Annotated in this window: 106 protein-coding genes, 1 other RNA gene and 1 pseudogene (2 of these 108 running past the window's edge); 63 read left to right on the top strand and 45 right to left on the bottom strand. The window is 62.0% G+C overall.

The genetic code is table 11. The features are described 5' to 3' along the window. Nucleotides 1–1,213, bottom strand: partial view of a methyl-accepting chemotaxis protein gene (locus EFQ99_RS20985; protein ID WP_126923139.1) — the 5' portion only. 1,103 nt of this gene lie to the left of the window's left edge; 1,213 of the gene's 2,316 nt are visible here — the first part of the coding sequence; the start codon lies at nt 1,211–1,213; its stop codon lies beyond the left edge, outside the window. Nucleotides 1,214–1,393: 180 nt separating this feature from the next. Here EFQ99_RS20985 and ruvC point away from each other — a divergent pair, with 180 nt between their 5' ends. The 8 genes and pseudogenes from ruvC to EFQ99_RS20945 all read left to right on the top strand — a co-directional run bounded on the left by ruvC (nt 1,394) and on the right by EFQ99_RS20945 (nt 6,406). Further along, the gene (ruvC, locus tag EFQ99_RS20980) at nt 1,394–1,903 is read left to right on the top strand and encodes a crossover junction endodeoxyribonuclease RuvC (protein ID WP_126923138.1); all 510 of its coding nucleotides are present in this window, start codon (nt 1,394–1,396) and stop codon (nt 1,901–1,903) included. A gap of 61 nt (nt 1,904–1,964) precedes the next feature. Then, nucleotides 1,965–2,216: an AbrB/MazE/SpoVT family DNA-binding domain-containing protein gene (locus EFQ99_RS20975; RefSeq protein WP_126923137.1), complete on the top strand. Its 252-nt coding sequence runs from the start codon at nt 1,965–1,967 to the stop codon at nt 2,214–2,216. Nucleotides 2,217–2,218: 2 nt separating this feature from the next. Beyond that, a complete protein-coding gene (locus tag EFQ99_RS20970; protein WP_126923136.1) occupies nt 2,219–2,632 on the top strand; it encodes a type II toxin-antitoxin system VapC family toxin in 414 nt (137 codons plus the stop codon). A gap of 13 nt (nt 2,633–2,645) precedes the next feature. After that, nucleotides 2,646–3,260, top strand: a complete 615-nt coding sequence (ruvA, locus tag EFQ99_RS20965) for a Holliday junction branch migration protein RuvA (RefSeq protein ID WP_126923135.1) — start codon at nt 2,646–2,648, stop codon at nt 3,258–3,260. Between the two features lie 82 nt (nt 3,261–3,342). After that, nucleotides 3,343–4,383 carry a Holliday junction branch migration DNA helicase RuvB gene (ruvB, locus tag EFQ99_RS20960; protein WP_126923134.1) on the top strand — a complete coding sequence of 347 codons (1,041 nt, stop codon included), beginning with the start codon at nt 3,343–3,345 and terminating at the stop codon, nt 4,381–4,383. Then, nucleotides 4,384–5,286 carry a metallophosphoesterase gene (locus EFQ99_RS20955; RefSeq protein WP_126923133.1) on the top strand — a complete coding sequence of 301 codons (903 nt, stop codon included), beginning with the start codon at nt 4,384–4,386 and terminating at the stop codon, nt 5,284–5,286. 7 nt (nt 5,287–5,293) lie between these two features. After that, nucleotides 5,294–5,813, top strand: a pseudogene (locus EFQ99_RS20950) (NUDIX hydrolase). Nucleotides 5,814–5,842: 29 nt separating this feature from the next. Continuing rightward, a complete protein-coding gene (locus tag EFQ99_RS20945; protein ID WP_126923132.1) occupies nt 5,843–6,406 on the top strand; it encodes a DinB family protein in 564 nt (187 codons plus the stop codon). Nucleotides 6,407–6,566: 160 nt separating this feature from the next. Here EFQ99_RS20945 and EFQ99_RS20940 read toward each other — a convergent pair whose 3' ends face one another. The 5 genes from EFQ99_RS20940 to EFQ99_RS20920 form a co-directional block, all read right to left on the bottom strand. After that, a complete protein-coding gene (locus tag EFQ99_RS20940) occupies nt 6,567–7,949 on the bottom strand; it encodes a virulence factor family protein (protein WP_126923131.1) in 1,383 nt (460 codons plus the stop codon). Beyond that, the gene (mprF, locus tag EFQ99_RS20935; protein ID WP_126923130.1) at nt 7,946–10,549 is read right to left on the bottom strand and encodes a bifunctional lysylphosphatidylglycerol flippase/synthetase MprF; all 2,604 of its coding nucleotides are present in this window, start codon (nt 10,547–10,549) and stop codon (nt 7,946–7,948) included. The genes EFQ99_RS20940 and mprF overlap by 4 nt, the downstream gene beginning before the upstream one ends. Nucleotides 10,550–10,802: 253 nt before the next feature. Beyond that, on the bottom strand, nt 10,803–12,917 hold the full coding sequence (locus EFQ99_RS20930; RefSeq protein ID WP_126923129.1) for a mechanosensitive ion channel family protein: 2,115 nt from the start codon (nt 12,915–12,917) through the stop codon (nt 10,803–10,805). Nucleotides 12,918–13,153: 236 nt separating this feature from the next. Further along, a complete protein-coding gene (gene gnd, locus EFQ99_RS20925) occupies nt 13,154–14,185 on the bottom strand; it encodes a phosphogluconate dehydrogenase (NAD(+)-dependent, decarboxylating) (RefSeq protein ID WP_126923128.1) in 1,032 nt (343 codons plus the stop codon). A 114-nt stretch (nt 14,186–14,299) separates the two neighbouring features. Next, entirely contained in the window at nt 14,300–14,782 is a 483-nt protein-coding gene (locus EFQ99_RS20920) for an SRPBCC domain-containing protein (RefSeq protein ID WP_126923127.1), read from the bottom strand. 55 nt (nt 14,783–14,837) lie between these two features. Here EFQ99_RS20920 and EFQ99_RS20915 point away from each other — a divergent pair, with 55 nt between their 5' ends. The 4 genes from EFQ99_RS20915 (at nt 14,838) to EFQ99_RS20900 (ending at nt 18,580) form a co-directional block, all read left to right on the top strand. Beyond that, nucleotides 14,838–15,170 (top strand): ArsR/SmtB family transcription factor, encoded by a 333-nt coding sequence (locus EFQ99_RS20915; protein ID WP_126923126.1) that lies wholly within the window; start codon nt 14,838–14,840, stop codon nt 15,168–15,170. Between the two features lie 65 nt (nt 15,171–15,235). Then, on the top strand, nt 15,236–15,772 hold the full coding sequence (locus tag EFQ99_RS20910) for a helix-turn-helix transcriptional regulator (RefSeq protein WP_126923125.1): 537 nt from the start codon (nt 15,236–15,238) through the stop codon (nt 15,770–15,772). Between the two features lie 97 nt (nt 15,773–15,869). After that, on the top strand, nt 15,870–16,853 hold the full coding sequence (locus tag EFQ99_RS20905; RefSeq protein WP_126923124.1) for an NAD-dependent epimerase/dehydratase family protein: 984 nt from the start codon (nt 15,870–15,872) through the stop codon (nt 16,851–16,853). A gap of 239 nt (nt 16,854–17,092) precedes the next feature. Next, the gene (locus EFQ99_RS20900; RefSeq protein WP_126923123.1) at nt 17,093–18,580 is read left to right on the top strand and encodes an esterase-like activity of phytase family protein; all 1,488 of its coding nucleotides are present in this window, start codon (nt 17,093–17,095) and stop codon (nt 18,578–18,580) included. An 80-nt stretch (nt 18,581–18,660) separates the two neighbouring features. On the opposite strand, the gene ssrS is transcribed toward EFQ99_RS20900, so the two are convergent. The 3 genes from ssrS to EFQ99_RS20885 form a co-directional block, all read right to left on the bottom strand. Next, nucleotides 18,661–18,819, bottom strand: a non-coding RNA gene (gene ssrS / locus EFQ99_RS20895) — 6S RNA. A 69-nt stretch (nt 18,820–18,888) separates the two neighbouring features. After that, nucleotides 18,889–19,266, bottom strand: coding sequence for a cell division protein ZapA (locus EFQ99_RS20890; protein WP_126923122.1), 378 nt, complete (start codon nt 19,264–19,266; stop codon nt 18,889–18,891). Between the two features lie 15 nt (nt 19,267–19,281). Beyond that, nucleotides 19,282–19,557 carry a DUF4164 domain-containing protein gene (locus EFQ99_RS20885; RefSeq protein WP_004673381.1) on the bottom strand — a complete coding sequence of 92 codons (276 nt, stop codon included), beginning with the start codon at nt 19,555–19,557 and terminating at the stop codon, nt 19,282–19,284. A gap of 333 nt (nt 19,558–19,890) precedes the next feature. On the opposite strand from EFQ99_RS20885, the gene tkt reads away from it, so the two are divergent. The 8 genes from tkt to EFQ99_RS20845 all read left to right on the top strand — a co-directional run bounded on the left by tkt (nt 19,891) and on the right by EFQ99_RS20845 (nt 29,664). Further along, on the top strand, nt 19,891–21,864 hold the full coding sequence (gene tkt / locus EFQ99_RS20880; protein WP_126923121.1) for a transketolase: 1,974 nt from the start codon (nt 19,891–19,893) through the stop codon (nt 21,862–21,864). 82 nt (nt 21,865–21,946) lie between these two features. Further along, nucleotides 21,947–22,957: a type I glyceraldehyde-3-phosphate dehydrogenase gene (gene gap, locus EFQ99_RS20875; RefSeq protein WP_126923120.1), complete on the top strand. Its 1,011-nt coding sequence runs from the start codon at nt 21,947–21,949 to the stop codon at nt 22,955–22,957. 130 nt (nt 22,958–23,087) lie between these two features. Further along, complete coding sequence (locus EFQ99_RS20870; protein WP_126923119.1) at nt 23,088–23,402, top strand: hypothetical protein; 315 nt, start codon at nt 23,088–23,090, stop codon at nt 23,400–23,402. 167 nt (nt 23,403–23,569) lie between these two features. Then, entirely contained in the window at nt 23,570–23,749 is a 180-nt protein-coding gene (locus EFQ99_RS20865; protein ID WP_126923118.1) for a hypothetical protein, read from the top strand. Between the two features lie 448 nt (nt 23,750–24,197). Further along, nucleotides 24,198–26,072, top strand: coding sequence for a potassium/proton antiporter (locus EFQ99_RS20860; RefSeq protein WP_126923117.1), 1,875 nt, complete (start codon nt 24,198–24,200; stop codon nt 26,070–26,072). Nucleotides 26,073–26,142: 70 nt separating this feature from the next. Then, entirely contained in the window at nt 26,143–27,345 is a 1,203-nt protein-coding gene (locus EFQ99_RS20855; RefSeq protein WP_208722796.1) for a phosphoglycerate kinase, read from the top strand. 224 nt (nt 27,346–27,569) lie between these two features. Then, the gene (locus EFQ99_RS20850; RefSeq protein WP_126923115.1) at nt 27,570–28,595 is read left to right on the top strand and encodes a class I fructose-bisphosphate aldolase; all 1,026 of its coding nucleotides are present in this window, start codon (nt 27,570–27,572) and stop codon (nt 28,593–28,595) included. Between the two features lie 145 nt (nt 28,596–28,740). Beyond that, the gene (locus EFQ99_RS20845) at nt 28,741–29,664 is read left to right on the top strand and encodes a PhzF family phenazine biosynthesis protein (protein WP_126923114.1); all 924 of its coding nucleotides are present in this window, start codon (nt 28,741–28,743) and stop codon (nt 29,662–29,664) included. Nucleotides 29,665–29,689: 25 nt separating this feature from the next. Here EFQ99_RS20845 and EFQ99_RS35110 read toward each other — a convergent pair whose 3' ends face one another. Next, on the bottom strand, nt 29,690–29,854 hold the full coding sequence (locus EFQ99_RS35110) for a hypothetical protein (RefSeq protein WP_089152717.1): 165 nt from the start codon (nt 29,852–29,854) through the stop codon (nt 29,690–29,692). 174 nt (nt 29,855–30,028) lie between these two features. Between EFQ99_RS35110 and EFQ99_RS20840 the strand changes: the two genes are divergently transcribed. The 3 genes from EFQ99_RS20840 to rcdA all read left to right on the top strand — a co-directional run bounded on the left by EFQ99_RS20840 (nt 30,029) and on the right by rcdA (nt 32,717). Further along, nucleotides 30,029–31,327, top strand: a complete 1,299-nt coding sequence (locus EFQ99_RS20840; RefSeq protein ID WP_126923113.1) for an MFS transporter — start codon at nt 30,029–30,031, stop codon at nt 31,325–31,327. A 291-nt stretch (nt 31,328–31,618) separates the two neighbouring features. After that, nucleotides 31,619–31,810 carry a DUF1192 domain-containing protein gene (locus EFQ99_RS20825; protein ID WP_008533098.1) on the top strand — a complete coding sequence of 64 codons (192 nt, stop codon included), beginning with the start codon at nt 31,619–31,621 and terminating at the stop codon, nt 31,808–31,810. 391 nt (nt 31,811–32,201) lie between these two features. Beyond that, complete coding sequence (rcdA, locus tag EFQ99_RS20820) at nt 32,202–32,717, top strand: protease adaptor protein RcdA (RefSeq protein WP_003542804.1); 516 nt, start codon at nt 32,202–32,204, stop codon at nt 32,715–32,717. A gap of 144 nt (nt 32,718–32,861) precedes the next feature. On the opposite strand, the gene rpmE is transcribed toward rcdA, so the two are convergent. Next, complete coding sequence (gene rpmE, locus EFQ99_RS20815) at nt 32,862–33,083, bottom strand: 50S ribosomal protein L31 (protein ID WP_008533100.1); 222 nt, start codon at nt 33,081–33,083, stop codon at nt 32,862–32,864. A gap of 192 nt (nt 33,084–33,275) precedes the next feature. Here rpmE and EFQ99_RS20810 point away from each other — a divergent pair, with 192 nt between their 5' ends. The 5 genes from EFQ99_RS20810 (at nt 33,276) to EFQ99_RS20790 (ending at nt 38,422) form a co-directional block, all read left to right on the top strand. Beyond that, nucleotides 33,276–35,078 carry an ABC transporter transmembrane domain-containing protein gene (locus tag EFQ99_RS20810; protein ID WP_126923112.1) on the top strand — a complete coding sequence of 601 codons (1,803 nt, stop codon included), beginning with the start codon at nt 33,276–33,278 and terminating at the stop codon, nt 35,076–35,078. A 143-nt stretch (nt 35,079–35,221) separates the two neighbouring features. Beyond that, nucleotides 35,222–36,214 carry a Bug family tripartite tricarboxylate transporter substrate binding protein gene (locus EFQ99_RS20805; protein ID WP_126923111.1) on the top strand — a complete coding sequence of 331 codons (993 nt, stop codon included), beginning with the start codon at nt 35,222–35,224 and terminating at the stop codon, nt 36,212–36,214. 156 nt (nt 36,215–36,370) lie between these two features. Further along, a complete protein-coding gene (locus EFQ99_RS20800) occupies nt 36,371–36,559 on the top strand; it encodes a YegP family protein (protein ID WP_027683183.1) in 189 nt (62 codons plus the stop codon). Between the two features lie 266 nt (nt 36,560–36,825). Continuing rightward, nucleotides 36,826–37,164 carry a YciI family protein gene (locus EFQ99_RS20795; RefSeq protein WP_126827002.1) on the top strand — a complete coding sequence of 113 codons (339 nt, stop codon included), beginning with the start codon at nt 36,826–36,828 and terminating at the stop codon, nt 37,162–37,164. Between the two features lie 7 nt (nt 37,165–37,171). Then, nucleotides 37,172–38,422, top strand: a complete 1,251-nt coding sequence (locus tag EFQ99_RS20790) for an RNA polymerase sigma factor (protein WP_126923110.1) — start codon at nt 37,172–37,174, stop codon at nt 38,420–38,422. Here EFQ99_RS20790 and EFQ99_RS20785 read toward each other — a convergent pair whose 3' ends face one another. The 13 genes from EFQ99_RS20785 to EFQ99_RS20720 form a co-directional block, all read right to left on the bottom strand. Further along, nucleotides 38,423–39,454 (bottom strand): peptidoglycan -binding protein, encoded by a 1,032-nt coding sequence (locus EFQ99_RS20785; protein ID WP_126923109.1) that lies wholly within the window; start codon nt 39,452–39,454, stop codon nt 38,423–38,425. It lies immediately after the preceding gene. A gap of 3 nt (nt 39,455–39,457) precedes the next feature. Continuing rightward, nucleotides 39,458–40,558: a flagellar motor protein MotA gene (locus tag EFQ99_RS20780; protein ID WP_126923108.1), complete on the bottom strand. Its 1,101-nt coding sequence runs from the start codon at nt 40,556–40,558 to the stop codon at nt 39,458–39,460. A 112-nt stretch (nt 40,559–40,670) separates the two neighbouring features. Further along, nucleotides 40,671–41,471: an inositol monophosphatase family protein gene (locus EFQ99_RS20775; protein ID WP_126923107.1), complete on the bottom strand. Its 801-nt coding sequence runs from the start codon at nt 41,469–41,471 to the stop codon at nt 40,671–40,673. 194 nt (nt 41,472–41,665) lie between these two features. After that, nucleotides 41,666–42,763, bottom strand: a complete 1,098-nt coding sequence (locus EFQ99_RS20765) for a protein-glutamate methylesterase/protein-glutamine glutaminase (RefSeq protein WP_126923106.1) — start codon at nt 42,761–42,763, stop codon at nt 41,666–41,668. A gap of 102 nt (nt 42,764–42,865) precedes the next feature. After that, complete coding sequence (locus EFQ99_RS20760; protein WP_126923105.1) at nt 42,866–43,720, bottom strand: CheR family methyltransferase; 855 nt, start codon at nt 43,718–43,720, stop codon at nt 42,866–42,868. Between the two features lie 30 nt (nt 43,721–43,750). Continuing rightward, nucleotides 43,751–44,227 (bottom strand): chemotaxis protein CheW, encoded by a 477-nt coding sequence (locus EFQ99_RS20755; RefSeq protein WP_037174433.1) that lies wholly within the window; start codon nt 44,225–44,227, stop codon nt 43,751–43,753. Nucleotides 44,228–44,229: 2 nt separating this feature from the next. After that, the gene (locus EFQ99_RS20750; RefSeq protein ID WP_126923104.1) at nt 44,230–46,047 is read right to left on the bottom strand and encodes a methyl-accepting chemotaxis protein; all 1,818 of its coding nucleotides are present in this window, start codon (nt 46,045–46,047) and stop codon (nt 44,230–44,232) included. 167 nt (nt 46,048–46,214) lie between these two features. Continuing rightward, nucleotides 46,215–48,275 (bottom strand): HAMP domain-containing methyl-accepting chemotaxis protein, encoded by a 2,061-nt coding sequence (locus tag EFQ99_RS20745; RefSeq protein ID WP_126923103.1) that lies wholly within the window; start codon nt 48,273–48,275, stop codon nt 46,215–46,217. A gap of 304 nt (nt 48,276–48,579) precedes the next feature. Continuing rightward, nucleotides 48,580–50,289, bottom strand: a complete 1,710-nt coding sequence (locus EFQ99_RS20740) for a methyl-accepting chemotaxis protein (RefSeq protein ID WP_126923102.1) — start codon at nt 50,287–50,289, stop codon at nt 48,580–48,582. Between the two features lie 30 nt (nt 50,290–50,319). Continuing rightward, nucleotides 50,320–50,832, bottom strand: a complete 513-nt coding sequence (locus EFQ99_RS20735) for a chemotaxis protein CheW (protein ID WP_126923101.1) — start codon at nt 50,830–50,832, stop codon at nt 50,320–50,322. Further along, complete coding sequence (locus EFQ99_RS20730) at nt 50,829–52,877, bottom strand: chemotaxis protein CheA (RefSeq protein ID WP_126923100.1); 2,049 nt, start codon at nt 52,875–52,877, stop codon at nt 50,829–50,831. The genes EFQ99_RS20735 and EFQ99_RS20730 overlap by 4 nt, the downstream gene beginning before the upstream one ends. Further along, entirely contained in the window at nt 52,874–53,242 is a 369-nt protein-coding gene (locus EFQ99_RS20725) for a response regulator (RefSeq protein ID WP_008533128.1), read from the bottom strand. Before EFQ99_RS20725 ends, EFQ99_RS20730 begins: the two co-directional genes overlap by 4 nt. Beyond that, the gene (locus EFQ99_RS20720; RefSeq protein ID WP_126923099.1) at nt 53,239–53,568 is read right to left on the bottom strand and encodes an STAS domain-containing protein; all 330 of its coding nucleotides are present in this window, start codon (nt 53,566–53,568) and stop codon (nt 53,239–53,241) included. The genes EFQ99_RS20725 and EFQ99_RS20720 overlap by 4 nt, the downstream gene beginning before the upstream one ends. Before the next feature lie 341 nt (nt 53,569–53,909). On the opposite strand from EFQ99_RS20720, the gene EFQ99_RS20715 reads away from it, so the two are divergent. After that, nucleotides 53,910–55,652, top strand: coding sequence for a chemotaxis protein (locus tag EFQ99_RS20715; RefSeq protein ID WP_126923098.1), 1,743 nt, complete (start codon nt 53,910–53,912; stop codon nt 55,650–55,652). An 8-nt stretch (nt 55,653–55,660) separates the two neighbouring features. On the opposite strand, the gene EFQ99_RS20710 is transcribed toward EFQ99_RS20715, so the two are convergent. The 3 genes from EFQ99_RS20710 to EFQ99_RS20700 form a co-directional block, all read right to left on the bottom strand. After that, nucleotides 55,661–57,352, bottom strand: a complete 1,692-nt coding sequence (locus EFQ99_RS20710; RefSeq protein WP_126923097.1) for an ABC transporter ATP-binding protein — start codon at nt 57,350–57,352, stop codon at nt 55,661–55,663. Nucleotides 57,353–57,615: 263 nt separating this feature from the next. Further along, a complete protein-coding gene (locus EFQ99_RS20705) occupies nt 57,616–58,698 on the bottom strand; it encodes a tetratricopeptide repeat protein (RefSeq protein WP_126923096.1) in 1,083 nt (360 codons plus the stop codon). A gap of 10 nt (nt 58,699–58,708) precedes the next feature. Next, a complete protein-coding gene (locus EFQ99_RS20700) occupies nt 58,709–59,362 on the bottom strand; it encodes a thiamine phosphate synthase (protein WP_126923095.1) in 654 nt (217 codons plus the stop codon). Between the two features lie 107 nt (nt 59,363–59,469). Between EFQ99_RS20700 and EFQ99_RS20695 the strand changes: the two genes are divergently transcribed. Both EFQ99_RS20695 and EFQ99_RS20690 read left to right on the top strand, forming a co-directional pair. Next, nucleotides 59,470–60,234 carry a sulfite exporter TauE/SafE family protein gene (locus tag EFQ99_RS20695; RefSeq protein WP_126923094.1) on the top strand — a complete coding sequence of 255 codons (765 nt, stop codon included), beginning with the start codon at nt 59,470–59,472 and terminating at the stop codon, nt 60,232–60,234. 70 nt (nt 60,235–60,304) lie between these two features. After that, a complete protein-coding gene (locus EFQ99_RS20690) occupies nt 60,305–60,565 on the top strand; it encodes an ArsR/SmtB family transcription factor (RefSeq protein ID WP_008533138.1) in 261 nt (86 codons plus the stop codon). 200 nt (nt 60,566–60,765) lie between these two features. On the opposite strand, the gene EFQ99_RS20685 is transcribed toward EFQ99_RS20690, so the two are convergent. After that, entirely contained in the window at nt 60,766–60,939 is a 174-nt protein-coding gene (locus EFQ99_RS20685) for a YdcH family protein (RefSeq protein ID WP_126923093.1), read from the bottom strand. 228 nt (nt 60,940–61,167) lie between these two features. Between EFQ99_RS20685 and EFQ99_RS20680 the strand changes: the two genes are divergently transcribed. From EFQ99_RS20680 to EFQ99_RS20645, 8 genes are all read left to right on the top strand, one after another. Continuing rightward, a complete protein-coding gene (locus tag EFQ99_RS20680; RefSeq protein ID WP_008533140.1) occupies nt 61,168–61,371 on the top strand; it encodes a YdcH family protein in 204 nt (67 codons plus the stop codon). A gap of 17 nt (nt 61,372–61,388) precedes the next feature. After that, complete coding sequence (gene purE, locus EFQ99_RS20675) at nt 61,389–61,883, top strand: 5-(carboxyamino)imidazole ribonucleotide mutase (RefSeq protein WP_126923092.1); 495 nt, start codon at nt 61,389–61,391, stop codon at nt 61,881–61,883. Then, entirely contained in the window at nt 61,880–62,956 is a 1,077-nt protein-coding gene (locus EFQ99_RS20670) for a 5-(carboxyamino)imidazole ribonucleotide synthase (RefSeq protein ID WP_126923091.1), read from the top strand. Before purE ends, EFQ99_RS20670 begins: the two co-directional genes overlap by 4 nt. A 165-nt stretch (nt 62,957–63,121) precedes the next feature. Beyond that, nucleotides 63,122–63,247 carry a type B 50S ribosomal protein L36 gene (ykgO, locus tag EFQ99_RS20665; protein ID WP_003582204.1) on the top strand — a complete coding sequence of 42 codons (126 nt, stop codon included), beginning with the start codon at nt 63,122–63,124 and terminating at the stop codon, nt 63,245–63,247. Between the two features lie 111 nt (nt 63,248–63,358). Next, nucleotides 63,359–63,973 carry a tetratricopeptide repeat protein gene (locus EFQ99_RS20660; RefSeq protein WP_126923090.1) on the top strand — a complete coding sequence of 205 codons (615 nt, stop codon included), beginning with the start codon at nt 63,359–63,361 and terminating at the stop codon, nt 63,971–63,973. A 104-nt stretch (nt 63,974–64,077) separates the two neighbouring features. After that, nucleotides 64,078–65,133, top strand: coding sequence for an alpha/beta fold hydrolase (locus EFQ99_RS20655; protein ID WP_126923089.1), 1,056 nt, complete (start codon nt 64,078–64,080; stop codon nt 65,131–65,133). 116 nt (nt 65,134–65,249) lie between these two features. Next, nucleotides 65,250–66,986, top strand: a complete 1,737-nt coding sequence (gene ggt, locus EFQ99_RS20650; RefSeq protein ID WP_126923088.1) for a gamma-glutamyltransferase — start codon at nt 65,250–65,252, stop codon at nt 66,984–66,986. 122 nt (nt 66,987–67,108) lie between these two features. Further along, nucleotides 67,109–68,083 (top strand): threonine ammonia-lyase, encoded by a 975-nt coding sequence (locus EFQ99_RS20645; protein ID WP_126923087.1) that lies wholly within the window; start codon nt 67,109–67,111, stop codon nt 68,081–68,083. A gap of 20 nt (nt 68,084–68,103) precedes the next feature. On the opposite strand, the gene EFQ99_RS20640 is transcribed toward EFQ99_RS20645, so the two are convergent. Further along, the gene (locus EFQ99_RS20640; protein WP_126923086.1) at nt 68,104–68,901 is read right to left on the bottom strand and encodes an SDR family NAD(P)-dependent oxidoreductase; all 798 of its coding nucleotides are present in this window, start codon (nt 68,899–68,901) and stop codon (nt 68,104–68,106) included. Nucleotides 68,902–69,017: 116 nt separating this feature from the next. Here EFQ99_RS20640 and EFQ99_RS20635 point away from each other — a divergent pair, with 116 nt between their 5' ends. Continuing rightward, nucleotides 69,018–69,962: a GlxA family transcriptional regulator gene (locus EFQ99_RS20635; protein WP_126923085.1), complete on the top strand. Its 945-nt coding sequence runs from the start codon at nt 69,018–69,020 to the stop codon at nt 69,960–69,962. 140 nt (nt 69,963–70,102) lie between these two features. Here EFQ99_RS20635 and EFQ99_RS20630 read toward each other — a convergent pair whose 3' ends face one another. Further along, complete coding sequence (locus EFQ99_RS20630; RefSeq protein WP_126923084.1) at nt 70,103–70,909, bottom strand: phytanoyl-CoA dioxygenase family protein; 807 nt, start codon at nt 70,907–70,909, stop codon at nt 70,103–70,105. A gap of 226 nt (nt 70,910–71,135) precedes the next feature. Then, complete coding sequence (locus EFQ99_RS20625; RefSeq protein WP_126923216.1) at nt 71,136–72,023, bottom strand: LysR substrate-binding domain-containing protein; 888 nt, start codon at nt 72,021–72,023, stop codon at nt 71,136–71,138. A 115-nt stretch (nt 72,024–72,138) separates the two neighbouring features. Here EFQ99_RS20625 and EFQ99_RS20620 point away from each other — a divergent pair, with 115 nt between their 5' ends. From EFQ99_RS20620 to EFQ99_RS20610, 3 genes are read left to right on the top strand one after another with little or no spacing between them, the layout of a single operon-like run. Further along, on the top strand, nt 72,139–72,558 hold the full coding sequence (locus EFQ99_RS20620) for a tautomerase family protein (protein ID WP_126923083.1): 420 nt from the start codon (nt 72,139–72,141) through the stop codon (nt 72,556–72,558). After that, on the top strand, nt 72,555–72,956 hold the full coding sequence (locus EFQ99_RS20615; protein ID WP_126923082.1) for a cupin domain-containing protein: 402 nt from the start codon (nt 72,555–72,557) through the stop codon (nt 72,954–72,956). Before EFQ99_RS20620 ends, EFQ99_RS20615 begins: the two co-directional genes overlap by 4 nt. After that, complete coding sequence (locus tag EFQ99_RS20610; RefSeq protein ID WP_126923081.1) at nt 72,953–73,504, top strand: DUF4865 family protein; 552 nt, start codon at nt 72,953–72,955, stop codon at nt 73,502–73,504. Before EFQ99_RS20615 ends, EFQ99_RS20610 begins: the two co-directional genes overlap by 4 nt. A gap of 8 nt (nt 73,505–73,512) precedes the next feature. On the opposite strand, the gene EFQ99_RS20605 is transcribed toward EFQ99_RS20610, so the two are convergent. The 3 genes from EFQ99_RS20605 to EFQ99_RS20595 form a co-directional block, all read right to left on the bottom strand. Next, on the bottom strand, nt 73,513–74,148 hold the full coding sequence (locus EFQ99_RS20605) for a LysE family translocator (protein ID WP_126923080.1): 636 nt from the start codon (nt 74,146–74,148) through the stop codon (nt 73,513–73,515). 124 nt (nt 74,149–74,272) lie between these two features. Then, a complete protein-coding gene (gene pyk, locus EFQ99_RS20600; RefSeq protein ID WP_126923079.1) occupies nt 74,273–75,712 on the bottom strand; it encodes a pyruvate kinase in 1,440 nt (479 codons plus the stop codon). After that, nucleotides 75,712–76,197, bottom strand: a complete 486-nt coding sequence (locus tag EFQ99_RS20595) for a DUF1036 domain-containing protein (protein ID WP_088683157.1) — start codon at nt 76,195–76,197, stop codon at nt 75,712–75,714. The genes pyk and EFQ99_RS20595 overlap by 1 nt, the downstream gene beginning before the upstream one ends. A 203-nt stretch (nt 76,198–76,400) precedes the next feature. Here EFQ99_RS20595 and EFQ99_RS20590 point away from each other — a divergent pair, with 203 nt between their 5' ends. The 3 genes from EFQ99_RS20590 to EFQ99_RS20580 all read left to right on the top strand — a co-directional run bounded on the left by EFQ99_RS20590 (nt 76,401) and on the right by EFQ99_RS20580 (nt 77,865). Further along, complete coding sequence (locus EFQ99_RS20590) at nt 76,401–77,189, top strand: N-formylglutamate amidohydrolase (RefSeq protein WP_126923215.1); 789 nt, start codon at nt 76,401–76,403, stop codon at nt 77,187–77,189. A gap of 18 nt (nt 77,190–77,207) precedes the next feature. Beyond that, nucleotides 77,208–77,513 (top strand): DUF1244 domain-containing protein, encoded by a 306-nt coding sequence (locus EFQ99_RS20585; RefSeq protein ID WP_126923078.1) that lies wholly within the window; start codon nt 77,208–77,210, stop codon nt 77,511–77,513. 88 nt (nt 77,514–77,601) lie between these two features. After that, nucleotides 77,602–77,865, top strand: coding sequence for a DUF2312 domain-containing protein (locus EFQ99_RS20580; protein WP_008533181.1), 264 nt, complete (start codon nt 77,602–77,604; stop codon nt 77,863–77,865). Between the two features lie 56 nt (nt 77,866–77,921). Here the strand turns inward: EFQ99_RS20580 and EFQ99_RS20575 are convergent, their stop codons facing one another. From EFQ99_RS20575 to EFQ99_RS20565, 3 genes are all read right to left on the bottom strand, one after another. Beyond that, nucleotides 77,922–78,470: a GNAT family N-acetyltransferase gene (locus EFQ99_RS20575; RefSeq protein WP_245441548.1), complete on the bottom strand. Its 549-nt coding sequence runs from the start codon at nt 78,468–78,470 to the stop codon at nt 77,922–77,924. A 178-nt stretch (nt 78,471–78,648) separates the two neighbouring features. After that, nucleotides 78,649–80,493: a peptidoglycan L,D-endopeptidase MepK gene (locus EFQ99_RS20570; RefSeq protein WP_126923077.1), complete on the bottom strand. Its 1,845-nt coding sequence runs from the start codon at nt 80,491–80,493 to the stop codon at nt 78,649–78,651. Between the two features lie 178 nt (nt 80,494–80,671). Continuing rightward, nucleotides 80,672–82,216: a sigma-54-dependent transcriptional regulator gene (locus EFQ99_RS20565; protein WP_126923076.1), complete on the bottom strand. Its 1,545-nt coding sequence runs from the start codon at nt 82,214–82,216 to the stop codon at nt 80,672–80,674. 301 nt (nt 82,217–82,517) lie between these two features. Here EFQ99_RS20565 and EFQ99_RS20555 point away from each other — a divergent pair, with 301 nt between their 5' ends. The 11 genes from EFQ99_RS20555 (at nt 82,518) to EFQ99_RS20505 (ending at nt 94,010) form a co-directional block, all read left to right on the top strand. Next, on the top strand, nt 82,518–84,371 hold the full coding sequence (locus EFQ99_RS20555) for a M3 family oligoendopeptidase (protein WP_126923075.1): 1,854 nt from the start codon (nt 82,518–82,520) through the stop codon (nt 84,369–84,371). A 177-nt stretch (nt 84,372–84,548) separates the two neighbouring features. Then, on the top strand, nt 84,549–85,655 hold the full coding sequence (locus EFQ99_RS20550; RefSeq protein ID WP_245441550.1) for an aminodeoxychorismate synthase component I: 1,107 nt from the start codon (nt 84,549–84,551) through the stop codon (nt 85,653–85,655). Continuing rightward, the gene (locus EFQ99_RS20545; protein ID WP_126923073.1) at nt 85,652–86,281 is read left to right on the top strand and encodes an aminotransferase class IV family protein; all 630 of its coding nucleotides are present in this window, start codon (nt 85,652–85,654) and stop codon (nt 86,279–86,281) included. Before EFQ99_RS20550 ends, EFQ99_RS20545 begins: the two co-directional genes overlap by 4 nt. Nucleotides 86,282–86,283: 2 nt before the next feature. Beyond that, nucleotides 86,284–86,568 carry a YciI family protein gene (locus EFQ99_RS20540; RefSeq protein WP_126923072.1) on the top strand — a complete coding sequence of 95 codons (285 nt, stop codon included), beginning with the start codon at nt 86,284–86,286 and terminating at the stop codon, nt 86,566–86,568. 168 nt (nt 86,569–86,736) lie between these two features. Beyond that, nucleotides 86,737–88,188, top strand: a complete 1,452-nt coding sequence (locus EFQ99_RS20535; protein WP_126923071.1) for a homospermidine synthase — start codon at nt 86,737–86,739, stop codon at nt 88,186–88,188. Between the two features lie 171 nt (nt 88,189–88,359). Continuing rightward, entirely contained in the window at nt 88,360–88,728 is a 369-nt protein-coding gene (gene omp10, locus EFQ99_RS20530) for an outer membrane lipoprotein Omp10 (protein WP_126923070.1), read from the top strand. Nucleotides 88,729–88,765: 37 nt separating this feature from the next. Continuing rightward, nucleotides 88,766–89,086, top strand: a complete 321-nt coding sequence (locus EFQ99_RS20525) for a hypothetical protein (RefSeq protein ID WP_126923213.1) — start codon at nt 88,766–88,768, stop codon at nt 89,084–89,086. A 172-nt stretch (nt 89,087–89,258) separates the two neighbouring features. After that, entirely contained in the window at nt 89,259–91,178 is a 1,920-nt protein-coding gene (locus EFQ99_RS20520) for a bifunctional metallophosphatase/5'-nucleotidase (protein ID WP_126923069.1), read from the top strand. Nucleotides 91,179–91,301: 123 nt separating this feature from the next. After that, on the top strand, nt 91,302–92,336 hold the full coding sequence (gene hemH / locus EFQ99_RS20515) for a ferrochelatase (RefSeq protein WP_126923068.1): 1,035 nt from the start codon (nt 91,302–91,304) through the stop codon (nt 92,334–92,336). 183 nt (nt 92,337–92,519) lie between these two features. Next, nucleotides 92,520–93,551, top strand: a complete 1,032-nt coding sequence (locus EFQ99_RS20510) for an SPFH domain-containing protein (protein WP_126923212.1) — start codon at nt 92,520–92,522, stop codon at nt 93,549–93,551. A 3-nt stretch (nt 93,552–93,554) separates the two neighbouring features. Next, nucleotides 93,555–94,010, top strand: a complete 456-nt coding sequence (locus tag EFQ99_RS20505; protein ID WP_126923067.1) for an NfeD family protein — start codon at nt 93,555–93,557, stop codon at nt 94,008–94,010. A gap of 11 nt (nt 94,011–94,021) precedes the next feature. On the opposite strand, the gene EFQ99_RS20500 is transcribed toward EFQ99_RS20505, so the two are convergent. Next, nucleotides 94,022–95,017: a KpsF/GutQ family sugar-phosphate isomerase gene (locus EFQ99_RS20500; RefSeq protein WP_126923066.1), complete on the bottom strand. Its 996-nt coding sequence runs from the start codon at nt 95,015–95,017 to the stop codon at nt 94,022–94,024. A 143-nt stretch (nt 95,018–95,160) separates the two neighbouring features. Between EFQ99_RS20500 and EFQ99_RS20495 the strand changes: the two genes are divergently transcribed. Next, entirely contained in the window at nt 95,161–96,705 is a 1,545-nt protein-coding gene (locus EFQ99_RS20495; protein WP_126923065.1) for an outer membrane beta-barrel protein, read from the top strand. A gap of 56 nt (nt 96,706–96,761) precedes the next feature. Here EFQ99_RS20495 and galU read toward each other — a convergent pair whose 3' ends face one another. Beyond that, nucleotides 96,762–97,649, bottom strand: a complete 888-nt coding sequence (gene galU / locus EFQ99_RS20490) for a UTP--glucose-1-phosphate uridylyltransferase GalU (protein ID WP_126923064.1) — start codon at nt 97,647–97,649, stop codon at nt 96,762–96,764. A 203-nt stretch (nt 97,650–97,852) separates the two neighbouring features. On the opposite strand from galU, the gene EFQ99_RS20485 reads away from it, so the two are divergent. After that, a complete protein-coding gene (locus EFQ99_RS20485) occupies nt 97,853–99,076 on the top strand; it encodes a lytic murein transglycosylase (RefSeq protein WP_126923063.1) in 1,224 nt (407 codons plus the stop codon). 173 nt (nt 99,077–99,249) lie between these two features. After that, nucleotides 99,250–100,491, top strand: a complete 1,242-nt coding sequence (locus EFQ99_RS20480; protein WP_208722795.1) for an SGNH/GDSL hydrolase family protein — start codon at nt 99,250–99,252, stop codon at nt 100,489–100,491. Nucleotides 100,492–100,526: 35 nt separating this feature from the next. On the opposite strand, the gene EFQ99_RS20475 is transcribed toward EFQ99_RS20480, so the two are convergent. The 4 genes from EFQ99_RS20475 to EFQ99_RS20460 all read right to left on the bottom strand — a co-directional run bounded on the left by EFQ99_RS20475 (nt 100,527) and on the right by EFQ99_RS20460 (nt 108,394). Beyond that, entirely contained in the window at nt 100,527–101,150 is a 624-nt protein-coding gene (locus tag EFQ99_RS20475) for a hypothetical protein (RefSeq protein ID WP_126923061.1), read from the bottom strand. Nucleotides 101,151–101,447: 297 nt separating this feature from the next. Then, the gene (locus tag EFQ99_RS20470) at nt 101,448–102,902 is read right to left on the bottom strand and encodes a glutamate synthase subunit beta (RefSeq protein ID WP_126923060.1); all 1,455 of its coding nucleotides are present in this window, start codon (nt 102,900–102,902) and stop codon (nt 101,448–101,450) included. A 227-nt stretch (nt 102,903–103,129) separates the two neighbouring features. Beyond that, complete coding sequence (gltB, locus tag EFQ99_RS20465) at nt 103,130–107,851, bottom strand: glutamate synthase large subunit (protein WP_126923059.1); 4,722 nt, start codon at nt 107,849–107,851, stop codon at nt 103,130–103,132. A gap of 348 nt (nt 107,852–108,199) precedes the next feature. Continuing rightward, a complete protein-coding gene (locus tag EFQ99_RS20460) occupies nt 108,200–108,394 on the bottom strand; it encodes a hypothetical protein (protein WP_126923058.1) in 195 nt (64 codons plus the stop codon). Here EFQ99_RS20460 and EFQ99_RS20455 point away from each other — a divergent pair. Then, nucleotides 108,393–109,445 (top strand): threonine aldolase family protein, encoded by a 1,053-nt coding sequence (locus tag EFQ99_RS20455; protein WP_126923057.1) that lies wholly within the window; start codon nt 108,393–108,395, stop codon nt 109,443–109,445. The two genes, EFQ99_RS20460 and EFQ99_RS20455, sit on opposite strands and share 2 nt — an antisense overlap. A 36-nt stretch (nt 109,446–109,481) precedes the next feature. On the opposite strand, the gene EFQ99_RS20450 is transcribed toward EFQ99_RS20455, so the two are convergent. Then, nucleotides 109,482–110,336, bottom strand: a complete 855-nt coding sequence (locus EFQ99_RS20450) for a LysR family transcriptional regulator (RefSeq protein ID WP_126923056.1) — start codon at nt 110,334–110,336, stop codon at nt 109,482–109,484. Between the two features lie 92 nt (nt 110,337–110,428). Here EFQ99_RS20450 and EFQ99_RS20445 point away from each other — a divergent pair, with 92 nt between their 5' ends. Further along, the gene (locus tag EFQ99_RS20445; protein WP_126923055.1) at nt 110,429–111,433 is read left to right on the top strand and encodes a bile acid:sodium symporter family protein; all 1,005 of its coding nucleotides are present in this window, start codon (nt 110,429–110,431) and stop codon (nt 111,431–111,433) included. Nucleotides 111,434–111,495: 62 nt separating this feature from the next. Here the strand turns inward: EFQ99_RS20445 and EFQ99_RS20440 are convergent, their stop codons facing one another. Continuing rightward, a complete protein-coding gene (locus EFQ99_RS20440; RefSeq protein ID WP_126923054.1) occupies nt 111,496–111,966 on the bottom strand; it encodes an Hsp20 family protein in 471 nt (156 codons plus the stop codon). Between the two features lie 440 nt (nt 111,967–112,406). Between EFQ99_RS20440 and EFQ99_RS20435 the strand changes: the two genes are divergently transcribed. Then, a protein-coding gene (locus EFQ99_RS20435; protein ID WP_126923053.1) for an alpha/beta fold hydrolase crosses the window boundary here: on the top strand, nt 112,407–112,919 show its 5' portion. 462 nt of this gene lie beyond the right edge of the window; 513 of the gene's 975 nt are visible here — the first part of the coding sequence; it begins with the start codon at nt 112,407–112,409; its stop codon lies beyond the right edge, outside the window.

Below are 112,919 nucleotides of genomic sequence, written 5' to 3'. Positions count from 1 at the left end.
TTTCGTCCTTGCGGTTCAGGCTGCCGATCTCGCTGTCGAGCTTGCCGTCGGCGACATCCCGGGTGACGCCGGCAAGGCGTGCCAGCGGCGAAAACAGGAAATTGGTGACGAGCCCGGTGGTGATCGCCATGACCACGAGCACGCCGATGCCGATCATCGTCAGCAGCGTGGCGATCTCGATCGAGCCGGCGTTGAGCTCGCTCAGCAGCACACTCTCGACCACCAGAAAGCGTTCGCCGCGATAGTCGATGCCGCGGACATAGGCGCGAGCCGCGCCGTCCGCCCGGTTGAAATCGGCAACCGTCATTGTCGAACTGGCAAGCGCGCCCTTGATGAAAGTGAAGGGTGCCGCATCGAGCATCGAAAGCTTGCCGCTTCCGTCCAAACCGACGGCGGATCCATCCGCGGAAACGATCGCCGCCTGCGCCGTGTTGCCCTGGACGATACCCTTGGAAAGAATGCCGGTGACGATATCGTCACGCACCTTGAAGAGGATGATGCCCTTGGCCGCTCCGAGTTTGACGATCGGCACAGCATAGAAGATCGCCGACTTGCCGCTGGCGGCATCGACGCGAAGGCCGGAAAAGCCTGTCGGAGCCGCGTCATCGGTCGCCTTGGCGGTATTCTCGATCGCCTTGGCAAAAGCAATACCGGCGCCGGTCGCCTTCCAGGCGTCCGATTTCAGGTTCTCGGCGAAATCGTCTTCCTTCTTGTAGGAATAGAGCACGGTACCGTCGAGATCGGCGATCAGCAGGTCGCTGAAGGCAGTATCCTCGAGGTCGCGGGCGACTTCGCCCTGCGTCTTTTCATGGTTCGAATAATAGAAGCCGCTCGGTCCTTGCGGCTTCATCAGTTTCTCGCGCTGGTCCGCGGGATTGGGATTACTGGTGATGAAAACCTTCTTCAACTCGGCGCGGGCATCGCCCGAAGTCTTCTCGATGGTTTTCCAGCCGCTCTTCAGGCTGGTGATCGACATCTGCAGCGCCTCGATGCGCGCGATGGAATTGGCCTGGTTTTCAAGCTGCGTCAGCTGGTCCTGCAGCATATCGCCGCGGAAGATCAGCACGCTTTCCTTGGCTTTCAGCGCCTGCTCGTCGGAGATGCGGCTGCTGGCAAAATAGGCGAGCACGTCGATGACCGCTATCGACAGCACAGTCATCAGGATGAATGTGGCAATAACCTTGAAGGACAGGGACTGAAATCTCTGAGCCATATGCAACGAACCCTTCTGAACGGCGTCTGCCAGCCCCGGCATGTGGCGCATGCCTGGTCGACCGAGCTAGAATTCGAACATCTGTTTTAATTCGCAGTAAATGGCGCGCCTAAAACTTAGATGTTTTTGTTTTGTTCACATATCGATGGCAATTATTTCGCAATCGCTATAGGTTGAACCATGCAAAATACGATTCGCATCATCGGCATCGATCCAGGTCTTCGCCGCACCGGCTGGGGAATCATCGACACGCTGGGCAATTCCCTGCGCTTCGTGGCATCGGGAACGGTGACTTCGGACGGCGACATGGACCTCGCCTCGCGCCTTTGCCAGCTGCATGACGGCCTGGCGGAAATCGTTCACAGCTACAAGCCGGATGAAGCCGCCGTCGAGCAGACCTTCGTCAACAAGGATGCGGTCGCCACCCTGAAGCTCGGCCAGGCCCGCGGCATCGCCATGCTGGTGCCGGCGCGCGCCGGGCTGCCGGTCTCCGAATATGCTCCGAACGCCGTCAAGAAGGCCGTCATCGGCGTCGGCCACGGCGAAAAGCAGCAGATCCACATGATGCTGAAGATCCTGATGCCGAAGGTCGAATTCAAGGGTAACGACGCCGCCGATGCTTTGGCGATCGCCATCTGCCATGCCCACAACCGCCGCAGCAACAGGATGCGCCAAGCACTGGCCGGATGATATGTTCTTGACTTGTTCATGCGGTAATGATTATTCTTACCGCATGAACAAGGAGTGAGCTATGCGCGTCACGTCAAAAGGGCAGGTTACTATTCCCCGCGATTTGCGCGAGCTCGCCGGTATCGAACTCAACAGCGAAGTGATCTTCTCAGTTGAGAATGGAAAGCTCGTTCTCGCACCGAAGAACGGGAAGCAGGAGATCGAGGATCGCGGCAGGCTCGACCGGTTCCTGCAGACGGTCGACCGCTTGCAGGGAACAGGCGACCAGTCGATCGATGCCGAAAAGCTCATGTCGCTGACGCGTGATCGCTGACGATGGCGACCCTTCTGGACACCAATGTGCTTGTCGATCTCGCGATACCGTCATCGGAATGGCACGGCTGGTCCCGACAGCAGGCTTTTCTGGCCTTCAAGAATGGTCCGGTTTTGATCAATCCGATCATCTATGCCGAGTTTTCCGTTCGCTATAGAGACATTGACGAAGTCGATCGGCTTTTGCCGCAGGAGGAGTTTCGGCGGGAAAACCTTCCTTGGCCTGCCGCTTTTGCCGCCGCGGCGGCCTTTCGGCTCTATCGTCAATCGGGTGGTGGACGTGAACGCATATTGCCTGAGTTCCTGATTGGGGCGCATGCGGCCATCAGAGGCTACAGGCTCCTGACCCGAGATCCGAAAGGCTACCGCGCCTACTTCCCTTCCGTAGAAATCATCACTCCCGAAACGCACGCTTGAGAGACCGCCACCCATGATCGGCAAGCTGAAAGGCACCATAGACGAGATCGGCGAAGACTATGTGCTCGTCGATGTACACGGCGTCTGCTACGTCGCCTATTGCTCGGCCCGTACGCTCTCCAAGCTCGGCTCTGCCGGCGAGGCCTGCGTGCTCTTCATCGAAACCTATGTGCGCGAGGATCAGTTGAAGCTCTTCGGCTTCATGACGGCGCTGGAGCGCGAATGGTTCAACCTTCTCCAGAGCGTCCAGGGCGTCGGTGCCAAGGTGGCGCTCGCGGTGCTCTCGACACTGACGCCGGGCGAACTCGCCAATGCGATCGCCCTGCAGGACCGCGCCGCCGTCTCCCGCGCGCCGGGCGTCGGTCCGAAAGTGGCGATGCGGCTCGTCACCGAACTCAAGAACCGGGCGCCGGCCTATGCCGGAGAGGCGATCAACATCGCTCTCAAACAGGAACTCGGCGAAGGTGTCGCCGCCGCACCGGTTGCCGATGCGGTTTCGGCGCTGACCAACCTCGGCTACAGCAGAGACCAGGCGGCGAACGCGGTTGCCGCAGCCATGAAGACAGCGGGCGATGGCGCCGACAGCGCCAAGCTGATCCGACTAGGATTGAAGGAATTGGCGCGGTGAAAAGTCGGAAAACCGATGATGGATGTCGAGACGGCCGCCTTTTGGTGTATTGGTGTGACAAGTTTCAAAACGGAATGAGAGCATGAGCGAACCCGCCCGCCTGATATCGCCGGAAAAGCGGGGCGAAGATCTCGATATCACCCTGCGCCCGCAATCGCTGGACGAGTTCACCGGCCAGGCGGAAGCGCGCGCCAATCTCAAGGTCTTCATCGAGGCGGCGAAGAACCGCGGCGAGGCGCTGGACCATGTGCTCTTCGTCGGCCCGCCCGGCCTCGGCAAAACGACGCTGGCGCAGATCATGGCGAAAGAGCTCGGCGTCAATTTCCGCTCGACGTCGGGCCCGGTGATCGCCAAGGCTGGCGATCTCGCGGCCCTCCTCACCAATCTCGAAGAGCGAGATGTGCTCTTCATCGATGAGATCCATCGGCTAAACCCCGCCGTCGAGGAGATTCTCTATCCCGCCATGGAAGATTTCCAGCTCGACCTCATCATCGGCGAAGGCCCTGCCGCCCGCTCGGTGAAGATCGACCTGTCGAAATTCACGCTGGTGGCGGCCACCACCCGCCTTGGCCTGTTGACCACGCCGCTGCGTGACCGCTTCGGCATTCCGGTGCGGCTCAGCTTCTATACCGTCGAGGAACTGGAACTGATCGTGCGCCGCGGCGCGCGGTTGATGAACCTGCCGATAACAGAAGAGGGTGCGCGCGAGATCGCAAGACGCGCCCGCGGCACCCCGCGCATCGCCGGCCGGTTGCTGCGGCGCGTGCGTGATTTCGCCGAAGTGGCAAGGGCCGAGGCCGTTACCCGCGAGATTGCCGACGAGGCGCTGACCCGCCTGCTGGTCGACAATGTCGGTTTCGACCAGCTCGACAAGCGCTACCTCAACATGATCGCCGTAAATTTCGGCGGCGGTCCGGTCGGCATCGAAACCATCGCTGCCGGCCTTTCCGAGCCGCGCGACGCGATCGAGGACATCATCGAGCCCTATATGATCCAGCAGGGTTTCATTCAGCGCACGCCACGCGGCCGTGTTCTGACCGCAATCGCGTGGAAACATCTGGGAATGCAGGCACCCAAGGATCTGGAGGCGGCGCAGTTCCGGCTGTTCCAGGAGGACGACTGAGTGATCACCCGCCGCGGATTTTTCAAGGTTCTCGGCGGCAGCGTCGCGGGTGTCATGTCGCTCGGCGGTTACGCCTTTGCCTATGAACCCCTCGCGCGGCTCAGCATCACCCGCTACCGGCTGACGCCGCCGGGATGGACACCGGGGCTGAAGCTCCGCGTCGTGGCGCTCGCCGATCTCCATGCTTTCGAACCCTGGATGTCGGCAAACCGCATTGCCGCGATCTGCCACAGGGCAAACGAGCTCGAAGGCGACGTGACGATCCTGCTCGGCGATTACGCCGCCGGCATGAACATGGTGACGCAATACGTGCATTCGAGCCAATGGTCCAAGGCGCTCGCTACACTGCGGGCCCCGCTCGGCGTCCATGCGATCATGGGCAACCATGATTGGTGGGAGGACAGGGCCGCCCAGAAGAATGGCGGGATGGAAACCTTCGGACACCGGGCGCTTGCCGATGTCGGCATCCCCGTTTACGGCAACCGCGCCGTCCGGCTCGAAAAGGATGGCCGCGGCTTCTGGCTCGCCGGCCTCGAAGATCAGCTGGCGCTGCTGCCCGGCAGGAAATGGGGCCGCTCACATATGCTCGGCCTCGACGATCTCGATGGAACAATGGCCCAGGTCACCGACGATGCGCCCGTCATCCTGCTTGCCCACGAGCCTGATATTTTTCCGCGTGTGCCTGAGCGCGTCTCGCTGACGCTGTCGGGCCACACCCATGGCGGACAGATCCCCTTCCTCGGCCGTTCGCCGATCGTCCCCTCGCGCTTCGGCAATCGCTACGCCTATGGCCACATCGTCGAAGAGGGGCGTAATATCATCGTCTCCGGCGGCCTCGGATGCTCCATTGCGCCGGTCCGCTTCGGCGTGCCGCCGGAAATCGTCGTGATCGATCTCGGATAAGAATGATATGGCCAAGCGTACGCGCATTCGCCTGACCGAAGGCGTCGGGCGTTTCAACCACCGCATTGCCGGCCTCGGCTTTCGCGACGGCCACGTTCTCGTTCATCGCGCCGTGCATGAACCCTTCTGGACTTTTCCAGGCGGCACGGCGGAAATCGGCGAGACGTCGGAAGACGCTGAAACGGGAAATGGTGGAGGAACTCGGCGTCGAGGTCTCCATCACCCGCCTGCTTTGGACCGTCGAGAATTTTTTCCACTTCGAGCAGCGCAACTGGCATGAGCTCGGCTTTTATTATCTGATGGAGATCCCGCCGGAATTCCCTTTCCGGCCGGAAGAGATCATCCACCGCGTCGAAGACGGCGACAACCATCTCGAATTTAAATGGGTACCGGCGACGCGAAAGGCCCTGACCGCGCTCGATATCCCGCCCTATTTCATCGCCGATGAAATCGAGGCTCTGCCCGCGGCGTCGCGTCATCTCGTCTGGCGCGACGGCAATCTCGACGACCAGAGCCGACGCAGATAAGTCAAGCAGCGCGAAGAGGAGATGCGCCGATGCCGACCTTCGACCCTGTCAGGGCATTCCGCAAACTCGCCTATAACAATGCCCTTGCCAATCACCGCCTGCTTCAGGCTTGCGCGGCATTGAAGCCCGGTGAATTCGAAGCGTCGCGGACGAGCTTCTTCCCCTCGATCAAGGAAACCCTGAACCACATCGTCACGGTCGACTGGTTCTATGTCGACGGCATGGAGGGCGGCACGCTCGGCTACCAGGCCTTCGAAGTCGACGAACCCTTCGATGACGTCGCACCGCTGACGCAAGCGCAGACTGAGGTCGATCGGCGGCTGACTGCGCTTTGCGAGGCCCTGACGCCGGAGAGATTGGTATCCACCGTCAGCCTCCATCGCGGCGACCGCATCCAGGAGGAACGGATGGAAGACGTGCTCGCCCACCTCTTCCAGCACCAGACGCATCATCGCGGCCAGGTGCATGCGATGCTCGCAGGCACCAGCGTCGTGCCGCCGCAGCTCGACGAATTCATCGTCGCCGACGATGCGCGGTTTCGCGGTAGGGAAGTCACGGAACTCGGCTGGAGCGAAGAAAAGCTCATGCGGTAGCACATAGGCTGAAAATCGATTTCGATTTTCAGCCTATGTAAATTCAAGGGACTGCCTCTAATGCATGTCGCCCAAAAGTGTGCAGCGGTTTTGGGAAAAGGACACGCATAAAACAAAGACCTAAAGCGCGTCGCATGATTCCGATTTAACGCGATGCGCTTTAGTCCTGCAGGCGTCTCTTGAGCCCGTCGATGATCGACTTGGTGAGAAGGTCATAGTTCTCGTCGAAGTGATGATCGCCGGGCAGTTCGACGACTTCGGCGCCACTATCCTTCAGCGCCGGACAGGCGACGTCGTCATCGTCGTCCTTGCCGTAGATGCATTGCACCAGCTTCGGATCGACGTTCTTCAGATCGGCGATGGGATCGCCCCCCGCCCCTTCGGTCTTCTGGCCGAGCCAGCCGAGAACGGAGATGACGTAGTCGACTTGATGCGACAGCGACAGCAGCGACAATTGCGCCACCGCGGCCTTCTCCGCCGGCTTGAGCAGCTGGTAGGTCGCCGGCACGACATCGGCGCCGAACGAGTAGCCGACGAGCAGCACGTGCTTGACCTTCCACTGCTTGCGGTAGAAGTCGATGATCTTCGAAAGATCGCTGGCGGTCTCTTCCGGCTTGCGCTCCGACCAGAAATAATGGAGCGAATCGACACCGACGACGGGAATGCCTTCCTTCTGCAGCGTGCCGCCGACTTCCTTGTCGATGTCGCGCCAGCCGCCGTCACCCGAATAGATCACCGCCATCGTATCGAAGGCGGGCGTCGCCTCCAGCACCGCCAGCGGCAGGCCGAGCGGATTGCCGAAGGCGCCGGACGCGGTGACGAGATCGTCGAGCGTATCGGCAAATACCGTCTGCGCATCGTCGGTGGAATCGCGGATCTCGAGCGCGGAATGGGTCTTCTTCAGCGCTTCGACATGCGCCCGCCCGTCCTTGTCGGCCTTCGGCGTGAAGACGGATACTACAGGATCCGGCAGGGCGCCGTCGCTGAGCCCATACACCGTGCGTTGCCCAACCACTTTCTTGGAAGCCGGTGTGCAAAGCTCCTTGGCAAGGGGAATTCCGGCAAGCGGATCGACGGCGAGCGTCTGGCCGATCGTCGCATCCGGCGTCTGCGCGGCAATCGCCAGCGCCAAGGCCCCGCCTTCGCCGATACCGGCGACGATCGGCAGATGGTAAGCGTTGTTGCCGGTGGCGCGCTGCACCTGCTGGCTCAGCGATTCAATGTCCGAGACCATGTAGACGCAGCCGTCATTGAGGCTGACATCGTACCGGTTGAGAGCCTCGATATAGGAGGGGAAGTCGACGCCGATGACGACGGCGCCCTCGGCCACCAGCCGGTCGGCTTCGCCCTTCTCATAGTCGCCCCAGCCGGCGGCATCCGAGATCAGCATCACCGTGCCCTTGACCTCGCCCTCAGGCAGGAAGATGTGCGGCGACGGGATAAGCCCGGTTTCGAAGCTCTGCGTAGTCTCTTCGGCGGCATTAGCCGGTGCGGCCGCGATCATGCAGGCGCATGCCGTGGCAAGAAGGATTGTCCTGATCATTTTCTCACTACCCCTTTCAATCCGCCCCCGATCAGAAATGTCGCGTCCATCAACGCGATCATCGGATTGCCCCCTCCGGAGACCGCAAGATAGCGCGGTTGCCAGTGCGGATGAAACTTGGATTTGAATGCCCGAAGGCCTTTGAAGTTATAGAACCGCTCGCCATGTTCGAAAACGGTGCTGCCGATGCGGTCCCAGACGGGCGCCGCCTCGCGTTTCGACATGCCGGAGAGAGGCGCCATGCCGAGATTGAAGTGGGTGAAACCCTGGCCGCGCAGATATTCCATGATCTGCACGAAGAGAAAGTCCATCGAACCCTTGGGCGCGTCGGGCGAAAAGCGCATGAGATCGATCGTGCCTTCCTCCCTGGATTCGGTGACGAGAATATTGGCGAAAGCAACGATGCTGCCGTCCTTTTTCAGGATGCCGACCGGTTGCGCTGAGACGTAGTCGGGATCGAAGGAGCCGAGCGAAAAGCCCTTTTCCTTGGCGTTGTGATGTTCGAGCCAGGCCGTGGAAACAGCGGCGAGATCATCGATGATCGCGTGCACGTTCTCGGGCTCGACGACGGCAAATTCCAGCCCGTCGCGCTGGGCGCGGCTCGCCGTCTGGCGAAGGTTTGCCCATTTGCCGCCCTTCATCTCGAAGGTTCTGAGATCTGCCACCGCCAGTTCGCCGAGCTTGAAGGCTCGGAGGCCGGCATCGGCGCAATGGGAAAGCAGTGCCGGCGAGATCTGATAGAAGACCGCGCGGCAGCCCGCCGCACGCGCCGCTTCGACGAAACGCCAGACGAGCTCCTGCACGGCGCGATGATCGCCGACCGGATCGAACAGCGCGATCCATGAGCGGCCCTGCCGGCCATACATCAGGAAAGCGTCTCCCTTTTCGGAAAACATGATGCTCTTGTCGCCCATGCGCACCAGATTGGCGTCGGCATTGCCCTGCCGCATGACGATATCGACGGCACGCACCAGCGCCTCGTCGGTCGCTGGTTCCGGCCGGAAGGTCGCCGGTCGGAGCAGGCTGAAAATAGCGATCGCCGACGAAATGATGGTGATGCCGAGCACGGCGCGTAGGCCCCGCGGCGCTTCGGCAGTGAATTCGAACTGCCACCAGAGCTGGTTGCTGTATTCGACATCACGATAGACGAAAAGCAGGATGACGACGGCGCCGACGACGATGACGGCGATCGCCATCAGCCAGGACGCGGTCAGCGCCTGGTTGAGCAGCGAGGCATGGCGGGTAAAGAGCCGCCGGCTGACGAAGAGCCCGAAGATCAGAAAGGCGAGAAAAGCGGCTTCGACAAGCGCGATCGCTTTCAGGAGCGATAGAGTCAGCGCGGCAAGCGCCGAGAACACCGCCACCCACCAGGCGCCGTCGAGCCGTTGACCGAGGCCGCGCGCGGCGACGACGAGTGCGAGCCCCAGCAGGCTGGAGAGGAAATGCGCCCCTTCGACCATCGGCAACGGCAGATAGTTGGAGAGGAATTCGAGATTCTGGTCTGGCGTCGGCGTCACGCTCGAAAACACCAGCATGACGCCGAGCAGCAGCGCTAAGGCCGAAAGCAGCTGCGGCATCAGCCGCCCGCCGATGCGCCGCATGCTGGAGGCGGCCGGATGATCGACGAAGCGGCGCAGCTCCGCCGCCGAGACGGCAAGCACGGCGAGCAAAAGCGGCAGCACGTGATAGATGAGCCGGTAGAGCACCAGCGACCCGAGCACGGCATCGATGTTCACCGCGCTGCCGAGCGAAGCGATGATGACGGTCTCGAACACGCCCAATCCGGCCGGGACGTGGCTCAGCACGCCGATGCCGACGGCGATCGCATAGACCGCAAGGAAGACTGGCCAGCCGATCGCCGTCTGCGGCAGCAACACGTAGAGCACCGAAGCCGAAGCGGCGATATCGAAGGCGGTGACGAGAAACTGGCGCGACCAGGTGCGCGAATCCGGCAGGCGGATTGCCACAGGGCCAAGTTCGAGCACGCGCCCCTCGCGGCCGATGATCATCACTGCGCCCAGAATGGCGACGATCGAACCGGCGATCAACCGCAGAAGGAAGGCGCTGACACCGATGAGCGGGCCGATCTCATCGGCGATGACGATGAGGGCGATTGCCGCCACGCCCGCAAGCCCGAGACCGAAGGAGAGCGTGACGAAAGCGATGACGCGGCCGATATCCTCAGGCGAAAGGCCGAGGCGCGTATAGGCACGGTAGCGGATCGCGCCGCCCGAAAGCGCACCGAAACCGGCGGTATTGCCGACCGCATAGGCGCTGAACGCCGTCAGCGCCACGTGCGGAAAGGGCAGCTTCTTGCCGATGTAGTCGATCGCGTTGAGATCGTAGAAAACCAGCGAGAGGAAACTGAGCGCCGTGAAGAACAGCGCAAGCAGAATTGCACTTGGTCTGGTCGCCGCCAGCGCATCGACGACATCGTCATAGCGCACCTCGTTGGTGAGCTGCATGATCGCGTAGCCGACGAGGCAGAAGACCACCAGTGTCGCGACTGCCGTCAGCGGCGTCCTGTAACGTCTGAAAAGCCCGCGGAAAGAAAAACCTTCCGTCTCTTCCATTTCTTCCAATTTGCCGTGACCCGACATCTCTTACCTGCGTGCAATTTCCAGCCTGGCGGGGGAATCATTTCCGAAAGACGTAACACGAGAGGCATATAAGCTCTATGAAGCCATGCCCGACGCTACCCCAGCCCGCCGCCTGCGCCTCAATCATCTCCAATTGGGGCGAATTTGCGCAGGCGGGCTTAACGTCGCATTGCATTTTCGTAAGCTTGCGAATGCCTTGCCGCCATGACGGAGATTAAATGCGTGGGGACCGGCATGGGGAATGCGCCGGCCCTCATGCGGCCGGCTCACCGCCGGCCCGAGCATGGGCGGCATAACGCGCGACTGCAGCATCCACATCCGCGTCGCGATCGCCTGCCACCTGCACCGTCGGCACGGCGAATTCGATGCCGTTTTCCTTGAAGGCATTGCGGATCATCGCCAGCGCATTGCGGCGGATAACGAATTGCTCACCTGGCTTCGTCATCATCGACAGGCGGATCTCGATCGCGAATTCGCCGAATTGCTCCACGCCCTTCATCTTCAGCGTCTCGATGATATGCGGGCCGAATTCCGGATTTTCGAGCAGCGTCTGGCCGATCTGCTTGATCACCTTCTTCGCCTTGACCAGATCGGTGTCGTATTTGACGTTGAGGCTGATCTTGTCGATCGTCCAGTCGCGATTGAGGTTCTTCACCGCGCCGAGTTCGCCGAAGGGCACCGTCGTCAGCGGCCCGCGATGGTGTCTCAGCTTCACCGAGCGCAGACTGAAGGCTTCGACCACCCCCTTGTGGCTGCCGCTTTCGATATATTCGCCGACGCGGAAGGCATCGTCCCAGAGATAAAACATGCCGCTGATGACGTCCTTGACGATCGTCTGCGCGCCGAAGCCGACCGCGACGCCGACGACGCCGGCACCGGCGATCAGCGGGCCGATTTCGATCCCGAGGCCCGAAAGCACCATCAGGACGGCGATGACGGTGATCACGACGGCCAAGATGTTGCGGAAGATCGGCAACAGCGTCTGTATCCGCGCGCGTTTGGCCTTCTCCTCGTCCGTCGCGGTGCCATCCAACGGTGAATCCAGCAGCTTGCCGTCGATATAGGCTTTGACGACGTGCCAGAGCAGATCGGCCGCCAACAGGATGACGATACCGCCGATAACGCCGCGAGCGATCTTGTCGACCATCGTGTCGCCGGCAGCCATCGTGTCGGCGCCGACGCCAAGCATCCGCCCGAGCCAGACGGCAGCAAAGGCGATGATCAGCGCCCGCACGCCGCGGTCGAGCAGCACCGTCGCAATGCGGCGCGTGGCAAGGAAGCCCGCTTCGGTCTGCTGCAGCGATTTCACCGCGAGCGACGAGACGGCGAGCACGCGCGGCAGCAGCAGCACGTAGATGCCGAGCCAGAGCAGCCAATTGAAGCCTGCGACCCAAAGGCTCCAGAGCAGCAGGAAATAGACCGTGAGCGCCCAGGAGATCCCGTGACCTCGCCTCTCGTCCTTGTCAGGCCGCGACCAGACCGCCTCGATCGCGATCAGCAACAGGCCGATGCCGAGGAAGTAGCCGACGAGAAGCCGGACGCTCGGGGAATAGCCGAGCGGCTCCATCGACTGGATCACCGCCCAGCCGAACACGAAATAGATGAGGAAGGTTGCGCAACGGCGATACCAGAAGAGTGCGACGGCATGCCCCGGCATGGTCGGCGCGGGGATGCCCTGCCGTTCTTCCTCGGCCCGCGCCAGTCCGATGAGATCGACCAGCACACCACCGAGGCAGATCGTAAAGCGCTGGACGATGAGTGCAACGACACAGACAATCGCAATGCTCTGGCTGAACGGTGGCCAGCCGAGGCTGAGAAGCGTGAGCACCGTTGCTGCTGCAAAGATCAACGCCGGGATGACGCGCGGCGCCAGATGCATGCCCGCCATGTGCTGGAGCCGATAGCGGCGGCGGCGGAAGGCATAACGGGCAATGCTTTCGACGATCCCGCCGAGCAGGAAAATCCCCAGGAACTGCGCCACCATGCGTGTCCAGCCGTTGGCTGCGATTTCACCCATGAGCAGCGAGGACGCATTGCCGATCTGCGAGGGCAGCGTCATCGCCGCATCGGAGACCATCGAGACATGCCGGCGGGCATGCTGCAGCAGGCCCGACAGGACCGACATCTGGTTTTCAGTCGCTGCGTTTCCCGCGGGCGTCGCCGCCATCTGCGTCGACATCCATTGCTTGACCTCGGGCGTCTGCATGAGCTGCATCATCTCACGCACCTGCGCCGGCGGAGTGGTCGTGACTGGCGCTTGCGCGGGTGGCGTCTGGGCAAAGCCCGGTAAAACCGCCCCCAAAAGCGCAATGAAAGCCAGCACACCCGATATGGCGGCCTTCAAGCCCCCTGCCCTGCCACGCGCCATGACCGCCTCCAATGGAGTGCCGGCCGCTTGGACGAAGCAGCCTCGACATTTCCCCTTTCAGCAATGGATACTCGCGACCGTTGCCGCCAGCAAGCCGTAGGCAAACCATACCGATGGCTAGTGCATGCCGCCGGAAAATGCGCCGCGGCCGATTTCGCCGCCCCCCGGGCCGGGCCGCTAAGCCCTGACATCAGAATGACGGCGTTGTTCGAAACGACTGGGGGAGCCGCCTGCCTTCAGGATTTCGGAGCCGGCTTTTCCACATGGCCGCCGAAGCCCGCGCGCATCGCCGACAGCACCTTGTTGGCGAACTCGTCATTGTCGCGCGAGGAGAAGCGGCCGTAGAGCGCAGCGCTCAGTACCGGCGTCGGCACGCTTTCGTCGATTGCCGCCATGATCGTCCAGCGGCCTTCGCCGCTGTCGGAGACGCGGCCCGCATATTTCGACAGCGCCGGATCGGCATGCAGCGCATCGGCGGTGAGATCGAGCAGCCAGGAAGTAATGACGCTGCCACGGCGCCAGACTTCCGAGACATCCTGCAGATTGAAGTCATATTGGAAATGTTCAGGATGGGCGAGCGGCGCAGTTTCCGCATCGGCCACATGCGAGGCGGCCCCGATATTGGCATGTTTCAGAATGTTAAGGCCTTCGGCATAGGCAGCCATCAGGCCGTATTCGATGCCGTTGTGAACCATCTTGACGAAATGGCCGGCGCCGTGCGGACCGCAATGCAGGTAGCCCTGCTCCGCGGTGCTGGCCGCAGCCGCTTCGATGCTGCGGTTCGGCGAGGCTTCCGTCGTGCCGGCGCCGGGTGCGAGCGTCGCAAAGATCGGGGAAAGGTGCTGGACGGTGCCCTTCTCGCCACCGATCATCAGGCAGTAGCCGCGTTCCAGGCCGAAGACGCCGCCGCTGGTGCCGACGTCGACATAATGGATGCCCTTGGTGATGAGTTCGGCGCCGCGGCGGATGTCGTCGTGATAGTAGGAATTGCCGCCGTCGATGACGATATCGCCATTCTGCAAAAGCGGCACCAGGCTCGCCAGCACCTTGTCGACGATCGCCGCCGGCAGCATTAGCCAGATCGCTCTGGGATGGGTGAGCTTCGAGACGAATTCTTCCAGCGAGGCGCTACCGGTCGCGCCGAGGTCCGCGAGCTCGGCAACGCTTTCCGGCCTGGCATCATAGACGACGCATTCGTGGCCGCCCCGCATCAACCGCTGGACCATGTAGTTGCCCATGCGGCCCAAACCAACCATACCAAGCTGCATAATGAATCTCCCGGAATGAGATGAAGTATCGACTCCGGAAATTAGCACCAGCAGTGTGACAGGCAAGCGAAGTCTCGCGATGCGTCGCCGACCTCCTCAAGGCCGGCCGGCCTGTCAAACATCCGGCGCGCTCGCCGGCTCACCCTTCATTTCGCTGAGATACATGCCCTCGCGCAGGTTGATGCCGTATTCGACGAAGGCTTTCATGCTGCAAAGCATCTGCGTCCAGCCCTCGCAATTGAGATAGGTGCCGCGCCGGCCGGCCTCGTCTTCGTGCCAGCCATTCTCGGCGATCGTCACCAGCGTGCCGCCATCCTCCAGCGGTTTGAAGTTCATTTCGACCAGCGTCTTGTACCTGGTCTTGTCTTCAGCGGTGCCGCCGTCCCAGCGCAGCACGATGCGGCTTTCCGGTACGAGTTCGACCACCTCGACCGCCGCATCCTTCCACCAGGTCACCGTCGTGCCCTGGACGAGCGGCGCACTTGCCCCGCCGATCGTGGTGAAATAGCCGCTGAGCTTCTTCGGGTTGACGACGGCATCGAATACGTCGGCGACGGGACGGCCGATGCGGCCGGAAACGCGGATTCCGAGAGACATGATACTTCTCCTCTTCTCCATTGCACGTGACATCATTATGTTATAAATATATAACATGTCAAGCGAATCAAAAGACGACCCCGTTTTCAAGGCGCTGGCCCATCACCGCCGTCGCGAAATCCTCGATCTCCTGAAGGACGGCCCCCGCACGACAGGTGCACTCTGCGAGACGTTTCCCAAGATGGACCGCTGCACGGTGATGCAGCATCTGAAAGTGCTGGAGGAAGCCGACCTGGTCATCGCCAGGAAGGAAGGCCGCGAACGCTGGAACCACCTGAACAGCCTGCCGATCAAGCATATCTACGACCGCTGGATCAGCGCCTATGCCGGCCATGCGCTCTCGATCCTCGACCGATTGAGAAGTGATTTGGAAAGCCAGCCGGAATAACGGAGCAACTTGTCTCCCGGCTCGCTGAAAGCGTAAGCTGTCGGAAAATATGGGGCGCAGGACAGATGACGATATCGGGAACTGGCATACGCCGTATGCGGGTGTTGCGCAGCATGAAGCAGCAGCATCTCGCCGAACTCCTTGGCGTCAACCAGGCGACCGTTTCGCGTTGGGAACGCGGTCAGCTCGCCGTCTCGCCCGAGCAGGCCGTCAGGCTGGACCGGATTTTCGTTTCGCCGTGGCATGTCTCGGCCGATGCGGCACTGAAGCGGCTGGTCGAGGATTCCATCCGGCCGGTGCATCTGATCTGCGATGTTACCCACCGGCTGCTGTCCGCTTCCCGCTCGCGCCAGGCGGAATGGCGTGCACCGCTCGCCGCCTTTCTCGGCCGCTCGCTTTTCTCTTACGCATCCGCTGAAATCGCCGCCAACGAACAGTCTCTGGAGGAGCGTGGCTGGCATGAAGGCAGGCTCCTGTCGCTGACGTTTGAAACCGGCGCCAACCACAATGCATTGATGCCGATCATAGCCGGCCGGGTGACGTGGGACCGGATCACGCTTTCCGACGGCAGCGCCGGCCGCCTCGTCACGACAATCGACTGAGCCTGCAGCTTTCCTGCATTCCCATGCATAATTTATGCGTTGTCCCCAGACGCCGGTCTTTATAGCGTCCGCCGCCGAAGGGTCAGGAGAGGATGCGATGACGATACTGGTGACGGGAAGTGCCGGCCATCTGGGAGAGGCGCTGATGCGCACTCTGAGGGCGGAAGGCCGGTGGGCGCGCGGCATCGATATCAAGCCTTCGGCATTTACCGACATGGTTGGCTCGATCGGTGACCGCGCCTTCGTCAGACAGGCCATGTCTGGCGTCCGCCATGTCATCCACGCAGCCACGCTGCACAAGCCGCACATGGCGACCCACGGCAATCGCGATTTCCTCGACACCAATGTCGGCGGCACGCTGAATCTGTTCGAAGAGGCCGCCGCCTCCGGTGTTTCAAGCTTCGTCTTCACCAGCACTACCAGCGCCTTCGGCGCCGCATTGACGCCGGCCGCCGGCGAACCGGCGGCGTGGGTCACCGAGGACGTGCTTCCTGTCGCAAGGAATATCTACGGCGTGACGAAGCTCGCCGCCGAAGGCGTCTGCGAACTCTTCGCCCGCAAATCCCGCCTGCCCGTTGTCGTTCTCCGGACCTCGCGCTTCTTTCCGGAAACCGACGACGATCCTGATATTCGAAACCGCTATTCGGCGGACAATGCCCAGGCCAACGAGCTGCTCCATCGCCGCGTCGACATCAGTGATGTGGTCGCTGCGCATCTTCTGGCGCTCGAAAGAGCGCCGGCAATCGGCTTCGGCCGCTACATCGTCTCCGCCACGACACCGTTTTCGTCAGGCGATCTCGCCGAACTCAGGAACGACGCGCCTGTTGTCGTCGAGCGGCTCTTTCCCGGCGCGGGCGCTCTCTATGCCGAACACGGCTGGAAAATGTTTCCGACACTCGATCGCGTCTATGTCAACGAACGCGCAAGGCGGGAACTCGGCTGGCAGCCGCAATATGATTTCCGCTTCCTGCTCGATTGCCTGCGCGACCGCAGGGAATGGCGAAGCCCGCTGGCGCTCGATGTCGGCTCCAAGGGTTATCACGACGAGGTCTTTGTCGAAGGGCCCTATCCGGTCGGCTAGAGCTGTCACGCAAAAGCTTGCGAACAACCGACACAGGGCGAGGGCGGAAATCAGCCTCTCAAAAGCGTCATCCAGATATCACGATCCCGCCTTAGACCGTTGGCCGGGCATATGGGACGAAATCCGGGGGCGTATTCTGCCCTCAGGAAATCCAATCCAAAGCCGGATTCATTTGAAGCGGTGTCGAGCTTGCAGGTGGGCACCGTTGCAGGAACGCTTTTTGACCGAGAGGCTATTTCATGAAGAACGTCAGACCATATGCATCGCGGCTGTTCGCTGCGGTTCTCGCCGCATCCGCCGCCATTCCGGCCGTCGCCAGCGCTGAGAATTCCGCCACCGTCGACAGCCTCACCTTCGTCAACAAGGGTCTGGTCGGCGTTGGCCGCATTCCGGCCAACCAGCGCGACAAATTCGGTGAAACCTTCGGCTCCGGCTCCGGCATGGCCATCGATCCCGCCGCCTGGAGCCGTGACGGCGCCAGCTACAAGGGCACGCTCTACCTGCTGCCCGACCGCGGTTACAACGTCGCCGGCACCGTCGATTACCGGCCTCGCCTGAACACCATCTCAATCGGCCTGACCCCGACCGCACCGGGTGCTGCACCCCAAGCCGGCAAGGAACAATCGGGCGTCGATGCAAAACTTACCGATTCCCTGCTCTTCATTGACGACAAGGGCGGCGACATGACTGGTCTCGACCCGGAATCCGGCATCCGCCCGGCTGCCGGCAACTTCCCGCCACTGCCGCAGGCGGTAAACGGCAAGATCGCCCTCGACAACGAGGCGATCGTTCGGTTGGCCGACGGCACCATGTTCGTCAGCGACGAATACGGCCCCTATATCTATCGCTTCTCGGCCGATGGCCATCTGCTCTCGGCCACCCAGCCACCGAAGGCGCTTTTGCCGATGCGCAAAGGCGCGCTGAGTTTTGCCTCCAACAATCCCGGCCCCGGCGCCTCTGCTCCCGATCCGAAAGACCCGGAAACCGGCCGCCAGAACAATCAGGGCCTCGAAGGCATGGCTTTGACGCCTGATGGTAAGTTCATCATCGCAGTGCTGCAGTCGGCGGCCCGCCAGGACGGCGGCGATTCCAGCTCGACCCGCCAGAACACCCGCGCCATGGTCTATGACGCCGCCGATCCTGATCACCTGAAGCTGGTGCACGAATATGTCGTGCCGCTGCCGGTCTTCAAGGATGCCAAGGACAAGACGACAATCGCCGCAGAGAGCGAAATCGTCGCCCTCTCCGACAAGACCTTCCTGATGCTCTCCCGCGACAGCGGCAACGGCCAGGGCGTGAAAGGCGATACCTCGCTTTACCGCAAGATCAACGTCGTCGATCTTTCCGCCGCGACGGACATCGCTGGCAGCGATTTCGACGCCGGCAAGCCGATCGCGCCGAAGGGCGCCATCGATCCCTCACTGACGCCGGCAACGCTGACACCACTCATCGACCTCAACGACAAGGCCGAGCTTGCCCGTTTCGGCCTGCACAACGGCGCACCGAACGACAAGAACAATCTGTCGGAAAAATGGGAAGCCATGGGTCTCGCCAGCGTTCTCGACCCGAACCTGCCGGACGACTACTTCCTGTTCGTCGCCAACGACAACGACTTCCTGACGCAGGATGGTTTCCAGGTGGGCGCTGCCTACAAGGCAGACGGTGGCGCCGACGTCGACACCATGTTCCAGGTCTTCCAGGTCACTCTTCCGGGCCTGAAGAAGTAGCAGACGCTTTGAAAAGGGCGGACGCGCAAGCAGCGTTCGCCCGCCACATCAGGCGTCCTTGCAGACGAGAAAAGGGAAGGGTGCGATCCACGACCACCGGTGGATGTTTACGATCCTGGGTGCCTACAAACGTAGGTGGGCGCCGTGTGTCCAGGCCCACGGGCCTGGCCAGGGACAGCTCCCTTTGGATCGAGTATGGCCCCAGGGATTGTGGTTCCTGTCGAGAGGCGCAGACCGCAGGCCGATATATAAGGTCGTTTGCGCTGACGCGCCAGTGGCGACGGCAGGCCGTCGTTATTTTATTGAGATCAGTTGAGTTCCGGCGCGGCGCGACCGTTCAGCTTGTCGGTGATGCCGCGGATTCGGCTGGAAACCTCGCTAAGCGCGGCCGCGAGGTTTTCCTCGGTGCGTGCAGTCGCGGCAAGCACCGTATCGCGATTGCCGCGCAGCGACTCGAGCTCGGATTCCAATCCGGCGATGCGGCGCGTCAGCTCCGAAATTTCATCCATGATCATGATGCCGGCCATGACGGTGATCCTGAGATCGCCGATTTCACCGAACTGACCCTTGAGATGGCCGACATAGTGGTCGAAGCGAGTGGCGAGATCGGTCAGATGCTCTTCCTGACCTTCCTCGCAGGCCATGCGATAGGCCTTGCCGTCGATCGTTACCGTCACCTGCGCCATGTCACAATCTTTCTATCAGCGATCCAGAACTGCGCGGATCGTTTCCATGGCCGTCACCAGCCGCCGCGATACCTCGCGGTTGACCTCCTCCAGCCGGTTGGCCCGGAATTCGGCCTGGTCGAGTTCCTGCGCCAGTCGGGAACGATCGGCATGCACGCGCCGAACCTCGCCCTCGATCTCGCCCTGCTCGCGCTGCCGCTCGATGCGCATGTCGACGGCGTTTTCGAGGCTCGAAATCGCCTGTCTCAGCTCGTTGAGCGCTGCTTCCATGGTTTTGCCCGTGGGCGTCATGCCGTTTCGATTCCCGTGCAGGACCCGCGAATCGGCCCTCTGCGCCGATCCTGTGATTTCAAGAGGATATGCAGCTAGCCGACGGCCCGTCAATAAATCCCGTCATCTGGCCGCCGGCCTATCCTGTGGATGAATGCTTTGCACATGTCCGTGACGCAAGATTTGTCTTTTGTACAATCGCGCGATCAAATGTCAAAAATCACCGCGAGCAGCCCGGATTCGGCCCGCCATTTATTGACTTGCCGGCACCAACTGCTATGTCTCAGCCGCTTTCACTCGATGGTCTTGGAGGCTCGAGGCCATCCCCCGACACCCGGAGCTTGCAGAAAAGCCATGACCTCTTTCCAACAGAACGACCGGATGGCGAATGCGATCCGCTTCCTCGCCATGGATGCCGTTGAAAAGGCGAATTCCGGCCACCCTGGCATGCCAATGGGCATGGCCGACGTGGCAACGGTCCTTTTCACCAAATATCTGCGCTTCGACCCCAAGAAGCCGCATTGGCCGAACCGCGACCGCTTCGTTCTTTCCGCCGGCCACGGCTCGATGCTGCTCTATTCGCTGCTTTACTTGACCGGCTACCCCGACATGACGGTCGAGGATCTGAAGCAGTTCCGCCAGCTCGGTTCGAAGACCGCCGGCCATCCGGAATACGGTCATGCCACAGGCATTGAAACCACCACGGGGCCGCTCGGCCAGGGCATCGCAAACGGCGTCGGCATGGCGATCGCTGAGCGCAAGCTGCGCGAGGAATTCGGTCCGGAACTGCAGGATCACTACACTTACGTCATCAATGGCGACGGCTGCCTGATGGAAGGCATCAGCCATGAGGCGATCGCGCTTGCCGGCCACCTGAAGCTGAACAAGCTGATCCTCTTCTGGGACAACAACTCGATCACCATCGACGGCGCCGTCTCCCTGTCTGACTCGACCGACCAGATCGCCCGCTTCAAGGCGGTTCACTGGAACACGATCGAGATCGATGGTCACGACCAGGCCGCCATCGCCGACGCGATCGAAGCCGCCCACAAGTCCGACCGCCCGACCTTCATCGCCTGCAAGACGGTGATCGGCTTCGGCGCTCCGAACAAGCAGGGCTCCCACAAGGTACACGGCAACCCGCTCGGCGCTGAAGAAATCGCCGCCACCCGCAAGGCGCTGAACTGGGATTACGAGCCCTTCGTCATCCCCTCCGACCTTCTCGAGGAATGGCGGGCGGCCGGCACTCGCTCCGACAATATCGTCAAGGCATGGGAAGAGACGCTTTCCAAGTCCCCGGCCAAGGCCGAGTTCACCCGCCGTTTCGCCGGAGACCTGCCTGAAGGCTTCGACAAGGCGATCGACGACTACAAGAAGAAGCTCGCCGAGACCAAGCCGACGATCGCCTCCCGCAAGGCATCCGAAGACGCGCTTGAAGTCATTAACGGCTTCGTGCCGGAAACGCTCGGTGGCTCCGCCGACCTGACGCCGTCGAACAATACCAAGACCAGCCAGATGCATTCGATCACGCCGACAGATTTCGCCGGTCGTTACATGCACTGGGGCATCCGCGAGCACGGCATGGCCTCGGCCATGAACGGCATTGCGTTGCACGGTGGCCTTATTCCTTACGGCGGCGGCTTCCTGATCTTCTCCGATTATTGCCGTCCGCCGATCCGCCTCGCCGCGCTTATGGGCATCCGTGTCATCCACGTGCTGACCCATGACTCGATCGGCGTCGGCGAGGACGGCCCGACTCACCAGCCGGTCGAACAGATCGCCGGCCTGCGTGCGGTGCCGAACCTGCGCGTCTTCCGCCCGGCCGACGCAGTCGAAACCGCGGAATGCTGGCAGATCGCCATGAAGAGCAAGGATCATCCGTCCGCTCTGGCTCTCACCCGTCAGAACCTGACGACCGTCCGCACCGAGTACAATGAGAAGAACCTCTGCGAACTCGGCGCCTATACGCTCGCAGGCAATGCCGACGCCAAGGTCACGATCTTCGCGTCTGGTTCGGAAGTGGAAGTAGCCGTTGCCGCGCGCGCAACGCTGGAAGGCAAGGGTGTCAGCACCCGTGTCGTATCCGTTCCCTGCACGGAGTTCTTCTTCGATCAGCCGGAAGCCTATCGCAAGGAAGTCCTCGGCAACTCGCCGGTGAAGATTGCCGTCGAAGCCGCCGTCCGCGAAGGCTGGGATGCCTTCATCGGTCCGGAAGGCAGCTTTGTCGGCATGAAGGGCTTCGGCGCTTCCGGCCCTGCGAAGGACGTCTTCAAGCATTTCGGCATCACCGCCGACGCCGTCGTTGCGGCCGCTGAAGCAAAGCTTTAATGAGAGCGCCTTGAGGCGCTCTCCATCTCCTCAATTCCAGGCCCGCTTTATCGGGGCCCTACTCTATCGGGAGTGAATGAACATGACAGTCAAGGTTGCCATCAACGGTTTCGGCCGCATCGGCCGCAACGTCCTCCGCGCCATCGTCGAATCCGGCCGCACCGACATCGAAGTCGTCGCCATCAACGACCTCGGCCCCGTCGAGACCAACGCCCACCTGCTGCGCTACGATTCGATCCACGGCCGTTTCCCCGCAGCCGTCAAGGTCGAGGGTGACACGATCATTGTCGGCAACGGCAAGCCGATCAAGGTCACTGCCATCAAGGATCCGGCTACGCTTCCGCACCGCGAACTCGGCGTCGACATCGCCATGGAATGCACCGGCATCTTCACCGCGCGTGACAAGGCCGCCGCCCATCTGACGGCCGGCGCCAAGCGCGTCATCGTCTCGGCTCCTGCCGACGGCGCAGACCTGACGGTCGTCTTCGGCGTCAACCATGACCAGCTCACCAAGGAGCACCTGGTCATCTCCAACGCTTCCTGCACCACCAACTGCCTGGTGCCGGTCGTTAAGGTTCTCGACGACGCCGTCGGCATCGACCACGGCTTCATGACGACCATCCACTCCTACACCGGCGACCAGCCGACGCTCGACACGATGCACAAGGACCTGTATCGCGCCCGCGCCGCCGCCCTTTCCATGATCCCGACATCGACGGGCGCCGCCAAGGCCGTGGGCCTCGTTCTGCCGCATCTGAAGGGCAAGCTCGACGGTACCTCGATCCGCGTTCCGACCCCGAACGTTTCCGTCGTCGACTTCAAGTTCGTCGCCAAGAAGGCGACCAGCGTTGGCGAAATCAACGAAGCCATCAAGGCTGCTGCAGACGGCAAGCTCAAGGGCATCCTCGGCTACACCGACGAGCCGCTCGTCTCCCGTGACTTCAACCACGACAGCCACTCCTCGATCTTCGCAACCGATCAGACCAAGGTCATGGAAGGCAACTTCGTGCGCGTGCTCTCCTGGTACGACAACGAGTGGGGCTTCTCCAGCCGCATGTCCGACACGGCAGTCGCTTTCGCCAAGCTCATCTGAGGGCCTGACCACTGAATATCACAAGCGGCCCGGGAAACCGGGCCGTTTTGTTATAGGCGATCGAAACCGGTCGCGGCATCGTTGATACCCCCGGAACCGCATCGACACCCGGGGAGATGAAGAGGAATAGATGGATTACTTTACCGTTGAAATCGCCAGCCGTGCCGTCGCCAGCTTTCGCGCAAAAAACGATGAGGAAGCGACGCACTTCTTCGAGGCGGAAGATTTTCGCGACGACCTGACCATCCTCGAGTCCGAAGGCAAACCCCTATGGGACCGCAAGGCGACGCTCAGCCTGCGCAAGGCGACCGCTGAGGAAGCAAGCGAAGTCGAGCACGCCTATGAATTCGACGATGATCCCGAAAGAACCATCGACGACGAGTTCGTCGTTTTCCTGGTCCCGGTCGAGGATCTGACCGACGGGGGCGAGGACACCGAAGACTGACAGTCGATCTGCGTCGGTCTTCCGGTTTTGAAAGTCATCTCGAAGCGACAGGTTCGGGGCGGCCGCAAGGATGGAATCACGGTTGGCAATCCGCTGGCCAAGCGTGATAGATTGAGAAAATGCACAGCGCTGCACAATGGCTGAGATGATCCAGGCGGAGGTGATAAATGGCAGAGGCACAAAAACGCTTGTCCCACACCACCCTCAAGCGGCGGCAACGGTTTCACCCCAAGCGGGACGTCAAACCGGCCGTGTTGGCAAAGGCTAATCGCCTGGTCATCTCGGTTGCCGCCTTCATCGGTCTTGCGTTTCTCGCCGTCATCATCCTTCAGGCAGTGCTGGGATAGCGGAGCAACGGCCTGCTACATCAGGCACAACGCTGCAGTCAGCTCCATCGCTGGGCAGACGTCGGCCTGGCTTTCCTGCCTGATATCGAAAAATCTCCGCGTTCATTTCCTCGCGAACGGGCCTGCGTGGAGGAACCTGTCTTATCCTGTTGCGGTCGACAGATACCGTCAGGAAAAATCAATCTTCCTGTCTTTCGCCCTGCTCTCGCCTGATTTTCCTATACATTCTTTATAGAGAATTTCTCCCGTAGCATTCCACGTCGGCGGCCGTCCGGCAGCCGTTCAGCAGCATGATGCAGCATCGCGACGAGGTTAAGCCGCAAGGCCTACCCTTCTCTGTCGTTTTGCCGTTTACTGATGGATCGTCACGTGTGGCGGAGGGGTTGAGATAAGGCGGATCGGCCCGGGGCGGCTATATTCGCGAAGCAGTCGATGGAAAGGGGTGGGCATGGAAGCGTTCTACATCGTGGTGCTGGTCTCGACGGCGCTCGTGCTTCTTGCCGCTTTTTCGAGCCTGCTCGCTTTCCGCTTCGGCGCCCCCTTGCTGTTGCTCTTCCTGATGATCGGCCTTGCCGCCGGCGTTGATGGCCTTGGCATCGAGTTCAGCAACAACTACCTCGCCTACATCCTCGGCTCCATCGCGCTCGCCGTCATCCTGTTCGATTCCGGCTTCGGCACGCCGATGCAGGCCTTCCGGCTCGCGGCCGTGCCCTCACTCGCGCTCGCCTCGATCGGTGTGCTCATCACCGCCTCGCTCTTTGCCTTCGCCGCCATGTGGCTTTTGAACTTCACCTGGCTGGAAGGCCTGCTGCTCGGGTCTATCGTGGCGTCGACCGATGCCGCGGCCGTCTTCTTCCTGCTGCGCATCGGCGGCATCAATATCCGCGACAAGGTGCGTTCGACCTTGGAAGTCGAATCCGGCACCAATGACCCGATGGCGATCTTCCTCACCATCGCCCTGGTCGAGGTACTGGCAAGCGGTGAACGTTACGCCGGCATCAATATCGGCATGCTCGCCATGTTCGTGCAGCAGATGGGCCTCGGCGTCATTCTCGGCCTGCTCGGCGGTATGATGATCGTGCTGATCGTCAGCAGGCTCGATACCGATCGCGGCCTGACGCCGATCTTCGTGCTGGCGCTCGCCCTCCTCGTCTTCTCCTTCACCGGTGCGGTCGGCGGCAGCGGCTTCCTCGCGGTCTACGTCGCCGGCATCTATGCCGGAAACCGCAAGATGCAGGCGATCGGCACCATCAAGCGCTTCCAGGACGGCATGACCTGGCTGGCGCAGATCATCATGTTCCTGGTGCTCGGCCTGCTCGCCACGCCGTCGCAATTTCCGGTCATCATCGTGCCCGCCATCCTGCTTGCCCTCTTCCTGATCTTCGTCGCCCGGCCGCTGGCCGTCTGGCTGTCGCTGCTTCCCTTCGATTACACGCAGCAGGAAATCGGCTTCGTCGCCTGGGTCGGCCTGCGCGGCGCGGTCTCCATCCTGCTTGCGATCATGCCGATCCTCGGCAAGCTGGAAAACGGTCAGATCTATTTCAATACCGCTTTCATCATCGTGCTGGTCTCGCTGCTCGTCCAGGGCTGGACGATCAAGCCGGTCGCCAAGAAACTCGGCCTGATCATTCCGCCGCGCATCGGCGCCGTCGACAAGGTCGAAGTCGACCTGCCTGGAGCCGCCAACCATGAGCTGCTCTCCTACCGCGTCATCAAGGACAGCCCGGTGCTGCGCGGCGAGCGCATTCCGCGCTGGGCGACGCCCTCGCTCGTCATCCGTGACGGCAAATCGATGCGCTACCAATATGCCGGGCGACTGCGAGAGAACGATCTCGTCTACCTCTTCATCGTGCCGAGCTATTCCCGCCTGCTCGACCGGCTCTTTGCCAGCCGCGCGCCTGTCGATGAGGACGATGCCGAATTCTTCGGGGCCTTCGCGCTCTCCCCCGCCCGCCCCGCCGCCGATCTCGACGCGGCCTATGGCCCGGGGCTTCTCAACGAATCCGAAAAGGGACTGACGATTGCCGAACTGATGCGGCAGCGCCTCGGCGGCAAGGCCGATTATGCCGACCGCGTCCGCCTCGGCTCGATCATCCTCATCGTCCGCGATCTCGACGAGCACGATCATGTCAGCTCCGTCGGCATGTCGCTGGAGGCTGTGGAGCCGGCGATCACGCTGCCGATCTTCATCAATCTGAAGGATATCATCCAGCGCGTCCGCGACCGGCTGAAAGGACGCCGGAACCGCGAAACCGCCGCCCCTGAAAGCGCACAGAAAGCGCCGGCCGGACGCGACGAGGCCACACACGAAAACGGCCGTTGAGCGCCTTGCGTCTCAGATGATCCTTGCTATGGTCGGCGCGACTTCCGCCAACCAAGACTGGATCCTCCCCATGCCTTCTTTCAAGACCCTCGACGATCTCACTGACATCAGCGGCAAGCGCGTTCTCGTCCGCGTCGACCTCAATGTGCCGGTCAAGGATGGCAAGGTCACCGATACGACGCGTATCGAGCGTGTGGCGCCGACGATCCTCGAACTGTCCAAAAAGGGTGCCAAGGTCATCCTGCTTGCCCATTTCGGCCGGCCGAAGGACGGCCCGTCGTCGGATCTGTCGCTGTCGCTGATCGCCCCTTCCGTCGAGCAAGTGCTTGATCACGCCGTGCTGACGGCCGGCGATTGCATCGGCGAGGCCGCCACCTCCGCCGTCGCGGCGATGAATGACGGCGATATCCTGCTTCTGGAAAACACCCGCTTCCACAAGGGCGAGGAAAAGAACGATCCCGATTTCATCAAGGCGCTCGCCGTCAACGGCGACATCTATGTCAACGACGCCTTCTCCGCCGCCCACCGCGCCCATGCCTCGACCGAAGGCCTTGCCCATCACCTGCCGGCCCATGCCGGCCGCACCATGCAGGCGGAGCTGGAGGCGCTGGAAAAGGGCCTCGGCGATCCGGCCCGCCCGGTCGTTGCGATCGTCGGCGGCGCCAAGGTTTCGACCAAAATCGACCTCCTGATGAACCTGGTGAAGAAGGTCGATGCGCTCGTCATCGGCGGCGGCATGGCCAATACGTTCATCGCAGCCCGCGGCACCAATGTCGGCAAGTCGCTCTGCGAACATGACCTCGCCCAAACCGCCAAGCAGATCATGATCGAGGCCGCGACATCAGGCTGCGCCATCATTCTGCCGGAAGACGGCGTCGTCGCCCGCGAGTTCAAGGCCGGTGCCGCCAACGAGACCGTCGACATCAACGCCATTCCGGCCGATGCCATGGTGCTCGACGTCGGCCCGAAATCCGTCGAGGCCATCAAGGCCTGGATCGAGCGCGCCTCGACGCTCGTCTGGAACGGTCCGCTCGGCGCCTTTGAGATCGAACCCTTCGACGCCGCAACGGTTGCGGCCGCGAAATACGCCGCCGAGCGCACCGCGGCCGGCAAGCTCACCTCCGTTGCCGGCGGCGGCGATACCGTCTCGGCGCTGAACCATGCCGGCGTTGCCGACGAGTTCACCTATGTCTCGACCGCCGGCGGCGCCTTCCTGGAATGGATGGAAGGCAAGGAGCTCCCCGGCGTCGCAGTCCTTAACGCCGGCAGATAATCCGAACCCGATTCGACAGGTATTACATGTGGATAGACCGCGGGTGGCAAGCAGCCTCCCGCGGTCTTTTGCTCAAGAGCTGGTAAAAATCCCATTTTTTCAAACGATTGAATTGATTTCAATCGTTTCAATGACTTAGCCTTCCATTTTCCTCTCTATAAACTTCTGTTATCGCCGTCCTATATTCGTAAACTGCTGATGTTTAATGCTGTGGAGAGAACGAGATGAGCGAACGACTGGAAGACATTGCAGTGCAGATGGTTGCAGGCGGCCGGGGACTGCTTGCGGCTGATGAATCGACGTCCACCATCAAGAAGCGTTTCGACACGATCAATCTCGAATCGACCGAAACCAGCCGTCGCGACTACCGCGAGATGCTCTTCCGCTCAGACGAGGCGATGAAGAAATATATCTCCGGCGTCATCCTCTATGAAGAGACGCTTTTCCAGAAGGCTGTGGACGGCACGCCCTTCGTCGACATCATCCGAGCCGCCGGTTCCATTCCCGGCATCAAGGTCGATATCGGTGCCAAGCCGATGGCGAAATATCCCGGTGAAACCATCACCGAAGGCCTCGATGGTCTCGGCGATCGCCTTGCCCGATATTATGAGGCCGGTGCCCGCTTCGCCAAGTGGCGCGGCGTTATCGCCATTTCGTCGACGCTGCCGACCCGCGGTTCGGTCCGCGCCAACGCTCAGGCGCTCGCCCGTTATGCTGCACTCTGCCAGGAAGCCAAGATCGTTCCGATCGTCGAGCCGGAATGCCTGATGGACGGCAAGCCGGGCGACCATGATATCGCCCGCTGCGCCGAAGTGACCGAATCCACGCTGCGCATCGTTTTCGAGGAACTGGCCGATGCCCGCGTCAGCCTCGAAGGCATGATCCTGAAGCCGAACATGGTGATCGACGGCAAGAACGCCCGCAAGGCCTCGGTCGCGGAAGTTGCCGAGCGTACGGTCAAGGTGTTGAAGGCTACCGTTCCGTCAGCGGTTCCCGGCATCGCCTTCCTCTCCGGCGGCCAGACGACCGAAGAAGCGACCGCCCACCTTTCTGCCATCAACTCCACGGCCGATCTGCCCTGGCTCGTCACCTTCTCCTACGGCCGCGCCCTGCAGGATAGCGCACTCAAGGCCTGGAACGGCAAGCAGGAAAATGTCGCCGCCGGACAGCGCGAATTCACCCACCGCGCCGAGATGAACAGTCTCGCCGCCAAGGGCAGCTGGAAAAAGGACCTGGAAAAGGCCGCCTGATCCTTCGCGCTTGAGATTTGGGCAGGACGCGGCAAACGCAGCGTCCTGCCCTTTCTGTTTCTCTCATTGTCTCGGCGACAAGAAACGGCTTCGTCCGGTGAAAAATCGTGATTATTCATAGCGGCCCGCTGCAACAGGAGCCGCTATGCACACCATTTCCTACGTCACCGTCGATGTCTTCACCTCCACGCGTTTCGAGGGCAATCCGCTTGCCGTCATCTCCGATGCGCGCGGTCTCACCGATGCGGCGATGCAGAAGATCGCCACCGAGTTCAACTATTCCGAAGTCACCTTCGTCCTGCCGCCAGAAGATCCTGAGAATACCGCCCGCGTGCGCATCTTCACCCCGACGATGGAAATACCCTTCGCCGGCCATCCGAATGTCGGCACGGCTTACGTGCTCGGCCAGCGGGCGGAGATCTTCGGCAAGCCGGTCGGCGATAGGCTACGCTTCGAGGAAAAGGCCGGCATCGTCGAGGTCAGCCTGAAACGCAGTGGCGGAAGCGTTACGGCAGCAGCCATCCGCGCGCCGGAGCCGCTGTCGATCGGCGATACCATCACCACGGAAACCATCGCCCGCTGTGTCACGCTCGATCCCGGCGTCATCGTCACAAGTACCCACGCCCCGGTCTTTGCCTCGGTCGGCCTGAACTTTGCCGTCGCCGAGTTGAACGGACTCGACGCCTTGGCCGCCGCCCGTCCGAATCTTGCCGGATTCCAGGCAGCCGCCGGCCGCCAGACGACGAGCGGCCACGACTTCTCACTCTTCCTCTATGTCAAGACATCCGAAAATCCGTGGAATATCCGCGCCCGCATGTTCGCGCCGCTGGACAACGTGCCTGAGGATCCGGCGACCGGTAGCGCTTCGGCCGCACTTTCCGCCTATCTCGTCTCGCTGGCACCGGACGCCGACAGGAATATCCGCGTCACCATTGAACAGGGCGTCGAAATGGGCCGCCGCAGCATCATCGCCGTCGATGTTATGAAATCCGGTGGTATCGTCACCGACGTCGTCATCTCCGGAAGCTGCGTGCCTGTCATGCGCGGAGAAATCGTGCTGCAGGACTGATCGCAAATCGGGCGACCCACCCTCTCTACATCAGGAAATCGCGCGAAAGCAGCGCCAATGCCCAGATCGCGAAAGCGATCAGCGCGATCTTCCAGAAATCCATCCGCCGCCTGAGGCCGGGAAGCCCGAGCGGCTTGATCACCTGTATCGCCATGGCAAGGATGAGCAGCAAGGCTATCAGCTTTGTCATGCTTTATTTTTTCCGTTTTTCGGAATGTCACAGGACGGACATTTTTCCGCGCGAACAAGAGGATCTCTACACGCCGTAAAGACATTCCGGGGCACAATCAATCATCTCGAGGCTGGGCTGACGCAGCTCTTGCCTTATGTCCACGTCAAATCGCTGAAGACCGAGTCTGGGGAAATGAAGAGAAATCTGCTGTCCGTCGCCGCGCTGCTCTTTGGCACGCTGTTCCTGTTCATGGGCAACGGCCTGCAGGGCATCCTGCTTCCCGTGCGCGGCAACCTCGAAGGCTACGCCACGACGACGCTCGGCCTGCTCGGCACCTCATGGGCCGGGGGCTTCGTCATCGGCTGCCTGGTGGCGCCGAAACTGGTACGCCGCGTCGGCCATGTTAGAGCTTTCTCGGGCTTCATCTCGATCATCGCCATCATCGCGCTGGTCAGCGGCATTATCATCCATCCGGTCTGGTGGGTGGTCCTGCGCGCGGTGACCGGCTTCTCCACCGCCGGCACCTCGATGATCATCGAAAGCTGGCTGAACGAGCGCGCCAGCAACGAGAGCCGCGGCGCGATCTTCTCGCTCTATATCGGCATCACCCTGCTCGGCGTCGTCGGCGGCCAGATGATGATCCCGCTGGAAGACGTGCGTACGCCGGTGCTCTTCATGATCTGCGGCATCTTCTATTGCATCGCCATGCTGCCGACGACGCTGTCGACCGCCGCTTCGCCGCAGCCGCTGAAGGCGGTGCGCCTCGACCTGCCAGCGCTCTATCGCAACTCGCCGGTTTCCTGCCTCGGCATCCTGCTTGTCGGCATCGCCAATGGGGCCTACGGCACGCTCGGCGCCGTCTTCGGCGCCGGCGCCGGCCTTTCCGACACCAGCATCGCCATCATGATGAGCGCCACCATCTTCGCCGGCGCGCTGATGCAGTTGCCGGCCGGCCGGCTTTCTGATCGCATCGACCGGCGCTATGTGCTCGCTGCAATGTCGGCGATCGCAGCCGTTGCCGGTTTGCTGATCTTCCTGCTTCACCCGACGTCCCCTGCCCTGTTGATCGGGCTCGTCGTCCTTTACGGCGCTGTGGCCAATACGCTCTACCCGATCGCCGTCGCCCACGCGAACGACTTCGCCGCGGCGGAGGATTTCGTCAAGGTCTCCGGCGGCCTGCTGCTGCTCTACGGCATCGGCACGGTGATCGGCCCGACAATCGGCGGTCCCGTCATGTCGGCGATCACTCCGCATGCGCTTTTCCTCGTCACCGCTATCGCCCACGTGCTGATCACGGGTTACGCCATCATCAGAAGCCGCATCCGCGCCGCCGTCCCGGCAAGCGACCGGGAGGCCTATACGACGATCCCGACCGGCACCTCGCCGATGCTGACGCCGCAAAGCATGTCGCTCGCCGACCGCGGCGCCGGCAAACCTTCTGAAACGGGGAAGGCTCCCGAAAGCGGCGATCCTGCTGTAAAGTTCGGCTGAACTTTAGAGCCTTTCCGGGTTAGATTGAAGCATTCTGCCGGAGCAGGTTTTCGTCAGGGCAAAGGCGATTGGCGAAGGGCATACCCCAGGTACGTCCGAGCCGATCGCCTTTGATCCTGGCGGAAAGATGCCCGGCCCTTCGGGTTGGCTGAAACGGGCCGCCTGATCGATCGGCCGGCTTGGCCGTAGAGCTGGGCTACGACGCGCGCCGGCCGGTCGACCATCCGACTCCGTTTGAGCCAACAGAATGCTACAATCTAACCCGGAAAGGCTCTAAACGGAGGACGAACCATGAGCTTCATCGATGACGACCGGCCGCAGAAGAAGGCGGTCCATGAGATCGGCGCCGATCTCTCCATGCTTTCGGTGGATGAGCTGAAGGCGCGGGTAGAATTGCTGAAAGCCGAGATCGCCCGCCTCGAGGCCGAGGCCACCCGCAAGGCCTCCGGGCGGCAGGCGGCGGAGAGCTTCTTCCGCTCCTGATCTGCCGAAACATTGAAAAACAAGGCTCTAGGCGGGAAAATGAGGCCGCCTCAAGTCTTGATCCGGCACAATGTTAATAAAATATTAAGCTTTATAAGGTATTACTGTACTCATCCAGATTTTCTCTGGATCTCAGACAGTTTTCCATGCGGTGAATTGGTCTGATTTTTCTCCCTGTTTTACCTTGAGAGCCGCTTTTGCGGCTCTTCTTTTTACTTGCAGCCGGCGTACTTCCACGAAACTGTGGAGATTAACCCTTTCTTAAGAAACGGCTTGCGCATTTGCGCTAATGATACCATCTTAAAGCCATAAAACCCGGGCTTGGAAACTTTTCCGTGGGGGCCGGCGTTACCTGATAATAAAGTAGCTGCGTGCAACAGGGACTATTGCGATGTCGGAAGTTGGATTGAACACGATCAGTTTTGCAGGCCGCGCGGCTGCATCCTCGCAGTTCAAGGCGCTCTATGCGGAAGGCATGTCGCTGGTCGAAGAGACCGCAGCCTATCTCGACGGCCAGGGCCGCGCCGCCTCCAAGGTTCTGCCGCGGATGGCCTCGGTTCTCTACGCGGCGGAATCGATGCGCCTCACCACCCGCCTCATGCAGATGGCCTCCTGGCTGCTGCTGCAGCGCGCGGTCAACAACGGCGAAATGTCCCGCGATCAGGTGCTGGCCGAGAAGAACAAGGTTCGCCTCGACGGCTTCAACGTCGATCGCGCCGCACCCGGCTGGGGCGACCTGCCGGAATCCTTCCGTGACCTCGTCGAACGTTCGCTGCGCCTGCAGAACCGTATCGCGCTGCTCGACCGTGAAATCTACCGGCCGTCCGAAGCCGTGATCGTTCATGACAACCAGAACAGCGTCCAGGCTCAGCTTTCCCTGCTGCAGACCGCTTTCGGCAACAACTGATCCGAACGTTAGAGAGTTCTAGATGAACCGGCTGCGACCCGCGCAGCCGGTTTTTTCTTTGCTGACGAAAGCAGCAGGCATCCCGCAAACGCAAAAAAGCCCGGCAGAACCGGGCTCTCTTCGAATTCCGTCGAGCAGAAGCGATTAGAGGCCGAGGCCGCCGAAACGCTTGTTGAACTTGGAGACGCGGCCACCGCGGTCCATGAGCTGCTGGTTGCCGCCGGTCCAGGCCGGATGCGACTTGGAATCGATTTCGAGGTTCATGACAGCGCCTTCCGAACCCCAGGTCGAGCGGGTTTCGTATTCGGTGCCATCGGTCATGACCACCTTGATCACGTGATAGTCGGGATGGATGCCTGCCTTCATAACAATCTTCCTGCGATACCGGAGTTCAATTTGCCGCATGCAGTTGCGGCCAACGAACCGATTGAATAAATGAAGCCGCAGTCAGATGGCTACGGCTTCCCATTAGGATGCCGTGCCTATACATGAAGGACGCCGGGATAACAAGAGCCAACAGGCCGCATTGCGCGGGTCCTGAGGGTGATCGGAGACGATTTGGCAGAGCAGGTACGGGGTGAGGAAAACAAAAGGCGGTCGCTGCGGCCGCTCGGCAGGCTGACGCCCTACGTCATGCGTTATCGCGCCTTGGTGGCCGGCGCGCTGATATCGCTGGCGCTCGCCGCCATCACCTCGCTGGCGCTGCCGCTGGCGGTGCGCCGCATGATCGATCACGGCTTCACCCATTCCGACGGCCGTTTCATCAACAGCTACTTCGCCATGCTGATGGTCATGGCGGTGGTCCTCGCGATCGCAAGCGCGCTGCGCTATTATTTCGTCATCACCATCGGCGAACGCATCGTCGCCGATCTTCGCCGCGACGTCTTTGCCCACGTGACGCGGCTGTCGCCCTCCTTCTTCGACGTCAATCAATCCGGCGAGATCGTCTCGCGGCTGACCGCCGATACGACGCAGATCAAATCCGCTGTCGGCGCCACAGCGTCTGTGGCGCTCAGGAACCTCATCCTTTGTCTCGGCGCCATGGGCATGATGATCGTCACCTCGCCGAAGCTTTCGAGCATTGTCATCGGAGCGATCCCGCTGATCGTCTTCCCGCTCGTCGCCTTCGGCCGCTCGGTGCGCAAGCGTTCGCGCGCCGCCCAGGATACACTCGCCGCGGCTTCCGCCTTTGCCAACGAAACGGTCGCCGCCACCCGCACCGTACAGGCCTTCAACGGCGAGGATGCCGCTGCGACACGCTACGGCACCGCCGTCGAATCCGCCTATGAGGCCGCCCGCGCCGCGATCCGCTCCCGCGCCCTCCTGACCGGGATCGCCATCACCCTGATCTTCGGCAGCGTCGTCGCCGTGCTCTGGGTCGGCGCCCACAGCGTGCTTGCCGGCACGCTTTCGGCCGGCACGCTCGGCCAGTTCCTGCTTTATGCCGTCATCTCAGCCGGATCGCTGGGCGCGCTATCGGAAGTCTGGGGCGAACTGTCGCAGGCAGCGGGTGCTGCCGACCGGCTGACCGAGCTTCTCGACGAAGTCTCGCCGATTGCAGCCCCGGCCTGCCCGCAGGCACTCCCTTCGCCTGGCCGCGGCCGCGTCGAATTTTCCGGCGTGCATTTCGCCTATCCCTCGCGCCCCGGCAAATCGGCGCTGCATGGCTTGAGCTTCGCGGTCGCGCCCGGCGAGACGGTCGCCATCGTCGGCCCTTCCGGCGCCGGCAAGAGCACCGTCTTCTCGCTGCTGCTGCGCTTCTACGATCCGCAGCAGGGCAGCGTGAAGATCGACGACGTCGACGCGCGGCTGACGACGCCGGACGAGTTGCGCCAGCGCATCGCCATCGTGCCGCAGGACGTCACCATCTTCGCCGCCTCGATCCACGACAACATCGCCTTCGGCCGCCCGGGCGCCTCGCGCGAGGAGGTCCGCGCCGCCGCCCTTGCGGCCCAGGCCGACGAATTCGTCGCCCGCCTGGACAAAGGCTACGAGACCGAAGTCGGCGAGCGCGGCGTGACGCTTTCCGGCGGCCAGCGTCAGCGCATCGCCATTGCCCGCGCCATCCTGAAGAACGCGCCCGTGCTGCTGCTCGACGAGGCGACCTCGGCGCTCGACGCCGAAAGCGAGACGCTGGTGCAGAAGGCGCTCGACGGCCTTGTGGACGGCCGCACGACGCTCGTCATTGCGCATCGGCTGGCAACCGTGCTTAAGGCCGACCGTATCCTCGTCATGGACCAGGGCCGTGTCGTCGAGGAGGGCCCGCACCAGAGCCTGATCCGCCAGGGCGGCATCTATGCTCGGCTGGCGCGGCTGCAATTCGATGCCGCCAACGAAGACGTGCTCGCTGCGGCGAAATAGAACGCACACGCCTACTCATCGTCAACGACTAAAGTCTGAGCTCGACCGCCCCTCCCTGCGGTTGTCTTTCCAGCCCCCCGCCCTAACCTCCTTATGCCCCGGGGTGGGGATATTGCTGCTGAAATCCTTGGGAGGAGATAGGAATGGCGCTTTCCGATATCACGCGACGCACGGGCCTTGCGCTCGCTCTCGGCCTGACTGCAACGCTCGGTCTCGGCGCGACGTCCGCCGCGGCGGATTTTCCGGATCGCCCGATCACCATGGTCGTGCCCTTTGCAGCTGGCGGCTCGACCGATGTCGTCGCCCGCATCATCGCGCAGAAGATGTCGGAGGATCTCGGCCAGCAGGTGATCGTCCAGAACGTCGCCGGCGCCGGCGGCAATCTCGGCGCCGGCAATGTCGCGCGTGCCGAACCTGACGGCTACACCATCCTGATGGGAACGGTCGCGACCCATGCGCTCAATCCGCTGATCCTCAAATCGACGCCCTATGATCCAGAGAAGGATTTCGCGCCGGTCTCGCTGCTCGTCGTCGTGCCGAACGTGCTGGTCGTCAATCCCGAGCTGCCGGCCAAGACGGTGCAGGAGCTGATCGCGCTCTTGAAGGCCGAGCCCGACAAATACAGCTACGCCTCGTCGGGCAACGGCACGCCGCTGCATCTTTCCGGCGAGTTGTTCAAGAGCATGGCCGGCGTCAGCATGCAGCACATCCCGTACAAGGGAGCCGGTCCGGCGCTGAACGACGTCATCGGCAACCAGGTGCCAATCATGTTCGACAACCTGCCCTCTTCGTCCGGCCACATCAAGGCGGGTACCCTGCGAGCGCTGGCGGTGACGACAGCCGAGCGCGCACCCTCCTTCCCCGACGTTCCCACGATCGCCGAGTCGGGCATACCAGGCTACGAGACCTATACGTGGAACGCGCTGTTTGCTCCGGCCAAGACGCCAAGCGAAGCGGTGACGCGCCTCAACGCCTCAGCCAGGAAAGCGCTCGCGGACCCGGCCGTTGCCGAGCGTATGAAGGAGTTCAGCGCCACCATCGTCGGCTCGACCCCGGAGGAACTCGCGGCCCACGTGAAGGCCGAGCTTGCCAAATGGGGACCGGTCGTCAGGGGCGCCAACATCCAGATGGAGTGATACCGGAGCACCGCTTTCATTCACTTGCGCCCAATGGAAGCGGTGACAATTGGACGCTAAGCAATCGAATTCTAATTAAGGCAGTGGAAAAGCTCGCCATTTTGATCTAGCCTCCACTAAGCTGATGGTTGCAATTCAGCGTTTCGGGAGACATCCATGTATAAATTCGAAGTTTATAAGGATAAGGCGGGCGAGTTCCGCTTCCGCTTCAAGGCATCGAATGGCGAAGCCATGTTCTCGTCCGAGGGCTACAAGGCGAAGGCCTCCGCCATGAGCGCCATCGAATCCATCAAGAAGAACACGCCCGGTGCCGAAGTCGTCGACCAGACGAAGGCCGAATCCTGATAGATCGGCAGGGGCGGCGTCAACGCCACCCCTGCTCTTTCGCGCCCCTGAGCAGCGCCGGTGCCCTTGAGCCCGCTTGCTCCTGATTTTCGGCGCCATTTTTTCTCTTTCGCATCTTTTTTGAAAGCCATGTCGAAACGACCCGTGGCCGCGCCTCATTGTATCGGAACGGCCCCGCCGCTCCGCCGGGCTTCGCAGCTTTCGGGCCATCCGTCCCCGATATCGACATGCCCGGATCAACGCCAACACGAGATCAGGAGTTTTCCATGCAATATGCCCTCATCATCCGCGAAGGCGCCGAGGATTTTGCCCGGCGCAGCGATCCTGCCTATCGCGACGGCTGGATCGCCTACAGCAAGGCGCTTGCCCAGGCAGGCATCATGACCGGCGGCGCCGGGCTGACCGGCCCGGAGACCGGCACGATCGTGCGCCGCAAAGGCGAGGACCATGATGTTCAGGACGGCCCCTATCCGGAGGGCAAGGAACTGCTCGGCGGCTTTTATCTGATCGAAGTTCCCGACATGGATACCGCGCTTGAATGGGCGACGCGTGTTCCGATCTCCGACAAGGGTTCGGTCGAGGTACGCCCGCGCCTGCAGATGTGAGGCGGCGATGCCACCCGATGCCGGACGCGCCGCCGAACAGGTGGCGCGTCAATCCTATGGCAAGCTGATCGCCTTTCTCGCCGCTCGCTCGCGCGACGTGCCGGCAGCTGAAGACGCATTGTCGGAAGCGCTGGCTTCGGCCCTTCGTGTCTGGCCCGAACGCGGCGTCCCGGGCAATCCGGAGGCCTGGCTGCTGGTCGCCGCACGCCGCAACCTCATGCAGGCCGCCCGCCACCGCACCGTCCAGGCCAACGCGCAAGCGACGCTATCGCTCGCCTTCGAGGAGGCCGAGGAACGCATGAACGAAGCCGGCAAATCCGTCTTTCCCGATGAGCGGCTGAAGCTGCTTTTCGCCTGCACCCATCCAGCCATCGACAGCTCGGTGCATACCCCGCTGATGCTGCAGACCGTCCTCGGCATCGAGGCGAAAACCATCGCCAGAGCCTTCGTTGTTTCACCGGAAGCCATGAGCCAGCGGCTGGTGCGGGCCAAGGTGAAGATCCGCGATGCCGGCATTCCCTTCGCCGTTCCCCCTCGCCCGGCCTTGTCAGGTCGGCTCGCCGCCGTTCTTTCGGCGATCTACGCCGCCTATGGCCTCGGCTGGGACGGTCTGGACGGCGAGGAAGAGCGCCATTCGCTCGCCGGTGAGGCGATCTGGCTCGGCCGCGCGCTTCTCGCCGTATTGCCCGACGAACCGGAAGCGATCGGCCTTCTCTCGCTGATGCTTCACTGTGAGGCCCGCCGCAGCGCCCGACGTGACGGCGACGGCCGATATGTACCGCTGGACGAACAGGACACGGCGATCTGGAACGCGATCATGATCGCCGAGGCCGATGCGCTGCTGCGCAAGGCTGGAGGTTTCGACCGTTTCGGCCCGTTCCAGTGCCAGGCGGCGATCCAGTCCGTGCATGCGGCGCGCAGGTTCCTGGGAACGACCGACTGGCAGGCGCTGACGACACTCTACGCCGCACTCGTGACGATGAAGCCGGCGCTCGGCGCGCGCGTCAGCCAGGCTGCGGTGATCGGCAGGGCGTTGAGTCCGGCCGCGGGTCTGGAGCAACTCGACAGGCTCGATCCGCGCGACATTGCCGCTTATCAGCCTTACTGGGCCGTGCGGGCCTTTCTTCTGGCGCGCGCTGGCGATGATACCGCCGCAGCCGATGCCTACATGGCAGCGATCGGCCTCAGCGACAGCCCCGCCGTACAAGATTTCCTCGCCGGCCGGCTGAAGGAAGTCCGGCAGAAGAGATCAGGCTGATCATTTCTCGGTCAGCTTCAGCTCGATACGGCGGTTGGTGGCGCGCGCATCCGGCGTCTCGCCCGGTGCGATCGGCTGGAACTCGCCGAAGCCGGCGGCAACGAGCCGGTCTGCCGGCACGCCCTGCGCGATCAGGAACTTGACGACCGAAATCGCGCGCGCCGAGGAAAGCTCCCAATTGTCGCGATAGCGGCCGGTTCCGGCGAGCGGCACATTGTCTGTATGGCCGTCGACGCGCAGCACCCAGTTGATCTCGGGGGGAATTTCCTTGGCCAGATCGAGAAGAGCTGCGGCAAGTTTCGCCATCTCCGTCTGCCCTTCCGGATTGAGGTCGGCGCCGCCCGAGGGAAACAGCACTTCCGACTGGAAGACGAACCGGTCGCCGACAATGCGGATATTCTCGCGGTCCGAGAGGATTTCGCGTAAGCGACCGAAGAAGTCGGAGCGGTAACGGTTCAACTCCTGCACGCGCGCTGCAAGCGCCACGTTGAGGCGGCTGCCGAGATCGGCGATCTTGGTCTGCGAGACCCGGTCTTTCTCTTCCGACGCCTGAAGCGCCGCTTCGACGGCGGCGATCTGGCTGCGAAGTGCCGCGATCTGCTGATTCAAGAGTTCGACCTGGCTGAGCGCCCGCTCGCTCACCTGTTTCTGCTCATCGAGCTCCTGAGTCATCGTGCCGATCCGCTTCTGCGCCGCGTCCTGGCCGCCCGAACCGGCGTTCAGCAGCGCCTGTAGCCGCGACCGCTCGCCTTCGGCATTGGAAAGCGACGCCTGCAGATTGGCGACCGAATCCTGGAGATCCTGGTTGCTGCCCTTTTCGAGCGCGAGAAGCTGCGTCAGCTCGTTGATCTGGCTGTTGAGCCGGTTCAGCACCTCGTCGCGGCCGGTGATTTCGCGGCTGAGAATGAACTGCCCGACGACGAAGACCGTCAGCAGAAACATGATCGAGATGAGCAGCGTCGACAAGGCATCGACGAAGCCCGGCCAGTAATCCACCGTGCGTTCGCGGCGGCGGTTGCGGGCAAGAGCCATGGCTTACTTGCCCTCGCTCTTCTCTGTCTGGCTTGCGCGGTCGCGCGCGCGCTCGCTCCTGTCGCCCCCACGTTCCTGCAGGCCGATGCGTTCCGCCAGCCGGTCAAGCGTGCGGCGCATCGCCTTCGCCTCGTCCTGTTGCGCCTCGATCCAGTCGCGCAGCATCTGCTGCTCGTTACGCATGTTCTTGACGAGCCCCTGAATGCCTTCGGCCAGGCTCGCCATGGCGGCGACGGAGCGCTGGGTGCCGACGCCACCCTCTTCCGAGACCTTGCGCAGATAATCGGAAAGCGCGCGCATATCTTCCGACGAGCCGGAAACGGCATCGAGGGCCGGCGCAAGATCGGAGCCGACATCAGTGACGGAGGAGAGCCAGTTTTCCAGCTCCATGTAGAAGCGGTTCTGCGCCCGGCCGGCCTGCAGGTCGAGGAAGCCGAGAATGAGCGAACCGGAAAGGCCGAGCAGCGAGGAGGAGAAGGCCTGGCCCATGCCCGAAAGCGGCGTGGAAAGCCCTTCCTTCAGCGCCGAGAGCACATCCCCCGTACCGTTCGAGCTGGCATCGAGCGACTGGATGACGATGCTGATCGAACCGATCGTGCCGATGAGGCCCCAGAAGGTGCCGAGCAGGCCGAGGAAGACAAGAAGGCCGATCAGGTAGCGCGAAACGTCGCGCGATTCGTCGAGGCGGGTGGCGATCGAATCGAGGATCGAGCGTAGCGCCGTCGTCGACAGCGCCACAGCGCTCTTGCGGCTGCCGATCAGCGCCCGCATCGGCGCAAGCAGCCGGGGATTGCGGTTGACCTTGTCGGCGCTACCGGCGGCGCGGAAGGAATTGAACCAGCGCACCTCGGGGCGAAGCGCCAGTACATGATTGAAAACAAGGATGATTCCGACCGCGAGAACGCCGAGGATCAGGCCATTGAGGCCCGGATTGTGCATGAAGGCAGTCTGTGTCTGCCGGAAGAGGATTGCGGCGATGAAACCGACGATAACCAGGAAAAGCAGCATCGTCCAGAGGAAGGGCATGGGGCTCGAAAGCCTGTAAGCATAACCACCGGGCGCCTTTTCGGTGGAGCCGATCTCCGCCACATTCACATTTTCCATAGGTTCAGCAGCCTCCGAACTCATTGCTGGCGGAGACTAGATCAACATTGTGCCGAATTGAAGTATGCCGGGGCGAAAACCGTGACTTTACAACAGCCGGTTTTCCGTTCCGTCACTTCGCGGGGATCGGTCGCTTGATGACCTCGATCAGCGCCTTGTGAATAGCTTCGTTGCCGGCGACGATCGCACCGCTCTCCAGAATGGCCGTCCCGCCGTCCCAATCGGTGGCGAAACCGCCGGCTTCGCGGATGAGCAGGATACCGGCCGCCATGTCCCAGGGCGCCAGTTCCGCTTCCCAGAAACCGTCGAAACGACCGGCAGCGACATAGGCGAGATCGAGCGTCGGCGAACCCAGGCGGCGGATGCCGGCCACTTCGCCCATCACGTGGCGAAGCTCTACCAGGAACTTGCCGTGATTGCGTTTGCCAAGCGCCGGCACGCCGCAGCCGACGACGCAATCGGACAGCACGCGGCGTGCAGCGACGCGCAGGCGCCGGTCGTTGAGGAAGGCGCCGCCGCCGCGTTCAGCGGTATAGAGTTCGTCGGTCGCCGGATTGAAAACGACGGCGGCGACGATCTCGCCGTTGCGTTCGAGTGCAACCGAAACGGCAAAGGCCGGGATGCCGTGGAGGAAGTTCGTCGTGCCGTCGAGCGGATCGACGATCCAGCGATGCGCACCGTCTGTGCCCTTGATCTCCTCGCTTTCCTCGCCGAGGAAGCCATAGGTCGGACGCGCCTTGAGCAGTTCCTCCCGAACGATCTTCTCAGCCTTGCGGTCAGCGGTGGAAACGAAATCGCCCGGCCCCTTCACGGAAACCTGCAGGTTCTGCACTTCGCCGAAATCACGCCCCAGCGATTTTCCTGCCTTGAGGGCAGCCTGAACCATGACATTGAGAAGAGCTGAACGGGCCATCTGCGCATTTTTCCTTGGGACTGATACGGGGCGCGCGCTGCCAGGGCGGGAAATGTCCCTGAACATGCAGACAGGCAGCGCTGCAAAGATTGGCGGCCTCAAGACCACAAAATCACGGAAATTTCAAGGGGAGGCGCGCATGGCTGCCTGGCGGCGCCGGAAATCGCTCGCTTTGCCGGCCGGCCGAGCCAATCTCAGAACTTCTGCTGCGTCATCAGCACTTCGCGGGCGATCTGGTCGAGCGGCAGGATGCGGTCGACGCCACCCTTGGCGATTGCCTCTTTCGGCATGCCGAAGACAACGGAACTTGCCTCGTCCTGTGCCACCGTATAGGCGCCGGCCTCATGCATCTCCAGCATGCCGCGCGCTCCGTCATCGCCCATACCGGTCATGATGATGCCCATGGCGTTCGAGCCGGCCGATCGCGCCGCCGAGCGGAAGAGCACGTCGACGGAAGGTCGGTGGCGAGAGACCAGCGGGCCGGTCTTTACGCTCACATAATAGCGCGCGCCCTGGCGTTCGAGCAGCATGTGCTTGTCGCCGGGCGCGATCAGCACATGACCGCGCAGCACCGGGTCGCCGTCCACGGCTTCCTTGACCTCGACCTCGCAGAGCCCGTTCAGGCGCTTGGCGAAGGCGGCGGTGAATTTCTCCGGCATATGCTGGACGATCACCACACCAGGCGCATTGGCCGGCAATTCCTCCAGGAATTCGCGCAGCGCCTCGGTGCCGCCGGTGGAGGCGCCGACGCAGACGACCATCTCCGTCGTCTTCGCCATCGCCCGTCCCGTCGGCGGTGGCAGCATCGCATCCGCCGTCAGCTTCTTGGCCGGCCCCTCGGCGGAGGCGGAGCGAATGGTTCCAGCCGCGCGGCGCACGGTGGAAAGCCGCGCGTGCGAAGCGCTTTTCACGACTTCGCGAATGCGCATGGCGTCATCGGCGAGACCGTCGGCAGCTCCGATCTTCGATTTCAGGATGACATCGACGGCGCCAGCCTCGAGCGCCTGGATCAGCGTTTCCGAACCGGCCTCCGTCAGCGACGAGCACATCACGACGGGGATCGGCCGCTGCGACATCAGCTTGCGCAGGAAGGTGATGCCATCCATGCGCGGCATCTCCACGTCGAGCGTGATAACATCGGGGATTTCCTCCTGCAGCTTCCGCGCCGCCACGAAAGGATCGGATGCGACCCCCATGATCTCGATATCGGGATCCTGCTCCAGCACATGGCTCAGCGTCTGGCGGATACTGGCGGAATCGTCGATGATGAGAACGCGGATTTTCTTGCGCATGCATGCCTCTAGAGCAATTCCAGCAAAAGTGTGTAGCGGTTTTGCGTCCCGAATTACGTGAAAACGAAGAGATAGAGCATTTCCGCCAAAAGCGGAAATGCTCTAGATACGCTGAAACACCGTGTTCGAAACCTGCTTCAGTGGCAGGTCGAAACCGGTGATCGATTCGGAATGGCCGATGAACATGTAGCCGCCCTTCGCCAGGCAATTGCAGAGACGGTTGAGCACACCGGCCTGGGTTTGCTTGTCGAAGTAGATCAGCACGTTGCGGCAGAAGATGATGTTCATCAAGTCGCCGACCGAATATTTATCGTCCATCAGGTTCATTCGGGCAAAACCCACCCTGCTGCGCAGTTTCGGCGTGATGCGCACCTCCCTGCGGCCCGGCTGCTTGGCGACCAACACGTATTTGCGCTGCAGGTCGCGCGGCACCGGCGCAATGATATCTTCCGGATAGATGCCCCGGCGCGCGGTCTGCAGCACGTCGGTGGAAAGATCGGTGGCGAGCACGCTGTAGGAGACGCCGTTGCAGCCTTCGGCAAATTCTGCCAACACCATCGCCATCGTGTAGGGTTCGGCCCCCGTCGAGCAGGCCGAGCTCCAGGTGCGAATGGTGCGCACGCCGCTGTTGGCGATCGTCGGCAGCGCCACCGTCTGCAAATAGTCGAAATGCTTGGCTTCCCGGAAGAAGTCGGTCTTATTCGTCGTCACCACGTCGATGAGATAGACGGTTTCCTGGGCAAGGCCGTCGTGATTGAACAGGAAGTCGCAATAATCGTCGAAGGTCGAATGATTGGTCGCACGAAGGCGGCGCCTCAGCCGCCCTTCGAGCATCGTCAGCTTGGTCGGCGGCATCTTTATGCCGCTATAATCGTAGATGAATCGGGCAAGCTTGTCGAAATTGCGCTTGCTGATCCGGTCGCCGGGCAATTGGGTTTCCACCGCTGCCATACTCATAGAACGCAGTACTCCAGGTTGACTTGGGTGTCAGGCCGCCGATTGCAGTGCCGAGGCGTCCTCGCGCGATAGCAATCGTGCAAGATCGATGATGACGACGAAGCCGTTCTCGCGGCGGACGACCCCGGCGATATAGTCCGAGCGCCAGCGCACGCCGATGTCGGGCGCCGCCTCGATCTGGTCACGCCGGAACGGCGTGACCTCGAAGACGCGGTCGGCGACGAGGCCGAGGGTGAGCAGCCGGCTCTCCATCGGCACGTCGAGAACGAGCACCCGCGTGTGCGGTGTCGGCACGGTCTTCGTCATGCCGAGCTTCAATCGAAGATCGATCGTCGGCACGCCCTGCCCGCGCACGTCGCGCAGGCCGAGCAGATAGTCGGGACCGTTCGGAATCTTGAAAGCTTCCGCATAGTCGAGGATTTCCCGCACCACCTCAACCGGCACGGCGAAAATCTCGTCGCCGAGGCTGAAGGTCACGAATTGTGCTTCCAGAGATGTCGTGGCCATGATTATGCACTTTCCTTGAAATCGGCGTCCCCGTCATCGGGACCGCCCATGGAGAGATCGAGAGCGAAACCTTTCACGCGCGCCTGTTGGCTGGCGACGCTGTTGGCGGCCGGTTTCTTGGCCGCAGGCTTGCGGCCGGCGGCCGGCGCGAGGCTCCGCACCGTCATCCTGGCAGCCGGCGCGCGCTCGCGAGATCCGCCTGCCTTATCGACCTTGAAGAAGGCGATCGACGTCTGCAGTTCTTCCGCCTGCGAGGCGAGCTCTTCGGAGGTTGCCGACATCTGCTCGGAAGCCCCCGCATTCTGCTGCGTCACCTTGTCGAGCTGCTGGATCGCCTCGTTGATCTGGGCAGCCCCGATATCCTGCTCGCGGCAGGCGGCGCTGATCTCGGAGACCAGTTCCGCCGTCTTGCGGATGTCAGGCACCAACCGGCCAAGCATGTCGCCGGCTTCCTGGGCGGCCTTGACCGTATCGCTCGACATAGCCCCGATTTCGGCCGCGGCCGACTGGCTGCGTTCGGCGAGCTTGCGAACCTCGGAAGCCACGACCGCAAAACCCTTACCGTGCTCGCCGGCGCGCGCCGCTTCGACAGCAGCGTTGAGGGCTAGAAGATCGGTTTGGCGGGCGATCTCCTGGACGATGCTGATCTTCTCGGCGATCGTCCGCATTGCCTGCACGGCGCGCGTCACCGCATCCCCGCTGGCTTCCGCATCCTTGGCGGATTGGCGGGCGATCTTCTCGGTCTGGGCGGCATTGTCGGCGTTCTGCTTGATGTTGGCTGCCATCTCTTCCATCGAGGCGGATGCCTCTTCGGCGGAAGCGGCCTGTTCGCTGGCGCCCTGCGACACCTGCTCGGAACTGGCCGAAAGCTCCTGGCTGCCGGCCGAAACATTTTCGGCCGCCGAAATCGCGTCGGCGACGACACCGCGCAACCGTTCGACCATCTGCTCGAGCGCAATGCCGAGCATATCCTTTTCAGACAGCGGTTTCGGAGAAACCATCAGGTCGCCGTTGGAGATCTGATTGGCGATCGTCGCGGTATTGCGCAGGTTCGCGGTCATCCGGCTCATCGAATGGACGAGATCGCGGATTTCGTCATTGCTCTTGTGCTCGATATTCTGTTCGAGGTCGCCGATGCTGACGGCATCGGCAAGACCGACGGCGCGCTTCAGGCCACGGGAGATATTGAGCAGGATCCAGATGGCAGCCGCCGACGAGACGACGATCAGGCCGACCGTCATCATCAAAAGCATGTTGCGCGACTGCGCATACTGATCGTTGGTGGCCGCGTCCGTTTCGGCGACGTTGCCGGTCACAGTGTCGTTCAGCTTGGCGAGGATGCCGAGAAGCTGGGTCGTCACCTGCTGGCCCTCGCCCATCGAGATGACGCCGGCCTGGGCATTGGATTCCGTCGTGTTCTGTTTTGCGAGATCGGCAACATGATCCTGCAGCGCCGTCCATTTGCCGTAGAGATCGCCGAACTGCGCCATCGCCGTCTTGATCTGCGGATCCTCGGAGGCTGCAAGGCGGGTATGGAGCGTTTTGATGAGATCTCGCTGCTGCGAGATCTCATCGACATAACCGCCGATCTTGCTGGCATCGGTGTTGATGATCGCGTCCTTTTCGGCGCGGATGGAACGCATAACGGCATCGGAAAGGTCGCCGGAATCGCGCAGATTGGCGACCGGACCGGCAACCATGATCGAGATGTCGCTGTTCAGCGACGAGAGATTGTAGATCGAAAGACCTGCCATGGCGCAGGTCAGGAGAACGATGAAACCGAACACCAGGCTCAGTTTGAGTTTGATCGTGAAACGCATTCTAACACCCCTTTAGAATTGTTGTGGACTTCCTGCGAATTTCAAATTGCGCAGTAGTGAAGACGCTTCATGCGTTCACGGTTCTGCCGGCATCCTCCGGCGCATCAATGCGTCGGCCTTATCCGAAGGGCCGCTGCAACAGGCCCCGTTCTGCATCGAGAGAGCGCCTAGGCGCTCTCCCGGAATTCATCGTCCGACGTGTCGGGACCGCCCATCGACATATCGAGAGCAAACCCCTTCGCACGGGCCTGCTGGCCGGTAACGCTGTTGGCGGGAGCCGCCTTGGGGGCGGGATTGCGCGCCGCCGCGGCCGGGCCTCGCGCACTCATTTTGGCGGCCGCGGCGCGGCCCTGGCGGCCGCTCGCCGCTGCCCTGCGGTTGTCTGCCATCTCGACCTTGAAGAAGGAGATCGATGCCTGCAGCTCTTCCGCCTGGGCAGCGAGTTCTTCGGAGGTTGCCGACATCTGCTCGGAGGCGCCGGCGTTCTGCTGCGTCACCTTGTCGAGCTGCTGGATCGCCTCGTTGATCTGCGAAGCGCCGATATCCTGTTCGCGGCAGGCAGCGCTGATCTCGGAGACCAGCTCGGCCGTCTTGCGGATATCGGGCACCAAGCGACCGAGCATGTCGCCGGCTTCCTGAGCGGCCGTCACGGTGTCGCTCGACATAGCGCCGATTTCGGCGGCGGCTGACTGGCTGCGTTCGGCGAGCTTGCGAACCTCGGAAGCCACGACCGCAAAACCCTTGCCGTGTTCACCTGCACGAGCGGCTTCGACGGCGGCGTTGAGAGCCAGCAGATCGGTTTGGCGGGCGATCTCCTGGACGATGCTGATCTTCTGGGCGATCGTGCGCATCGCGTCGACGGCGCGGGCAACGGCGCTTCCGCTCATCTCCGCATCCTTGGCCGACTGACGGGCGATCTTCTCGGTCTGGGCGGCGTTGTCGGCATTCTGCTTGATGTTGGAAGCCATCTCCTCCATCGAGGCGGAGGCCTCTTCGGCGGAAGCCGCCTGTTCGCTGGCGCCCTGCGACACCTGTTCCGAGCTTGCCGACAATTCCTGGCTGCCGGCCGAGACGCTCTCGGCAGCGGCAATCGCATCGGCGACGACATCGCGCAGGCGTTCGACCATCTGCTCCAGCGCAATGCCGAGCGTGTCCTTGGCCGAAAGCGGCTTGGGAGACACCATCAAATCGCCATTCGCAATCTGCGTGGCGATCTCGGCGGTGACGCGAAGATTGGCAACCATGCTCTGCATCGCGATGCCGAGCGTATCCTTGGCCGAGAGCGGCTTGACGTCGACGGAAAGGTCACCTTCGGCGATCTGGTTGGCGGCATTGGCGGTGGCGCGCAGATTGTTGACCATGCCGAGCATGGCGATGCCGAGCGTATCCTTGTCGGAAAGCGGCTTCGGCGTGACGCTGAGGTCGCCATTCGAGATCTCGTTTGCGATCTCCGCGGTGTTGCGCAGATTGTCGGTCATGACGTTGATCGTGTTCACGAGGTCCTTGATCTCGTCGTTGCTCCTGATCTCGACCTTCTGGTTCAGGTCGCCGATGGCAACGGCGCCGGCGACGTCCATGATCTTGCGCAGACCACTGTTGACGCCGAGCGCGATCCAAAGCGCGGCAGCGAAAGCGATGAAAGACGCGCCGATCGCGATGCCGATCAACATGTTCCTAGTGGAACTGTAGAGAGCGTCGTTATCGTTATCAGCTTGCGCCATCGCCTTCTGCTGAAGGCCGACGAGCGTCTCGAAAACGTCCTCCAGTTCCATGACCAGGCTGCGAACCTCTCCCGCCGAAAGGGCGGCAGCGCCCGTCCTATCGCCGCTCTGCTGCAGGGAGGCGACCTTGTTGGAGTCTTCAGTGAAACGTTTGGCGAGCTCCACCAGCCGGTCCCAAGTGGGCTTGCCCTCGACAGTTGCGAGCTGCTGGCCGCCTGTCGCAAAGGTGAGCATGTCTTCCATGCTCTTCGCCGAGTTCTGGTAGTCCTTCGTGACCACTTCGGGATTCATTTCCAGAAGGGCATTCTTCTGCCAGCGAACGGCATTGAGTTCCGCAGCCTTGGCTTCCAGCGCCAGTTCCAGTCTCTTTGCAGGCCCCGAAACAAGGTTGCCGACGGCGTCGTTCAGCGAGCCGAGGCTGAGGATTCCGTAAACCGCGCTACCCACGAGCAATAATATGACAAAGCCAAATGCGGCTGCGAGTTTAAGTTTAATCGTAATACGCATCTCAATATTCCTCTGTGAGAGCGAAGCAATAAATGTGAATCCGGGACGCGCGGCATCACACAGCAAGGATCCGACCGGCAAAACATGCCGAGGAAGGAGACGCAGCCGTCCACGGAACGCCGAAATTCAAAGTGATGTGTCTGAAAGGGGGAAAGCGACTACATTCACTTCCCGGCAGCCGGACATCTATCCGTCGCAGCACCAACGCGTACACACGTTGGGGATATTTCCGCCTCGGGCCACCGGAGCAGCCCGAGGGATTACATGAGGGCGAAGGCGCTCGGGCGCCTCACCGGGGGGAGCGCTACGCGCTCTCCCTGAAGTCGTCGTCGCCGGCATCAGGACCGCCCATCGACATGTCGAGAGCAAAGCCCTTGAGACGCTGCTGCTGAGCCGAAACCGTCTGGCCGCGACCCTGTCCCTGGGCCTGCGGGGCGGGTTTGCGGGCAGCGGCCGAGGCCTTGACCACCTTGGCCGAGCCTTTCGGCTGCGTCCGCTGGGCACCGGTCCGCGCGCTGCCTGCCGCATCGACCTTGAAGAAGGCGATCGATGTCTGCAGTTCTTCCGCCTGCGAGGCAAGCTCCTCGGAGGTTGCCGACATCTGCTCGGAAGCCCCGGCATTCTGTTGCGTCACCTTGTCGAGCTGCTGGATCGCCTCATTGATCTGCGAGGCGCCGATATCCTGTTCGCGGCAGGCGGCGCTGATCTCGGAGACCAGTTCCGCCGTCTTGCGGATGTCGGGAACCAGGCGGCCGAGCATCTCACCAGCATCGGCGGCAGCCTTGACGGTATCGCTCGACATCGAGCTGATTTCGGCTGCGGCCGACTGGCTGCGTTCGGCAAGCTTGCGTACTTCCGATGCCACCACCGCAAAGCCCTTGCCGTGCTCGCCTGCGCGTGCTGCTTCCACAGCCGCGTTGAGTGCCAGCAAATCGGTCTGACGGGCGATTTCCTGGACGATGCTGATCTTCTGGGCGATCGTGCGCATCGCGTCGACAGCGCGCGTGACAGCCTCGCCGCTGGCTTCCGCATCCTTGGCCGATTGTCGCGCGATCTTCTCCGTCTGGGCGGCATTATCGGCGTTCTGCTTGATGTTGGCGGCCATCTCCTCCATCGAGGCGGAAGCCTCTTCGGCGGAAGCGGCCTGCTCCGTGGCGCCCTGCGACACCTGTTCGGAACTTGCCGAAAGCTGCTGGCTACCGGAAGAGACGTTCTCCGCGGCCGACAACGCATCGGCGACGACGCCGCGCAAACGCTCGATCATGATGTTGACGTTGCCCAGAAGTTCGCCGATCTCGTCATGGCCGGTGATCTCGGCCATCTTCGTCAGATCACCTTCTGACACTTCGCGAACCACGGTGTTGGCGCGGTTGAGACCCTTGCTGATCGTGCCGGCGATCCAGAAAGCCGTCAGGGCAGCAACCACCAGGGCGACGGCGGCAACGGCAACCATCGTGGTCCGGGTCGTCTCGTACTGTGTTTGGGCGCCATCGTCGGCAGCCTTCATGCGCTGCTTTTCGAGCGCCAGGATTTCGGTAAGCGTCGAGTCGATATTGTTGGCGGCGGCGCGCGCCGTCGTAACGGAGATATCGTTTGCGCCATCGACATTGCCCGCCTTCACATAGGCGCGGATCTGCTCGTCGGCGGCGAGGAAGGTCTTGGAAAGTTCGGCGATACGCGCCCAGCGCGCCTTACCCTCTTCGGTCGCAAGCGTCTGTACCTTGTTGAAGGCGTCGTCGAATTCCTTGTGAGCCTGGTTGCCCTTCTCGATCGCGCCAGCCACATCATCGGCACTACGCGCGGTGAGAAGGTTCTTCTGCTGACGGATCGCCTCCAGCTGGGCGATGTTGATCTGCTGAGCAAGATCGAGACGGGCTGCCGGGCCGGAAAGAAGTTTGTCGATCGTATCGTTCAGCGATCCAAGGCTGAGGACACCGTAAGCGGCGGTGCCTACGAGCATCAGAATGATGAAGGTGAACGCGGTCACCAATTTCGTCTTGATTGTCAATCGCATCGGTTTGCCCTCAGTTTGAATTCATCGGCGTCAATTGCCGGCCCCCGCCGCATCGTGCCGCGATGAAAAGATCGCCTGCAGATTCGGGAGAATGATGAACTCTCCGCCCCTCTTCACCAGGCAGTTGATGTAGTCGGCGCGCCAACGCATGCCGATGCTCGGTGGCGCCTCGCTCGCGGTCTTTGCAAGCGTCGTCACCTCGTTCACCTTGTCGGTCCTGAGGCCGACGAGCGTCTGCTCGCCCTGCAGATCGATTTCGATGACGATGATGCGGCTGTCGATCGTCGCCTCCGCGGCTTCCATCCCGAAGGCGAGACGCAGGTCGGCGAGCGGAATGACCTTGCCGCGAAAGTTGATGACACTGGCGACGAAGGGCTGGCTGCCCGGCACCGCGGTCTCCGGAAGCAGGTCCAGGATTTCCTGAACGATGACCGCTTCCAGCGCGAAGGTCTCGCCGTTGAGATCGAAGGTCAGCACTTCGACTTCCTCGGCATAGCTCCAGTGATTGTCGAACCGTTCGGCTGTTGCTGCTGTTGCACTCATCTTGCTACCCGCAATTGCGCCTCCTGTTGCTGACCCGCGGCAACCAGGTGCCCGACGTCGAGAATGAGGGCGACGCTGCCGTCGCCGAGAATGGTCGCACCCGAGAAGGTCGCCACGTCATTGTGCAGTTTCGACATCGACTTGATGACCGTCTGGTGGTCGCCGATGATCTGGTCGACGACGAGGCCGACGCGCTCGGTGCCGGTCGAGATGACCACGACCTTCTGATGGACGTCGGGTTTCGTGCCGGTGCGGAAGAGATCGCGCAGGCGCAGGAACGGCACCAGGCTGTCGCGCAGCGAGATGAAGCTGCGGCCGCGCGAGCGGAGATCTTCCTCGAGCGACAACTCGAGGCATTCCTCGACCGCCGAAAGCGGAATGACGTAGCGGCCGGAGCCGACGCGCACCAGCAGGCCATCGATGATGGCAAGCGTCAGGGGGATGCGCAGCGAAACTTCCGAACCCTGGCCCGGCACGCTGACGATATCGATCGCGCCGCGCAGCGCTTCGACCGTCTTCTTGACGACGTCCATACCGACGCCGCGGCCGGACAGGTTGGTGATCGCCGCCGCCGTTGAAAAGCCGGGGGCGAAGATCAGCTGCAAGAGTTCGGAGTCGGAAAGCGGCTGGCCGGGATGGATGAGACCGGAGGATTCCGCCTTGGCGCGAACCCGTTCGCGATTGATACCCCGGCCGTCGTCCTTGATCGAGATGATCACTTCGCCGCCGGCCTGGCGGGCCGAAAGCGTCACGGTGCCAGCTTCGGCCTTGCCGGTTGCAAGGCGGTCGGCAGGCGTTTCGAGGCCGTGGTCGATCGAATTGCGCACCAGATGCACCAGCGGATCGGCCAGGCGTTCGATGACTGTCTTGTCGACCTCAGTGGTCTCCCCCTCGGTCACCAGCTCGATCACCTTGCCGGTCTCGCGGGCGAGATCGTGGACAAGACGGCGGAAGCGGGAGAATAGAGTTGCGACCGGCACCATGCGCAGCACCATCATCGTGTCGCGCAATTCGCCGGAAAGGCGTTCGATTTCCTCCGAGACGGAGCGCAGCGCGATATCGGCGCTGGCGCTGGCGAGCTGGCTGAGGCGCGATTGCGCGATGACGAGTTCACCGACGCGGTCCATCAGCTCATCGAGCCGCTCGGCCGGAACGCGCACATTCTCGGCAGCCTTCGCCTGACTGACGGCGGCAGGCGGCGCCTCGCGTTTGACTGGTACCGCCTCGACAGGCCGGAATTCCGGCACGGCAGCTGGCGGAACGGGCACCGGCGTTGCCGCTGCCGCAGGGGCAGGTGCCGGCTTTGCTTCCACCGGAGCGGCGGTTGCTGAGCCGCCGATCTCCTCGACGCTGAGTTCCATGTCGTCGAGCACGAAGATGAAGACGTCGTCGATCGCCGAGCGGTCTTGCTCGCCGGTCAACGTCACGTCCCAGGAAATGTGCAGCTCCGTCGGGGTGAGTTCGTCGAGGGGTGGAATGGCCGATGTGTTGGCGCGCACCGTGCATTCGCCGAGATCGCGCAACTCGTCCAGCAGGCCGAGCGGATTGGTGCCGTTCGCCATCGAATTGGCCGGCAGGCTGAAGCGGATGCGCCAGCTGTTCTTCTTCTTTGCCGGAGCTTCGCGCACGGCGGCGGGCGCGGAAACGGCGGCCGCCGCTTGTGCGGGCGCCTTGCCGCCGACGGCAGCCTGCAACTGCGCCAGCAGCTGATGCCCGGTGTCGCCGTGATCGGCGTTCGGCTGGTCGACGAGCGCGCGCATATGGTCCTGGGCGGCCAGGACGGCGGCGACGAGTTCGCTGGTCGCCGCGACCTCGCCCTTGCGGACGCGATCAAAGGCGGTTTCGCAATGATGGGTGAAGGCGGCGAGCGCCTCGAAACCGAACATCGCGCCCGAGCCCTTGAGCGTGTGGAGGCCGCGGAACACGGCGTCGACGAGATCCTTGTTGTCGAGCTGATGCGTCAAGTCGAGAAGGCCAGCCTCGATCGCTTCGAGGCATTCAGCGGCTTCCATGCGGAATACGGCAACGGGATCGAGGGTGCTCATCTTCCTAAGACCTTCTTCACGATCTTCACGAGGTTCTCGGGGTCGAACGGCTTGGTCAGCCAACCTGTCGCGCCGGCGGCCTTGGCGCGAGCCTTGAGATCGGCGTCCGATTCCGTCGTCAGGAAGATGATCGGCACGCCTGCCTGCGCCGGCAGCTTGCGCAGCTCCTCGATCATCGTCAGCCCGTCCATGACAGGCATGTTGAGATCGGTCACGATCAGATCGAAGCTGCTACCTTTGGCTGCAGCGAGTCCCTCTGCCCCGTTGACCGCCTCGGTGACGCTGTAGCCTGCATTGGTCAGCGTGACCTTGGTGGTCAGACGAATGCTGGCGGAATCGTCAACGGTCAGGATATTTGCACTCATAACGTCACCTCTTTATGCAACCAGAACTTTTCGTCTTCTTGATCGAAGGATTCAATGAAACCTGCGCGTTCAAGTACCTTCAAGACCGAGCCGCTGGCTGGCGAAGAAAGCTTGAACGTCTTTCCCTTGGCTTTTGCTTGACGGCGCGAGGATTCGATGAGTTGAACGAAACTCAGATCCGCTTCCGCGCCTTCGGGAATGTTGATGATGATTGTATCGCGGTTGTGAAACTCATCCGTAATCTTTGAATGTAATTCGGACGAAAAGCGAATACTCAGCACATTCGGCAAATTTATAGATTCGTAATATTGTTTCGGAGTATCCAATGCAGCCTCCTGGGCCAGAGAAATACTTGATGGCCTCTAAAGGACTCTCACGACAGCGTTAATGGCGGGTAAACAGCGGTTGTAGGAAACGGCTATACAGCCAATCTCGCGACTCCCAATTCTCATCCAGTAAAAGTTGTATTTTTCTCTCAGAATTCAAAAATAAAGCGAGAAAAAACAGCAGGTTGGATAATAATCGCCAGCTCTGCAGCTGACCGCGTCATCACCCCAACATCTTTCGTTAATCACAACGTAGGCGAGTCTGGCGCGTTTACCGGTCGTTTCCATCCTGCCCGTAAAAATAGAGTCAAATTGCCTGTGTTTTAAGAAAAGGTATAAAATTGGCACACGCTCAGGTATCGTCACACGCTGCAGCCTACACGTCAGGGCGGGACATCAGTCAGACCCTGGAATCTGCCCGCAGCCAGGTAGAGGAACGTTTCCTCGAAGGCGGGACGGTGCTGCTGTCGGTAATGGACGTGCTCAACCGTCTGTTGAACTCGCTTGAGAGCGTCACCAAGGCACTCGACAACAAGGAGTCGAGTGACACCAGCGCCGATCTCCGCGCCACGGTCGAGAGCCTGACGGCGCTGCCGGTCACCGAGGAAAACCGCCAGCAGGCGCTCGTCTCGCTGGCGCATACCGGCAGGGAACTGCGCAAGCATGTTGCCGACATGCAGGAGACAATGCGTTATCTCCGAACCTTCGCCGTGACCGTCAAAATCACCGGCGCCGGGCTTGCAGAGTTCGCCGGCTTCGCCCAGGAAATCCTGGAGCGCATCTATTCCGGCACCGATGAGGTCAACCGTTTCGCCGCCCATCTCGACAGCCTCGACAAGGAGGTCAAACTTGCCGCCTCCTTGGGCGCCAGCGTCTCCAGAGGGTATGCCGATACCGTTCCGGCCGTTGCGGCGGCGCTCCGCGATGATGCAGCAAAGATCGCCGGACACCGCAAGGATCTCGGCGTCATCGCCCGCGAGGTCGGTGCGATTGCCCGTGGCGTCCAGAGCAAAGTCGCTTCGACATTGTCCGCCCTGCAGATCGGTGATATCACCCGCCAGCGCATCGAGCACGTGCAGGCCACCTTTTCCCTGCTCGAAGACTTCCTTGCCGGCGAGGACGGCGCCCGGCTAGACGCAGGCGCGCGCCAGCGCCTCCAGAACGTCATTCATCATCTGACGGCAGCACAGATGAGCGAGATGTGCGCCGATTTCCAGCGGGATTCCGAAAGCGTCGTCAAGACGATCGCGAGTTTCGACCATGACACGAGAGAGATTCTCAAACTGCGCGATCAGATGAGCGGCGACAATGGCGAGGCCGGCGGCAACTTCATGCGCGCGCTGGAATCCAGCGTTTCGGCCGCCCACGAAATCGTCAAGCAGGTCGATACGGCAAGCCGGCAGGCCGACCAGGTGAGCCAGTCGACGATCGGCACGGCCGCCAAACTCTTCGAGGCGATCGGCAACATCCGCGCCGTCAAGACCGACATCCACTATATGGCTTTGAATACCAACCTGCGCTGCAGCCGCCTCGGCGAAGAGGGCAAGTCGATCAACGTCGTCACCGCCGAGCTGCGCATCTTCGCCGGCAAGCTCGACGATTCGGCCGACGCGATCGTCAACGGCCTGCCTGCGCTCGAAGCCGCGGCCGGCCGCGTCGCCCCGGCAACCGATGCCGGAGCCGGCGGGCTGGGAGAGAGCCTGACGTCGGCCGTCGGCAACATCCGCTCAGCCGCCAATGTCATGGAAAACGAACTCAAGGTTCTCGCCGAAAACGGCCGCGAAGTCGCCACCAAGATCAGCCTGCTAATCGGCAAGCTCGATTTCCAGCATGATCTCGGCGACGTGCTCGCCCGTTGCGCCGATATGCTCGAAGGCGTCGCCGGCGCCGAGATTGCCGATATCTCCGATCTCACCGAGACGATCGCACCGCTCGACCGCAAGATCTTCAAACTCTACACGATGGTCCAGGAGCGCAACACGCATCGCGACATCATCCCGGCAAGCGAGGAAAGCACCGCCGCTGCCGCCGAGACGCCAAAAGCCGAAAACGACGACGATCTTTTCGCCGACGCGCTTTTCTAAGCGACGCTTTAGGGCAATTCCAAACCCGTCTTTGCGGTATCCGGTTCATCGAGATCAGCGCAATGGGGTGGTGGTAGTCGAATCACCTGATCTCCCGGCCGGATCATCGAGGTGCGATGCGTCACCGCTATGATCGTTAGATCGCCTGCGAGATCTCGAAGGCCATCCATGATCTGCCGCTCGGTATCGTCATCCAGAGCGGAACTTGCCTCATCGAGAATCAGAACCGCCGGCTCGCTATAAAGAGCGCGGGCGATCGCAATGCGCTGGCGTTCCCCGCCCGACAGCTTCAGGCCTCGTTCTCCCACCACGGCGTCGAACCCGTCGGGCATGGCTTCGATGCGCGACAGGATGGACGCCTGCATCGCGGCCTTTCGTAACCGCGCCGAGTCAAACGGGCGGCCGAGCATAATGTTTGCGGATATCGTGTCGTTCAGGAGCGCGACGTCCTGGGGCACGACGCCGACATGCGCAAACCAATCGTCGCCTGCAATGCGGGCGAGGTCTACGCCATCGGCCAGAATACGGCCCTTTGCAGGGCGCAGCGCCTTTAACAGCATTTTCAGCACGGTCGATTTTCCTGATCCCGTTTCGCCGATTATGAAGGTCGGGGTACCGCGCTGTACGGTGAATGAAAGCGCGGAGACCCCCCGCCCATCCGGATAGTGAAAACTGACGTTCTCGAAGGCCACATCCCCTCGCGAAAGGCGATAGGGTGCCGGATCATCCGGGTCTTGCTCTTCTGGCGCGCCCCACATCGCAGCAAGCGGACGAAACCGTGCCGTTGCCTCCACGGTTTCTTTGATCGCCATTCCAATCAGGTGGAAAGGTTCGCTAAGTTGGACAAGGAGGATGTTGAAAAGCACGATACTTCCGATGGACAGAATTCCAGCTTCGTAGCGGGGCAAGAGGATCAAAAATGTCACGGCAAGCTGAAGCGTTGCCGCAACGCCCAGCACCCCGCAAAATGCGCTGCTGGCAAGAGAGTAGCGTCGCCAATTCGCAAAAGCGTCGCTGACGCTCCTTGCGAAACGCTCCGTAATCCAAGGCTCTCCGCGAGTCTGCCGCAGAGTGTCGATGAGCGTGATCGCGTTGCCGACGAAGCGGGCGTTCTCCTGGCTCCGGTCCATCGCCGCGTCCAGAAAAGGCGTGACCAAGCCGATGCGAAAGTATTCGACGCCAACTATGATCGCGCCGTAAATGAAGACAATCGCGGCGATTTCCCAGCTAATCAGACCACCGAGTAGAACCGTGCTGAATGCAATCTGAACAGCTCCGGGAAGGATGCCGCCGATAGCGAGCTGTGTCACGATGTTAAGGGTCTCGGTACCTTGCTGCCTGGCATTTCCAATTTCGACAGCGTTGTGTACCAGGAAGAAGTCCTGCGTCTTACGCAGAAGACGCGCGAAGAATGCCGAGTTCGCGATGAAAGACAATCGTTCGGCGCAAAGGAAAGTCAGAAAGCGGGCAGCCTGACTGAATGCGGTCGCAACGCCGGCTAACAGCGCATAGAGGACGAGGATTCGGATTGCATTCCGCCGGTCCGTATCGCTCGCTAGCTCGTCGATCGCCCGCGAGAAGAAATAGGGTGCGGCGATCGCGGCAACGGCTCCCACGAGCGTTATCGCCACGACGCTGACGATTGTCCAGCGAGCGCTACGCCAGTAAACATAGAGAAGCGACCGTAGAATCTGGAACATCGCGATATTCTCCGAACGCAGAGTGGATCAATCAGATTCGAAGGCGCGGCCATAAGGCCCACCTGATCGGCTATGGGGAATGCACCAAATGTCCTTGCGCCAAGGCGTCAGGTCATTCTCGGCCAGACGTCGGCGCAGCCTGGAGCAGGCCGGACTAATTCGAAGAGCGCCCAGGCCTGAGCAGCATCAACTACTTATCGACCTCGATAGCCTGCCCCCCCTCAGATCCTTGCTGCAGGGCACCAGATTGGAGCGAGCCGCCGCTATCGCCGTCGGAACTTGTTGGCCGCATCGATCGCAGCCTTCTGCTGATTGTCTTCTATGCCGAGATAGAAATCCTCGAGCGACGGATCGGCGAGACCGGCCCGGCGCGACAGCACGTACCATTTCGCCGCCTCGACCGGATTGGGCGGCGTGCCGATGGCGTTGATATAGAGATGGGCGAGCTTGTTCTGCGCGACGACATTGCCGCCATTGGCGGCAAGTTTCAGCCATTCGAAACCCTTGACATAATCCTTCGGTCCGCCGACGCCGTTGACGAGCCAGATCCCCAGATCGAGCTGGGCAGTATCGAAACCGGCGCGCGCCGCACGCACCAACCATTCGCGGGCGAGCTGCTTCTTTTCCTCCGGTAGGTCCTTCAGCGACGCATAGATCTCAGCAACGGCATATTGCGAATCCGCAACGCCCTGCTCGGCCGATTTCTCGTAGAAGGGCAGCGCGAGCTTCAAGCCCTTTTCTCCGGGATTGTCGGCGACGAGAATCTGCGCCCAGTTGAATTCCGCCGAGGAATTGCCGGCTTCGGCCGCCTTGCGCATGTAGTCGTCGGCCTTTGCCTTGTCGCGCGGGACGCCCTCGCCTTCCATCAGCATCAACGCGTACTTGAACATCGCCGCCGCATCGCCGCCCTCGGCGGCCTTGCCGTACCAGAAGGCGGCGTTCTTCACATCCTTCTTGACCCCGAGGCCCTGTGAAAGGATTTCGCCGATCAGCGTCTGCGCCGCCGGATCGCCGAGCTGGGCGCGTGGCAGCGCCTTATCCATGGCGGTCAGATAATAGCCGCGCTGATAGGCGCCGTAGGCCTCGTCAATCGGCCCCTTGTAATCCTTCTCCGGCGGCAGGTCGGGTAGCTTCGCTCCCATGCGATCGAACACGCCGACGCCATCGGAGGGTTTCACGTCTTCGTCGCCAAGCCGGTCGGTGCGGAAGGTCGCAGCCGGCGCCGTGCCCGGCTGGCTGATGACGCTGTCGGGCGCCTGGGCCACGACAATATCCGGCCCGGCCGCGATGAAGATGGCCAGGCTGGCGAGGAAATAATTCAAGAGGCGAGCGGGCGGGATCGGCATGAGCGCGATTTCAATCCTCAAACCGTGGCGCTTTTTCGTCAAGCATCGCGTTGATTTCGGCAACGACGGAGGGTGCCCGGCCGGGCTCGCCGAAGACCGCCAGCCGCAGCGCCACGAACTCGGCTCCGGTCTCGGCAACCGCAAGCGCTGAGGCCGGATCGGTGCCGCCCATGACGATGCAGGGAATCTCGATCATCGAGGCCCACCATTCCCCGAGCGCAAGGTTCTTCGGATGCGCCTCAGGTTTGATATCGCCGTCGAGCTTGCCGAAGAAGATATAATCCGGCCTGACTTCCCCGATCTCCAGCGCATGATGCCGGTCGGCCGCATTGCCGCCGCCGACGATCAGCTTCGGCGCGTGTTTGTCGATCGCTTCCGAAAGCGCCTCCGCGTTTCCGGAAAGGTGCAGGCCGTCGGCCTTGGCCCGGCCGGCCACGCGGCTGTCGCCCGCAATCAGCGCCGCAGCCCCGGCATCCTGGATCAACGGCACCAATTTCTCGGCATGTTTCTGGAAGGCGCCGTCGTCGAGCCCGTATTGCGGCAAGATCACCGAAGCGACGTCGCCGCCTTTCAGGGCATCGGTGACGATCTTTGCCTGCTCGTCGGCATCGGCGATCTCGGGTGCGATAAGCACAAGGCGGCAGCGGTTTTCCGGTTCGGTCATGAGGTCTTTCCGTTTCCTGCGAATTCCCCATCGAAAGGGCGGATCCGCGCTCGTTTTGTGTGAGTAGTTCCGATAGAGGAGGCTTGCAAGAGGAGGACGTCGAAACCATGCCGCAGGACTTATCATTCTACTACGCTGCCGTACCTGCCGTTCTGCTGGTGGGTCTTGCAAAAGGCGGGATGGGCGACGCTTTGTCGCTGATCGGATTGCCCTTTCTTGCCCTTGTCGTCTCACCGGTCGAAGCGGCGGCGATCCTGTTGCCGATCCTGGTCTTTATGGACATGATCTCGCTCGTCATATGGCGCAGGCACGGCGACTGGGCCACGTTGAAGATCATGCTGCCGGGCGCGATCTTCGGTATCGGGCTCGGCTGGGCGACCTCGGCGCTCGTTCCGGGTAATATACTGCGCATCGTCATCGGCGCGGTAACCATCCTCTTCTGCCTGCGCTATTTCTGGAACAATTTCGGTCCCGGCGCCGGCAAGGTGTTCCCGCCGCGCGGCCAGCGGCCGGTCGCCGCCAGTCTCTGGGGCACGTTCTCGGGCTACGGCAGCTTCGTCGCCCATGCCGGCGGCGCCCCCTTCCAGTTCTACGCCCTGCCGCTCAAGCTGCAGCCGCGCGAATATACCGGCACCAGCGTGCGCTTCTTCGCAATCCTCAACGCCATCAAGCTGATCCCCTATTTCGCACTCGGCCAGCTCGACACGCAGAATCTCGCGACCTCCGCAACGCTCCTGCCCTTCGCGCCGCTCGCCACGCTTGCCGGCGCCTGGTGCGTGCGGCGCATGAAGCCGGCGATCTTCTATCCTTTCATGTATGCCATGGCGCTGATCGCCGCCTTGCTGATCGTGCGCGAGGGCCTTGGCGGCTGATAAAGACCTCCTTACGCTGCAATGCACAATTTCCTTGCTGGAACGGCCGGTTTGACGTAGCTTTCCCGGCATGTCGAACACGGACCCTTTCTCTGCGATTGCTGATCCGAACCGGCGGTTTCTGCTGGAGGAATTACGTCGCGCTCCAAGGACGGTCAACGAGCTCGCCGAAGGCCTGCCGATCAGCCGCCCCGCTGTCTCGCAACACCTGAAGGCGCTGCTCGACAGCAATCTGGTCTCGGTAACCTCGGAAGGCACGAGGCGCATCTACACGGTCAACAACCGCGGCTTCGATAAGCTCAATCTATGGCTGGATCAGTTCTGGGCCTAATATGTGTACCCACCGTGGGACACGATGCGGATCAGATAAATCTTTTGAAGATGCCCCTCGCGAAAGCGCCAGCCACAATGCCTCAAGCATCGGGCTGGCGCAAATCTGGTATGAGATCACCGGATCTTGCTGATTTCAGGCGGAATGGATGGATTTACCTCTTCTAACGCAAGATGATCCACCAGGATCTCTTGGGAGGATTAGTGGACGGATGACTTGAGACGCTGAATCTCGTCCTTGATGCGCAACTTGCGGCGCTTGCATTCGGCAATTTCGGTATCGGAGATAGAGGGAGCTGTTCTGAGCGCGTGCAACTCCTCCTCGAGTGCTACATGCTTTTTCTCGAGTGATTCAAGATGAGCTTGAACTGTCATTTGACCCTTCCTTCCTCTTACCTTTCCCCGGCCATCGTCGTCGGGGAACAAGGTGTCAACCGCGGGACTGTGACACATTTTTGAAGGCTTGTCGAAGGCCAAAAGATGAAGACTAGATGGCAAATTCATGATCAAGACTAACTAGCCGTTACCCGTATTTGGTGATAGGAGCTTGCGGAAATCATCGGCAGATCGGACAAGATCCGAGGACGATAACGGGGAATGCATATGGCCGATCAGGAACAGGCGGATATCAGGCTCATGGTGGCGCGTCTGCGCCAGGAGCACGAGGATTTCGACGCCGCGATCAATGCCATGATCCAGACGGGATGCGACGCGCTGCGGGTCCAGCGCATGAAGAAGAAGAAGCTTGTTATCAAGGACAAGCTCTCCAAGCTGGAAGATCAGATCATCCCTGACATCATCGCCTGAGAGGAATGACCATAGAGATGACAGACAGACCGCCCGTCGCCATTATCATGGGCAGCCAGTCCGACTGGGAGACCATGAAGAACGCCGCCGACACGCTGGAAGCGCTGGAGATCCCTTATGATGCCCGCATCATTTCGGCTCACCGCACACCCGACAGGCTGGTCAATTTCGCCAAGGGCGCACGTGCCGAAGGTTTCAAGGTCATCATCGCCGGCGCCGGCGGCGCCGCCCACCTGCCGGGCATGGCCGCATCGATGACGCCGCTGCCGGTCTTCGGCGTACCGGTCCAGTCGAAAGCCCTGTCCGGCCAGGATAGTCTTCTTTCCATCGTGCAGATGCCGGCGGGCATTCCTGTGGGAACACTCGCCATCGGCAAGGCGGGCGCGGTCAACGCCGCCCTTCTCGCCGCCGCCGTGCTTGCCCTCTCCGACGAGGAAATCGCCGACCGGCTCGACGAATGGCGCGAACGCCAGAGTGCTGCCGTCGCCGAATACCCGATGGACGACCTATGAGCGCAGCAACGATCGGCATTATCGGCGGCGGCCAGCTCGGCCGCATGCTGGCCATTGCCGCCGCCCGGCTGAATTTCCGCATCATCATCCTCGAGCCGCAGGCCGATTGCCCCGCCGCCCAGCTCGCCAACCGGCAGATCGTCGCCGCCTATGACGATCCGGCAGCGCTTTCCGAACTCGCGGCCGCCTGCGATCTCGTCACCTACGAATTCGAGAATGTGCCCGTTGCGGCCGCCGAGACGCTCGCTGCGCGCGTTCCCGTCTACCCGCCTGCGAAGGCGCTGGAGGCGGCCCAAGACAGGCTCGTCGAAAAACGCTTCCTCAATGGCTGCGGCATATCAACTGCCCGCTTTCACGCAATCGACAGTCAGGCCGAGCTCGAAGCGGCACTACAGGATTTCGGCGGCCAGGGCGTGCTGAAGACCCGCCGTCTCGGTTATGACGGCAAGGGACAGAAGGTTTTCCGCTCGGCAGCCGATAGTCCTGACGGCGCCTACGCCGCGCTCGGCGGCGTGCCGCTCATCCTTGAAAGCTTCATCGCCTTCGAGCGCGAGGTTTCGATCATCGCCGCGCGCGCCACGGACGGCGCGGTCGTCTGCTTCGATCCCGCCGAGAACGTCCATCGCAACGGCATCCTCCACACTTCGACGGTTCCAGCCGCGATCCCTCCGGCGACGGCCGACGCCGCGCGCCGATCGGCCGAAAAGATCCTCGCCGCGTTGAACTATGTCGGCGTCATCGGCATCGAATTCTTCGTGCTCGCAGATGGCAGCCTCATCGCCAACGAGATGGCTCCGCGCGTGCACAATTCCGGCCATTGGACAGAGGCCGCCTGCGTCGTCAGCCAGTTCGAACAACATATCCGCGCCGTCGCCGGCCTGCCGCTCGGCAATGCCGAGCGCCACTCCGACTGCGTCATGCAGAACCTGATCGGCGACGACATCCTCGCTGTTCCCGACTGGCTGCGACGTGCCGACACGCTGGTTCATCTCTACGGCAAGAGCGAATGGCGTCCTGGCCGCAAGATGGGTCATGTCACCACGTTGACGCCGAAATCGCCGATTTCACCGTGAGAAAACGCGGACAAGCCCCGGGAAAAACACCTTCATACGGTTGACATGGTGTGGGTGACGGGGTATCTGCACCCCCACCTAAAGAGCGCGCCCCGATGGCGCGCTTTTGATTGTTAAAGATACGGGCGAATGTGAATTCCCCCATCAACATCGCGGATCAGAAAAATGAAGATCAAGAATTCGCTCAAGTCGCTCAAGGCTCGCCACCGTGACAACCGTCTGGTTCGCCGCAAGGGCCGCATCTACATCATCAACAAGCTGAACCCGCGCTACAAGGCTCGTCAGGGCTGATTTCGCGCGTCCGGATCGCCTTGCCGCGCAATCTGCGCATGCAAACATATCCGGTGGGTCGCTACGGTGATCACGTCAAATTCGTTTGATCTTCGGCACTGGCGGGCTAATATGTCCGCCATGCGCTTTTTTGCTTTGACGTCAGCGGCACTGCCGCTCGCTCTCATTCTGTTCGCCTCCGCCCTGCCGGCTACCGCCGCGGAAAAGGACGTCATCGTCGAGCAGACCAATGTCAACAGCTCGCCGAAACAACGCCTCGACCAGCTCTTCGGTCAGCTGAAACGTGAACGTGACCCTGAAAAGGCCGGCGGCATCGCCAACGAAATCCGTCTGCAATGGAACGATTCCGGCAGCGCCACCATCAATCTGCTGATGCAGTGGGCCGACAAGGCGATCGAGGAAAAGCGCAATCCCGCCGCGCTCGACTTCCTCGATGAGGCGATCGCGCTGAAACCGGATTACGCCGAGAGCTGGAACCGCCGCGCCACGCTGAATTTCATCATGGGCAACTACCGCAAATCGATGTCCGACATAGAGCACGTCCTGGATCTCGAGCCGCGCCATTTCGGCGCGCTCTCCGGCATGGCGGCGATTCTGAGCAATGCTGGCAACGATCAGCTGGCATTGAAGGCCTGGGAGCAGCTCCTCACGATCTATCCGGCCGAACGCACGGCGCAGGAACAGATCAATACGCTGTCGGAAAAACTCGCCGGAAACCGCACCTGATTCCAGCTCGCCGATCTTGACGCGCGGCCTCGCCGCGCAATTTTAGAATATAGGGGAGGACCGTCCGCCCCGCAGGACCGCAGCAATTATCGCCCGTTAAGATCATGTTCGCAGAAGTTTCCGCTCTTCTCGCCCCTCTCGCTGCCGCCATCGGCTATTCCTCCTATAAGGCTCGGCAATTCGAACAGGCATATCCGAATATCGGCGAATTGACGGATGTCGGCGGCTACCGCATGAACGCCGTCCACATTCCCCGTCCCGAAAATGCGGATCTGCCGGCGCTCGTCTTCATTCATGGCGCCAGCGGCAATCTGCTCGATCAGGTCGCCGCCTTTCGCACCGCACTCGAGGGCCGGGCCGAAATGCTTTTCGTCGATCGCCCCGGCCATGGTTATTCCGAGCGCGGCGGTCCTGAGAACGCCATCCCCTCCGGCCAGGCCGATGCGATTGCCCGGCTGATGGAGAAGCGTGGCATCGAGAAGGCTGTTATCGTCGGCCACTCCTTCGGCGGCGCGATTGCCGCAGCCTTCGGCCTGCGCCATCCCAAAAAAACAGCCGGCCTGCTCTTTCTCGCGCCCGCCACCCATCCCTGGCCGGGTGGCATCGACTGGTATTATCATGTCGCCGCAGCACCCGTTATCGGCTGGCTCTTCAATCACGCGCTCGTCGTGCCGCTCGGGCTGCGCCGGCTGGAGCGCGGCACGCTGAACGTCTTCCGCCCCAATCCGCGCCCCGTCGATTACATCGAAAAGACCGGTCCGTCGCTGGTGCTGCGACCCAACGCTTTCCACAACAACGCCGCCGATTTCAAAAGGCTGCTCGCCTATGTGAAGGAGCAGTCGCCGCTCTATTCGCAGATCACCGCACCGACCGTCATCATCACGGGCGACAGCGACGAGATCGTCTGGGAACACCTGCATTCGCGCGGCCTTGCCCGCGATATATCAGGCTCCGAGCTCATCACCGTTGCCGGCGTCGGCCACAAGCCCGATTATCTCGCAACCGATGTCGCCATCGCCGCCATGGAAAAGATATCAGGCAAACCCCTCGACCTGCAGGCAATCGCCCGCAGGGCCGAGGAAAGGCTTGCCGTCGCATCACACGAACAGACGGTCGGAACCCAACCGTCGCTTATGCCGGGCGCCCTGCGCGGCGCCTGACGGCTTCGACACCAACAGGAAACTCTCCGAGCTCCTCGCATAAAGGCGAACATTGCATTGCCGCGGGCCGCGGCAGCCCCATATGTTTTTCATCATCGTCTATAGGAGGGGAAAACATGGGCCGGCTGCATATCGGGACGATCTCTGTCATATCAGCGCTAGCGCTGAGCCTGACCTCGGCTTTCGCCGCCTCACCGGCACCTGTCGAAGCCGAGCACGGCATGGTCGTCACCGCCCAGCATCTGGCGACCGATGTCGGCGTCGACGTGTTGAAAAGCGGCGGCAACGCCGTCGATGCTGCGGTCGCCGTCGGTTATGCGCTGGCAGTCGTCTATCCCTCGGCCGGCAATCTCGGCGGCGGCGGTTTCATGACCATCCGCCTGAAGGACGGCACGAAGACCTTTCTCGATTTCCGCGAGCGCGCGCCGCTCGCGGCGACGAAGACCATGTATCTCGATGCCAAGGGCGATATCGTGCCGCGCGCTAGCCTCGACGGTTATCTCGCCGTCGGCGTTCCCGGCTCCGTCATGGGCTTGGAGACCGCCCGCGAGAAATACGGCACCCGGCCCCGCGAGGATCTGATCGCCCCCGCACTCCGCTTCGCTAGGGAAGGCTTCACGCTGGAACAGGGCGACGCCGCCAGTTTCGCCGGCAACGCCAAACGCCTCGCCAGGGATGAAGAAGCGGCGAAGATCTTCCTGAAACCGGATGGAAAGCCCTATGCCTCGGGCGAAAAACTCCAGCAGCCGGATCTCGCTGCGGTGCTCTCGGCCATCTCCGAAAAAGGCCCCGACGCCTTTTACAAGGCCGCACCCGCCGAGGCGATCGTCAAGACAAGCCAGGCCAAGGGCGGCATTCTCGCCAAGGAGGATTTCGAGCAATATGCCGTGCGTGAACTGAAGCCGATCGAGTGCAATTACCGCGGTTACGACATCATCTCGTCGCCACCGCCCTCCTCCGGCGGCGTCATCATCTGCGAGATATTGAACGTTCTCGAGGGATATCCGCTCTCCTATCTCGGCTACGGCTCGGCCGAAACGGTCCACGTCATGGTCGAGGCGATGCGCTACGCCTATGTCGACCGCAACGCTGCACTCGGCGATCCCGATTTCGTCGAGAACCCTGTGGAAAAGCTGCTGGACAAGGCTTATGCCAAGGAGATCGCGGCGAAGATCGATCCTTACAAGGCCGGCACCTCGGCAAACCTGAAACCGCTCGGCGGCAAGGAAAGCACCGAGACGACGCACTATTCGATCATCGACGACGAGGGCAATGCCGTTGCCGTCACCTATACGCTGAACGGCTCCTTCGGCGCAGCCGTCGTGGCGCCGGGCACCGGCGTGCTGCTCAACAACGAGATGGACGATTTCACCTCCAAGCCGGGGGTGCCGAACCTTTACGGCCTCGTGCAGGGCGAGGCGAATGCCATCGCGCCCAAGAAGACGCCGCTCTCTTCGATGAGCCCGACGATCGTCACCCGCGACGGCAAGCCCTTCATGGTGATCGGCAGCCCCGGCGGTTCGCGCATCATCACCATCACGCTGGAGGCGATCCTCAACGTCGTCGATTTCGGCATGGATATCAGTCAGGCGGTCAACGCCCCGCGTTTCCATCACCAATGGCAGCCGGATAAGATCTATCTCGAACCTTATGCGCTTTCGCCCGACACGGAGAAGACCCTCGCTGCCATGGGCTACAGCTTCGACGGCGGCAATGACGGGCCGGTCTGGGGTCAGGCCGCCGGCATTCTCGTCGGCGGAAAGAGTCTTGCCGCCATCGCGAAGGGCGGCGGCGCGCGGTATAACGGCGCCATGGACAGCCGTGCGGCGGAAGGATCGGCAAACGGCTACTGACGGTCGGCGGATTGCGGGCGGCAAAGGCACTCTCCCATTCGTGTCACGGTGACAAAGTCACCGTTCACAAACGTTTTGCCTCGCCCTATGCATGAGCGAACCCGCAAGCAGAAAGATTCCCAATGGCCAGCATTGAAATGATTGTCGCCGCCCGCGCCCGTCTGCGCGGTCATGCAAGGCGCACACCGCTTCTCTCCTCCCCGTTCCTGAATGAAATCGCCGGCCGCCGCCTCTTCATAAAGGCGGAATGCCTGCAGCATTCCGGTTCGTTCAAGTTTCGCGGCGGCTGGTCGGCGGTCTCCGGCCTCGATCCGGCTGTGCGCGCGAAGGGCGTCATCGCCTTTTCCTCCGGCAACCATGCCCAGGGCGTCGCCCTCGCGGCCAAGCTGCACGGGGTGCCCTCCGTCATCATCATGCCGAGCGATGCGCCGAAGCTTAAGATCGCCAATACCCGCGCGTTCGGCGCCGAAGTCGTCCTTTACGACCGCGCCAACGAGGATCGCGACGAAATCGGCGCGAGGCTTTCGGCAGAACGCGGCCTGACGCTGATCAAGCCTTTCGACGAGCCGCTCGTCATCGCCGGCCAGGGCACGACCGGCCTCGAAATCTCCGAACAGGCCGAAGAGGAAGGTGTTACCTCTGCGGAGGTCCTGGTTCCCTGCGGCGGCGGCGGACTGACCTCGGGCATCGCCCTCGCCCTCGAAGCCAGCGCCCCCGGCCTCCGCGTCCGTCCCTGCGAGCCCGAGAATTTCGACGATACCACCCGCTCGCTCGCCTCCGGCAGGATCGAACGCAACGCCTCGATGTCGGGCTCGATCTGCGACGCGATCCTCACGCCGCAGCCTGGCAATATCACCTTCCCGATCCTGAAACGCCTCGTCGGCGCCGGCATTGTCGTTACCGACGAGGAAGCGCTTCGCGCCATGGCGCTTGCTTTCGTCAGGCTGAAGATCGTCGTCGAGCCTGGTGCTGCAGTGGCGCTTGCCGCCGCCCTTTTCCACGGCGACGCGCTGGAAAGCGACACCGCCGTCGTCGTCACCTCGGGCGGCAACGTCGATTCCAACATCTTCGCCATGGCGCTCGAACGCTTCGGCTGAACGATACGCCGGTGGCTTGATCAGGCCGCCTTGTAACGTTGTGCCGGTGCGGTGCGAGAGAGGTTCGGCATCAATGCCTGACGCGCCTGCTCATAGGCGGCCAGCAGGGTCGCATCCTCAAGCGAGGGAATCGTAGCGAATTCACCCTGCTCGAGGCCCGCGAGCGAGGCATCGACCATGTCTTCCGCCGACATCACGATCTCATCGGGCAGGTGTTCGACCGGCGTACCGGCGATGCCCCAGAATTCGGTCGCGGTGGCGCCGGGCAGCACGGCCTGGACGCGGATGTTCTTCTCCGCCAGCTCGTGCTTCAGCGACTGGCTGAAGGCAAGCACGAAGGCTTTCGTGCCGCCATAGACGCCGTTCAAGAGCTCCGGGGCAATCGCGACAATGGAAGCGATGTTGATGATCGTGCCGCCGCCGCGTGAAACGAAACCGGGAACGGCGGCATAAGTCAGCCGCATCAGCGCCGTCACATTGAGTTCGATCATCTCCTGCATTTTGTCGACATCGGCGGCAAGCAGCGGGGCCGTTCCTCCGAAGCCGGCATTGTTGACGAGAAGCGTGATGCTCCGGTCGTCCTTCAGCACTGCCTCAACGCGGGCAAGGTCCGCCTTGTTGCCGAGATCGGCGACGATCGTCTCTACCGTCCTGCCGCTCTCCGTCGTCAGCCGGCTTGCCAAAGCCTTCAGCCGCTCGCCATTGCGGGCGACGATGATCAGGTCGTAACCCTGTTTCGCCAGCCTATGGGCATAGATCGCGCCGATGCCCGAAGATGCGCCGGTGACAAGCGCCGTACCCTTATATTCCTGTGCCATGCTCCGTCTCCTTCGTTGCGCCGACCTATGCCTTGCGCCTGAAGAGAACCATATGCCGGATTGTCGGCGTCCTGAATGTCATATATACCACCTTTTAGGACATTGGAACCTCAGCCATGCAGCAAATCGCTTTCCTGCTCTATCCCGGTTTTCAGATCATGAGCCTGGCCGCCGTCTCGGTCTTCGAATTCACCAATCTCGAACTCGGACGGAAGGCCTATGACATCACCTACATCTCCGAAGCCGGCGGTCCGCTGCGAACCTCGCTCGGCATGTCGATCGAGACCGAGCCTTTCGGCGATCCGGCTTTCGACACGCTGATCGTTGTCGGCGCACCCAACCTCGTGCTTCCGAAGCCTGGCGAAAGCGCCTTCATTCGCGCCGCACTGGGCGGATCTCGCCGCCTCGCGTCGATCTGCACCGGCGCCTTCTTCCTTGCCGAAGCCGGCATTCTCGACGGTCGCCGCGCAACGACCCACTGGTGCCTCGCCCACGAGATGAAGGCGCGTTACCCGAAGATCAGGGTGGAGGAGGACCGCATCTTCATCATCGACGGTTCGGTCTGGACATCGGCCGGCATGACCGCCGGGATCGACCTGGCACTTGCCATGGTCGAGAAGGACCACGGCATCGTGGTCGCCCGCTCCGTGGCCCGAATGCTCGTCGTCTATCACCGCCGGTCCGGCGGCCAATCGCAGTTTTCCGCGCTGCTGGAGTTGGAACCGAAATCCGACCGCATTCAGAAGGCGCTCGACTTTGCCCGCGGCAATTTGAAATCACAGCTTTCGGTCGAAGAACTGGCGGAAGCTGCCCATCTCAGCCCCCGCCAGTTCAGCCGCGCCTTTCGCGCCGAAACCGGACAGTCGCCGGCCAAGGCCGTCGAGAACCTCAGGCTCGAGGCCGCCCGACTGATGATGGAGCAAAGCCGCCACCCGATCGACGTGGTCGCCGACGAGACCGGCTTTGCCGGTCGCGAACGCATGCGCCGCGCCTTCCTGCGCGCCTTCGGCCAACCGCCGCAGGCAATTCGCCGCAACGCCCAGCAGGAAATGCAGATATGAGCACCCGGCCTGCTGCATAATTCCTTAAATCGGATTCGATTTAAGGATAAAATTATGCAGCCATTCAAAGTGCTACAGCGTCCTTTGCGCGTCTCAAAAGACGCGCAGCGCTGTAGGCGGCCGGGTGCTTTCTCTCTTCACTATCGCTCCTGAAGCGCCCGTCGGATCGCGATCTCGACCGGCGAATAGGCGCCATCCTGCCGATCGAGCCGAAGCGGTTCGGAAGGCGCAAGGCCGGGCTGCGCCATGAAACGCGGCTCCTTGCCGCGATGCATCTGCGCCGCATGGATGAGGAACGGATGGCACAGATAGACCGTGCCCGCCCGCCCCGTCGCCAACGCGAGCGGCCGATCCTCGCCCACATGCTCCAGCCAGAGATGCGCCATTCCCGCCTCGCCCGCCGGCGCCAGGAGGCGTGCGATATCCTGGTGCGAGCCGACGCGGATGCGGGTCGGCGCATCCTCCTCCCCGACGTCCGAGAACAGGAAGAGCATCAACAGCGCCCGTCCACGCGAGGTGATGTTCACCCGCCAGGCGGAAAAATCCTGCTGCTCGTCCGGATCGGAATGCTCGCCGGGAAAGCTCACATCGACATGCCAGCCGCCATCGCCGGGATCATCGGGATGGGGAAAGCGAACCGGAAAGTTGCCGAGCCCATCGCGCGGCTCCCAGCGCCCGGCGCCGACGAGTTGGTCGAAGGCGGAATGCAGAACCGGCGTATTGACCGCCTTCTCGAACGGCCCGCCACCGTAGCCGGCAAGCCGTACGACCGGCTGCATCCACGTGCTTGGATCATCGGCATCGAAGGGAATGTCACGCCACATGATGGCCCGGGCTTCCCCAGCCAGTTCGCGAGGAAAAGCATCGTCGATCCTGACGAAACCATCCTCGATGAATTGCTCGATCTGCGCGGCGTTCAGCGCCGGCGGGTAAACAGCTGATGTCATGAAATATCTCTCTATCGCCAAACCTGCCGGCTCTTTGCTTGGCCAGATGCAGGTGGTTACATCGACGGCAACGCACCAGCCGCAAAGGCTGGCAAGCGGCCGCATCTTCTGATGCCCGAAGGCGGAGCCTTAGAGGCTCAAGAAGAAGACCGTAGCGATGTTGAGAGTGATCATCGTCATGGCAAAGAGGCTACAGCCACGCGCCGGAAGGGTCAATGCCGCGATATCAGCCGCGCAGGGCGCCATGCACCGACTGCAGCACCAGTTCGGCAAGCCGCGCCGCGGCCGGTTGCAGTTCGGCCTCCGCTCGATGCAGGACCAGGCCGAGCTTCGGCAAAACGGGCAGGCCAACGGCCTCGGGCGTGAGCGGCCGGACCTTCGCCGGCAGACCGATCGGCGTGCGGATGGTCAGACCGAGCCCTGCCGCGGTCGCGGCCCAGAGGCCGCCGAGACTGGGGCTGACAAAGGCAAGCCGCCAGGAAATGCCCGCCTCGTCAAGCGCCCGGGTCGCCGCATTGCGCAGCAGGCAAGGCGCCTCCAGCGACGCGAGCGGCATTGGTTCGCCGCTTGCCGCTTGCCAGCCTGGCTGGCCATCGACGGGCCCGATCCAGCACATCGGCACTTCGCCGATCTGCTCGCAATGCGCCGTCAGCGTACCGTCGCTCCAGGCAAGCGCCAGATCGAGCTTGCCTGCCGTGACACGTTCGAGCAGTTCGGCATTGCGCACCACCCGCGCTTCGATCCGCACCTTGGGATGGGCACGCGCAAAACGACCGAGCACTTCAGGCAGCAGGTTCTCGCCGAAATCCTCCTGCAGGCCGAGCCGTACCCAGCCCTCCAGCTCGACGCTGTGCACGGCCGCCGCCGCCTCGTCGTTGAGTTCCAGCAGCCGTCTGGCATAGCCAAGCATCGTCTCGCCGGCATCGGTCAGCACCAGCCCGCGCCCCGATTTGCGGAAGATCGGCGTGCCCGCCTGCTCCTCCAGCTTCTTCAACTGCGCGCTGACGGCCGAGGTCGAACGCCCGAGCCGTTCTGCCGCCTTGGCGAAATTGCCGAGTTCCATACCCGTCGAAAAGGTTCGCAGCACATCGAGGTCGAAGATCGTCCGCCGCATGTAATAGTCCCGTTTTTCAGGATCATCGATCCATAAAATTCTGATTTTCAGCATTATCGTGCTGTGCGATGGTTTCTGTCAAGGCCGGTGAACGGCCCGAACCATGGAGATCCCAATGCCCTTCATTCGCATTTCCCTTCGCAAAGGCAAGTCGCCGGACTATCTCGTAGCGCTCGCCGACAACATCCAGCGCGCTCTGGTCGAGACCTTTGACGTACCCGAAAACGATCGCTTCCAGGCCATCCACCAGCATGACGAGAACGAGCTGATCTTCGACCGCAGCTATCTCGCCGGCCCGCGCTCCGACGATTTCGTCTACATCTCGATTACAATAGGCAGGCCCCGCACGGCCGAGATGAAGGCGGCGCTCTACCGGCGGCTCGCCGATCTCCTGGCAGTGTCGCCGGGCCTCAGGCCCGAGGATGTCATGATCGTCATCAGCACCAGCGCGCCTGACGACTGGTCCTTCGGCAACGGCATCGCCCAGATGACCGATCCGGACTGGCGGCAACGGGTGGCTGGAGGCCGGCAATGAGCACTTCCAACCCGAAGACGATGACCGTCAGCCATCCGGGCAAGGTGGTCCGCTCCCCGGAGTGCGTGGCAACGGCGCCCTTCTGGGTGGAGATGCTGCTCGAAGGCGCCGACGGCGAGAACACCGCGATGCGCGCCACGCTCGACCCCGGCACCATCACCCGCTGGCACACGCACCCCAAGGGGCAGTTGCTCTATGTGCTTTCCGGACACGGGCTTGCGCAGAACGAGGGCGGCCCGGTCGAAAACTTGCGAGCCGGCGACGCGGTCTGGTTCGCGCCCGGCGAGCACCACTGGCATGGCGCGGCCGATGACAGCCCCTTCAGCTATATCAGCATCCAACCGAGGGAAAACGGCAGCGCCGTCGAATGGCTGGATCATGTGGAGAGACGGCGATGATCGCCATGCAATACGGCTTCACTCTGCCGGCCGACTACGACATGTCGATCATCGACCGCCGCATCCGCGACAAGGGACCGCTGCTCGACGGCTTTCCCAATCTTGGTTTCAAGGCTTATCTCAGCGCCCGCCGGAATGAATTCGGCAGCCGCGACAATCTCTATGCGCCCTTCTATCTCTGGCAAAAACCGGAAGGGGCAAGCGACTTTCTCTGCGGCCCGGGATTCCAAGCGCTCACCGACGCCTTCGGCTGGCCGCAGGTAAGGACCTGGATCGTCTGGCGAGCGGATATCTCCCCCGATATCGCTGCGGCAAGGTTTGCTACCTGCAACATTCTGCAGACGGAGGCCTACGCGCCGCTCGCGGATATCCGCCATGCCGAAAGCGCTGAGGTCGAAGCCGATCTCGCGACCGGCGGCGCGCTCGCTTCCGTCTCCGGTTTCGAACCGACGACGTGGACACGGGTGCGCTTCAGGCTATGGAAAGATATGCCCGAGATCACCGAAGACACGCAGGCCTATCGCGTCGGCCATCTGTCCCTGCCTTGATTCCGAGCTCAGGCGGTCGCCCGACGGTAAAAGGCGAGCGACCCGGCAAGGGCGAGCAGCGCGCCGCCGCAGGCCCGCTCCAGCCACAAGGCGCCCGACGTCTTCAGGAAACGCACTGCCTGTGAGCCGAAGAAGGCGTAGCCGAACATGATGATGAAATCGAGCGCGGCAAAGACGAGCGCGAGCAGCGCATATTGCCCCGCCTGCGGTTGGGTTGGATCGATGAACTGCGGCAGGAAGGCCGAGAAGAAGAGATAGCCCTTGGGGTTCGTCGCCGCGACCATGAAGCTCTTCAGCCCGATCGAAAAAGTTGACCTCATCGCTGCCGCCTCACCCAATTTCAGCGCCGCATCGATTGTGCCCTTCGAACGCAGTAGCATGATGCCGAGGAAGGCGAGATAGGCGGCACCCGCCCATTTCAGCATCGAGAACCAGAATTCCGATGCCGCAAGCAACGCGCCGAGCCCGATCGCGACGGCGCCGATCAGCACGAAATCGGAAAGCACCGCGCCGATCATGCCGGCAACCGCGCGGCGTAGGCCATGTCGCGAACCATTGGTCAGCGCCAGAAGAACCGTCGGCCCCGGTGTGGCTATGCCGACGAAGGAAACGGCTGCAAAAGCCAGAAGCGTGACGATATCCATGATGACCCCTCCCACCCAGAAAATGGAAACTTGCACGTAGCACCGGCCTTGGCAATGCCGATCCCATCAACAAAAAAGCCCGCCGCCTCTTCAGGCAGCGGGCTTCCGAAAGGATACGATCGGATCAGATGCCGCTCTGGCCGTCCGAGCCGATATAGGCAATGCGGATCATATTGGTCGCGCCGGGTGTGCCGAGCGGCACGCCGGCCGAGATGATGATGCGGTCACCAGGCTTGCCGAAGCCTTCGTCGGCGACGATGCGGCAGGCGCGGTTGACCATGTCGTCGAGATCGGTCGCGTCATGGGTGACGACGCAATGCAGGCCCCAGACGACGGCGAGGCGGCGTGCCGTCTTGATGATCGGCGACAGCGCCAGGATCGGCACCTGCGGGCGCTCGCGCGAGGCGCGAAGGCCTGTGGTGCCTGACGAGGTGTAACAGACGATCGCCGACAGCTTCAGCGTCTCGGCGATCTGGCGCGCAGCGAGCGAGATCGCATCGGCGCCGGTCGCTTCCGGCTGGGCGCGCTGGGCATAGATGATGCCGGGATAATGCGGCTCGCGCTCGATAGCGGTGGCAATCGACGCCATCGTCGAGACCGCCTCGACCGGATAGTCACCCGAGGCCGATTCGGCCGAGAGCATGACGGCATCAGCACCTTCGAAGACGGCGGTCGCGACGTCGGAGACTTCGGCGCGTGTCGGCACCGGCGCGGAGATCATCGATTCCAGCATCTGTGTAGCGACGACCACCGGCTTGCCCGAACGGCGGCAGGCGCGGATCAGCTGCTTCTGGATGCCGGGAACCGATTCGAGCGGCATTTCGACACCGAGATCACCGCGGGCGACCATCAGGGCGTCGGAAAGCTCGATGATTTCTTCGATGCGCTCGAGAGCCTGCGGCTTTTCGATCTTCGACATCAGGCCGACGCGGCCGCGGGCGATCTTGCGCACTTCGGCAAGGTCGTCGGGACGCTGGACGAAGGAAAGCGCCACCCAGTCGACATCGTCGGTGGCAAGCACGGCGTCCAGATCGGCGCGGTCCTTATCCGTCAGCGCGCCGACGCCAAGCAGCGTGTCGGGAAGGCTGACGCCCTTGCGGTCGGAGATGCGCGTGCCTGAAATAACCGTCGTGACGATGCTCTTGCCGTCGCACTTTTCGGCACGCAGGGCGAGCTTGCCGTCATCGATCAGCAGGCGGTGGCCGGGCTGCACCGATTCCAGAATCTCGGGATGCGGCAGATAGACGCGTGTGGCGTCGCCGAGCGCTTCGTTGTTGTCGAGCGTGAAGGTCTGGCCGGGCTTGAGGTCGACCTTGCTGTCGACGAATTTGCCGACGCGCAGTTTCGGTCCCTGCAGGTCGGCCAGAATGCCGATCGGCCGGCCGGAGCGCGCTTCGACCGAGCGGATGCGCTGGATCAGCGTACGCATCAGGTCGTGGCTCGCATGGCTCATGTTGATGCGGAAGACATCGGCACCGGCCTGGTGCAGCTTCTCGATCATCGATTCCTCGGAGGAGGCGGGCCCGAGGGTGGCGAGGATTTTAATTTTGCGATTACGCTTCATCAATTCTGGCTTTCTTGCGTCCCTGGGGTGTCGGAGAGCTGAACCATCCAGCTACCCTGGCGGCCCGTATCGTATTCCTTGAATCCCATCTTCTGGTAACCCCGGGCATAACAATCCTGCACGCCCGTGATCTTGAATTCGTTTTCCGCCACGCACATCTGCACATCACCCGTCCATCGTCCTCCCCGGGCGGCGTCCTCTGCGTAGAGGTAGTAATAGCGCGACTGCAGCTCTCCCTCGATCAGCGTGGCGCAGGTGGTGGCCGGCACTTGCCACCAGCCTTCCGTTATCCAGCCGTCCTTGGCCCGGTATCCAATCGCGACGCCGACGAGATTCTGCGTTCCATTGCAGACACGGAAATCCGCGCGCGCGGCATCTGCGATGAAGAACGGCATGGCGGCTGCAAGAGCGAACAGAGCGAGACGGACCAGAGGCCCGGACCGCGTGAGGAAACTTGGCGCGGCTTGGATCAACACGGCTCCCAAATAGCTCCACGGTTATTCGTATCCGTGTCTTCTTGCGCCGCCGTCATGCGAAAGTCAACGCAATGCTAATCGATTATATTTTCCTTTCATAACACCGTTCGCCAAGGTTCATATCCACCTCTCGCCGCCCGCCGCGCTTGAACCCGCCGCAGGCACATGCGATCACTGAGCCCGACTGCGCAATGACGAACGGCAAATCCTTCATGGACGACTTCCAATCCTTCGAAATCCTATCCGGAAAACATGACAAAGGCATGGTGATCCTCGCCGATCACGCGATGAACCGTCTTCCCTTGCGATACGAAAGGCTCGGCCTGCCGGAACAGGCCTTCGCCCGCCACATCGCCTATGACATCGGCATCGAGGGGCTGACGCGGCAGCTTTCAGCAAGGCTCGGCGTGCCCGCCGTGCTCGGCGGCTTCTCGCGGCTGCTGATCGACCCGAACCGCGGCGAGGACGATCCCACGCTGATCATGAAAATATCAGACGGCGCCGTCATATCAGGCAACCATCCGATAACCCCTGAGGAGTGGGATTACCGCGTCGAAACCTTCCACCGCCCCTACCACAATGCCGTGGCCGACACGATCGACAGGGTGGCGAACGTCACTGGCAGAGCGCCGCTGGTATTGTCGCTGCATTCCTTCACACCGGCCTGGAAGAGCATTCCCCGCCCCTGGCACGCCGCGGTCCTCTGGGATAGCGACCGGCGCGCCGTCGGCCCTCTGCTCGATATGCTGCGCGCCGATCCCGATCTCGTCGTCGGCGACAACGAACCCTATGACGGCGCGCTGAAGGGCGATACCATGTACCGCCACTGCATGACGACAGGCATTCCACACGCGCTGCTCGAGGTGCGCCAGGACCTGATCGCGGACGAGGCTGGCATATCGGCATGGGCCGCGCGCCTGGCGCCGATCTTTGCGGCGATGAATGCCGATCCCGCCTTGCACGCATATGATGTGCACCTGTCGCGCACCGGCCCCTATTGAATATGAAAGGAGAGCGAGATGACCGCGCTCAGCAAGGAACAGCAGACCGAATTCGAGGCCGCCACCTTCCGCCGCCTCGTCGCACATCTTCGTGAGCGCAGCGACGTCCAGAACATCGACCTGATGAATCTCGCCGGTTTCTGCCGCAACTGCCTGTCGAACTGGTACCGCGAAGCCGCCGAGGCCGAAGGCGTCGCGGTCAGCCGGGACGAATCGCGGGAAATTGTCTACGGCATGCCCTACGAAGACTGGAAGAACCTTCACCAGAACGAGGCCTCGCCTGTGCAAAAGGCTGCTTTTGAACTGAACAAGCCACACAAATAGTCCGCTTGGCCTTTAACAGGCTTGACCGTGACGCCGCTTCGCGGCAGTCACGTGCATCCAAAATCGATCACCCAATCAGGAGAACACGATGTCTGATGCTCATGGCGTCGCCCGCGATCAGCTTCGCGCTTTCATCGAGCGCATTGAACGGCTGGAAGAAGAAAAGAAGACCATCGCCGACGATATCAAGGACGTCTATGGCGAAGCCAAGGGAATGGGCTTCGACACCAAGATCCTGAAGAAGGTCGTTGCGCTGCGCAAGAAGGACGAACAGGAGCGCATGGAAGAGGAAGCAATCCTCGACACCTATCTGCACGCGCTCGGCATGATCGAGGCACCGCCGGAAGGCTGATCCGCCACATCGCCGATATCGATAAAGCCGTCGGACCTTCCGGCGGCTTTTCTTTCTCAGGCTGGTCCGCCGTTAAGTCGTCCGATCAGGTCCAATCGCATCACGACGTCAGTCTGCGGGTCCTCGCCAACCATAAATGTCGTGCTGCCGATCGCAGCAAATCCGACCCGCTTGTAGAATGCCAAGGCCCGACTGTTCCGTTCGAACACCGTCAGCTCCAGGTGCGCGGCGCCACGCTGCCCGGCTTCACCGACAACGGCGTCGAGAAGACCGCCGGCCAATCCGCGTCCCCTCCATCCTGCGTCGACGTAAATTCGATTGAGAAGAGCAGAGCGTCCATCGGCTGGACGCATGACGACATGCGCATATCCAATGATCAGATCATCGGCCGTCGCGACAAAAACGGCAGCCGAGGGATCGTCGATCTCGGCCGCCTGGTGTTCCGCGCTGAAATGCTCGTCGATATAGGATTCGAGATCGGACGCTGCCGTGTCGCCGCTGTAGGTGTCGCGGAATAGTCGTACTGCGAAGTCGGACAAGGCTCCGGCATCAGATCGGCGCGCGCGTCTGATCACCGACGCAGCTGGCAAGGCACGCTCTGTCACGACATCCTCTCCCTTCGATCCTCAAACGGATTGAGCGCGCAGAATGCTTCAGGAAGATAGTTTCGGCAAGGATAATGGCCGCAACGGGTCTGCCCGAACGGGCGCCATCGCGTCCATACAATCCACTGGTGGCTGCGGATCACATCGGCAGCCTTCGATACCTCGATGATCGGCAGGCTCAATTGGTGTTGAACTTGCGGACTTCCATGAAGTTGACCGCCGTGCCGCTGAAGCGGGCCGGATCGACCGAGGCGGTCTTGACGTTGAAGCCGTCGGCATAAACGGCGGTCGGCTGAGCACGCATCGTCTGGCTGACGAAGCGCGGAGCCTTGACCTGCTTGGAAGCCATTTCGAGGCGGGCATTGGTCAGCGCCCACTGCGAGATCATCTTCTGCGTCAGCTTCGGCTCGGTGCGGACAGTCGCACGGTTGGCGTCCGCTGCGGCGGCTTCCTTCTGCGTCGGGCGTCCACCCTTGGTCGGTAGGCCCTGCGCTGCGGCGCCTTCGGCGGCCGGTGTGTCGAAGGCATCACCGAAGCTTGCCGATTTCGCCATCGGCGCCAATGCGGCGACCTGCAGCGTCGGCTTTGCGGCTGGCGCCTTTTGCGGCATCGCGGCAGCGATTGCCTGCTCGACGCTCATCTGCGGCTGGTGCGAGGCAACCTGGCTTTCCGCAGTCTTGTCATTCTGCTGCTCCAGCGCCGCTGCGACGGCAGGAGAGAGCTCATCCTGATCGGCCTCGTCGGCCTCTGCTTCCGGATCCGCATTGGCCGCGGCAAGCAGGTTCTCGGCAACGGCAGGGCGTTCGACCGGGGTGGGAACCGACAGTCCGTTCTGCATGTTCGGATCGACCGAGGCGACCTCGGCGTCGCCGGGCGCCCGACGCTGACCGAGAAGCGAAGGAACCGGAATGCTATAGGCGCTGAGATCGGCAAACTGCTGCAGCTGGGCCTGATCGACCGGAAGCGCTGCGACAAGGGCCTGCTGGGCGGCATTACCCGAGGACGGCGCTACCAGCGCGCTCGCCACTTCGCTGCCGGCCGGCTGGTTGCTGAATGCAGGACGAACCTGCGGGACTGGCGCGTTCAGATCGGCGACTTCGGTCTGCTGCGGCTCGGCAGGGGCCGGCTCGGCAGCCTTCGGCGGCGTCGCCTTGGCAACGGCGACAGGAGCGGAATCATCCGACTCATCCTCTTGCTCGTCTGCCCCGCCGCCAAAGAGCGCCTCAAACAGCGTCTTGTGCTTCGGCGCCGATTCGGAAGCGCTGGCGATCTCGATCTGCGTGCCGCTGACGCGGCGCTTGTAGTCGGCCATCGCCTGCTGGAAGCCCGGCAGCGGCTTGCCATCAGCCGGAATATGAAGGGTGTTGCCGTTCGGGAAAAGCCGGACCAGCTCGTCGCGGCTCATGCGCGGCCAGGCGCGAACGCCGCCGACATCCATGTGCACGAAGGGAGAACCCGATTTCGGATAAAAGCCGACGCCGCCGACCTGCATCTTCATGCCGATGCCGCGCAGCGTCGCGAGCTTGACGTCGGGAATGAAGAAGTCCATCGCCTTGCCGAGCATGTGCTGGCTCTTTTCGGCAACGCCTGAATTGCGCGAGCGGCCGCGCAGCATTTCGTTGGTCCCCGGCGAGCGGAAACCGCAGACGACGTTGATGTAGTCCCTCGAGCCGCTCTGGCGATAGACTTCCCAGATCAGGTCGAACAGGCGCGGATCCATCTTCGTCGGCTGGTTCTTGCGCCAGTCGCGCAGGAAGCGGTTCAGCTGCTCCAGACCCTTGGGGTCGAACTTGCCGTTGCGCTTGTAGGTAATGACGGCCTTTTCGCCGGTATGGATGAAGTAGAGCTTGAGGCTGCGGGTGTCGCCCGCTGCCTGGGAAGGGGTACCGACGAATACTGGTGAGGAAACCGCAAGCGCAAGAAGGGCGGCCGCTGCCGTCCTCATTGCCTTTCCGCAGATGTCGGCGCACACAGCACGCCAGCTCAAGCGCGAAGGCTTGGAATTCCCATTCAGATTCGGCAACTCGATCCCCGTCAGACAGACAATGTCCCGTACTGTCCCAGATGACTGTCAAATGCGGTCACACGATGGCAAAAATGCCACACATGATCAACCTTTTCTTTACATAGTGAACGAGCCACTAACAAGTGGTTTATGATCAGTAACAAATCGTGGTTGCCTTAGTCTTAACAAAAAGCGCTTAAGCCGCATCTTTCTGGGGATTGTCTGGGTCTATGCCGTAATCCTTGAGCTTGCGATAAAGTGTGGACCGGCCGATGCCAAGCTTGCGTGCTACTTGACTCATCTGCCCGCGATAGAACTTGAGTGCGAATCGGATGAGTTCCTCTTCGACATCGGCAAGCTTGCGCACGTCGCCTGCGGGGTTGACGCTGGCGATCGCATTGCCGGAGGGCTCGGGCAGGCGGTGATGCACCTCCCCCGGCATTGACGCCCTGAAGTCCTCGCCATAGGCCTCGTCGGGATCGAGACCGGTATTGTCGGCAACGAGCGCCAGGTGATCCACCACGTCATATTCCGGAAGCTGAGCGGCGATCTGCGGGAAATCCGCCTCCGTCAGCTCCGGTCCTTCGGCCAGTACGACCGCGCGGAAGATCGCGTTTTCGAGCTGGCGGATGTTGCCCGGCCAGTCATAGGCGGTCAGCAGCGCCAGCGCCCCGGCATTGACCGTCAAGCGGCGGCCGCCCTTCTGCTCGCTGGAGAAGCGATCGGCAAAGACGCGCACCAGATGCGGAATGTCTTCCTTGCGCTTGCGCAGCGCTGGAATGGTGATCGGGAAGACGTTGAGGCGATAATAGAGATCCTCGCGGAAATGGCCGTTCTTGACTTCCTCGATCAGGTCCTTGTTGGTCGCCGAAATCAACCGAACGTTAACCTTGTGCGCGGTGCGGGCGCCGACCGTTTCGATTTCGCCCTGCTGCACGGCGCGCAGCAGCTTCACCTGAACCTCGAGCGGCAGGTCGCCGATTTCGTCGAGGAAGATGGTGCCGCCGTCGGCTTCCATGAATTTGCCGATGTGACGTTCGGTTGCGCCGGTAAAGGCGCCCTTCTCATGGCCGAAGAGAATGCTCTCGACGAGATTATGCGGGATCGCCCCGCAATTGACGGTGACGAAGGGCTTGTTCGAACGGTCGCCGCCGGACTGGATGGCGCGCGCCACCAGCTCCTTGCCGACGCCGGATTCGCCTTCGAGCACGACGGGAATGTTGGATTGCGCCGCCCGCTGGGCAAGATCGATGACGCGGAGCATCGCCGGGCTTGCCGAGACGATGTCGTCGAAACCGACGGAGCCTGAGCGCGTCCGGCGTCCGGCCCGCGCCTTCACTTCGCGCTGGTCGAGCTTCATCGCGTTCGAGATCGAGGTGGAAATGCGTTCCGGCGAGACCGGCTTGACGACGAAATCGAAGGCGCCGGCGCGCATCGCCTGCACCACGGTCTCAATGCCGCCCTGCCCCGTCTGCACGATGACCGGGATCTGTGTGCCGAATTCGTGCAGCGCATCGAGAAATTCGAGGCCGGTCATCTCCGGCATCATCAGATCGAGCACGATGACGTTGAAAAGGCCGCTGTCTCGTTTGACCATTTCAAGGCCGATACGGCCGTTTTCCGCCTGGTGCACGACATGGCCGTGACGCTCGATTGCGTTCTTGAGCAGGCGCCGCTGCACGGGGTCGTCCTCGACCACGAGGATTTGCCCTGCTCCCTTGAGCTCATTGTAACCGGTCATTGTCGCCTCACTTCATGCGAAACCATGGAGGGCACTCTGACAGCAAGGCTTGAACATCCAGTTTTGAGAAATAATTGCATTTTAACGATTGCGACGTGTCATTTTCGTGCCGAAGCGAGGCCTTTCCGCGCCGAAAGCCCCTTGATGCCGGGCCTTCTGGCGCTTCCAGCGCCGCGCGTCTTTTCAGGGGCGCAAAGGGCGCTGTAACACTTTGATCCCACTTTCCGAAAATCGATTCCGATTTTCGGACCGATGCGCTAGACAAGCAGACCTGTTATAAAAGTGGAGAGGAATTGCCCCAATGAACATCAAGCTCCCGCACGCCGGCCTTCTCTTCTCGGCAGCAGCGCCAGCTGGGGCCGCCGATCCCGCGCTCGGCGACCTGCCGGTCTGGAAGCTGCAGGATCTCTATCCCTCCGCCACGTCAACCGCCTTCGTCGCCGACATGGAAAAGGCTGGCAAAGCGGCGGTCGCCTTTGAAGAGAAGTGGAAGGGCAGGCTCGCCGAAGCGGCCACGAAAACCGGCGACGACGGCATCGGCGCCGCGCTGAAGGAATATGAGGCGCTTGATGATCTCATGGGCCGCCTTGGCTCCTTTGCCGGCCTAACCTATTTCTCCGACACCAGCAATCCGGCAAACGGCAAGCTCTATGGCGACGTGCAGGCCAAGATCACCGAATTTTCCGGCCATCTCTTGTTCTTCGCGCTGGAACTGAACCGCGTCGACGACGCCGTGATCGACGCCTGTATGGCCAATGACCCCGATGCCGGCCATTACCGCCCATGGCTGGTCGATCTCAGGAAAGACAAGCCCTACCAGCTCGACGACAGGCTGGAGCAGCTCTTCCTCGAGAAGTCGATGACCTCGGCCGCCGCCTTCAACCGGCTCTTCGACGAAACCATGGCGGAACTTCGTTACGAGATCGATGGCGAAAAACTACCGCTCGAAGTGGTTCTGAACATGCTGCAGGAGAAGGATCCCGAGGTGCGCCGCCAGGCGGCGATGGCGCTTGCCGAGACCTTCAAGGCCAATATCCGCGTCTTCACCCTGATCACCAACACGCTCGCCAAGGACAAGGATATCTCCGACCGCTGGCGCGGTTTCGAGGATATCGCCGACTCCAGGCATCTCGCAAACCGCGTCGAGCGCGAGGTTGTCGATGCGCTGGCCGCCGCCGTCCGGGAAGCCTATCCCCGCCTTTCGCACCGCTATTATAAAATGAAGGCGAAATGGCTCGGCATGGAGCAGATGAATTTCTGGGACCGCAACGCGCCGCTGCCGGAAACCTCCAGCGCCGTCATCTCCTGGCCCGAGGCGAAGGATACGGTGCTGTCCGCCTATGCCAATTTTGCCCCCGAGATGGCTGATATCGCCAGGCGCTTCTTCGACGAGCAGTGGATCGACGCCCCGGTCCGCCCCGGCAAGGCGCCCGGCGCCTTTGCCCATCCGACCGTTCCCTCGGCTCATCCCTATGTGCTCGTCAATTACATGGGCAAACCGCGCGACGTGATGACGCTCGCCCATGAACTCGGCCACGGCGTCCACCAGGTTCTCGCCGGCGCGCAAGGCGCGCTGATGTGCCAGACGCCGCTGACGCTTGCCGAAACCGCTTCGGTCTTCGGCGAGATGCTGACCTTCCGCGCGCTTTTGGAAAAGACCACCGACAAACGCGAGCGCAAGGCGATGCTCGCCCAGAAGGTCGAGGACATGATCAATACGGTCGTGCGCCAGATCGCCTTCTACGAATTCGAGCGCAAACTGCACACGGCCCGCAAATCGGGTGAACTCACGGCCGATGACATCGGCGAACTCTGGCTCTCCGTCCAGTCGGAAAGCCTCGGGCCGGCGATCAGCATTTCTGAAGGATACGAGACCTACTGGGCCTATATCCCTCACTTCATCCACTCGCCCTTCTATGTTTATGCCTATGCCTTCGGCGATTGCCTGGTGAATTCGCTCTATGCCGTCTACCAGAAAGCCGAAAAGGGCTTTCAGGAGAAGTATTTCGAGCTGCTCAAGGCCGGCGGCACCAAGCATCACTCGGAACTCTTGAAGCCTTTCGGCCTCGACGCCACCAATCCGTCGTTCTGGAGCCAGGGCCTGTCGATGATCGAAGGGCTGATCGACGAGCTGGAAGCGCTAGATAAGGGCTGAAATGCCCTTCTCCAAAAGCGGAGGGAGAGCAACGAGTCTCTTCTCCCCAGCGGGGAGAAGAGGAAAACCTCTCACGCTCCCAATCGCATTTTGGGCAATGGAAGCAGAACAAACTGAAAGCGTTGCGTGGCTGACCAACCCTATATTCTCTTCCGCGACGACGCGACCGGCCAGGTGATGCTCTTCGCCGAACCGGCCGAGATCATCATTGCCCGAACGCGCGCCGAATTCTTCGCAGCCCTCATCAGGATGGAAGAGGCCAAGGCCGAGGGCAAATGGCTTGCCGGCTATATGGCCTACGAGGGCGGATACTTCTTCGAGGAGAAACTCGCTCCCTTCGCCGTGGAAAATCGGGAAACGCCGCTGCTTTGCTTCGGCGTGTTCGACGCCCCTCAGCCGGGTACGCACCCGCTTGCCCAGCCGAAACAGCGCCTCGAAAACGAGGAATTTCTCACCGCGCCGAGAGCCGCCTGGGACTTTCCCATATATAAAGAGCGCTTCGACCGTCTTCACGAGCATCTGCGGCTCGGCAACGCCTATCAGGCAAACCTCACCATGCCCGTAGAGGCCCGCTGGTCGGGTAATCCTCTTGCCGCCTTCTGGTCGCTGATCGAACGCCAGCCGGTCAAATACGGCGCGCTGGTCGATCTCGGCGGCCCCATCATCCTGTCGAGGTCGCCCGAACTCTTCTTCCGCACCGACGAAGAAGGCTGGATCGAAACCCACCCGATGAAGGGAACGGCAAAACGCGGCGCGACTGCTGCCGAGGATGCCGAAATCATCGCGGCCATGCGCAGCGATATCAAGACGCAAGCCGAAAACCGGATGATCGTCGATCTCCTGCGCAACGATATCTCCCGCATCACCGAGGTTGGCACGCTCGACGTCCCGAAACTCTTCGATGTCGAGACCTATCCGACTGTCCACCAGATGGTGAGCCATGTGCAGGCAAGGCTCCGCCCCGGGCTTTCGATCCGTGACATCTTTGCTGCCCTCTTTCCCTGCGGTTCGATCACCGGGGCACCGAAGATACGGGCGATGGAAATTCTCCACGCGCTCGAAGATGTCCCGCGCGACGCCTATTGCGGCGCGATCGGCATGATCTCGCCGACCGGCGCCATGCGTTTTTCCGTCGCCATCCGCACTGTCACGCTTTTTGCCGGCGGCAGGGCGGTCTTCAATGTCGGCGGCGGCATCGTCTTCGATTCGACCGCCGAGGCCGAATATGAGGAATGCCTGCTCAAGGCCCGCTTCGCCGTCGGCGACCAATGGATTGCGCGATGACCGATTTTTCGCTGATCGAGACGTTGCGCTGGCAGCCGGACGAAGGTTTCATCCGCCTGCGCCTGCATCTCGCTCGCCTCTCCCGCTCCGCCCGCCGCCTCGGCTTCCCGCAACCGATCGACGCGACGGCAAAGCTCGACGAAGCCGTCGCAGAGGCAACAGGCCCCCTGCGCGTCCGCCTGACGTTCGATCCGCAGGGTCGCATCACGGTGACGAGCGCCCCCTTCGTTCCGCTCGCGCCGGAAACCGTTTGGACAATCCGTATCGCCGAGACCCGCCTTCAGTCCCCCGACAGGCTGCTGCGCTTCAAGACCACGCGGCGCGCCGTCTACGAGGCCGCGCGGGCCGAATATGCTCAGACCGAGGCCGACGAGGTCATCCTGCTGAACGAACGCGACCAAGTCTGCGAAGGCACCATCACCTCCGTCTTTCTCGATGACGGAAGCGGCATGCTGCGCACGCCGCCCATCTCCTGCGGCCTGCTTGCCGGTGTGCTGCGCACCGAACTCATCTGCCAGCGCAAAGCCCGCGTCGGTCGTCTCACGCTTGCCGATCTTGAGGCCGGTAGGCTTTATGTCGGTAACTCGCTGCGCGGCCTGATCCGCGCAAACCTCATCAGGAGCTGATCATGTTCATCCTCTCCCTCACCTATCTCAAATCCAACGATGAAGCCGACAGGCACATGGAGCCGCACATGACCTGGGTGAAGGAGGGCTACGCCAAAGGCTGGTTCCTCGCCTCCGGCCGCAAGGTGCCGCGCACCGGCGGCGTGGTCTTCGCAATTGGCGAGCGCACAGCGATCGAAGCCTATGTCGCCGCCGATCCCTTCACCGTTCATGGCATTGCGGAATACGAAATCACCGAACTTGCCGTGACGACGACGGTCGAAGGGCTGGAAATCCTGAAGCGCTGATTTTTCGGTCAGTTGATGTCGCCGCCGCCGTTATTTGACCTTTCCCCCTCAACGCTCTTTATTGTGACGCCGTTTTGTGGTTAGAGCCGGTCACCTCGCAATTTCTGCGGCAATTTCAAAAGAATTCTTCAGGCTGAACGCCTTCGTCCCCTTCCACAGGAGAAAAGAATGACGGAACAGAACTATCCGGTATATGCCGAAATTACCGGTCCGATCGTGATGATCGGCTTTGGCTCCATCGGCCGCGGCACCCTGCCCCTGATCGAGCGCCATTTCAAATTCGACAAGAGCCGGATGGTCGTCATCGACCCGCGCGAAGAACCCTCCGACATGGAGATCCTGAAGAAGCACGGCGTCCGTCACATCAAGGAATATGTCACCAAGGAAAATTACAAGGAACTGCTGAAGCCGTTGCTGACGGAAGGCGAAGGCCAAGGTTTCTGCGTCAACCTCTCGGTCGACACCTCCTCGCTCGACATCATCAAGCTTTGCCGCAAGCATGACGTGCTCTACGTCGATACCGTCGTCGAACCCTGGCTCGGCTTCTACTTCGACAAGGGCATGAGCAATGCCGACCGCACCAACTATGCGCTGCGCGAAACCGTGCGCAAGGAAAAGGCGAAGAACCCGGGCGGCGCCACTGCCGTCTCCACCTGCGGCGCCAATCCGGGCATGGTCTCCTGGTTCGTCAAGCAGGCACTCGTCAACCTCGCCAACGATACCGGCCTGAAGTTCGACGAGCCGGACCAGCACGATCGCGAAGGCTGGGCCAAGCTCATGAAGAAGCTCGGCGTCAAGGGCGTCCATATCGCCGAACGCGACACCCAGCGCACCAAGCACCCGAAGCCGCTCAACGTCTTCTGGAACACCTGGTCCGTCGAAGGCTTCATCTCCGAAGGCCTGCAGCCGGCCGAACTCGGCTGGGGCACGCATGAAGAGTGGATGCCGAAGAACGCCAAGAAGCACAAGAAGGGCAACAAGGCGGCGATCTATCTGGAACAGCCCGGCGCCAACACCCGCGTGCGCACCTGGTGCCCGACCCCCGGCCCGCAGTACGGCTTCCTCGTTACCCACAACGAGTCGATCTCGATCGCCGACTATTTCACGGTCCGCGACAAGGACGGCGAAGTGACCTTCCGCCCGACCTGCCACTATGCCTACCATCCGGCCAACGACGCCGTTCTCTCACTGCATGAGATGTTCGGCAATGGCGGCACGCCGCAGCCGGTCCACCACGTTCTCGACGAGGACGAGCTGGAGGACGGCATCGACGAACTCGGCGTCCTGCTCTACGGCCATGAGAAGAACGCCTACTGGTATGGCTCGCGCCTGTCGCTGGAAGAAACCCGCCGCATCGCCCCCTACCAGAACGCCACCGGCCTGCAGGTGACCTCCGCCGTTCTCGCCGGCATGGTTTGGGCGCTGGAAAACCCGACGGCCGGCATCGTCGAAGCCGACGAGATCGACTACAAGCGCTGCCTCGAAGTGCAGATGCCCTATCTCGGCCCGGTCGAAGGCCACTATACCGACTGGACCCCGCTCGACGGCCGTCCGGGCCTCTTCCCCGAGGATATCGACACCAAGGATCCCTGGCAGTTCCGGAACATCCTGGTTCGCTGAGGCCGCCTGCACAACCTTGAAGATGCCCGCCGCCAGGCGGGCATTTTTGTAACGCCTGCTGTCTAAATGGCGCCCGCCACCCCTCCAAGGCTTGCCTTCACGCCGGGCGCGCGCCATGTTTTGCCCGACTATCGCGGGTGTCCGCCGCGCCGATTCGCCGGGAGAAGCCTTATGAAAATCAGAACTGGTCTCGTTCTTGCGGGTGCAACGGCTGCCCTTGCCGCCTGTGTTTCATCGGGGCCGCGGCCCCTGCCGGTTGCAACCCAGCCCATCGCCACCGGCGTCGAAGGCAACTGGAGCGATCCGAACGGCATCGTTTCAACCTTCCAGGGCGGTACTTTCACCACCCGCACCACCGACAGCAACCAGTTGCTCGCCTCGGGCACCTATATCAATACCTCGCCGACTCTGGTGGAGATCAACATGACCTCGCTGGTGCGCAAGACCCAGTCCAAGGTCAATTGCGCCCTGGTCAACCCGAGCCAGCTCAATTGCACCTCCGATTCCGGCGCACAATTCACGCTTTCCCGCCGCGGCTGAGAAGAGAGGACGCGGCGATGGGCTGATGGGGATAGCCGTGCGGGCCTTGGCCGGTTACCTCGTTCTGCTGCTGGCAATGCCGCTTGCGGCGCTTGCCGTCGCTTTGCCGGCTAATGTCTATCGTGCGCAGGGCATCGCCGCTCCCGATTGCGACGGGCCGCTGCAGGTGCTGATGTCAGCCGTGCCGGCAATCCTGATCTACGGCGCAGGCGCATTCTTAGCCTATCGTGCCCGCCGACGTTTTCACCGCGTCACTTCCCTTCTCTGTTTGATCATCGCGCTCGCCACGGTTCCGAATATTGCAGAGGCCGTGCACGAACTCTACCGGAACGCCGCCGATGGCGAGTGCCTGGGATAAGCACCCGGCTTTTTTGCCCCGCCCCCTTGGAAAGCGCTCCGCCTGGCCCAGCTTTCTCTTGCGGTCGTCCGTCGTCTGACGGAACATCCGCACGCCGGGAAACCGCCCTGGCGGATTATGGAAGGGATCGGCGAGGATCAGGGGGATTTTCGCCTCAATCAGGAGAACAGGGATGACGAAGTCTTTCAGCTTCGGTCTTTTGACCGCGTCCATGCTGACGCTGAGCGCGGGCGCCGCTTTTGCGGATTACGAACTCAATATTCTTCATATCAACGATTTCCATTCACGCATCGAATCGATCAACAAGTTCGACTCCACCTGCTCTGCCGAGGAGGAAGGCAAGAAGGAATGCTTCGGCGGCGCTGCCCGCCTGAAGACTGCGATCGACCAGCGCCGTCAGGCGCTATCGGGCAAGAACGTCCTTCTCCTGAATGCCGGCGATAATTTCCAGGGTTCGCTGTTCTACACGACCTACAAAGGCGCGGCCGAAGCCGAGTTCCTGAACCTGATGAAGTTCGACGCGATGACCGTCGGCAACCATGAATTCGACGACAGCGAGGACGGGCTTGCGACCTTCCTCGACAAGGTGCAATTCCCTGTCGTGACGGCTAACGTCAAGGCGGCTGCCGCTTCCAAACTCGGTGACCGCATCAAGCCTTCGTTGGTGCTCGATGTCGGCGGCCAGAAGATCGGCATCGTCGGCGCCGTCACCAACGACACGCCAGAGCTTTCTTCCCCCGGCCCGAACGTCAAGATATCAGATGATGTCCAGAGCATCACCACAGCCGTTCAGGATCTGAAGGGTCAGGGCGTCAACAAGATCATCGCACTGACCCATGTCGGTTATCCCCGCGATCTCGCCTTGATCGCCAAGATCCCGGATGTCGATATCGTTGTCGGCGGTCATTCCCACAGCCTGCTCTCGAACACCGACCCGAAGGCCGAAGGTCCCTACCCGACGATGGTCGACAATCCCGGCGGCTACAAGGTGCCGGTTGTCCAGGCTGCCTCCTACAGCAAGTATCTCGGCGATCTCGTCGTCAATTTCGACGACAACGGCGTCGTCAAGGACGCCAAGGGCGATCCGATCCTGATCGATTCCTCTTTCACGCCCGATCCGGCGCTCGTAGCCCGCATCGCCGAACTGGCAAAGCCAATCGATGAACTGCGCAAGAAGGTGATCGGCTCCTCCGAGGGCCCGATCGAGGGCGACCGCAAAGTTTGCCGCGTCAAGGAATGCTCGATGGGCAATCTGGTGGCCGACGCCATCCTCGACCGCACGAAAAACCAGGGCGTCACCATCGCCGTCCAGAACGGTGGCGGCCTGCGTGCCTCGATTGACGGCGGTGATGTCACTCAGGGCGAAGTGATCACCGTCCTGCCTTTCCAGAACACGCTCGCCACGTTTGAGGCAACCGGCGCGGATATCGTCAAGGCGCTCGAAAACGGCGTTAGCCAGATCGACCAGGGCGCCGGACGCTTCCCGCAGGTCGCCGGCCTGAAATTCTCCTTCGATCAGTCGAAGCCCGTCGGCAGCCGCGTCAGCGACATCCAGGTAAAGGACGGCGACAACTTCGCTCCGATCGACCCTGTTAAGACCTACAAGGTCGCCACCAACAACTTCATGCGCGGCGGCGGCGACGGCTATTCGATCTTCAAGGAAGGCAAGAATGCCTATGATTACGGTCCGGATCTTGCCGACGTGACCGCCGAATATCTGGCCGCCCACTCGCCCTATAAGCCCTATACCGACGGCCGCGTCACCGAAATCGCCGCAGCCGCGACACCGGCGCCCGCTGCTGCCGAACCGGCTGCGCCGGCAGCACCTTCACCTGCGACGCCCGCCCCTGCTGCGCCAGCCCCGGCAACTCCGGCAGCGCCCGCGCCCGCTGCGGAACCGGCGCCAGCAGCCTCCACGCCCGCCGCGACGACCCCGTCCACCCATGTCATCGCCGCCGGTGACACCTTCTGGGATCTCGCCGTCACCTTCTATGGCGACGGCGCGCTGTGGCGGAAGCTTTCAGAAGCCAATGGCAAGCCGAACCCGCATCGACTGACGATCGGCAAGGAGATCGAGGTTCCCGCCAAGTAAGACGATTTGTCCCGATGCCATCGGCCGGCCCGGGGTTCCCCGGGCCGGCTTTTCTTTCTATAGGGTGAACCATGATCCCGAGGCTGCGTATGAGCCGACGGAGCAAAGAGCGTTGGGGCCAGAATGACAGCAGATATTTCACTCCGTCCGGCCGACCATCCGGCCGTCAAATCAGGCAAGATTGGCGTCCTGCTGGTCAATCTCGGCACGCCTGACGGGACTGACTACGTTTCTATGCGCCGTTATCTCAGGGAATTCCTGACCGATCGCCGCGTCATCGAATGGTCCCCCTGGAAGTGGTATCCGATCCTGTTCGGCATCGTGCTCAACAGACGCCCGCAGAAGGTCGGAAAGGCCTATGAGCTGATCTGGAACAAGGAAAAGAACGAAAGCTATCTGCGCACCTACACGCGCAACCAGTCGGAGCTGATGGCCGAGCGCCTGAAGGATCTCACAAACGTCAAGGTCGACTGGGGCATGCGCTACGGCACGCCGTCGATCGCCTCGCGCATCGAGGCGCTGAAGGAAGCGGGCTGCGATCGTATCGTGCTTTTCCCGCTCTATCCGCAATATGCGGCGGCGACGACCGCGACCGTCAACGACAAGGCCTTCCAGAAGCTGCTCACCATGCGCTGGCAGCCGGCGCTGCGCACCGTGCCCGCCTATCATGACGACGAGACCTATATCGAGGCGCTCGCCCAATCCGTCGAAAGGCACCTTTCGACACTCGACTGGAAGCCTGAAATGCTCCTCGCCTCCTTCCACGGCATTCCGATGTCCTATTTCAAGCAGGGTGATCCCTATTACTGTCAATGCCAGAAGACCGGTCGGCTGCTGCGCGAACGGCTGGGGCTCGCCAAAGAAAACTTCATGGTCACCTTCCAGTCTCGCTTCGGGCCGGAGGAGTGGCTGCAGCCTTACACCGACAAGACGGTGGAAAAGCTCGCCCAGGACGGGGTCAAGCGTATCGCCGTCATCAATCCCGGCTTCGTCTCCGACTGTCTGGAAACGCTGGAGGAGATCGCCGAACAAGCTGCCCATTCCTTCCACGAGAACGGCGGCGACAAGTTCGCGCATATTCCGTGCCTTAACGACAGCGAGGACGGGATGAAGGTGCTGGAAAAGGTCGTTCGCCGCGAATTGCAGGGCTGGGTCTGAGACCTTCCTTCACAAGATAGCGTCGGACGAATAGCCGGCAACAGCACAATGACTTAGCCGAAACGGAACTTCTTTTTCGCCTGGAGCCTGGGCGGTTGCGCCCGCATTTCTTCCTCGCAAATAACGTGCTAACTCACCACATGAGTAGGGCGGGCGCGCATGCGCCGATTGGAGGAATTCTTCATGCTGTTGGGTGGCTTCGACATCGTCGTGATCGTGCTGGTCATCTTCGTCATCATGGTGCTCTTCGCCGGGATCAAGACCGTGCCGCAGGGTTACCGTTATACGATCGAGCGCTTCGGCCGTTATACCCGCACGCTGGAGCCCGGCCTGAACCTGATTACCCCCTTCATCGAGCGCGTCGGCGCCCGCATGAACGTGATGGAACAGGTGCTGAACGTGCCGACCCAGGAGGTGATCACCAAGGACAACGCCTCGGTCGCTGCCGACGCCGTCTCCTTCTATCAGGTGCTGAACGCCGCCCAGGCCGCCTATCAGGTTTCCAACCTCGAAAACGCCATTCTCAATCTCACCATGACCAACATCCGCTCGGTCATGGGTTCGATGGATCTCGACGAACTGCTCTCCAACCGCGATGCCATCAACGATCGGCTGCTGCGTGTCGTCGACGAGGCCGTGCATCCTTGGGGCATCAAGGTCACGCGTGTCGAGATCAAGGACATCCAGCCGCCGCGCGATCTCGTCGACGCGATGGCCCGCCAGATGAAGGCCGAGCGCGAGAAGCGCGCCCAGGTGCTGGAAGCCGAAGGCTCCCGCAATGCGCAGATTCTGCGGGCCGAAGGCGCCAAGCAGTCCGCGATCCTGCAGGCCGAAGGCCAGCGTGAAGCCGCCTTCCGCAACGCCGAAGCCCGCGAACGCCTGGCCGAGGCCGAAGCCAAGGCAACGAAGATGGTCTCCGAAGCGATCGCCGCCGGCGACGTCCAGGCGATCAATTATTTCGTCGCGCAGAAATACACCGAGGCGCTGACCTCGATCGGTTCCGCGCCCAATTCCAAGATCGTGATGATGCCGATGGAAGCCTCTTCCATCCTGAGTTCGCTCGGCGGCATCGGCGCCATTGCCCGCGAAGTCTTCGGCGATGCCGGCAATCCGCCGCCGCCACCTCCGTCGCGTCCGCGTCCCGCCCCAGTGCGCTCGACGCCGCCGATCAATCCGCCGAATCCCAATCCTTTCAACCCCGATCCGGAGCGATAAGCCATGCTGGCGAAGATCGTCGCCGAACTCGGTCCGTGGAGCTGGTGGGTCGCAGGCCTCGTGCTGCTCGCCGCGGAATTGATCGTGCCGGGCTTCTTCCTGGTCTGGATCGGCCTTGCCGCCCTCATCGTCGGCGCCTTGTCGCTGCTCTTCTGGGATAGCGCCTTCTGGGTCTGGGAACTGCAGGCGATCCTTTTTGCGCTTCTTGCCGTGGCCACGACCTTCGCCGGCCGTCGGCTGACCCTGCGCAACGCCGAAACCGACGAACCTTTTCTCAACCAGCGCGGCGCCAGCCTCGTCGGCCGAACGGCGACGCTGCATGAACCGATCCGCGAGGGTCACGGCCGCATCCGCCTCGACGATACGCTATGGCAGGTGATGGGACCCGATCTTCCCGTGGGAACGCAGGTGAAGGTGGTCTCGTGTCACGGCCGCGACCTGAAGGTCGAGCCAATCTGATCGCAGTCCGATCAGGCGACGCCGATCCGCAGCAGGTCGTGGAAATGCACCAGCCCGAGCGGCCGGTTGTCCTCGTCGATGACGATCAGCGCACCGATATGATGCTGGTTGAGCAGCGCCAGAGCAGCAGTCGCCAGCACCGTCGGCTTCACCGTCTTCGGCGTCCTGGTCATGATATCGTCGACGGCAAGTTCGGCCAGATTGCGGGTCAGGTTGCGCGCCATGTCGCCTTCGGTGACGATACCGCAGAGCCGGCCATCCTCGTCGAGCACGCCGACGCAGCCGAAATGTTTGCGCGAAAGCACCGTGATCGCCTCCGGCATCGAGGTGCCCTTGGCAACGAGCGGCAGCCGCTCGCCGGTATGCATGATATCGGCGACATGCATCAGGCTCGCGCCCAATTTGCCGCCTGGATGGAAGACGTGGAAATCGGTGGCGGTAAAACCGCGCGCCTCCAAGAGCGCCACAGCCAGCGCATCACCGAGAGCAAGCTGCATCAGCGTCGAGGTGGTCGGCGCCAGGCCGTTCGGGCAGGCTTCCTGCTCGTTCGGCACCTGAAGGACAATATCGGCCGCCGTCGCAAGCGAAGAGCGTTCGCTGCAGGTAATCGCGATCAGCGGAATGGAGAAGCGTCGCGTGAAGGAAATGATGCTCTTCAGCTCAGCGCTCTCGCCGCCTTTGGAAATCGCCAGGACGACGTCGTCGCGCGCGATCATGCCGAGATCGCCGTGATTGGCCTCGGCCGCATGCACGAAAAAGGCAGGTGTGCCCGTTGAGGCGAAGGTCGCCGCCAGCTTCGCGCCGATATGGCCGCTCTTGCCGACACCGGTGACGATGACGCGTCCGGAGATATCGCCGATGACTTCGACGGCCCGTGTGAAAGGGCCGGCCAATCCATTGTCAAAAGCCCGTTCGAGCGCTTCGAGACCGCGTTTTTCGGTCTCTATCGTGCGTTTTGCCGATTCGAGCACGCTGTTTTCAACGAGTTTGATCGCTCTTTTGTTCATGCGACTGCGTTAGACCTTTTCACTTTCCAAGTCCACCCCGCACTATTTCCGAATTGTGAACAGCGCCGTCCCGCGGCAACGAATGATTAACCACAAGGCTTTACCTTTGGGTAAGAACCGAAAAGCATTTCAGGCGCGAATTGATGGGCCCACCAAAACAGACGAGCAGTGTGACGCCGCTCCGCGCCATGAGCTGTGCCGTCTCTTTTGCTGCGTTCGGTGGTCTGCTTTTGAGCCAGGCGGCCTTCGCGCAGTCCGCCTTGTCACAGCAGGCAGGCGCAACCACGAACCGCGCCGCAGCTTCCCAGGACTACCGCGCCACGAACAATGCGGCGGCCGCCGGTTTCGATAACGAGACCGACGATTCAGCCACTCCGGCCGCAAGCGGTACAGCAGCAAACGCGGATGATGCTCAACAACGGCCGGCCATCCCGGATGCGCAATCAGGTGATGACATTACCGGCTCCATTCTCGACGACGACATACGCCGGCTGAACACCCGCGAGGCACGGGTCGATGAGACGCTGCAGCGCCGCGGCGCGGTCGAAAGCGCCTCGACGGCGGAAACGCCGGGCATTCCGATCGGCACTTTCGTGCTCCGCCCGAGTGTTACCCAAAGCATCAACACCGAGACCACCAAGGACGGCAAAACAAGGCAGCAGCGCGCCTTTCTCGAAACCGATGCGGCCGCGACGCTCACCTCCGATTGGAGCCGGCACCAGCTGACCGTCACCTCGGAAGGCGCCTGGCAGAAGAATGTCAGCGGCGAGGGCGAGGAGCAGCCTTCCTTCAAGGTCAACGGCGATCTCAGGCTGGATCTCTCCCGTGATACGGTCGCGCACCTCACCGGCGGTTACAATTTCTACCGCGAGGATACGGATGACCCCGACGCCATCGCCGGCGCAACGCAGCAGTCTGACGTGCAGGAATTTTCGGCCGGGGCCTCCATCCAGCGCGATTTCGGCATCCTGCGCGGCACGACCGCGCTGGCGCTGACCCGCTCGGTTTATTCCGATGCCACGCTCGCAAGCGGCGCGACTGTCAACTTGAGCGACCGCAACCAGACGACGGGCACGCTGCGCGGCCGAGTCGGCTACGAGCTCTCTCCTGCACTCATCCCCTTCATCGAAGCCACGATCGGCCGCACACTCTACGACGAGACACGGGATTCCGCCGGCTACGAGCGTTCGGGCCACAGCTATGGCGCCAAGGCGGGCGTCGAGATCGATCTCGGCGAAAAGCTGAAAGGCGAAGTCGGCGTGGGCTACGCGATGGCGGATTTCGAGGACAGCCGGCTGTCCTCGATCGATACGGCCACGCTCGATGCGAGCCTGCTCTGGTCGCCGATCCGCGGCACCGATGTCAATCTCGGCCTGCAGACGAGCATCCAGCCCTCGACCACCGCAGGCGAGAGCGGCTATGTCTCGCACGCGCTGACGACGACGGTCACCCACCAGCTGCGCGACAATCTGGTCGGAACGATGATCGGCGGGGTGACGTGGCGCGACTATCCCTCCGACAGCAGCATCAACGACGAGCTCGTCTATACCACGGCGACCGGCCTGACCTGGAACATCAACCGCTATCTCGACCTAACCAGCACGCTCGGCTACGAGCTGACGGCCCGCAAGGACGGCCCCGACTCGCAACAATGGCGCGCAGGCGTCGGCCTGAAGCTGAAAAGATAAACGCCGCGCACCCGGTGGGATGCGCGGCGCTCTGCCAATCTATGCTGAGCGAGGCCTTAGTTCAGGCCGGCAAGCAGTTCCTTGAAGCCGCCTTCAACCGACGGACGGATGTCCGCACGTTCGAGCGCGTAGGCGACGTTGGCCAGGATGAAGCCGTCCTTGGCACCACAGTCATAGGTCGTGCCGCGGAAGTGGTAACCGGCGAAATCCTGTTCCTTGAGCAGCTTCAGCATGCCGTCGGTGAGCTGGATCTCGTTGCCGGCGCCGCGCTCCTGGGTTTCGAGGATCTTGAAGATCTCCGGCTGCAGGATGTAGCGGCCGTTGATGAAGAAGTTGGAAGGCGCCGTCCCCTTGGCGGGCTTTTCCACCATGCCGGTGATGCGGAAGCCTTCGCCGATCGCTTCGCCGACGCCGACGATGCCGTATTTATGCGCCTGGTCGGGCGCGCATTCCTCAACGGCGATGATGTTGCCGCCGCTGTGGCCGTAAAGGTCGATCATGCCCTTCATGCAGCCCTTGTCGCCCTTCATGATCATGTCGGGCAGCAGCAGGGCGAAGGGCTCGTCGCCGACGATTTCGCGGGCGCACCACACGGCATGGCCGAGGCCGAGCGGCTCCTGCTGGCGAGTGAAGCTCACCGTACCGGCCTTCGGCAATTGCTGGGCTAGAAGGGTGATTTCAGCCTTCTTGGCGCGCTCGCGCAACGTCTGTTCCAGCTCGAAATGAATGTCGAAATAATCTTCAATAACGTGCTTGTTGCGCCCGGTGACGAAGACCAGATGTTCGATCCCGGCTTCGATCGCCTCATCGACGACATACTGAATGATTGGTTTGTCGACGACGGTCAACATTTCCTTCGGAACAGCCTTTGTTGCCGGCAGGAATCGCGTTCCCAATCCGGCAACCGGAAATACTGCTTTACGAACTTTGTTGTGTTGAGCCACACCGGCCTCCTGCTTCGATCATATCGCTTTGGAAATAGAGCTTTTTAGCTTCAACTAGTATAGAATTGCTACTGTTTTGCAACTGGTGACCCCCGCGGGCCGTCATGGTAAAGAATTTGTTGACTCCGTTCCTGTAGTCTCGGGTTTGGGCGGACATGATGCCCCGCTGCGCCGGAAACTGAAGATGTGGGATACGACTGTCGATGACCCAGAATCACAAAAACTCCCTTCGTGGCCTTGCTCTCGCACTCATTGTCGCAGCCCAGGTAGGGCTCGTCCCCGACAACGCTAGAGCTGATTCCCGGTTCCAGAAGTGGATCGCGGATTTCTACCAGACAGCCGCTCAGAGTGGCATCAGTAAGGCAACCTATCAAAAGGCCTTTTCCGGGGTGAGCGAGCCTGACCCCACAGTGCTCGAAAAGGCAGCCTATCAGCCGGAGTTCACCTCGAAGATCTGGGACTATGTCGATTCTCGCGTCAATCCCTACACGGTCAAGATTGGCCGCGAGATGGCCGTCAAGCATGCGAGGACGCTGGCCGCGATCGAACAGCGCTTCGGCGTCGACAAGACCATTCTGCTCGCCATCTGGTCGATGGAATCGAATTACGGCGCGATCCTCAACAAGGACGACAGGCTGCACTACGTGCCGCGCGCGCTGGCAACCCTTGCCTATGCCGATCCGAGCCGCGCCAAATTCGCCAAGAAGCAGCTGGTCGCCGCGCTGAAGATCCTGCAGAACGGCGACGTGCCGGCACGCGAAATGACCGGCTCCTGGGCCGGCGCCATGGGCCACACTCAATTCATTCCGACAAGCTACCTGCTTTATGCGGTCGATGCCGACGGCAACGGCCATCGCGATATCTGGAACTCAGTGCCGGATGCGCTGGCGACCTCGGCCAATCTGCTGATGAAGAACGGCTGGGACGCCGGCAAGACCTGGGGGTACGAAGTCGTCGTTCCCGCCGCGGCCGCCAAGCAGACAGGAAAGACCCACACGCTGGCCCAATGGGCAGCACTCGGCCTGACGCGCCCGAACAGCAAGGCCTTTCGCGATGGCGACACCAAGGCCATGCTGAAGATGCCGGCCGGGGCCAGTGGCCCGGGCTTTCTGATGACCGCCAACTTCTTCACCATCAAGAACTACAATGCTGCGGACAGCTACGCGCTTGCCGTCGGCCTGCTGGCCGACCAGATCGCCGGCTACGGCGGCATGCAGCAGCGCTGGCCACGCCCGGACGGCGCGCTCGATATCACCGAGAAATTCGAGTTGCAGACCCGCCTCAAGACGCTCGGCTATTACGATGGCGAGGTCGACGGCAATTTCGGCTCGGGTTCGAAGGCGGCGATATCGGCGGTACAGTCGCGCATCGGCATGCAGCCGGACGGCGAACCGTCGATGCCGCTTCTGAACGCATTGCGCCGCTAGATCGGCATGTTTTCCACCACATCGGCTGGAGTTCGGCATCCGCATTCAAATCAGGGAAGTTGTGCTTGATCTTGCCCGAAAACCACCCACACTTTTCGGCATGATGCTCTACAACAGGCAAAACCCTGACCTAGATAGCAGCAGGAGTGGACGCTGGCCTACCCCCGTGCAAGATGCCGGCAGATGCGGAACTGCCCATGACTGAGAAAACTGATCGGACGCGTAAAATCCGTTGGCTGATGCTCGTCTTGACGGCGGCTTCGCTATGTCTCGGCGCGTTTGTGCCCGTGCATATCGCCGAGGCCCAGGAGCAGCGCTATCAGCGCCGGTCGATCCTCGATTTCCTTCTCGGCCGACGCTATCTCGACGATGGGCCGCAGGCCCCTGACGCCCCGCAGCCGCGACACCAACAGCGCAAGCGCCCGCCGGCGCAGAAAGCCATCGTCAATACCCGTACCACGCCCCCGGCCCGCGCTCCCGTACAGGAGGAGGAGCTGGCGGTGCAGAAGCTCGGCGACGCGCGCAAGATCCTGATCGTCGGCGATTTTCTTGCCAGCGGCCTTGGTGACGGCCTCACCGCCGCCTTCGAGACTTCGCCTGGTGTCGTCGTCGAAGCCCGCGGCAACGTCTCCTCCGGTCTTGTCCGCGACGACTATTACGACTGGCCGGAACAACTGCCGAAAATGATTGACGAGATGAAGCCGGCTATGGTCGTCGTCATGATCGGCGCCAACGACCGCCAGCAGATGGTGACCGATACTGCCAAAGAGAAATTCCGCACCGATGGCTGGTTTGCCGAATATCGCCGCCGGGTCCTTTCCTTCGGCAAGGAAGTCACGGACCGCAAGATTCCCCTGCTCTGGGTCGGCCTCCCGGCCTTCGAATCAGACTCGATGACGGCCGACGCCGTCCAGATGAACCAGCTCTACCGCAATCAGGTCGAAAGCATCGACGGCGAATTCGTCGATATCTGGGATGGCTTCGTTGATGAAAACGGCAACTTCATCGTCACCGGTTCCGATGTGAACGGCCAGCAGGTGCGCCTGCGCACCTCCGACGGTATCAACCTGACCCAGGCCGGCCGGCGCAAGCTTGCTTTCTATGTGGAAAAGTCCGCCCGCCGCATTCTCGGCACCCAGGCAAGCCCGGATCTGGTCCGCCTCGACTCCAGCAACTTGCCCGGTCTCGGCCTCCCCGCCAATCCGGTCGAGCACACCGTGCCGATAAGTCTCTCCGATCCCAATCTCGACGGCGGTGCCGAGCTGCTCGGCGCCAGGCCGCCGCCGATGACGCTGTCGAAATCGCCGCGCGACCTCCTGGTCGAACAGGGCGAGATGACGCCCGCCCCTACCGGCCGGGTCGACGATTATCGCCTGCCGGCCGCAAAGGCACCGGCCGAAGTCTCGGTGAAATGATAAGGCCGCCCAAGGCGGCCCTCGCTCCGTCTTGCTTACTTGGCCGCCGCCTGCGGCCAGCTTAGATAATAATAGTTCTGGCCGATCAGACCGAAGTAGGCATTGCTGTCGTTCGTCTGGTCGACATAGCTGCCGTTCTGCTTGACGAAGGTGCCGTCGGCGCCGCGCTCCAGATGCGCGTCGAGGAAGTCGCTCCAGCCGCTGACGTCGATCGCCTTGCCGGTCTTGCTGTCCGTATCGGGATCGTCGACGTCCCAGGCGGCGATCGATACGCCCTGCGTCGGATCAGAGATGGTGAGCGTGCCGGCTTCCAACGCAGCCAACATGTCGTGAGCCTTGCCGCTCTCGCCTTCCGCCGCAGCCGCATCCTGAAGCTGCTTCTTCAGCATCGACATGAAGGAGGCGCTGGTCACGTCGGCACTGTCACCGCTCGTATCGGTCTCGTCGGACGTGTCGTTCTGGGCCGAAAGCGTATTCAGCAACCCGGAGAGGGCTTGGTTGGAGAGAAGCGAGGAAGAGCTTGGATCGAGGCCGTAGCTGCTCAGGATGCTGGCGGCCGACGAATTCTGTGTATTATCCGAGCTTTCGTCGGCGCTACGAAGGTTCTTCAGGGCATATTGGGCCGAAACCATTCTGGTATTATCAAGTGCGGAAACCATTTGAAAAATCCTTGTCGATCGTTTGCGGCGGTCAACGTTCCTGGCGCCGGGGTCGATGATGAAATGCTTGCGCGGCCGAAACGGCGGGCACATCCGCTCCGGTCGCCACCGGCTCGTCCTGAGCCCGCGTCCGGCGTAAAGCCTCGCTTCCCGGCATTGCTTGAGGCTTGCGGCGCAGGCCGGCGCGTCAAGCGGTCGCACCCGCAACAGGGCGCCTTGGCGGACGCGCGACGCTCAATAAAAAACTCCGCCGGAGGGGCGGAGTTCATGTCTTCGGGAACGTGCGTTCGGCCGTGATCAGTTCGGCAGGACGGTGGAGCCCATCAATGACTCGTCGATCGCCCGCGCCGCCTGGCGGCCTTCGCGGATCGCCCAGACCACCAGCGACTGGCCGCGGCGCACGTCGCCCGCCGTCCAGAACTTGTCGATCGAGGTCTTGTAGTCGCGGTCGTTGGCGACGACATTGGTCGAGCCGCGCTTGTCGGTGTTGAGCGTCAGCTTGCCGTCGAGCTCCTTCAGCACGCTTGTTGTGAACGGGCCGCGGAAACCGATCGCGATGAAGGCGAGATCTGCCCGGATGACGAATTCTGTGCCCGGCACCGGCCGCCGGCGCTCGTCGACTTCGCAGCACTTGACGCCGGTCAGCACACCGTCTTCACCAACGAATTCGAGCGTCGCCACCTGGAATTCCCGCACGGCGCCCTCGGCCTGCGAGGAGGAGGTGCGCATCTTCGTCGCCCAGAAGGGCCAGACGGCAAGCTTGTCTTCCTTCTCCGGCGGCTGCGGGCGGATGTCGAGCTGGGTGACCTTGACGGCCCCCTGGCGGAACGCCGTGCCGACGCAGTCCGAAGCCGTATCGCCGCCGCCGACGACGACGATATGCTTGGCGCCGGCAAGGATCGGGTCCGACGGCCAGCCGACGCTGTCGATGTTCTCGCGCCCGACGCGGCGGTTCTGCTGCACGAGATAGGGCATCGCATCATGGACGCCCGCAAGGTCCGTGCCCGGAATGCCAGCCTCGCGCGGCGTCTCGGAGCCGCCGCAGTAAAGAACGGCGTCATGATCGGCGAGCAGTTGCTCGACCTTGACGTCGACGCCGACATTGACGCCGCAATGGAAGGTGACGCCCTCGCCCTTCATCTGCTCGACACGGCGGTCGATGAAGTTCTTCTCCATCTTGAAGTCAGGAATGCCGTAGCGCAGCAGGCCGCCCGGCTTGGTCTCGCGCTCGTAGACATGCACGTCATGACCGGCGCGGCCGAGCTGCTGGGCAGCAGCCATGCCGGCGGGGCCGGAGCCGATGACGGCGACCTTCTTGCCGGTGTGGACGGTCGCCGGCTGCGGCCTGATAAAACCGAGCTCATAAGCCTTGTCTGCAATCGCCTGCTCGACCGTCTTGATCGCGACCGGTGCATCCTCGAGATTCAGAGTACAGGCTTCCTCGCAGGGAGCGGGGCAGACGCGGCCGGTGAATTCTGGGAAGTTGTTGGTCGAATGCAGATTCTGGATCGCCGCTTCCCAGTTGTTGTTGTAGACGAGGTCATTCCAGTCGGGGATCTGGTTGTGCACCGGGCAGCCGGTGGGGCCGTGGCAATAAGGAATGCCACAGTCCATGCAGCGGGCGGCCTGTTTCTGCACTTCCGGGTCCGACATCGGGATCGTGAACTCGCGGAAATGCCGGATGCGATCCGACGCCGGCTGGTACTTCGCCACCTGCCGGTCGATTTCCAAAAATCCTGTTACCTTACCCATTTCTTCGTCCCTTACCCTCATGACCGCCTCACCGCGGCCAGTTGTCTGTCGTCAGTCCCCGGTGTTCCGGGCGGGTTGCTTGTCTTGACCGTCATTGGAACTGATCTCCTGAAGGACACCGCGCGATCCGGACGGCCCATCGCCGTCATCATGTTCGTCACGAGTCATCGAGATGTTTCCGTCATCCGCCATCTGCGGTCGGCAGATGGCGGATGCTCCGGTTCAAATCATTCGGCAGCGATGCCCATCCGGCTGCGCTCCATTTCCTCAAGCGCACGCCGGTATTCCACCGGCATGACCTTGCGGAACTTCGGACGATAATCGGCCCAGTTGTCCAGGATCTGCTTGGCGCGGGTCGAACCCGTGTAGTGCAGATGGTTGGAGATCAGCTGGTAAAGGCGCTCCTCGTCATGGCGGGTCATGTCACCGGAGACGTCGACGCGCCCCTTGTGCATGAGATCGCCGCCGTGATGATGCAGCTTCTCCAGCATATCGTCCTCTTCAGGCACCGGCTCGAGCTCGACCATCGCCATGTTGCAGCGGCTGGCGAAATCGCCGGTTTCATCGAGCACATAGGCGACACCGCCGGACATACCGGCCGCGAAGTTCCGGCCCGTGGCCCCAAGCACGACGACGACGCCGCCGGTCATGTATTCGCAGCCATGATCGCCGACACCCTCGACTATGGCGATTGCACCCGAGTTGCGCACGGCGAAGCGTTCGCCCGCCACGCCGCGGAAATAGCATTCGCCCTCGGTCGCACCGTAAAGCACGGTGTTGCCGACGATGATCGAGTTCTCGGCCACGATCCGCGAATTCTCCGGCGGCCGGATGATGATCTTGCCGCCCGAAAGCCCTTTGCCGACATAGTCGTTGCCGTCGCCGATCAGGTTGAAGGTGACGCCGCGCGCGAGGAAGGCACCGAAGCTCTGACCCGCCGTGCCGCGGAGCGTCACATTGATCGTGTCTTCCTTCAGCCCGCGGTGACGGAAGCGCTTGGCGACTTCGCCGGAAAGCATCGCGCCCGCCGAACGGTCGACATTCTTGATACCGACCTCGAAAGCAACGGGCGTCTTATCGGTCAGCGCCGGCTGTGCCTGCTCGATCAGCGCGCGGTCGAGAATATCGTCGATCGGGTGCTGCTGCCGGCTCGTCCAGAAGGTCTCCTGCTTGGGAGCATCGATCTTGTGGAAGATGCGGCTGAAGTCGAGGCCCTTGGCCTTCCAGTGCGCCAGCATCTCGTCCTTCTCCAGAAGCTCCGAGGCGCCGATGATCTCGTCGAGCCGGGTGAACCCGAGCGAGGCGAGGATTTCGCGCACTTCGTTGGCGACGAAGAAGAAGTAGTTGATGACGTGCTCCGGCGCACCCTTGAAGCGCTTGCGCAGCACCGGGTCCTGTGTCGCCACGCCGACCGGACAGGTGTTGAGATGACACTTGCGCATCATGATGCAGCCGGCGGCGATCAGCGGCGCGGTGGCGAAACCGAACTCGTCGGCGCCGAGCAGCGCCCCGATGATGACGTCGCGGCCGGTCTTCAGACCGCCGTCCACCTGCAGCGCAACGCGCGAACGCAGGCCGTTCAGCACCAGCGTCTGCTGGGTTTCGGCAAGGCCGATCTCCCAGGGGCTGCCGGCATGCTTGAGCGAGGTCAGCGGCGACGCACCCGTGCCGCCGTCGAAACCGGCGACCGTGATGTGGTCAGCGCGCGCCTTGGCGACGCCGGCGGCAACCGTGCCGACGCCGACTTCCGAGACGAGCTTGACCGAAACATCCGAGGTCGGGTTGACGTTCTTCAGATCGTAGATCAGCTGCGCCAGATCTTCGATCGAATAGATGTCGTGGTGCGGCGGCGGCGAGATCAGGCCGACGCCCGGCGTCGAATGGCGGGTCTTGGCAACGGTCGCGTCAACCTTATGACCTGGCAGCTGGCCGCCTTCGCCTGGCTTGGCGCCCTGCGCCACCTTGATCTGCAGCACGTCCGCATTGACCAGATATTCGGTGGTGACGCCGAAGCGGCCTGACGCGATCTGCTTGATCGCCGAGCGTTCCGGGTTCATCGAACCATCGGAGAGCGGCATGTAGCGGTCGGATTCCTCGCCGCCCTCGCCGGTGTTCGACTTGCCGCCGATCCGGTTCATGGCGATCGCCAGCGTCGTATGCGCCTCTCTGGAGATCGAACCGAAGGACATCGCCCCCGTCGAGAAACGCCTGACGATGTCAGCCGCCGGCTCGACCTCGTCGATCGAGACCGGCTTGCGGCCGAGCGCTTCGGCACTCTTGATGTTGAACAGCCCGCGGATCGTGTTCATGCGCAGCGCCGAATTGTTCACCATATCGGCGAATTCGCGGTAGCGATCCTCGGCATTGCCGCGCACGGCATGCTGGAGGGCAGCGACCGCATCCGGCGTCCAGGCATGGCTTTCGCCGCGAATGCGGTAGGCGTATTCGCCGCCGATATCGAGCGTCGTCGCCAAAAGCGGATCCTTGCCGAAGGCCGCCGTGTGGCGGGCGACGGTCTCTTCGGCGATCGCGTCTAGGCCGATGCCCTCGATCATCGTCGCGGTTCCGAAGAAATACTTGTCGACCAGTTCCGATGCGAGGCCGATCGCATCGAAGATCTGCGCGCCGCAATAGGACTGATAGGTCGAGATACCCATCTTCGACATGACCTTGAGGATGCCTTTGCCGACCGCCTTGATGTAGCGGTAGACGACTTCGGAGGCGTCCACTTCCTTCGGGAATTCGCCCTTGGCATGCATGTCGAGCAGCGTATCGAAGGCGAGATAGGGGTTGATGGCCTCGGCGCCGTAGCCAGCGAGCAGGCAGAAATGATGCACCTCGCGCGGTTCGCCGGTCTCGACGACGAGACCGACCGAGGTGCGAAGCCCCTTGCGGATCAGGTGATGGTGGACCGCAGCCGTTGCCAGCAGCGCCGGAATGGCGATTCTGTCAGGCCCGATCTGACGATCGGAGAGCACGATGATGTTGTATCCGCCCTTGACCGCCGCTTCCGCGCGCTCGCAGAGCCGATCGAGCATTTCGGGCATGCCGGCAGCACCGCGCTCGATATCATAGGTGAAATCGAGCGTCTTGGTGTCGAAACGGTCTTCCGTATGGCCGATCGAGCGGATCTTCTCGAGGTCGCCATTGGTCAGGATCGGCTGGCGCACTTCGAGGCGCTTGGCATTCGCCATGCCTTCGTGGTCGAGAATGTTCGGGCGCGGGCCGATGAAGGAGACAAGGCTCATGACAAGCTCTTCGCGGATCGGATCGATCGGCGGATTCGTCACCTGTGCGAAGTTCTGTTTGAAATAAGTGTAGAGCAGCTTCGACTTTTCCGACATCGCCGAGATCGGCGTATCCGTTCCCATCGAGCCGATCGCCTCCTGGCCCGTCGTCGCCATCGGCGACATCAGGATGCGGGTATCCTCGATCGTGTAGCCGAAGGCCTGCTGGCGGTCGAGCAGCGACACGTCGCGGCGCAGCGCCCTCGGCTCCACCGGCTTCAGTTCTTCGAGGATCAGCTGGGTGCGGTCGAGCCAGCTGCGATAGGGATGCGCCGTCGCAAGCTGCGACTTCACCTCGTCGTCGGAGATGATGCGGCCTTCTTCCATGTCGATCAGCAGCATCTTGCCCGGCTGCAGGCGCCACTTCTGAATGATCCTCTCTTCCGGAACCGGCAGCACGCCGGCTTCGGATGCCATGATGACACGGTCGTCATCGGTGACGAGATAGCGCGCCGGCCTGAGGCCGTTGCGGTCGAGCGTTGCGCCGATCTGCCGACCATCGGTGAAGGCAACGGCCGCCGGTCCGTCCCACGGCTCCATCAGGGCTGCGTGATATTCGTAGAACGCCTTGCGTTCGGCCGCCATCGACTGGTTGCCGGCCCAGGCTTCCGGGATCAACATCATCACCGCATGCGACAGCGAATAACCGCCGCGCACCAGGAATTCGAGCGCGTTGTCAAAGCAGGCCGTGTCCGACTGCCCTTCGTAGGAAATCGGCCAGAGCTTGGAAATGTCCTCGCCGAACAGCGGCGAGGAGACCGACGCCTGGCGCGCCGCCATCCAGTTGACGTTGCCGCGCAGCGTGTTGATCTCGCCGTTATGGGCGACCATGCGATAGGGATGCGCGAGCTTCCAAGAAGGGAAGGTGTTGGTCGAGAAGCGCTGGTGCACCAGGGCGACCGCGCTTTCAAAACGCGGGTCCGCGAGGTCCTTATAATAGGCGCCGACCTGGTAGGCCAGAAACATGCCCTTGTAGACCACCGTCGCCGATGACAGCGATACCGGATAGAAATTGCTCTCCTCGCCGTCGAATTCGTCATAGATGCGGTTGGAGATCACCTTGCGCAGCGTGAACAGCCGGCGCTCGAACTCGTCGTTGTTTTCGGCGTCTTCGCCGGCGCCGATGAAGACCTGCACGTGATGTGGCTCGGTCGCGGCGATATCAGGCGCCTTGGAGAGTGAGGAGTTATCAACCGGCACGTCGCGGAAGCCGATGAAGACCTGCCCCTCTTCGACGATAACGTCCTTGATCACCTTCTTGAAGTGCTCGATCTGCTTTTCGTCGCGCGGCATGAAGATATGGCCGACGCCATATTCGCCGGCCGGAGGCAGGGTAATGCCCTGCGCGGCCATCTCCTCGCGGAAGAAACGGTCGGGAATCTGCACCAGGATGCCGGCGCCGTCGCCCATCAGCGGATCGGCGCCGACGGCGCCGCGATGCGTTAGGTTCTCGAGGATGAACAGGCCGTCCTTGACGATCTGGTGCGACTTCTCGCCCTTCATATGCGCGACGAAGCCGACGCCGCAGGCATCATGTTCGTTGCGAGGATCGTAGAGGCCCTGTTTCTTCGGCAGGCCGGAGGCGGATTTGGACGTATTGGCCGTAGCGCGCACCTCTGCAGCAGCAAACCGGTCAAATTCCATGGATGGCGTCTTCGTCATCGTCTTTCCTCCTGTCGAAGCCCGCGCGGCCGCGGGCGGCTTTTCGTTTTGCGCCGCAACCCGAAAATAGGTCCGGCGCATGACAGCGCTGTTGCATTATGAAGATCGGCCGCAGACATCTGCTTGCGAAAGCAAACCGTCGCGTTCCGCGCCTGCCATTCGCCTCCACGCGCCGCCCGTCCATGGGGTTTGGCGCTCGGAAGAACTATAGCGTGAAAGCCGGTCCATTCCAGGGCTTTCGGCACCTCTTCGGCCGCAAGGGCCAAGATAGGACAGCAACACTGTCCTATTTCATCTGTTCTATGCCAGAAAGCATTCCACCCCGCAAGAGCGCATCGCGAAAAATCGTCATTTTGCGACGGAAGATTGCCAAATCAGTCCAGATGAAGAAATAAAATTACGTTTGATGATATCATTTTGTTTATTGATTGCGTAGTTCAATTTCTGTGATGCGTCGCGGAAGACAGCCTTGATCCTGTGAAGCTTTGGCTTAATCTCCGCTTCCGAATTCGCCTGACCCTTCCTTTCCACGGTTTCCCCCATGTTCTTTGCTTCCGATAACTGGGCCGGCGCCCATAGATCCATTGCCGAACGCCTGCTGACGGAATCCACCGGCTTTGCCGCCGCCTATGGCGCCGGCGACCTCGACAGGAAGGTCGAAGCCCGCTTTTCCCAGATCTTCGAGCGTGAGGTTTCGGTCTTCTTCGTTGCCACCGGCACCGCTGCCAACTCGCTGTCGCTGGCAAGCGTCCAGCGCCCTGGCGGCATCACCTTCTGCCATTCGGAATCGCATGTGATCGAGGATGAATGCGGTGCGCCGGAATTCTTCTCCGGCTCCGCCCGCCTCGTTGCCGTCGAGGGCGAAGCCGGCAAGATCGATCCGGCCAAGCTTTCCGCAAAGATCGCGCACTTCCCCGAGGACGCCCTCCGCCATGGACGCGCCAGCGCGGTGACCATTACCCAGGCGACCGAGATCGGCACCGTCTATTCCCTGCCGGAGATCGGCGAAATCGCCGCCATTTCAAGGAAGCGCAACCTGCCGCTCCACATGGATGGCGCCCGCTTTGCCAACGCGCTGGTCGCACTTGGCGCAACCCCTGCCGAGATGACTTGGAAGCGCGGCGTCGACATGCTCTCCTTCGGCGGCACCAAGAACGGTTGCTGGTGCGCCGAAGCGATCGTCTTCTTCAATCCGGATCAGGCGCGCGAAATGCCTTTCATCCGCAAGCGCGCCGCCCAGCACTTCTCCAAGTCGCGCTTCATCGCAGCCCAGTTCGATGCCTATTTCGAAAACGGCCTCTGGCTCGACCTCGCCCGCCATTCGAACGGCATGGCAGAGCGCTTGCGCGCGGGCATCGGCGCGAGCGGTGTCGCCCGCCTCGCCTGGCCGACCGCATCCAACGAAGTCTTTGCCGTCGTCAGCAAGAACGCTGCAAAGACCGCAGAGGAAAAGGGCGCAAAATTCTATGAGTGGCCTATCCCCGCCGCAATGCCAGACCTCGCTTCCAAAAGCGAAGCCCTGATCCGTCTCGTCACCAGCTTCGCGACGACGGAAGCGGATGTCGATGGCTTCCTGAAATGCCTCTCCGCATGACCGCGCGCTCGACAGGCCTGCCGGTGGCGTGATGCCTCACGCCGTCGTCAACCTTCTCACCTTTTGCAGAATATCCTCCGAAAGTGCGGCAACCAGCGCCTGATCCGCGCCCTTGCGCGGCACCAGCACGAATTCCACATCCTCCAGCACCGGCAGCTTTCCCGCGGCGATCTCCTTCAGCCCTGATGGCGCCATGCTGCGCGGCTGCACCAGCACGCCCATGCCCGCCCGCGCCGCCGCCGTCAGCCCGCTCAGGCTGCCGCAGGTGCAGACGATCCGCCACGGCACGCCGTTTCTCCCCAGCGCTTCGAGCGCAATCACCCGCGTCACGCTTGGCGGCGGAAAAGCAATCAGCGGCAGAGGCCCGGAGGCGAGCACACGTTCGGGATCGCGCGCCAGCCAGACGAGCGGCTCGCGATAGACCAGTTTTCCCCTGGCATCGCCGAGCCGGCGCTTGGCGAGCACCAGATCGATCTCGCCATTGTCCTGCATTTCGTAGAGGACGCCAGAAAGCGCCACCGTCAGCTCCAGGTCGACGGAGGGATGGGAACGAACGAAATCCTCCAGCACCGCCGGCAACTGGCTGGTCACGAAGTCCTCCGAGACACCGAGCCGCAGGCGGCCGCGCAGGCTGTTGCTCTTGAAGAGTGACTGTACCTGCCCCTCGATCGAAAGCATGGCGCGCGCATGTGAAAGCAGCGCCTCGCCATCGCCTGTCAGCATCACCTTATGCGTGTCGCGCGCGAGCAGCTTGCGTCCAAGTGTCGTTTCCAGCCGCTGGATGTGCTGGCTGACCGTCGATTGCCCGAGGCCCAGTCTTTCCGCGGCAAGCGTAAAACTGCCCATTTGTTCGACGACGACGAAACTGCGCAATTGCGAAAGGTCCAACATGATCCAGCTTCTCGATAACTGTTATTCCTTGCATCCTGGATCATAATGGACGACAGAACAATGACTCTTTTATAAACGCCCGCGAGATCGCCATGCGCCGCTTTCTGCCCGATACATTCACCATCCTGCTCGTCTGCACCGTCATCCTCGCCTCGCTGTTTCCGGCGAGCGGCACGTTCGCGGATTATTTCGGCATCGCCACCGATCTCGCCATCGCGCTGCTGTTCTTCCTGCATGGCGCCCGCCTTTCGCGCGATGTCGTCATTGCCGGCCTCCTGCACTGGCGCCTGCATCTCGTCATCCTGCTGACGACCTTCGGCATCTTCCCGCTGCTCGGCCTCGGGCTCGGCTTCATCCCCGACACGATCCTGCCGCATCCGCTTTATCTCGGCATCCTCTTCCTCTGCGTGCTGCCCTCGACGGTGCAGTCGTCTATCGCCTTCACCTCGATGGCCGGCGGCAACGTACCGGCCGCGATCTGCTCGGCCTCGGCCTCCAACATCTTCGGCATGTTCCTGACGCCGCTGCTCGTCGGCCTGCTCTTTTCGGTCGGCGGCCATGGCGGCTTCTCCTTCGACGCATTGCAGCAGATCCTGCTGCAGCTGCTTGCCCCCTTCATCGTCGGCCAGATCCTGCAGCCTTGGATCGGCGACTGGATCCGCGCCAAGAAGAAGATCCTGATGCCTGTCGACCGTGGCTCGATCCTGATGGTTGTTTATCTCGCCTTCAGCACCGCAGTTGTCGAGGGCCTGTGGCACACCTTCTCGATTGCCGATATCGCCGTCGTCATCGTCGCCGACATGGGTCTGCTGGCAATTGTCCTTGTTTTGACGATGTTCGGCAGCTGCTGGCTGGGCTTCAACAAACCCGATCAGATCACCATCACCTTCTGCGGCTCGAAGAAGAGCCTCGCCAGCGGCGTGCCGATGGCAAACGTCATCTTCGCCGGCCAGTCGATCGGCGCGATCGTGCTGCCCCTGATGCTCTTCCATCAGATCCAGTTGATGGTCTGCGCCGTCATCGCCCAGAAATACGCCGCAGCAGCAGCCCGCCGCGCAACGGAAAAGGAAATGGAAGAGGCCGCCAGCCCGGCCTGAGCCGCAATAAAAACGGCGCCCCGATGGGAGCGCCGTCCGTGTTACCTGTGAGCGAACGATGATCAGCCGTTGATGACCTGCGCTTCGATCGCCTTCGGAGCGTCGACCGGCTCGGCGGCAATCGCGATCTTGCGGGGCTTCATGGCCTCGGGAATATTGCGCAGGAGGTCGATGTGCAGCAGGCCGTTCCTCAGCGAAGCGGCGGTCACCTCGACATGATCGGCAAGCTGGAAGCGGCGCTCGAAGGCGCGCTTGGCAATGCCGCGGTAGAGGAATTCGCCGCTTTCGGCAGGTTCCTCGTTCTTTTCACCCTTCACGGACAGCACATGGGCATGGGCCTCGATCGAGAGTTCAGTCTCATCGAAACCGGCAACGGCCATGGTGATGCGATAGGTGTTTTCACCGGTGCGCTCGATATTGTAGGGCGGATAGGTCTGCGCCTGCTCCGGCTGGGCAAGGCTGTCGAGCATGGTGAAGAGCCGGTCGAAACCGACGGTCGAGCGATAAAGGGGAGAGAAGTCTACGTGACGCATGATGTCCTCCTGTGGAAGCGACGTGTTGCGATAAAATGCCCCTGAAACCCCATCTTTGGCGGCCTCGGGACGGTTGCGCAGGCCCGTTTGGCACCCGCAGGATGGAGATGGTGATGGGATTTGACGAGTTCAAGACCTTTTTGAATTTGCCGCATTCGGCCCGCTGAACACCGCATGAACGGTCGGTTCGGAAGGCGTTCAGGCGCATCGGCCTAGGGATTCGATGTCGGGTAAATCTGGTCCCGATGGCTGAAGTGCATCGTCCCTTCTTCTTCAGTCTCAACTTCGGCCGGCTGCGGGCACCCTCATGCTCCTGCCGGCCTTTTTGCCGCGCTAGAGCGCCGTGGGTCTTATGGGGTGAGCGTCGCCGCTTTCCAAGCCGGATGCCATGCGTTATCCCTGATAGGCGAAGCAGTCAGCAGCGGCGCATTGGCAAGGTCATGGATCAGGTTCTCTATTCGACGCCCGACAATCCCGCCCCGGAAAACCGCACCGAGGGGTTCTTTGAAACCCATGACGGCCACCGGCTGCGTTACGCGGTTTTCCGCGCCGGGGCCCAGGTCGCCAAGGGCACGGTCGTCATCCTCCAGGGACGCAACGAATATATCGAGAAATATTTCGAGACGATTCGCGATCTGACCGCCAAGGGCCTCTGGGTCGCGACCTTCGATTTGCGCGGCCAGGGCGGTTCGTCGCGGCTCCTCAAGCGTCGCAACCACGGCCACGTCAGCCGCTTCGCCGATTACGAGCGCGATCTCGACACATTCCTCGAAAAGGTGGTGCTGCCGGATACCCGCCTGCCCTTCTACCTGCTCGCCCATTCCACAGGCGGGCTGATCGCACTCTCAGCCGCCCCTTATCTCACCACCCGCATCGATCGCATGGTGCTCTCAGCACCCTTCATCGGCCTGACGGGACAGACGGCCTCGCCGCGCGTCATCCGCACCCTTGCC

It is taken from the genome of Rhizobium vallis (assembly GCF_003985155.1).
Taxonomy (GTDB): domain Bacteria; phylum Pseudomonadota; class Alphaproteobacteria; order Rhizobiales; family Rhizobiaceae; genus Rhizobium; species Rhizobium vallis.
Note: the sequence above shows the minus strand (reverse complement) of the source record. Positions and strands in the feature narration are given on the sequence as shown.

Excerpts from the sequence above, each read along its gene's own strand:
- rcdA (WP_003542804.1), top strand. The coding sequence starts at position 32,202 with ATGTCGGAAGTTGGATTGAACACGATCAGTTTTGCAGGCCGCGCGGCT.
- EFQ99_RS20975 (WP_126923137.1), top strand. The coding sequence starts at position 1,965 with ATGCGCGTCACGTCAAAAGGGCAGGTTACTATTCCCCGCGATTTGCGC.
- EFQ99_RS20450 (WP_126923056.1), bottom strand. The coding sequence starts at position 110,336 with ATGTTGGACCTTTCGCAATTGCGCAGTTTCGTCGTCGTCGAACAAATG.
- EFQ99_RS20480 (WP_208722795.1), top strand. The coding sequence starts at position 99,250 with ATGCCGGCAGATGCGGAACTGCCCATGACTGAGAAAACTGATCGGACG.
- EFQ99_RS20545 (WP_126923073.1), top strand. The coding sequence starts at position 85,652 with ATGACCGATTTTTCGCTGATCGAGACGTTGCGCTGGCAGCCGGACGAA.
- gap (WP_126923120.1), top strand. The coding sequence starts at position 21,947 with ATGACAGTCAAGGTTGCCATCAACGGTTTCGGCCGCATCGGCCGCAAC.
- ggt (WP_126923088.1), top strand. The coding sequence starts at position 65,250 with ATGGGCCGGCTGCATATCGGGACGATCTCTGTCATATCAGCGCTAGCG.
- EFQ99_RS20745 (WP_126923103.1), bottom strand. The coding sequence starts at position 48,275 with ATGCGTATTACGATTAAACTTAAACTCGCAGCCGCATTTGGCTTTGTC.
- EFQ99_RS20535 (WP_126923071.1), top strand. The coding sequence starts at position 86,737 with ATGACGGAACAGAACTATCCGGTATATGCCGAAATTACCGGTCCGATC.
- EFQ99_RS20615 (WP_126923082.1), top strand. The coding sequence starts at position 72,555 with ATGAGCACTTCCAACCCGAAGACGATGACCGTCAGCCATCCGGGCAAG.
- EFQ99_RS20915 (WP_126923126.1), top strand. The coding sequence starts at position 14,838 with ATGTCAAGCGAATCAAAAGACGACCCCGTTTTCAAGGCGCTGGCCCAT.
- EFQ99_RS20850 (WP_126923115.1), top strand. The coding sequence starts at position 27,570 with ATGAGCGAACGACTGGAAGACATTGCAGTGCAGATGGTTGCAGGCGGC.
- EFQ99_RS20700 (WP_126923095.1), bottom strand. The coding sequence starts at position 59,362 with ATGACCGAACCGGAAAACCGCTGCCGCCTTGTGCTTATCGCACCCGAG.
- EFQ99_RS20635 (WP_126923085.1), top strand. The coding sequence starts at position 69,018 with ATGCAGCAAATCGCTTTCCTGCTCTATCCCGGTTTTCAGATCATGAGC.
- EFQ99_RS20945 (WP_126923132.1), top strand. The coding sequence starts at position 5,843 with ATGCCGACCTTCGACCCTGTCAGGGCATTCCGCAAACTCGCCTATAAC.
- EFQ99_RS20795 (WP_126827002.1), top strand. The coding sequence starts at position 36,826 with ATGCAATATGCCCTCATCATCCGCGAAGGCGCCGAGGATTTTGCCCGG.
- EFQ99_RS20440 (WP_126923054.1), bottom strand. The coding sequence starts at position 111,966 with ATGCGTCACGTAGACTTCTCTCCCCTTTATCGCTCGACCGTCGGTTTC.
- EFQ99_RS20785 (WP_126923109.1), bottom strand. The coding sequence starts at position 39,454 with ATGGCTCTTGCCCGCAACCGCCGCCGCGAACGCACGGTGGATTACTGG.
- EFQ99_RS20565 (WP_126923076.1), bottom strand. The coding sequence starts at position 82,216 with ATGACCGGTTACAATGAGCTCAAGGGAGCAGGGCAAATCCTCGTGGTC.
- EFQ99_RS20855 (WP_208722796.1), top strand. The coding sequence starts at position 26,143 with ATGCCTTCTTTCAAGACCCTCGACGATCTCACTGACATCAGCGGCAAG.
- EFQ99_RS20550 (WP_245441550.1), top strand. The coding sequence starts at position 84,549 with ATGCTCTTCGCCGAACCGGCCGAGATCATCATTGCCCGAACGCGCGCC.
- EFQ99_RS20520 (WP_126923069.1), top strand. The coding sequence starts at position 89,259 with ATGACGAAGTCTTTCAGCTTCGGTCTTTTGACCGCGTCCATGCTGACG.
- EFQ99_RS20685 (WP_126923093.1), bottom strand. The coding sequence starts at position 60,939 with ATGACAGTTCAAGCTCATCTTGAATCACTCGAGAAAAAGCATGTAGCA.
- EFQ99_RS20620 (WP_126923083.1), top strand. The coding sequence starts at position 72,139 with ATGCCCTTCATTCGCATTTCCCTTCGCAAAGGCAAGTCGCCGGACTAT.
- EFQ99_RS20540 (WP_126923072.1), top strand. The coding sequence starts at position 86,284 with ATGTTCATCCTCTCCCTCACCTATCTCAAATCCAACGATGAAGCCGAC.
- EFQ99_RS20495 (WP_126923065.1), top strand. The coding sequence starts at position 95,161 with ATGGGCCCACCAAAACAGACGAGCAGTGTGACGCCGCTCCGCGCCATG.
- EFQ99_RS20455 (WP_126923057.1), top strand. The coding sequence starts at position 108,393 with ATGTTCTTTGCTTCCGATAACTGGGCCGGCGCCCATAGATCCATTGCC.
- EFQ99_RS20910 (WP_126923125.1), top strand. The coding sequence starts at position 15,236 with ATGACGATATCGGGAACTGGCATACGCCGTATGCGGGTGTTGCGCAGC.
- EFQ99_RS20900 (WP_126923123.1), top strand. The coding sequence starts at position 17,093 with ATGAAGAACGTCAGACCATATGCATCGCGGCTGTTCGCTGCGGTTCTC.
- EFQ99_RS20920 (WP_126923127.1), bottom strand. The coding sequence starts at position 14,782 with ATGTCTCTCGGAATCCGCGTTTCCGGCCGCATCGGCCGTCCCGTCGCC.
- omp10 (WP_126923070.1), top strand. The coding sequence starts at position 88,360 with ATGAAAATCAGAACTGGTCTCGTTCTTGCGGGTGCAACGGCTGCCCTT.
- rpmE (WP_008533100.1), bottom strand. The coding sequence starts at position 33,083 with ATGAAGGCAGGCATCCATCCCGACTATCACGTGATCAAGGTGGTCATG.
- EFQ99_RS20825 (WP_008533098.1), top strand. The coding sequence starts at position 31,619 with ATGAGCTTCATCGATGACGACCGGCCGCAGAAGAAGGCGGTCCATGAG.
- EFQ99_RS20865 (WP_126923118.1), top strand. The coding sequence starts at position 23,570 with ATGGCAGAGGCACAAAAACGCTTGTCCCACACCACCCTCAAGCGGCGG.
- EFQ99_RS20885 (WP_004673381.1), bottom strand. The coding sequence starts at position 19,557 with ATGACGCCCACGGGCAAAACCATGGAAGCAGCGCTCAACGAGCTGAGA.
- EFQ99_RS20750 (WP_126923104.1), bottom strand. The coding sequence starts at position 46,047 with ATGCGTTTCACGATCAAACTCAAACTGAGCCTGGTGTTCGGTTTCATC.
- EFQ99_RS20970 (WP_126923136.1), top strand. The coding sequence starts at position 2,219 with ATGGCGACCCTTCTGGACACCAATGTGCTTGTCGATCTCGCGATACCG.
- EFQ99_RS20585 (WP_126923078.1), top strand. The coding sequence starts at position 77,208 with ATGACCGCGCTCAGCAAGGAACAGCAGACCGAATTCGAGGCCGCCACC.
- EFQ99_RS20605 (WP_126923080.1), bottom strand. The coding sequence starts at position 74,148 with ATGGATATCGTCACGCTTCTGGCTTTTGCAGCCGTTTCCTTCGTCGGC.
- gnd (WP_126923128.1), bottom strand. The coding sequence starts at position 14,185 with ATGCAGCTTGGTATGGTTGGTTTGGGCCGCATGGGCAACTACATGGTC.
- ykgO (WP_003582204.1), top strand. The coding sequence starts at position 63,122 with ATGAAGATCAAGAATTCGCTCAAGTCGCTCAAGGCTCGCCACCGTGAC.
- EFQ99_RS20690 (WP_008533138.1), top strand. The coding sequence starts at position 60,305 with ATGTCGAACACGGACCCTTTCTCTGCGATTGCTGATCCGAACCGGCGG.
- EFQ99_RS20780 (WP_126923108.1), bottom strand. The coding sequence starts at position 40,558 with ATGGAAAATGTGAATGTGGCGGAGATCGGCTCCACCGAAAAGGCGCCC.
- EFQ99_RS20735 (WP_126923101.1), bottom strand. The coding sequence starts at position 50,832 with ATGAGTGCAACAGCAGCAACAGCCGAACGGTTCGACAATCACTGGAGC.
- EFQ99_RS20790 (WP_126923110.1), top strand. The coding sequence starts at position 37,172 with ATGCCACCCGATGCCGGACGCGCCGCCGAACAGGTGGCGCGTCAATCC.
- EFQ99_RS20655 (WP_126923089.1), top strand. The coding sequence starts at position 64,078 with ATGTTCGCAGAAGTTTCCGCTCTTCTCGCCCCTCTCGCTGCCGCCATC.
- EFQ99_RS20760 (WP_126923105.1), bottom strand. The coding sequence starts at position 43,720 with ATGAGTATGGCAGCGGTGGAAACCCAATTGCCCGGCGACCGGATCAGC.
- EFQ99_RS35110 (WP_089152717.1), bottom strand. The coding sequence starts at position 29,854 with ATGACAAAGCTGATAGCCTTGCTGCTCATCCTTGCCATGGCGATACAG.
- EFQ99_RS20940 (WP_126923131.1), bottom strand. The coding sequence starts at position 7,949 with ATGATCAGGACAATCCTTCTTGCCACGGCATGCGCCTGCATGATCGCG.
- EFQ99_RS20590 (WP_126923215.1), top strand. The coding sequence starts at position 76,401 with ATGGACGACTTCCAATCCTTCGAAATCCTATCCGGAAAACATGACAAA.
- EFQ99_RS20640 (WP_126923086.1), bottom strand. The coding sequence starts at position 68,901 with ATGGCACAGGAATATAAGGGTACGGCGCTTGTCACCGGCGCATCTTCG.
- EFQ99_RS20660 (WP_126923090.1), top strand. The coding sequence starts at position 63,359 with ATGTCCGCCATGCGCTTTTTTGCTTTGACGTCAGCGGCACTGCCGCTC.
- EFQ99_RS20730 (WP_126923100.1), bottom strand. The coding sequence starts at position 52,877 with ATGAGCACCCTCGATCCCGTTGCCGTATTCCGCATGGAAGCCGCTGAA.
- EFQ99_RS20485 (WP_126923063.1), top strand. The coding sequence starts at position 97,853 with ATGACCCAGAATCACAAAAACTCCCTTCGTGGCCTTGCTCTCGCACTC.
- EFQ99_RS20725 (WP_008533128.1), bottom strand. The coding sequence starts at position 53,242 with ATGAGTGCAAATATCCTGACCGTTGACGATTCCGCCAGCATTCGTCTG.
- EFQ99_RS20630 (WP_126923084.1), bottom strand. The coding sequence starts at position 70,909 with ATGACATCAGCTGTTTACCCGCCGGCGCTGAACGCCGCGCAGATCGAG.
- tkt (WP_126923121.1), top strand. The coding sequence starts at position 19,891 with ATGACCTCTTTCCAACAGAACGACCGGATGGCGAATGCGATCCGCTTC.
- pyk (WP_126923079.1), bottom strand. The coding sequence starts at position 75,712 with ATGAAGCGTAATCGCAAAATTAAAATCCTCGCCACCCTCGGGCCCGCC.
- mprF (WP_126923130.1), bottom strand. The coding sequence starts at position 10,549 with ATGTCGGGTCACGGCAAATTGGAAGAAATGGAAGAGACGGAAGGTTTT.
- EFQ99_RS20670 (WP_126923091.1), top strand. The coding sequence starts at position 61,880 with ATGAGCGCAGCAACGATCGGCATTATCGGCGGCGGCCAGCTCGGCCGC.
- EFQ99_RS20705 (WP_126923096.1), bottom strand. The coding sequence starts at position 58,698 with ATGCCGATCCCGCCCGCTCGCCTCTTGAATTATTTCCTCGCCAGCCTG.
- EFQ99_RS20510 (WP_126923212.1), top strand. The coding sequence starts at position 92,520 with ATGCTGTTGGGTGGCTTCGACATCGTCGTGATCGTGCTGGTCATCTTC.
- EFQ99_RS20475 (WP_126923061.1), bottom strand. The coding sequence starts at position 101,150 with ATGGTTTCCGCACTTGATAATACCAGAATGGTTTCGGCCCAATATGCC.
- EFQ99_RS20845 (WP_126923114.1), top strand. The coding sequence starts at position 28,741 with ATGCACACCATTTCCTACGTCACCGTCGATGTCTTCACCTCCACGCGT.
- EFQ99_RS20800 (WP_027683183.1), top strand. The coding sequence starts at position 36,371 with ATGTATAAATTCGAAGTTTATAAGGATAAGGCGGGCGAGTTCCGCTTC.
- EFQ99_RS20555 (WP_126923075.1), top strand. The coding sequence starts at position 82,518 with ATGAACATCAAGCTCCCGCACGCCGGCCTTCTCTTCTCGGCAGCAGCG.
- EFQ99_RS20805 (WP_126923111.1), top strand. The coding sequence starts at position 35,222 with ATGGCGCTTTCCGATATCACGCGACGCACGGGCCTTGCGCTCGCTCTC.
- gltB (WP_126923059.1), bottom strand. The coding sequence starts at position 107,851 with ATGACGAAGACGCCATCCATGGAATTTGACCGGTTTGCTGCTGCAGAG.
- EFQ99_RS20740 (WP_126923102.1), bottom strand. The coding sequence starts at position 50,289 with ATGCGATTGACAATCAAGACGAAATTGGTGACCGCGTTCACCTTCATC.
- EFQ99_RS20645 (WP_126923087.1), top strand. The coding sequence starts at position 67,109 with ATGGCCAGCATTGAAATGATTGTCGCCGCCCGCGCCCGTCTGCGCGGT.
- hemH (WP_126923068.1), top strand. The coding sequence starts at position 91,302 with ATGACAGCAGATATTTCACTCCGTCCGGCCGACCATCCGGCCGTCAAA.
- EFQ99_RS20710 (WP_126923097.1), bottom strand. The coding sequence starts at position 57,352 with ATGTTCCAGATTCTACGGTCGCTTCTCTATGTTTACTGGCGTAGCGCT.
- EFQ99_RS20930 (WP_126923129.1), bottom strand. The coding sequence starts at position 12,917 with ATGGCGCGTGGCAGGGCAGGGGGCTTGAAGGCCGCCATATCGGGTGTG.
- EFQ99_RS20890 (WP_126923122.1), bottom strand. The coding sequence starts at position 19,266 with ATGGCGCAGGTGACGGTAACGATCGACGGCAAGGCCTATCGCATGGCC.
- EFQ99_RS20860 (WP_126923117.1), top strand. The coding sequence starts at position 24,198 with ATGGAAGCGTTCTACATCGTGGTGCTGGTCTCGACGGCGCTCGTGCTT.
- EFQ99_RS20625 (WP_126923216.1), bottom strand. The coding sequence starts at position 72,023 with ATGCGGCGGACGATCTTCGACCTCGATGTGCTGCGAACCTTTTCGACG.
- EFQ99_RS20755 (WP_037174433.1), bottom strand. The coding sequence starts at position 44,227 with ATGGCCACGACATCTCTGGAAGCACAATTCGTGACCTTCAGCCTCGGC.
- EFQ99_RS20445 (WP_126923055.1), top strand. The coding sequence starts at position 110,429 with ATGCGCCGCTTTCTGCCCGATACATTCACCATCCTGCTCGTCTGCACC.
- EFQ99_RS20460 (WP_126923058.1), bottom strand. The coding sequence starts at position 108,394 with ATGGGGGAAACCGTGGAAAGGAAGGGTCAGGCGAATTCGGAAGCGGAG.
- EFQ99_RS20840 (WP_126923113.1), top strand. The coding sequence starts at position 30,029 with ATGAAGAGAAATCTGCTGTCCGTCGCCGCGCTGCTCTTTGGCACGCTG.
- EFQ99_RS20695 (WP_126923094.1), top strand. The coding sequence starts at position 59,470 with ATGCCGCAGGACTTATCATTCTACTACGCTGCCGTACCTGCCGTTCTG.
- EFQ99_RS20765 (WP_126923106.1), bottom strand. The coding sequence starts at position 42,763 with ATGCGCAAGAAAATCCGCGTTCTCATCATCGACGATTCCGCCAGTATC.
- EFQ99_RS20870 (WP_126923119.1), top strand. The coding sequence starts at position 23,088 with ATGGATTACTTTACCGTTGAAATCGCCAGCCGTGCCGTCGCCAGCTTT.
- EFQ99_RS20905 (WP_126923124.1), top strand. The coding sequence starts at position 15,870 with ATGACGATACTGGTGACGGGAAGTGCCGGCCATCTGGGAGAGGCGCTG.
- ruvA (WP_126923135.1), top strand. The coding sequence starts at position 2,646 with ATGATCGGCAAGCTGAAAGGCACCATAGACGAGATCGGCGAAGACTAT.
- EFQ99_RS20680 (WP_008533140.1), top strand. The coding sequence starts at position 61,168 with ATGGCCGATCAGGAACAGGCGGATATCAGGCTCATGGTGGCGCGTCTG.
- EFQ99_RS20610 (WP_126923081.1), top strand. The coding sequence starts at position 72,953 with ATGATCGCCATGCAATACGGCTTCACTCTGCCGGCCGACTACGACATG.
- ruvC (WP_126923138.1), top strand. The coding sequence starts at position 1,394 with ATGCAAAATACGATTCGCATCATCGGCATCGATCCAGGTCTTCGCCGC.
- EFQ99_RS20505 (WP_126923067.1), top strand. The coding sequence starts at position 93,555 with ATGCTGGCGAAGATCGTCGCCGAACTCGGTCCGTGGAGCTGGTGGGTC.
- EFQ99_RS20500 (WP_126923066.1), bottom strand. The coding sequence starts at position 95,017 with ATGAACAAAAGAGCGATCAAACTCGTTGAAAACAGCGTGCTCGAATCG.
- purE (WP_126923092.1), top strand. The coding sequence starts at position 61,389 with ATGACAGACAGACCGCCCGTCGCCATTATCATGGGCAGCCAGTCCGAC.
- EFQ99_RS20580 (WP_008533181.1), top strand. The coding sequence starts at position 77,602 with ATGTCTGATGCTCATGGCGTCGCCCGCGATCAGCTTCGCGCTTTCATC.
- ruvB (WP_126923134.1), top strand. The coding sequence starts at position 3,343 with ATGAGCGAACCCGCCCGCCTGATATCGCCGGAAAAGCGGGGCGAAGAT.
- EFQ99_RS20470 (WP_126923060.1), bottom strand. The coding sequence starts at position 102,902 with ATGGGTAAGGTAACAGGATTTTTGGAAATCGACCGGCAGGTGGCGAAG.
- EFQ99_RS20775 (WP_126923107.1), bottom strand. The coding sequence starts at position 41,471 with ATGGCCCGTTCAGCTCTTCTCAATGTCATGGTTCAGGCTGCCCTCAAG.